Origin of the sequence: Streptomyces pyxinicus (genome assembly GCF_024753135.1) — a bacterium.
Lineage (GTDB): Bacteria > Actinomycetota > Actinomycetes > Streptomycetales > Streptomycetaceae > Streptomyces > Streptomyces pyxinicus.
This window is the reverse complement of record NZ_JANUGP010000013.1, coordinates 54,647-168,678: the sequence shown is the minus strand read 5'-3', so window position 1 is coordinate 168,678 and position 114,032 is coordinate 54,647. Positions and strand designations below refer to the sequence as shown.

Annotated in this window: 104 protein-coding genes, 3 pseudogenes and 1 riboswitch (2 of these 108 running past the window's edge); of the genes and pseudogenes, 57 read left to right on the top strand and 50 right to left on the bottom strand. The window is 71.9% G+C overall.

Annotated elements, in window-relative coordinates:
• The 5 genes from uvrB to NX794_RS19105 form a co-directional block, all read left to right on the top strand.
• Positions 1–1,554, top strand: partial view of an excinuclease ABC subunit UvrB gene (gene uvrB, locus NX794_RS19125; RefSeq protein ID WP_258779787.1) — the 3' portion only. It extends 585 nt beyond the left edge of the window; only the last 1,554 of its 2,139 coding nucleotides appear in the window; its start codon lies off the left edge, out of view; it ends in the stop codon at positions 1,552–1,554.
• A gap of 157 nt (positions 1,555–1,711) precedes the next feature.
• Positions 1,712–2,290 carry a TerD family protein gene (locus NX794_RS19120; RefSeq protein ID WP_258779786.1) on the top strand — a complete coding sequence of 193 codons (579 nt, stop codon included), beginning with the start codon at positions 1,712–1,714 and terminating at the stop codon, positions 2,288–2,290.
• 71 nt (positions 2,291–2,361) lie between these two features.
• Entirely contained in the window at positions 2,362–4,356 is a 1,995-nt protein-coding gene (locus tag NX794_RS19115; protein WP_258779785.1) for a TerD family protein, read from the top strand.
• A gap of 224 nt (positions 4,357–4,580) precedes the next feature.
• Positions 4,581–5,582, top strand: coding sequence for a TerC family protein (locus NX794_RS19110; RefSeq protein WP_258779821.1), 1,002 nt, complete (start codon positions 4,581–4,583; stop codon positions 5,580–5,582).
• 178 nt (positions 5,583–5,760) lie between these two features.
• On the top strand, positions 5,761–6,861 hold the full coding sequence (locus NX794_RS19105) for a calcium:cation antiporter (protein ID WP_258779784.1): 1,101 nt from the start codon (positions 5,761–5,763) through the stop codon (positions 6,859–6,861).
• A 43-nt stretch (positions 6,862–6,904) separates the two neighbouring features.
• On the opposite strand, the gene NX794_RS19100 is transcribed toward NX794_RS19105, so the two are convergent.
• Complete coding sequence (locus NX794_RS19100; protein ID WP_258779783.1) at positions 6,905–8,176, bottom strand: MFS transporter; 1,272 nt, start codon at positions 8,174–8,176, stop codon at positions 6,905–6,907.
• Positions 8,177–8,384: 208 nt separating this feature from the next.
• On the opposite strand from NX794_RS19100, the gene aroQ reads away from it, so the two are divergent.
• The gene (aroQ, locus tag NX794_RS19095) at positions 8,385–8,858 is read left to right on the top strand and encodes a type II 3-dehydroquinate dehydratase (RefSeq protein ID WP_258779782.1); all 474 of its coding nucleotides are present in this window, start codon (positions 8,385–8,387) and stop codon (positions 8,856–8,858) included.
• 13 nt (positions 8,859–8,871) lie between these two features.
• Here aroQ and NX794_RS19090 read toward each other — a convergent pair whose 3' ends face one another.
• The 5 genes from NX794_RS19090 to NX794_RS19070 form a co-directional block, all read right to left on the bottom strand.
• Positions 8,872–9,624, bottom strand: a complete 753-nt coding sequence (locus NX794_RS19090; protein ID WP_258779781.1) for an amino acid ABC transporter ATP-binding protein — start codon at positions 9,622–9,624, stop codon at positions 8,872–8,874.
• Positions 9,621–10,496 (bottom strand): amino acid ABC transporter permease, encoded by an 876-nt coding sequence (locus NX794_RS19085; RefSeq protein ID WP_428985928.1) that lies wholly within the window; start codon positions 10,494–10,496, stop codon positions 9,621–9,623. Before NX794_RS19085 ends, NX794_RS19090 begins: the two co-directional genes overlap by 4 nt.
• A gap of 50 nt (positions 10,497–10,546) precedes the next feature.
• Entirely contained in the window at positions 10,547–11,431 is an 885-nt protein-coding gene (locus NX794_RS19080; RefSeq protein WP_258779779.1) for an ABC transporter substrate-binding protein, read from the bottom strand.
• 371 nt (positions 11,432–11,802) lie between these two features.
• Positions 11,803–12,459: an MBL fold metallo-hydrolase gene (locus tag NX794_RS19075; protein WP_258779778.1), complete on the bottom strand. Its 657-nt coding sequence runs from the start codon at positions 12,457–12,459 to the stop codon at positions 11,803–11,805.
• Positions 12,460–12,619: 160 nt separating this feature from the next.
• Complete coding sequence (locus tag NX794_RS19070) at positions 12,620–13,306, bottom strand: maleylpyruvate isomerase family mycothiol-dependent enzyme (RefSeq protein ID WP_258779777.1); 687 nt, start codon at positions 13,304–13,306, stop codon at positions 12,620–12,622.
• Between the two features lie 224 nt (positions 13,307–13,530).
• Between NX794_RS19070 and uvrA the strand changes: the two genes are divergently transcribed.
• Positions 13,531–16,551, top strand: a complete 3,021-nt coding sequence (uvrA, locus tag NX794_RS19065; protein WP_258779776.1) for an excinuclease ABC subunit UvrA — start codon at positions 13,531–13,533, stop codon at positions 16,549–16,551.
• A 173-nt stretch (positions 16,552–16,724) separates the two neighbouring features.
• On the opposite strand, the gene NX794_RS19060 is transcribed toward uvrA, so the two are convergent.
• A complete protein-coding gene (locus tag NX794_RS19060) occupies positions 16,725–17,636 on the bottom strand; it encodes a carbohydrate kinase family protein (RefSeq protein ID WP_258779775.1) in 912 nt (303 codons plus the stop codon).
• Complete coding sequence (locus NX794_RS19055) at positions 17,633–18,796, bottom strand: LacI family DNA-binding transcriptional regulator (RefSeq protein ID WP_258779774.1); 1,164 nt, start codon at positions 18,794–18,796, stop codon at positions 17,633–17,635. Before NX794_RS19055 ends, NX794_RS19060 begins: the two co-directional genes overlap by 4 nt.
• A 334-nt stretch (positions 18,797–19,130) precedes the next feature.
• Here NX794_RS19055 and NX794_RS19050 point away from each other — a divergent pair, with 334 nt between their 5' ends.
• Positions 19,131–19,553 carry a Rieske (2Fe-2S) protein gene (locus NX794_RS19050; protein ID WP_258779773.1) on the top strand — a complete coding sequence of 141 codons (423 nt, stop codon included), beginning with the start codon at positions 19,131–19,133 and terminating at the stop codon, positions 19,551–19,553.
• A 36-nt stretch (positions 19,554–19,589) separates the two neighbouring features.
• Here NX794_RS19050 and NX794_RS19045 read toward each other — a convergent pair whose 3' ends face one another.
• A complete protein-coding gene (locus tag NX794_RS19045; RefSeq protein ID WP_258779772.1) occupies positions 19,590–20,537 on the bottom strand; it encodes a hypothetical protein in 948 nt (315 codons plus the stop codon).
• A 461-nt stretch (positions 20,538–20,998) separates the two neighbouring features.
• Between NX794_RS19045 and uvrC the strand changes: the two genes are divergently transcribed.
• The 13 genes from uvrC to NX794_RS18980 all read left to right on the top strand — a co-directional run bounded on the left by uvrC (position 20,999) and on the right by NX794_RS18980 (position 37,667).
• Complete coding sequence (gene uvrC / locus NX794_RS19040) at positions 20,999–23,191, top strand: excinuclease ABC subunit UvrC (RefSeq protein ID WP_258779771.1); 2,193 nt, start codon at positions 20,999–21,001, stop codon at positions 23,189–23,191.
• Positions 23,188–24,204, top strand: a complete 1,017-nt coding sequence (rapZ, locus tag NX794_RS19035; protein WP_258779770.1) for an RNase adapter RapZ — start codon at positions 23,188–23,190, stop codon at positions 24,202–24,204. Before uvrC ends, rapZ begins: the two co-directional genes overlap by 4 nt.
• The gene (locus tag NX794_RS19030) at positions 24,201–25,295 is read left to right on the top strand and encodes a gluconeogenesis factor YvcK family protein (RefSeq protein WP_258779769.1); all 1,095 of its coding nucleotides are present in this window, start codon (positions 24,201–24,203) and stop codon (positions 25,293–25,295) included. The genes rapZ and NX794_RS19030 overlap by 4 nt, the downstream gene beginning before the upstream one ends.
• Positions 25,286–26,275 (top strand): DNA-binding protein WhiA, encoded by a 990-nt coding sequence (gene whiA, locus NX794_RS19025; RefSeq protein ID WP_258779768.1) that lies wholly within the window; start codon positions 25,286–25,288, stop codon positions 26,273–26,275. Before NX794_RS19030 ends, whiA begins: the two co-directional genes overlap by 10 nt.
• A gap of 170 nt (positions 26,276–26,445) precedes the next feature.
• The gene (locus tag NX794_RS19020; RefSeq protein WP_258779767.1) at positions 26,446–29,400 is read left to right on the top strand and encodes a M14 family metallopeptidase; all 2,955 of its coding nucleotides are present in this window, start codon (positions 26,446–26,448) and stop codon (positions 29,398–29,400) included.
• 320 nt (positions 29,401–29,720) lie between these two features.
• Positions 29,721–30,731 (top strand): type I glyceraldehyde-3-phosphate dehydrogenase, encoded by a 1,011-nt coding sequence (gene gap / locus NX794_RS19015; protein WP_258779766.1) that lies wholly within the window; start codon positions 29,721–29,723, stop codon positions 30,729–30,731.
• Between the two features lie 133 nt (positions 30,732–30,864).
• Positions 30,865–32,076 carry a phosphoglycerate kinase gene (locus NX794_RS19010; protein ID WP_258779765.1) on the top strand — a complete coding sequence of 404 codons (1,212 nt, stop codon included), beginning with the start codon at positions 30,865–30,867 and terminating at the stop codon, positions 32,074–32,076.
• A gap of 5 nt (positions 32,077–32,081) precedes the next feature.
• A complete protein-coding gene (gene tpiA, locus NX794_RS19005; RefSeq protein WP_258779764.1) occupies positions 32,082–32,858 on the top strand; it encodes a triose-phosphate isomerase in 777 nt (258 codons plus the stop codon).
• A gap of 108 nt (positions 32,859–32,966) precedes the next feature.
• Positions 32,967–33,203 carry a preprotein translocase subunit SecG gene (gene secG / locus NX794_RS19000; RefSeq protein ID WP_258779763.1) on the top strand — a complete coding sequence of 79 codons (237 nt, stop codon included), beginning with the start codon at positions 32,967–32,969 and terminating at the stop codon, positions 33,201–33,203.
• Between the two features lie 215 nt (positions 33,204–33,418).
• A complete protein-coding gene (locus tag NX794_RS18995; RefSeq protein ID WP_006349936.1) occupies positions 33,419–33,754 on the top strand; it encodes an RNA polymerase-binding protein RbpA in 336 nt (111 codons plus the stop codon).
• Positions 33,755–33,879: 125 nt separating this feature from the next.
• A complete protein-coding gene (locus tag NX794_RS18990) occupies positions 33,880–35,145 on the top strand; it encodes an MFS transporter (RefSeq protein WP_258779762.1) in 1,266 nt (421 codons plus the stop codon).
• A 52-nt stretch (positions 35,146–35,197) separates the two neighbouring features.
• Positions 35,198–36,850, top strand: coding sequence for a glucose-6-phosphate isomerase (pgi, locus tag NX794_RS18985; RefSeq protein ID WP_258779761.1), 1,653 nt, complete (start codon positions 35,198–35,200; stop codon positions 36,848–36,850).
• An 85-nt stretch (positions 36,851–36,935) separates the two neighbouring features.
• On the top strand, positions 36,936–37,667 hold the full coding sequence (locus tag NX794_RS18980; protein WP_258779760.1) for a DsbA family protein: 732 nt from the start codon (positions 36,936–36,938) through the stop codon (positions 37,665–37,667).
• A gap of 16 nt (positions 37,668–37,683) precedes the next feature.
• On the opposite strand, the gene NX794_RS18975 is transcribed toward NX794_RS18980, so the two are convergent.
• The 7 genes from NX794_RS18975 to tkt all read right to left on the bottom strand — a co-directional run bounded on the left by NX794_RS18975 (position 37,684) and on the right by tkt (position 45,558).
• Positions 37,684–38,178, bottom strand: coding sequence for a hypothetical protein (locus tag NX794_RS18975; protein WP_258779759.1), 495 nt, complete (start codon positions 38,176–38,178; stop codon positions 37,684–37,686).
• A 30-nt stretch (positions 38,179–38,208) separates the two neighbouring features.
• Positions 38,209–38,703 carry a lamin tail domain-containing protein gene (locus tag NX794_RS18970; RefSeq protein WP_258779758.1) on the bottom strand — a complete coding sequence of 165 codons (495 nt, stop codon included), beginning with the start codon at positions 38,701–38,703 and terminating at the stop codon, positions 38,209–38,211.
• Positions 38,704–38,896: 193 nt separating this feature from the next.
• On the bottom strand, positions 38,897–39,679 hold the full coding sequence (gene pgl, locus NX794_RS18965) for a 6-phosphogluconolactonase (RefSeq protein ID WP_258779757.1): 783 nt from the start codon (positions 39,677–39,679) through the stop codon (positions 38,897–38,899).
• Complete coding sequence (gene opcA / locus NX794_RS18960) at positions 39,676–40,782, bottom strand: glucose-6-phosphate dehydrogenase assembly protein OpcA (protein ID WP_258779756.1); 1,107 nt, start codon at positions 40,780–40,782, stop codon at positions 39,676–39,678. The genes pgl and opcA overlap by 4 nt, the downstream gene beginning before the upstream one ends.
• On the bottom strand, positions 40,779–42,317 hold the full coding sequence (gene zwf, locus NX794_RS18955; RefSeq protein ID WP_258779755.1) for a glucose-6-phosphate dehydrogenase: 1,539 nt from the start codon (positions 42,315–42,317) through the stop codon (positions 40,779–40,781). The genes opcA and zwf overlap by 4 nt, the downstream gene beginning before the upstream one ends.
• A 1-nt stretch (position 42,318) precedes the next feature.
• Entirely contained in the window at positions 42,319–43,437 is a 1,119-nt protein-coding gene (gene tal, locus NX794_RS18950; RefSeq protein ID WP_258779754.1) for a transaldolase, read from the bottom strand.
• A 33-nt stretch (positions 43,438–43,470) separates the two neighbouring features.
• Positions 43,471–45,558, bottom strand: a complete 2,088-nt coding sequence (gene tkt, locus NX794_RS18945) for a transketolase (RefSeq protein ID WP_258779753.1) — start codon at positions 45,556–45,558, stop codon at positions 43,471–43,473.
• Between the two features lie 399 nt (positions 45,559–45,957).
• On the opposite strand from tkt, the gene NX794_RS18940 reads away from it, so the two are divergent.
• The 4 genes from NX794_RS18940 (at position 45,958) to NX794_RS18925 (ending at position 49,377) form a co-directional block, all read left to right on the top strand.
• Entirely contained in the window at positions 45,958–46,911 is a 954-nt protein-coding gene (locus NX794_RS18940) for a heme o synthase (protein WP_258779752.1), read from the top strand.
• A gap of 70 nt (positions 46,912–46,981) precedes the next feature.
• Positions 46,982–47,356 (top strand): hypothetical protein, encoded by a 375-nt coding sequence (locus NX794_RS18935; protein ID WP_258779751.1) that lies wholly within the window; start codon positions 46,982–46,984, stop codon positions 47,354–47,356.
• 97 nt (positions 47,357–47,453) lie between these two features.
• On the top strand, positions 47,454–48,560 hold the full coding sequence (locus tag NX794_RS18930) for an amidohydrolase (RefSeq protein ID WP_258779750.1): 1,107 nt from the start codon (positions 47,454–47,456) through the stop codon (positions 48,558–48,560).
• Positions 48,561–48,642: 82 nt separating this feature from the next.
• A complete protein-coding gene (locus NX794_RS18925; protein WP_258779749.1) occupies positions 48,643–49,377 on the top strand; it encodes a nucleotidyltransferase domain-containing protein in 735 nt (244 codons plus the stop codon).
• Between the two features lie 12 nt (positions 49,378–49,389).
• On the opposite strand, the gene NX794_RS18920 is transcribed toward NX794_RS18925, so the two are convergent.
• The 4 genes from NX794_RS18920 to NX794_RS18905 form a co-directional block, all read right to left on the bottom strand.
• Positions 49,390–50,400, bottom strand: coding sequence for a COX15/CtaA family protein (locus NX794_RS18920; protein WP_258779748.1), 1,011 nt, complete (start codon positions 50,398–50,400; stop codon positions 49,390–49,392).
• A 75-nt stretch (positions 50,401–50,475) separates the two neighbouring features.
• Positions 50,476–51,249, bottom strand: a complete 774-nt coding sequence (locus NX794_RS18915) for an ABC transporter permease (RefSeq protein ID WP_258779747.1) — start codon at positions 51,247–51,249, stop codon at positions 50,476–50,478.
• Positions 51,246–52,169, bottom strand: coding sequence for an ABC transporter ATP-binding protein (locus tag NX794_RS18910; RefSeq protein ID WP_258779746.1), 924 nt, complete (start codon positions 52,167–52,169; stop codon positions 51,246–51,248). The genes NX794_RS18915 and NX794_RS18910 overlap by 4 nt, the downstream gene beginning before the upstream one ends.
• A 58-nt stretch (positions 52,170–52,227) precedes the next feature.
• Positions 52,228–53,046: an AAC(3) family N-acetyltransferase gene (locus NX794_RS18905; protein ID WP_258779745.1), complete on the bottom strand. Its 819-nt coding sequence runs from the start codon at positions 53,044–53,046 to the stop codon at positions 52,228–52,230.
• A 184-nt stretch (positions 53,047–53,230) separates the two neighbouring features.
• Between NX794_RS18905 and NX794_RS18900 the strand changes: the two genes are divergently transcribed.
• The 11 genes from NX794_RS18900 to dapD all read left to right on the top strand — a co-directional run bounded on the left by NX794_RS18900 (position 53,231) and on the right by dapD (position 61,783).
• The gene (locus NX794_RS18900; protein WP_258779744.1) at positions 53,231–53,965 is read left to right on the top strand and encodes a helix-turn-helix transcriptional regulator; all 735 of its coding nucleotides are present in this window, start codon (positions 53,231–53,233) and stop codon (positions 53,963–53,965) included.
• Complete coding sequence (gene sufB / locus NX794_RS18895; protein ID WP_258779743.1) at positions 53,962–55,383, top strand: Fe-S cluster assembly protein SufB; 1,422 nt, start codon at positions 53,962–53,964, stop codon at positions 55,381–55,383. Before NX794_RS18900 ends, sufB begins: the two co-directional genes overlap by 4 nt.
• A gap of 55 nt (positions 55,384–55,438) precedes the next feature.
• Positions 55,439–56,623: a Fe-S cluster assembly protein SufD gene (gene sufD, locus NX794_RS18890; RefSeq protein WP_258779742.1), complete on the top strand. Its 1,185-nt coding sequence runs from the start codon at positions 55,439–55,441 to the stop codon at positions 56,621–56,623.
• The gene (locus NX794_RS18885; protein ID WP_258779741.1) at positions 56,620–56,937 is read left to right on the top strand and encodes a non-heme iron oxygenase ferredoxin subunit; all 318 of its coding nucleotides are present in this window, start codon (positions 56,620–56,622) and stop codon (positions 56,935–56,937) included. The genes sufD and NX794_RS18885 overlap by 4 nt, the downstream gene beginning before the upstream one ends.
• Positions 56,938–56,944: 7 nt before the next feature.
• A complete protein-coding gene (sufC, locus tag NX794_RS18880; RefSeq protein ID WP_258779740.1) occupies positions 56,945–57,709 on the top strand; it encodes a Fe-S cluster assembly ATPase SufC in 765 nt (254 codons plus the stop codon).
• Positions 57,706–58,962 (top strand): cysteine desulfurase, encoded by a 1,257-nt coding sequence (locus NX794_RS18875; RefSeq protein ID WP_258779739.1) that lies wholly within the window; start codon positions 57,706–57,708, stop codon positions 58,960–58,962. The genes sufC and NX794_RS18875 overlap by 4 nt, the downstream gene beginning before the upstream one ends.
• A gap of 18 nt (positions 58,963–58,980) precedes the next feature.
• Positions 58,981–59,448: a Fe-S cluster assembly sulfur transfer protein SufU gene (gene sufU, locus NX794_RS18870; protein ID WP_258779738.1), complete on the top strand. Its 468-nt coding sequence runs from the start codon at positions 58,981–58,983 to the stop codon at positions 59,446–59,448.
• Positions 59,445–59,777, top strand: coding sequence for a metal-sulfur cluster assembly factor (locus NX794_RS18865; protein WP_258779737.1), 333 nt, complete (start codon positions 59,445–59,447; stop codon positions 59,775–59,777). Before sufU ends, NX794_RS18865 begins: the two co-directional genes overlap by 4 nt.
• Positions 59,778–59,874: 97 nt before the next feature.
• Entirely contained in the window at positions 59,875–60,198 is a 324-nt protein-coding gene (locus NX794_RS18860) for a DMT family transporter (RefSeq protein WP_258779736.1), read from the top strand.
• A complete protein-coding gene (locus NX794_RS18855; RefSeq protein WP_258779735.1) occupies positions 60,198–60,752 on the top strand; it encodes a TetR/AcrR family transcriptional regulator in 555 nt (184 codons plus the stop codon). Before NX794_RS18860 ends, NX794_RS18855 begins: the two co-directional genes overlap by 1 nt.
• Positions 60,753–60,796: 44 nt before the next feature.
• Complete coding sequence (dapD, locus tag NX794_RS18850) at positions 60,797–61,783, top strand: 2,3,4,5-tetrahydropyridine-2,6-dicarboxylate N-succinyltransferase (RefSeq protein ID WP_258779734.1); 987 nt, start codon at positions 60,797–60,799, stop codon at positions 61,781–61,783.
• Between the two features lie 54 nt (positions 61,784–61,837).
• On the opposite strand, the gene NX794_RS18845 is transcribed toward dapD, so the two are convergent.
• Positions 61,838–62,428 carry a dihydrofolate reductase family protein gene (locus NX794_RS18845; RefSeq protein WP_258779733.1) on the bottom strand — a complete coding sequence of 197 codons (591 nt, stop codon included), beginning with the start codon at positions 62,426–62,428 and terminating at the stop codon, positions 61,838–61,840.
• A gap of 48 nt (positions 62,429–62,476) precedes the next feature.
• Entirely contained in the window at positions 62,477–63,394 is a 918-nt protein-coding gene (dapA, locus tag NX794_RS18840; RefSeq protein WP_258779732.1) for a 4-hydroxy-tetrahydrodipicolinate synthase, read from the bottom strand.
• 166 nt (positions 63,395–63,560) lie between these two features.
• On the opposite strand from dapA, the pseudogene NX794_RS18835 reads away from it, so the two are divergent.
• From NX794_RS18835 to NX794_RS18825, 3 genes and pseudogenes are all read left to right on the top strand, one after another.
• Positions 63,561–64,183 (top strand): annotated as a pseudogene (locus tag NX794_RS18835) (hypothetical protein); the annotation flags it as partial.
• Positions 64,184–64,236: 53 nt separating this feature from the next.
• Complete coding sequence (locus NX794_RS18830; protein WP_258779731.1) at positions 64,237–64,656, top strand: phage holin family protein; 420 nt, start codon at positions 64,237–64,239, stop codon at positions 64,654–64,656.
• On the top strand, positions 64,653–65,042 hold the full coding sequence (locus NX794_RS18825; protein WP_258779730.1) for a DUF3618 domain-containing protein: 390 nt from the start codon (positions 64,653–64,655) through the stop codon (positions 65,040–65,042). Before NX794_RS18830 ends, NX794_RS18825 begins: the two co-directional genes overlap by 4 nt.
• Before the next feature lie 57 nt (positions 65,043–65,099).
• Here the strand turns inward: NX794_RS18825 and NX794_RS18820 are convergent, their stop codons facing one another.
• Positions 65,100–66,926 carry an endonuclease/exonuclease/phosphatase family protein gene (locus tag NX794_RS18820; RefSeq protein WP_258779729.1) on the bottom strand — a complete coding sequence of 609 codons (1,827 nt, stop codon included), beginning with the start codon at positions 66,924–66,926 and terminating at the stop codon, positions 65,100–65,102.
• A gap of 267 nt (positions 66,927–67,193) precedes the next feature.
• Here NX794_RS18820 and NX794_RS18815 point away from each other — a divergent pair, with 267 nt between their 5' ends.
• Positions 67,194–68,621, top strand: a complete 1,428-nt coding sequence (locus NX794_RS18815) for a hypothetical protein (RefSeq protein ID WP_258779728.1) — start codon at positions 67,194–67,196, stop codon at positions 68,619–68,621.
• Positions 68,622–68,806: 185 nt separating this feature from the next.
• Complete coding sequence (locus NX794_RS18810; RefSeq protein ID WP_258779727.1) at positions 68,807–70,270, top strand: PhoX family protein; 1,464 nt, start codon at positions 68,807–68,809, stop codon at positions 70,268–70,270.
• Between the two features lie 68 nt (positions 70,271–70,338).
• Here the strand turns inward: NX794_RS18810 and NX794_RS18805 are convergent, their stop codons facing one another.
• The 7 genes from NX794_RS18805 to NX794_RS18775 all read right to left on the bottom strand — a co-directional run bounded on the left by NX794_RS18805 (position 70,339) and on the right by NX794_RS18775 (position 77,734).
• Complete coding sequence (locus NX794_RS18805; protein ID WP_258779820.1) at positions 70,339–71,520, bottom strand: TerD family protein; 1,182 nt, start codon at positions 71,518–71,520, stop codon at positions 70,339–70,341.
• Positions 71,521–71,624: 104 nt separating this feature from the next.
• Positions 71,625–72,614 carry a zinc-dependent alcohol dehydrogenase family protein gene (locus tag NX794_RS18800; protein WP_258779726.1) on the bottom strand — a complete coding sequence of 330 codons (990 nt, stop codon included), beginning with the start codon at positions 72,612–72,614 and terminating at the stop codon, positions 71,625–71,627.
• Entirely contained in the window at positions 72,611–73,435 is an 825-nt protein-coding gene (locus tag NX794_RS18795; protein WP_258779725.1) for a carbohydrate ABC transporter permease, read from the bottom strand. Before NX794_RS18795 ends, NX794_RS18800 begins: the two co-directional genes overlap by 4 nt.
• The gene (locus tag NX794_RS18790; RefSeq protein ID WP_258779724.1) at positions 73,432–74,370 is read right to left on the bottom strand and encodes a carbohydrate ABC transporter permease; all 939 of its coding nucleotides are present in this window, start codon (positions 74,368–74,370) and stop codon (positions 73,432–73,434) included. The genes NX794_RS18795 and NX794_RS18790 overlap by 4 nt, the downstream gene beginning before the upstream one ends.
• The gene (locus NX794_RS18785; protein ID WP_258779723.1) at positions 74,367–75,740 is read right to left on the bottom strand and encodes an ABC transporter substrate-binding protein; all 1,374 of its coding nucleotides are present in this window, start codon (positions 75,738–75,740) and stop codon (positions 74,367–74,369) included. Before NX794_RS18785 ends, NX794_RS18790 begins: the two co-directional genes overlap by 4 nt.
• 125 nt (positions 75,741–75,865) lie before the next feature.
• The gene (locus NX794_RS18780; RefSeq protein ID WP_258779722.1) at positions 75,866–76,636 is read right to left on the bottom strand and encodes a DeoR/GlpR family DNA-binding transcription regulator; all 771 of its coding nucleotides are present in this window, start codon (positions 76,634–76,636) and stop codon (positions 75,866–75,868) included.
• Between the two features lie 288 nt (positions 76,637–76,924).
• Positions 76,925–77,734 carry an NAD-dependent epimerase/dehydratase family protein gene (locus NX794_RS18775; RefSeq protein ID WP_258779721.1) on the bottom strand — a complete coding sequence of 270 codons (810 nt, stop codon included), beginning with the start codon at positions 77,732–77,734 and terminating at the stop codon, positions 76,925–76,927.
• A gap of 238 nt (positions 77,735–77,972) precedes the next feature.
• Between NX794_RS18775 and NX794_RS18770 the strand changes: the two genes are divergently transcribed.
• The 5 genes from NX794_RS18770 to NX794_RS18750 all read left to right on the top strand — a co-directional run bounded on the left by NX794_RS18770 (position 77,973) and on the right by NX794_RS18750 (position 83,309).
• Positions 77,973–78,914 carry a 5-dehydro-4-deoxyglucarate dehydratase gene (locus NX794_RS18770; protein WP_258779720.1) on the top strand — a complete coding sequence of 314 codons (942 nt, stop codon included), beginning with the start codon at positions 77,973–77,975 and terminating at the stop codon, positions 78,912–78,914.
• Positions 78,911–80,086 (top strand): hypothetical protein, encoded by a 1,176-nt coding sequence (locus NX794_RS18765; protein ID WP_258779719.1) that lies wholly within the window; start codon positions 78,911–78,913, stop codon positions 80,084–80,086. The genes NX794_RS18770 and NX794_RS18765 overlap by 4 nt, the downstream gene beginning before the upstream one ends.
• A gap of 61 nt (positions 80,087–80,147) precedes the next feature.
• Complete coding sequence (locus NX794_RS18760) at positions 80,148–80,729, top strand: TIGR03086 family metal-binding protein (protein ID WP_258779718.1); 582 nt, start codon at positions 80,148–80,150, stop codon at positions 80,727–80,729.
• Between the two features lie 137 nt (positions 80,730–80,866).
• On the top strand, positions 80,867–81,664 hold the full coding sequence (locus NX794_RS18755) for an HAD family acid phosphatase (protein ID WP_258779717.1): 798 nt from the start codon (positions 80,867–80,869) through the stop codon (positions 81,662–81,664).
• Positions 81,665–81,857: 193 nt separating this feature from the next.
• Positions 81,858–83,309: an NCS2 family permease gene (locus tag NX794_RS18750; protein ID WP_258779716.1), complete on the top strand. Its 1,452-nt coding sequence runs from the start codon at positions 81,858–81,860 to the stop codon at positions 83,307–83,309.
• A 19-nt stretch (positions 83,310–83,328) separates the two neighbouring features.
• On the opposite strand, the gene NX794_RS18745 is transcribed toward NX794_RS18750, so the two are convergent.
• From NX794_RS18745 to NX794_RS18735, 3 genes are read right to left on the bottom strand one after another with little or no spacing between them, the layout of a single operon-like run.
• Complete coding sequence (locus NX794_RS18745; protein WP_258779715.1) at positions 83,329–84,780, bottom strand: peptidoglycan D,D-transpeptidase FtsI family protein; 1,452 nt, start codon at positions 84,778–84,780, stop codon at positions 83,329–83,331.
• Between the two features lie 54 nt (positions 84,781–84,834).
• Positions 84,835–85,308: a GNAT family N-acetyltransferase gene (locus NX794_RS18740; RefSeq protein WP_258779714.1), complete on the bottom strand. Its 474-nt coding sequence runs from the start codon at positions 85,306–85,308 to the stop codon at positions 84,835–84,837.
• A 46-nt stretch (positions 85,309–85,354) separates the two neighbouring features.
• Positions 85,355–86,128, bottom strand: a complete 774-nt coding sequence (locus NX794_RS18735; RefSeq protein WP_258779713.1) for an IclR family transcriptional regulator — start codon at positions 86,126–86,128, stop codon at positions 85,355–85,357.
• 168 nt (positions 86,129–86,296) lie between these two features.
• Between NX794_RS18735 and NX794_RS18730 the strand changes: the two genes are divergently transcribed.
• The 5 genes from NX794_RS18730 to NX794_RS18710 all read left to right on the top strand — a co-directional run bounded on the left by NX794_RS18730 (position 86,297) and on the right by NX794_RS18710 (position 91,587).
• Positions 86,297–87,826: an aldehyde dehydrogenase (NADP(+)) gene (locus NX794_RS18730; RefSeq protein WP_258779712.1), complete on the top strand. Its 1,530-nt coding sequence runs from the start codon at positions 86,297–86,299 to the stop codon at positions 87,824–87,826.
• 646 nt (positions 87,827–88,472) lie between these two features.
• Positions 88,473–89,081 (top strand): DUF1349 domain-containing protein, encoded by a 609-nt coding sequence (locus NX794_RS18725; RefSeq protein ID WP_258779711.1) that lies wholly within the window; start codon positions 88,473–88,475, stop codon positions 89,079–89,081.
• Between the two features lie 49 nt (positions 89,082–89,130).
• Positions 89,131–89,637, top strand: coding sequence for a GNAT family N-acetyltransferase (locus tag NX794_RS18720; RefSeq protein WP_258779710.1), 507 nt, complete (start codon positions 89,131–89,133; stop codon positions 89,635–89,637).
• Positions 89,638–89,709: 72 nt separating this feature from the next.
• Positions 89,710–90,429, top strand: coding sequence for a DsbA family oxidoreductase (locus tag NX794_RS18715; protein WP_258779709.1), 720 nt, complete (start codon positions 89,710–89,712; stop codon positions 90,427–90,429).
• Positions 90,430–90,525: 96 nt separating this feature from the next.
• The gene (locus NX794_RS18710) at positions 90,526–91,587 is read left to right on the top strand and encodes an aminotransferase class V-fold PLP-dependent enzyme (protein ID WP_258779708.1); all 1,062 of its coding nucleotides are present in this window, start codon (positions 90,526–90,528) and stop codon (positions 91,585–91,587) included.
• A gap of 67 nt (positions 91,588–91,654) precedes the next feature.
• Here the strand turns inward: NX794_RS18710 and thpD are convergent, their stop codons facing one another.
• The 6 genes from thpD to NX794_RS18680 all read right to left on the bottom strand — a co-directional run bounded on the left by thpD (position 91,655) and on the right by NX794_RS18680 (position 96,805).
• Positions 91,655–92,548, bottom strand: coding sequence for an ectoine hydroxylase (gene thpD, locus NX794_RS18705; protein WP_258779707.1), 894 nt, complete (start codon positions 92,546–92,548; stop codon positions 91,655–91,657).
• Positions 92,549–92,555: 7 nt separating this feature from the next.
• Positions 92,556–92,960, bottom strand: coding sequence for an ectoine synthase (locus NX794_RS18700; RefSeq protein ID WP_258779706.1), 405 nt, complete (start codon positions 92,958–92,960; stop codon positions 92,556–92,558).
• A gap of 72 nt (positions 92,961–93,032) precedes the next feature.
• Complete coding sequence (ectB, locus tag NX794_RS18695) at positions 93,033–94,304, bottom strand: diaminobutyrate--2-oxoglutarate transaminase (RefSeq protein ID WP_258779705.1); 1,272 nt, start codon at positions 94,302–94,304, stop codon at positions 93,033–93,035.
• Positions 94,305–94,336: 32 nt separating this feature from the next.
• On the bottom strand, positions 94,337–94,855 hold the full coding sequence (gene ectA, locus NX794_RS18690) for a diaminobutyrate acetyltransferase (RefSeq protein ID WP_258779704.1): 519 nt from the start codon (positions 94,853–94,855) through the stop codon (positions 94,337–94,339).
• Between the two features lie 255 nt (positions 94,856–95,110).
• Positions 95,111–95,638: a DinB family protein gene (locus tag NX794_RS18685; protein WP_258779703.1), complete on the bottom strand. Its 528-nt coding sequence runs from the start codon at positions 95,636–95,638 to the stop codon at positions 95,111–95,113.
• Positions 95,639–95,704: 66 nt separating this feature from the next.
• Positions 95,705–96,805 carry a pyridoxal-phosphate-dependent aminotransferase family protein gene (locus tag NX794_RS18680; RefSeq protein ID WP_258779819.1) on the bottom strand — a complete coding sequence of 367 codons (1,101 nt, stop codon included), beginning with the start codon at positions 96,803–96,805 and terminating at the stop codon, positions 95,705–95,707.
• Between the two features lie 194 nt (positions 96,806–96,999).
• Between NX794_RS18680 and NX794_RS18675 the strand changes: the two genes are divergently transcribed.
• The 5 genes from NX794_RS18675 (at position 97,000) to NX794_RS18655 (ending at position 101,636) form a co-directional block, all read left to right on the top strand.
• Positions 97,000–97,848 (top strand): transporter substrate-binding domain-containing protein, encoded by an 849-nt coding sequence (locus tag NX794_RS18675; RefSeq protein WP_258779702.1) that lies wholly within the window; start codon positions 97,000–97,002, stop codon positions 97,846–97,848.
• Positions 97,845–98,684, top strand: coding sequence for an amino acid ABC transporter permease (locus NX794_RS18670; RefSeq protein ID WP_258779701.1), 840 nt, complete (start codon positions 97,845–97,847; stop codon positions 98,682–98,684). Before NX794_RS18675 ends, NX794_RS18670 begins: the two co-directional genes overlap by 4 nt.
• The gene (locus NX794_RS18665) at positions 98,681–99,475 is read left to right on the top strand and encodes an amino acid ABC transporter ATP-binding protein (RefSeq protein WP_258779700.1); all 795 of its coding nucleotides are present in this window, start codon (positions 98,681–98,683) and stop codon (positions 99,473–99,475) included. The genes NX794_RS18670 and NX794_RS18665 overlap by 4 nt, the downstream gene beginning before the upstream one ends.
• Before the next feature lie 18 nt (positions 99,476–99,493).
• Positions 99,494–100,585, top strand: a complete 1,092-nt coding sequence (locus NX794_RS18660; protein WP_258779699.1) for an amidohydrolase family protein — start codon at positions 99,494–99,496, stop codon at positions 100,583–100,585.
• Positions 100,586–100,727: 142 nt separating this feature from the next.
• Positions 100,728–101,636, top strand: a complete 909-nt coding sequence (locus NX794_RS18655) for an SCO1860 family LAETG-anchored protein (protein ID WP_258779698.1) — start codon at positions 100,728–100,730, stop codon at positions 101,634–101,636.
• A gap of 75 nt (positions 101,637–101,711) precedes the next feature.
• Here NX794_RS18655 and cobC read toward each other — a convergent pair whose 3' ends face one another.
• From cobC to NX794_RS18640, 3 genes and pseudogenes are all read right to left on the bottom strand, one after another.
• On the bottom strand, positions 101,712–102,776 hold the full coding sequence (gene cobC, locus NX794_RS18650) for an Rv2231c family histidinol phosphate aminotransferase CobC (protein WP_258779697.1): 1,065 nt from the start codon (positions 102,774–102,776) through the stop codon (positions 101,712–101,714).
• Positions 102,777–102,789: 13 nt separating this feature from the next.
• A pseudogene (locus tag NX794_RS18645) lies at positions 102,790–103,557 on the bottom strand (sirohydrochlorin chelatase); the annotation flags it as partial.
• Between the two features lie 152 nt (positions 103,558–103,709).
• A pseudogene (locus NX794_RS18640) lies at positions 103,710–104,111 on the bottom strand (cobalamin biosynthesis protein); the annotation flags it as partial.
• Positions 104,112–104,244: 133 nt separating this feature from the next.
• Here NX794_RS18640 and NX794_RS18635 point away from each other — a divergent pair.
• Positions 104,245–104,979 carry a ZIP family metal transporter gene (locus NX794_RS18635; protein ID WP_258779695.1) on the top strand — a complete coding sequence of 245 codons (735 nt, stop codon included), beginning with the start codon at positions 104,245–104,247 and terminating at the stop codon, positions 104,977–104,979.
• Positions 104,980–105,014: 35 nt separating this feature from the next.
• Here NX794_RS18635 and NX794_RS18630 read toward each other — a convergent pair whose 3' ends face one another.
• The 8 genes from NX794_RS18630 to NX794_RS18595 all read right to left on the bottom strand — a co-directional run.
• Complete coding sequence (locus NX794_RS18630) at positions 105,015–106,499, bottom strand: cobyrinic acid a,c-diamide synthase CobB (protein ID WP_258779694.1); 1,485 nt, start codon at positions 106,497–106,499, stop codon at positions 105,015–105,017.
• Positions 106,496–107,095, bottom strand: coding sequence for a cob(I)yrinic acid a,c-diamide adenosyltransferase (gene cobO / locus NX794_RS18625; RefSeq protein WP_258779693.1), 600 nt, complete (start codon positions 107,093–107,095; stop codon positions 106,496–106,498). Before cobO ends, NX794_RS18630 begins: the two co-directional genes overlap by 4 nt.
• Positions 107,095–109,125: a putative cobaltochelatase gene (locus NX794_RS18620; RefSeq protein WP_258779692.1), complete on the bottom strand. Its 2,031-nt coding sequence runs from the start codon at positions 109,123–109,125 to the stop codon at positions 107,095–107,097. Before NX794_RS18620 ends, cobO begins: the two co-directional genes overlap by 1 nt.
• Before the next feature lie 205 nt (positions 109,126–109,330).
• The gene (locus NX794_RS18615; protein WP_258779691.1) at positions 109,331–110,839 is read right to left on the bottom strand and encodes a cobyric acid synthase; all 1,509 of its coding nucleotides are present in this window, start codon (positions 110,837–110,839) and stop codon (positions 109,331–109,333) included.
• Positions 110,836–111,777, bottom strand: coding sequence for a cobalamin biosynthesis protein (locus tag NX794_RS18610; protein ID WP_258779690.1), 942 nt, complete (start codon positions 111,775–111,777; stop codon positions 110,836–110,838). The genes NX794_RS18615 and NX794_RS18610 overlap by 4 nt, the downstream gene beginning before the upstream one ends.
• 120 nt (positions 111,778–111,897) lie before the next feature.
• Positions 111,898–111,969: riboswitch (cobalamin riboswitch) on the bottom strand.
• A 166-nt stretch (positions 111,970–112,135) separates the two neighbouring features.
• Entirely contained in the window at positions 112,136–112,363 is a 228-nt protein-coding gene (locus NX794_RS18605) for a hypothetical protein (RefSeq protein WP_258779689.1), read from the bottom strand.
• A 37-nt stretch (positions 112,364–112,400) separates the two neighbouring features.
• Positions 112,401–113,690, bottom strand: a complete 1,290-nt coding sequence (locus NX794_RS18600; RefSeq protein WP_258779688.1) for an inorganic phosphate transporter — start codon at positions 113,688–113,690, stop codon at positions 112,401–112,403.
• Positions 113,691–113,837: 147 nt separating this feature from the next.
• Positions 113,838–114,032: the 3' end of a lysozyme gene (locus tag NX794_RS18595; protein WP_258779687.1), read on the bottom strand. It continues 585 nt past the right edge of the window; the window shows 195 of its 780 coding nt (coding positions 586–780); the start codon falls outside the window, past its right edge — the gene reads right to left on this strand; its stop codon occupies positions 113,838–113,840.

Genomic DNA, 114,032 nt, shown 5'->3' with positions numbered 1-114,032 from the left:
GCGTTCACTCGCGGCACCTTCCGGGTGCGCGGCGACACCATCGAGATCTTCCCGGTCTACGAGGAGCTGGCCGTCCGCATCGAGATGTTCGGCGACGAGATCGAAGCGCTCTCCACCCTGCACCCGGTCACCGGCGAGATCATCAGCGACGACGAACATCTGTACGTCTTCCCCGCCTCCCACTACGTCGCCGGTCCCGAACGCATGGAGCGGGCCGTCAACGACATCGAGAAGGAACTGGGGGAGCGCCTGGCCGAGCTGGAGAAGCAGGGCAAACTCCTGGAGGCGCAGCGCCTGCGGATGCGCACCACGTACGACATCGAGATGCTCCGCCAGATCGGCACCTGCTCGGGCGTGGAGAACTACTCGATGCACTTCGACGGCCGTCTGCCCGGCTCCCCGCCCAACACCCTGCTGGACTACTTCCCGGACGACTTCCTCCTCGTCATCGACGAGTCGCACGTCACCGTCCCCCAGATCGGTGCCATGTACGAGGGCGACGCCTCCCGCAAGCGCACCCTCGTGGACCACGGGTTCCGGCTGCCCTCAGCACTGGACAACCGTCCGCTGAAGTGGGAGGAGTTCCAGGAGCGCATCGGGCAGACCGTCTACCTCTCGGCCACCCCGGGCGCGTACGAGCTGTCGCGCTCCGACGGTGTCGTGGAGCAGATCATCCGCCCGACCGGCCTGGTCGACCCCGAGGTCGTGGTCAAGCCCACCGAGGGCCAGATCGACGACCTGGTGCACGAGATCCGGCAGCGCACCGAGAAGGACGAGCGTGTCCTGGTCACGACGCTGACCAAGAAGATGGCCGAAGACCTCACGGACTACTTCCTGGAGCTGGGCATCCAGGTGCGCTATCTGCACAGCGACGTCGACACCCTGCGCCGTATCGAGCTGCTGCGCGAACTGCGTGCCGGTGAATACGACGTCCTGGTCGGCATCAACCTCCTGCGGGAGGGCCTCGACCTGCCCGAGGTGTCCCTCGTGGCGATCCTGGACGCGGACAAGGAGGGCTTCCTGCGCTCCGGCACCTCGCTGATCCAGACCATCGGCCGCGCGGCGCGCAACGTCTCCGGCCAGGTCCACATGTACGCCGACAAGATCACCCCGGCGATGGAGAAGGCGATCGACGAGACCAACCGCCGCCGGGAGAAGCAGATCGCCTACAACACCGCCAACGGCATCGACCCGCAGCCGCTGCGTAAGAAGATCAACGACATCGTCGCGCAGATCGCCCGCGAGGAGGTCGACACCGAACAACTCCTCGGCTCCGGGTATCGCAAGACGAAGGACGGCAAGGGCGCCAAGGCCCCCGTTCCCGCCCTCGGTGACAAGGCGGCCAAGGGTGCGAAGGCCGGCAAGGCCGCCAAGGACAAGGCGGTGCCGACGGACCGTCCGGCGGCTGAACTCGCGGAGCAGATCGAGCAGATGACCGAGCGCATGCGCGCTGCCGCGGCGGAGCTGCAGTTCGAGGTCGCCGCCCGGCTGCGCGACGAGGTCTCGGAGATGAAGAAGGAACTGCGCCAGATGCGCGAGGCGGGCATCGCCTGACCCGCCCGTCACCACGCCGAATCCCGGTGCAGCCGCCGAGTGTTGCAACACCGACACAAAGCGCGGACCGGGGTTCGGCATGGTCGGCGCGCCTGCGTAGGGTTCTTGGCAACCGCGCGACGCGCGGCAACAGGGGATGTCGAGAGGGGAACCAGCCGTGTCCGTGAACTTGACCAAGGGTCAGGCCATCAGCCTGGAGAAGAAGGACGGGGGCACCCTGACCGCGGTCCGCATGGGGCTCGGCTGGCAGGCGGCCAAGCGGCGCGGCCTGTTCGGCTCCCGTACGCGTGAGATCGACCTGGACGCCTCGGCCGTCCTGTTCGCCGAGAAGCAGCCGGTCGACGTGGTCTTCTTCCGTCACCTGGTGAGCGACGACGGCTCCGTGCGCCACACCGGCGACAACCTCGTGGGCGGCGTCGGCCAGGGCGGCGACGACGAGGCGATCCTGGTGGACCTGCAGCGCGTGCCGGTCCACATCGACCAGATCGTCTTCACCGTCAACTCCTTCACCGGCCAGACCTTCCAGGAGGTGGAGAACGCCTTCTGCCGTCTCGTGGACGAGACCAACGGCCAGGAGCTGGCCCGCTACACACTGGCCGGCGGCGGCGCCTACACCGCCCAGATCATGGCCAAGGTGCACCGCGTGGGCTCCAGCTGGACCATGACCGCCCTCGGTACCCCGTCCAACGGCCGTACCTTCCAGGACCTGATGCCGACGATCCTGCCGCACCTGTAGGACCGGAACCCCGGGACGCGTCCTCCAGCGAAGGGCGGGCCCATGACAACACGACACAGGGGGCGACGGCGATGACGGCCGAGCTGGTGCGGGGGCAGAACCATCCGCTGTCCCGGACCCGGCTGACGATCCGGATCTCGGCCGGAGTCCCGGTCCTGGCCGGAGCCACGCTCGGCGACGAGAACGGCACCGTCCACGGCACCCGTTGGGTGGCTCGTCCCGGCGCCCCCGTGCCGCCCGGCGTCGAGGTGTCCCAGGAGGCCGCCCCCGAACACCGGCTCGCCGTCGACCTGGCCGCCGTACCCGAGTCCGTACACCGCGTCGACGTGTTCCTCGCCCTGCCCACCGGCACCGCGGGGCCGTCACGGTTCGGCGCCGCGCCCGCCCCGCACACCGCGGTCGAGGACCGCGACGGCACCGAACTGGTCGGCTACACCCTGACCGGTCTGGACGGCGAGTCTGCCGTGATCGCCCTGGAGCTGTACCGGCGGCAGGGAGCGTGGAAGGTACGCGCGATGGGCCAGGGCTACTCGGGCGGCCTCCCGGCGCTCTTCGCCGACCAGGGACTGACGGAGGCGGCCGAACTGGCGGCGTCCCTCCAGCAGACGGCGGCCCCGACCCCGACCCGCGCCATGCCCGCGCCCTCCTCCGCGGCGGCACCCCAGGACGCCTCCGCACCCGGCACGGCCGAGCAGACGCCCTCGTACGACCCGCAGCGCCTCGCCTCCGACCGGGGCACACAGTCCCCGGTGCCCGACCATGGTGCGCAGTCCCCTACACCCGACCACGGAGCCCGGAACCCCTACGACGGGCCGGCACCCGCAGCCGAGCCCGCTCCGCGGGGACTCGGCGGCCCGATCGACTACGCCCACCCCCGCCGGCACAGTGCCCCGCCCCCACCGCCCTCCGCCGCACCGGTGGACGACGGGCAGCCCGCCCTGCCCGTCGCGGGCGACGCCGTGGGCTGGTCGATGGACGAGCGGCTGTACAACCAGGTGTGGGGCATGTTCGAGGACCTGGCCCGGACCACGGCCGCGTACCGCAGCGCCGTCGACTTCGCCGACTCCCGCCTGGAGAAGGAGGTCGACCAGGCGCTCGCCGACCCCCGGGCGCGGCTCGGCACCTCGGGAGACATCGCTCGGGATGCCGCGTACGCCCGCCGTACCGAGCTGGTCGATCAGGCGCGCGCCGTCCTCGACCGCGACCTGGCCCAGCTGACCGCCGAGGCGGAGGTGGTCGAACCGGCGCTTCCGCCCGCGTACGCCGGCTGGGAAAGCCCTGTCTGGCACGGCTACCGGGTGCCCGCCGAGCAGCCGCTCGCCGTGCGCCTCGGGGTTCTCCATCTGCCCGAGAGCGGGCTCCTGCGCATTCCGTTGCTGGTGAGGCTGCCGCTGGAGCGTGGCCTGTGGATCGACAGCGGCGTCACGGAGGCGCCGGACGACACCGTCCGGGACTCCGCCGAGCTGCGTCGTCTGGCCGTGGAGACGGCCGTCACGATCGCCGCCCGGCTGCTGGCCGTACACCCGCCGGGAGAGTTCGCCGTGCACGTCGTCGACCCGGCCGGCGCCGGGGCGGGCGCGCTCACGCCGTTGACGGGGGCGGGGATGCTCGCCGCCGCGCCGGCGACCGGCGCGGCGGGCGTGACGGACCTGCTGGAGCGGCTCACCCGCCGGGTGGACCTGGTGCAGATGGCGGTACGCGGCGGCGCCGAGGCGTCGCTGCCGGCGGACGTCGACACGGCGCGGCAGCTGCTGATCGTGAACGACTTCCCGCACGGATTCGACGAGCGCGCGGTGACCCGGCTGCGCTATCTCGCCGACGAGGGTCCGGCGGTCGGCGTGCATCTGCTGCTGGTCGCGGACCGGCAGGACGCCGCCGCCTACGGTCCCCTGCTGGACCCGCTGTGGCGTTCGCTGATGCGACTCACCCCGGTGCCCGACGACCACATCGCCGATCCCTGGGTGGGGCATGCGTGGACATACGAGCCGTCGCCGGTGCCGCCCGGGAGCCAGATCGTCCGGCAGGTGCTGGCCGAGGTGGCGAGAGCACGGCCCAAGGACAGGTAAAAGCCCTCTGAACTGGCACTTTGGTCTTTACTTTACTTTTCTCTTTACCTTCCCTTGGGGATTGGGGTACTCTCGTTCACACGGAGGGGAGTACTCCCTGACTGCGGCGCACCCGTCAGTACGGACCGGTCAGGTCCCGGGTCGTCGGCCCCGCGCGGGTGGAAGAGACCTCCGGCAGCGACAACGCTGATTGTGTTTGCCGTCAATAAATGCCGGAGGACGTGGTGGACGTTTCCATGGGCCTGTGGGTCCTGACCATTCTGGGCCTCGCCGCCCTGATCGCCGTCGACTTCTTCATCGGGCGCAAGCCCCATGAGGTGTCGATCAAGGAAGCCGGTATCTGGACCGCGGTCTGGATCGCCCTGGCGGGCCTGTTCGGCCTGGGGCTCCTCGTCTTCGGGGGCGGGCAGCCGGCGGGCGAGTTCTTCGCCGGGTTCATCACCGAGAAGTCGCTCAGCGTCGACAATCTGTTCGTCTTCGTCCTGATCATGGCGAAGTTCGCGGTGCCGGCCCAGTACCAGCAGCGCGTGCTGCTGGTCGGCGTGCTCATAGCCCTGGTCCTGCGGGCCGTCTTCATCGCCGCGGGAGCCGCGATCATCGCCAGCTTCTCCTGGGTGTTCTTCCTGTTCGGCGCCTTCCTCATCTGGACCGCCTGGAAGCTGATCAAGGAAGCCCGCGCGGACCAGGAGGACGAGGAGTACGAGGAGAACAAGCTGCTCAAGGCCGCCGAGCGCAGGTTCGGTGTCGCCGACCGGTACCACGGCACCAAGCTGTGGATCCAGCAGAACGGCAAGCGGGTCATGACCCCGATGCTGGTGGTGATGCTCGCCATCGGCACCACGGACGTCCTGTTCGCCCTGGACTCCATCCCCGCGATCTTCGGCCTGACCCAGGACCCCTACATCGTCTTCACCGCCAACGCCTTCGCCCTGATGGGCCTGCGACAGCTGTACTTCCTCATCGGTGGCCTGCTCAAGAAGCTGGTCCACCTCTCCTACGGCCTGTCGATCATCCTCGGCTTCATCGGCGTCAAGCTGGTCCTGCACGCGCTGCACGAGACCGGTGTCCACGTCCCCGAGATCAGCATCCCCGTCTCACTCGGCGTGATCTGCGCCGTCCTGGTCGTCACCACGATCACCAGCCTCATCGCCACCAGGAAGCAGGCCGCCGCCGAGGCGGCGCGCACCGACGGCGCGAGGACCTCCAAAGACGGCATCGATGTCTGACCGCGCCGCAACGGACGACGTCCGATAGGCGTACCCCCCACCTGGGCGCGCGCGTCCGCACTCGTCAGGGGAAGCGGTGGTCCGGCCCGCCGGGGCCGGGCCACCGCACCGGAAAGGATGAGAGGCAATCCGGAAAGAACGGAATGCGAACCCTGAACGTCTCTGCGAGCATCGCGGCATGGTCACTCGGCTGCGGTCGCTCACTGCGCAATGGACGATCATCGTGCCGGTGCTCGCGGTCGTCCTGCTGGTCCTCACCTGGGGCCGTGACCTGCCCGGCGCGATCGTCGCCCTGGTGACCCTGGTGCTCGCCGGATCCGTCCTGGCAGCTGTGCACCACGCCGAGGTGGTGGCCCACCGGGCCGGTGAGCCCTTCGGATCCCTGGTGCTCGCCATCGCCGTCACGATCATCGAGGTGGCCCTGATCGTCACCCTGATGGTCGACGGCGGCGACAAGAGCGCCAGCCTGGCCCGGGACACCGTCTTCGCCGCCGTGATGATCACCTGCAACGGCATCGTCGGCATCTGCCTGCTGGTCGCGTCCCTGCGGCACGGCATCGCGGTCTTCAACGCCGAGGGCACCGGCGCCGCCCTCGCGACCGTGGCCACACTCGCCACGCTCAGCCTGGTCCTGCCGACCTTCACCACGAGCAAGCCCGGGCCCGAGTTCTCCACCGTGCAACTGACGTTCGCGGCACTGTCCTCGCTCATCCTCTACGGCTTGTTCGTCGCCACCCAGACCGTGCGTCACCGGGACTACTTCCTGCCGATCACCCGGCAGGGCGAGGTCATCTCCGGCGACGACCACGCCGCGCCCCCGTCGGCCCGCACCGCCGGCATCAGCCTCGGCCTGCTCGGTCTGGCCCTCATCGGTGTGGTCGGTCTGGCCAAGGGAGTGTCGCCCACCATCGAGTCGGGAGTCGCGGCGGCGGGCCTGCACCAGGCCGTAGTCGGTGTCGTCATCGCGTTGCTCGTCCTGCTCCCCGAGACGATCGCCGCGCTGCGCGCCGCCCGCCGCGACCGCGTGCAGACCAGTCTCAACCTGGCGCTCGGCTCCGCGATGGCCAGCATCGGCCTGACCATCCCGGCGGTGGCGCTCGCCTCCGTGTGGCTCTCCGGGCCGCTCGTCCTCGGCCTCGGTCCGACCCACATGCTGCTGCTCGCGCTCACCGTCGTCGTCGCCTCCCTGACGGTGGTACCGGGCCGTGCCACACCCTTGCAGGGCGGCGTCCACCTGGTGCTGTTCGCCGCCTACCTGGAACTGGCGATCAATCCCTAGCCCGGCGCGGAGCGACCGGTCGGCAGAAGCTCCGCGGGCCCGGTCATCCCGTGGCCGGTTCCGCGGCCGGCGCGGTGAGCGGCCGCGTCTCCGGCAGCAGTGCGAAGCAGCCCAGGCTGAGCAGCGAGATGCCCGTCAGGTACACGCCCACGCCCCAGGGCACGCGCCCGCTGTGTTCCGCGAGGGCCGTCGCCACGATCGGGGTCAGGGCGCCGCCTAGGACGCCCCCGAGGTTGTAGCCGACCGCGGCGCCGGTGCAGCGCACCCGGGCGTCGTACAGCTCCGGCAGGTAGGCGGCGATCACCGCGAACATGGTGATGAAGCCGAGCAGCGCGCCCAGGACACCGACGAACATCAGCAGCGGCTCGCCGGTGGCCAGCAGCGCGACCATCGGCAGCATCCACAGGGCACAGGCAGTGCAGCCGGCCAGACACATGGTCCGGCGCCCGAAGCGGTCGCCGCCCAGCGCCATGAGGGGCGTGAGCGCGCCCTTCACCACGACGGCGGCCATGACGCAGGTGAGCATGACCGTCCGGCTCACACCGAGCTGCTCCGTCGCGTACGCCAGCGACCAGGTCGTCACCGCGTAGAACACCGCGTACCCCGCTGCCAGCGCCCCGGCGGTCAGCAGCACCAGCCGTCCGTGATGGCGTACGACCTCCACGAGCGGCACGCGCGCGTGGTCGTCGATCTCCAGGAACCGCGGGCTCTCCGCGAGCGACGAGCGCAGCCACAGCCCGGCCAGGGCCAGCACCCCGGCCGCCCAGAACGGCACCCGCCACCCCCACCGGACGAACTCCGCGTCGGACAGCGTCGCGGACAGCGCCAGCACCGTGCCGTTGGCGAGCACGAAGCCGACCGCGGGACCCACCTGGGGAAAGGACGACCACAGCGCCCGCCGGTGCGCGGGCGCGTGCTCGGCGGTCAGCAGCACCGCCCCGCCCCACTCGCCACCGAGCCCAAGACCCTGCAGGAAGCGCAGGACGAGCAGCAGCACGGGCGCCGCCGTCCCCAGCGTCGCGTACGACGGCACGCAGCCGACCGCCACGGTCGAGGCGCCGGTCAGCAGCAGCGAGAGCATGAGCACCGGCCGCCGCCCGCGCCGGTCGCCGAGATGCCCGAACAGCACCGAACCCAGCGGGCGGGCCACGAACCCCACCCCGAACGTCGCGAACGCCGCCAGCACACCGGCGACCGGCGAGAACGTCGGGAAGAACAGCGGCCCGAGGACCAGGGCCGCCGCTGTGCCGTAGACGAAGAAGTCGTAGAACTCGATGGCCGTTCCGACGAGGGAGGCGGCAGCGAGGCGTGGCATGGACGGAGCGCTCACGGTGCGTAGAGCCTGCATGCCATGTCAACTACCGTCAGTGACTCACCGTTACGGGCGTGCGGGAGCGATCGTTCACGGGGGCGCGTGCGCCCGTGCAGCGGGGGTGCGCGGCCCCTCGGCCGCTCCGGACGGCGTGATAGACCGGGGCCAGCGGCGGTGGTCGAAGCACCGCCCCGAACGGACCGGAGGAACCGTGCCCCGCACCCTGGCCAACGCCCCGATCATGATCCTTAACGGGCCGAACCTGAACCTGCTCGGCCAGCGGCAGCCCGAGATCTACGGCAAGGACACGCTGGCCGACGTCGAGGCGCTGTGCGCCAAGGCGGCGGCGGCGCACGGCGGCACGGTGGACTTCCGGCAGTCCAACCAGGAGGGCGAACTCGTCGACTGGATCCACGAGGCCCGCCTGAACCACTGCGGCATCGTCATCAACCCCGGCGCCTACTCGCACACGTCGGTCGCGATCCTGGACGCGCTCAACACCTGTGACGGCATGCCCGTGCTGGAGGTGCACATCTCCAACATCCACCAGCGCGAGTCGTTCCGGCACCACTCCTACGTCTCCCTGCGCGCCGACGGCGTGATCGCGGGCTGCGGGGTACAGGGCTATGCGTTCGGCGTGGAGCGGGTCGCGGCCCTGGCCGGGGCGGCGCAGGCCGACGCGTAGCGCGCGGGCGCCCTCACAGGCGCCCGGCGTCCACGACGCGCCGCAGGAACCGCCGCGTGCGCTCCCGCCGCGGGTCGGCGAAGACCTGCTCGGCGGTGCCGCGTTCCAGCACGACTCCGCCGTCCAGGAAGCAGACCTGATCGGCGACGTCCCGGGCGAAACCCATCTCGTGCGTGGCCAGCACCATGGTCATGCCCTCGTCCTTGAGTCCCCGCACCACGTCGAGCACCTCGCCGACCAGTTCGGGGTCGAGCGCGGCCGTGATCTCGTCCAGGAGCAGCAGCCGCGGCCGTACGGCGAGGGCCCGTACGATCGCGGCACGCTGCTGCTGGCCGCCGCTGAGCCGGTCCGGGTAGGCGTCCGCCTTCTCGGCCAGTCCGAGGCGCTCCAGCAGCTCCCGGGCCCGTTCCTCGGCCTCCGCGCGGGGGACGCCGTGCACCCGGCGCGGAGCGAGCGTGACGTTGTCCAGCACGGTCATGTGCGGGAAGAGGTTGTACGCCTGGAAGACCACGCCGATCCGGCGCCGCACCGCGTCCTGGTCGGCATCCGGATCGGTGATCTCCTCGCCGTCGAGCCAGATCGCGCCGTCGTCGATCTCCTCCAGCAGGTTGGCGCAGCGCAGCAGCGTGGACTTGCCCGAGCCGGAGGCGCCGATCAGCGCGGTCACCGTGTGCGGGGCGACCTCCAGATCGACGTCGCGCAGCACGACCGAGCCGCCGAAGGTCTTGCGCACGGACTCCAGACGCAGGACGGATACGTCGCTCATAGGGCTCCTCCCTGGGCCCGCCGCCGGTCCATCCGGGCCGTCACCCAGTCCGTGAAGCGGGTCATCGGGATGGTCAGCGCCACGAACACCAGCCCCGCGACGATGTACGGCGTGTAGTTCAGACTGCGGCCCACGATGATGTCGGCCGCGCGTACGGCGTCCACCGCGCCGCCGATCGACACCAGACCCGTGTCCTTCTGCAACGACACCAGGTCGTTCAGGAGGGGCGGCACCTGCCGGCGCACCGCCTGCGGCAGCACGACGTAGCGCAGCGCCTGCCGGTTGGTCAGGCCCAGCGAACGCGCCGCCGCGCGCTGGGACGGGTGGACGGACTCGATGCCGGCCCGGAACACCTCCGCCACGTAGGCCGAGTACGTCAGCGTCAGCGCCGTGCCGCCGAGCAGCACCGGATCGACCGTGACCCCTTGCAGCCGCAGCGCGGGCACACCCAGCACCACGATCATCAGATTGATGATGAGTGGCAGTCCGCGGAAGAAGTCGGTGTACGCCGCCGCCAGCACCCGGAGCGGGAAGAACACCGGACCGCGCAGGGTGCGGGCGATGGCGATCAGCATGCCGAGGACCAGGACGGCGGCACCGCAGACCAGCAGCAGCCGGAGGTTCAGCCACAGCCCTTCGAAAACCTTCGGCAGCGTCTCGCGCGCGTACGCGGCACTGAAGAACGTCTCCTTGGTTCGCGGCCAGCCCGGCGCGCTGACGACGACCAGATACAGCACGACGGCCGTGACCAGGGTCGAGAGCGCCGCGACGGCCGTGGCGCGACGGGCACGCGCGCGTGTACGGCGTTCGCGCTCCAGACGGCGCTCGGAAGGGACGTAGCCGTCGTCGTCCGCACCGGCGCCGTCGGGCATGTCGCCCTCGTCGTCCGCCCCCTCCGGGGCCGCCTCTCCCTTGGTGACCGTCACTTGAGCACCGGCGCGTCGACCGCGTCGGAGAGCCACTGCTTCTCCAGCTTCGCCAGGGTGCCGTCCTTGCGCAGGGCGTCGACGGCTCCGCTCACGCACGAGGTGAGCGCGCTGCCCTTGTCGAGCACGAGCCCGAACTGCTCCGGCGTACCGCCCTGGTTCTCGAACTGACCCACGATCTTCGCGTTCGTCACCTCGGCCGCGGTGATGTAGAACGCGGTCGGCAGGTCGGTGACGATGGCGTCCACCTGGCCGTTCCTGAGGGCGGACTTGGCCTGGTCGTTCTTGGCGTAGACGGCGGCCTGCCGCTTCGGCTGCACCACGTCGTCGATGTAGTCGAGGCTTGTCGTGCCCACCTGCGCGCCCAGCTTGAGGTTCTTCAGGTCCGTGAGGCTGGTCGCCTTCGCGGCCGTGCTGCCCTTGAGCGCGACGACCGCCTGGCGCACGTCGTAGTAGCCCGAGGAGAAGTCCACGGCCTTCCTGCGCTCGTCGCTGATCGACACCTGGTTGATGTCGAAGTCGAAGTCCTTCACGCCCGGCGCGAACGCCTTGTTGAACGGCACGCTCTGCCATACGACCGCGCTCTTGTCGTACCCGAGCCGCTTCGCCACGGCGTACGCGACCGCCGACTCGAAGCCCTGCCCGTTGGCCGGCTTGTCGTCCTTGAACCACGGCTCGTAGGCGGGCTCGTCCGTGGCGACCGTCAGCTTGCCGGACGCCTTGGTGGCCAGTTCGCCCCGCGCACAGCTCTTCGCGGCCGACCCGGACGGGGAGGCCGACGCCTTCTCCTCGGGCTGCGGAGCGCAGCCGACGGCGGTGGCGAGCAGGGCTGTGACGACGGCGACTACCGCGCGGCGCGCGGCGCGAGGAGCAGGGTGCATGGCGGGAGATTGACAGCGAACTCGGTGTTTGTCGAGGTCACGATCACATCTGTCCGCATAGTGGGAACGGGTGTTGCGGGCGTGTGAACACCGGCCGTGCCCAGGTGTTCCTGCCTGGGCCGCCGGCCGAGGGCGGGGTTGGCAGACCGGCGGCCCATACCGCCCAGGAGCCGTCATCCGGGGCGGGGCTGCCACCAGTTGACCGCGTATCGTCCCGGCGCGGGAGCGCGCACGGAAGCCCGGCCCGCGCGAAGTCTTCACATGGGGCGCGTGGCGGAGCGTGCGCCGGGCGCACGGTCAGGTTGCGCGCCCGGCGCACTCGCCAGAGGCGGGGTGCGCCGGTCCGCGCGGCTGTCGGACCGTCGCCGCCGTCACCACCCGCGCGCGTGCCACTCCGGCAGATGCGGCCGTTCCGCGCCGAGCGAGGTGTCGTTGCCATGCCCCGGGTACACCCAGGTCTCGTCCGGCAGCACGTCGAAGATCTTCGTCTCCACGTCGTGGATCAGGCTGGCGAACGCCTGCGCGTCCTTGCGCGTGTTGCCGACACCGCCCGGGAAGAGGCAGTCGCCGGTGAAGACGTGGGGGTGTCCGTGCGGGTCGTCGTAGACCAGCGCGATCGACCCCGGCGTGTGCCCGACCAGATGGCGCGCGGTGAGTTCCACGTGCCCCACCCTGATGACGTCGCCGTCGTCGACGGGGACGTCGGTCGGCACCGGGATGCCGGACGCGTCCTCCCGGCCGGCGTACGTGCGCGCGCCCGTGGCGGCGACCACCGCGGCCAGCGCCTGCCAGTGGTCACCGTGCTGGTGCGTGGTGACGACGGAGGCGATGCCGTCGTCACCGATCATGCCGAGGAGCGTCTCCGCCTCGTTGGCGGCGTCGATCAGAAGCTGCTCGTCGGTGGCCCGGCAGCGCAGCAGATAGGCGTTGTTGTCCATCGAGCCGACCGCGATCTTGGTGATCATCAGGTCTTTCAGCTCGTGCACGTCAGCCGGTCCGCCGACCCTGACCTCTCCGGTGTACGTCATGACGATCAGCCTATAGCGGGGCGGCGCCAGCGGACTGCCGTCGCCCTGTCGGGGAGAGGGTTCCGGGACGGCCCACGGAGGCGGGCCGGGCGATGCGAGCGGCCACGGCACCTCAGAACGTCGGCACCTCGGGGCGCCGGCACCTCGGAGCGCCGGCACCTCAGAGGGGCGGCAGCTTCGGGAGCGTTCCGTCCCGTACGTCCAGCGCGGCTCCGTCGCGGCGGCCGGCGAGCCAGCCGACCAGGTCCGCCGGCCGGCCGCTGACCGTGATCGCGGGCTCGTCCGCGGTCCGTCCGGTGCTCCACGCACGCGTGCCGTCCGTCACACGGGTCGCCGGTACCTCGGGATGCCCGGCGAACCGCCGCGTGAGGAAGCCGATCTCCCGTTCGGTGAACTCGGGCGGAAGATCCTCCAGCTCGTAGCCGATCCCCAGGTCCACGTGGTGCAGATCCACTTCGACCCACCGCCGGAACGGCACTCCGGACGCGGAGTCGGTGACGCCGTTGCGCAGCTCCACCGTGCGCGCCCAGTCCGCGGACACGTCCCCCAGGGCCTGGAAGCGGGCGTCGCTCTCGCGCAGGTCGGCGAGCTGGACGTCGAGCGCGCGCGTCGCGTCGCGCGCGATGTCGGCGTCCCGCGCGTCGGCGCTCTCGTACATGGGGCGGCCCTCGAGAACATTCACGAGCGCGTCGGCGTTACGGGCGAGATGGGCGAGGACGTGTCCGCGGCTCCAGCCGGGAAGCCGTGACGGCTCGGCGAGCGAGGCGTTGTCCAATTGGGCGACAGCGTTGAGGAGCCGCTCGGTCGCGTCACGTACACATGCCAGGTCATGAGCGTGATCAATCATGGTGCTGACCCTAGCCGTGCCACACCTTCGGGTGAAGGTGGTGAACCTCGCCCGCAAATCGAATGCGCGTGCTATATCGTCGAAGGCGGCGTCGGGCATGCTGGAAGGCCGGGGGTTGTTATGCAACCGGGCAATCCGACCGGCGTTGTCAGTGGCTCCCCCTAGTCTGAAGAAGCACGGGGGCCTCGCCCCTGTCACTTCTCTCAAGAAAGGTGCGGACCGGCGTGGCCGACCGTCTCATCGTCCGTGGCGCGCGCGAGCACAACCTGAAGAATGTCTCGCTCGACCTGCCTCGTGACTCGCTCATCGTCTTCACGGGCCTGTCCGGGTCGGGCAAGTCCTCCCTGGCCTTCGACACGATCTTCGCCGAGGGCCAGCGGCGCTATGTGGAATCGCTCTCCTCGTACGCCCGGCAGTTCCTGGGCCAGATGGACAAGCCCGACGTCGACTTCATCGAGGGTCTGTCCCCGGCGGTCTCCATCGACCAGAAGTCGACCTCGCGCAACCCGCGCTCCACGGTCGGCACCATCACCGAGGTCTACGACTACCTGCGTCTGCTCTTCGCGCGCATCGGCAAGCCGCACTGCCCCGAGTGCGGACGCCCGATCTCGCGCCAGTCACCGCAGGCCATCGTGGACCGGGTCCTGGAGCTGCCGGAGGGGAGCCGCTTCCAGGTGCTGTCGCCGCTGGTGCGCGAGCGCAAGGGCGAGTTCGTCGACCTCTTCGCCGACCTCCAGACCAAGGGCTACTCCCGCGCGCGGGTGGACGGCACGACCATCCAGCTCGCCGAGCCGCCGACGCTGAAGAAGCAGGAGAAGCACACCATCGAGGTGGTCGTGGACCGCCTCACGGTGAAGGACTCCGCCAAGCGCCGCCTCACCGACTCCGTGGAGACCGCCCTCGGCCTGTCCGGCGGCATGGTCGTGCTCGACTTCGTGGACCTCCCCGAGGACGATCCCGAGCGCGAGCGCATGTACTCGGAGCACCTGTACTGCGCGTACGACGACCTGTCCTTCGAGGAGCTGGAGCCCCGCTCCTTCTCCTTCAACTCGCCCTTCGGCGCCTGCCCCGAGTGCACGGGCATCGGCACGCGCATGGAGGTCGACCCCGACCTCATCGTCCTGGACCCCGACAAGTCCCTGGACGAAGGGGCCATTCACCCCTGGTCGCACGGGCACACCAAGGACTACTTCGGCCGCCTGATCGGCGCACTCGCCGACGCCCTCGGCTTCCGGACCGACATCCCCTTCGCGGGCCTGCCCCAGCGCGCCAAGAAGGCCCTGCTGTACGGCCACAAGACCCAGATCGAGGTCCGCTACCGCAACCGGTACGGCCGCGAGCGGGTGTACACCACCCCCTTCGAGGGCGCGGTGCCCTTCGTCAAGCGCCGCCACAGCGAGGCCGAGAGCGACACCAGCCGCGAGCGCTTCGAGGGCTACATGCGCGAGGTGCCCTGCCCCACCTGCGAGGGCACCCGCCTGAAGCCGATCGTCCTCGCGGTCACGATCATGGAGAAGTCGATCGCCGAGGTCTCCGCCATGTCGATCAGCGACTGCGCGGACTTCCTGGGCCGGCTGAAGCTGAACGCCCGAGACAAGAAGATCGCCGAGCGGGTGCTCAAGGAGGTCAACGAGCGGCTGCGCTTCCTCGTCGACGTCGGCCTGGACTACCTGTCGCTGAACCGCGCGGCCGGCACCCTGTCCGGTGGCGAGGCCCAGCGGATCCGGCTGGCCACGCAGATCGGCTCCGGTCTCGTCGGTGTGCTGTACGTCCTGGACGAGCCGTCCATCGGCCTGCACCAGCGGGACAACCACCGGCTGATCGAGACGCTGGTCCGGCTGCGCGACATGGGCAACACGCTCATCGTGGTGGAGCACGACGAGGACACCATCAAGGTCGCCGACTGGGTCGTGGACATCGGCCCCGGCGCCGGTGAGCACGGCGGTAAGGTCGTGCACAGCGGCTCCCTGAAGGAACTGCTCGCCAACACCGAGTCGCAGACCGGCGCCTACCTCTCGGGCCGCAAGGCCATCCCGCTCCCGGACGTACGCCGGCCGCTCGACCCGTCCCGGCAGCTCACCGTGCGCGGCGCCCGCGAGAACAACCTCCAGGACATCGACGTGTCCTTCCCGCTGGGCGTGTTCACGGCCATCACGGGCGTCTCCGGCTCCGGCAAGTCCACGCTGGTCAACGACATCCTCTACACGCACCTGGCCCGCGAGCTGAACGGCGCGCGCAACGTCCCCGGGCGCCACACGCGCGTGGACGGCGACGACCTGGTCGACAAGGTCGTCCACGTCGACCAGTCGCCCATCGGCCGCACCCCGCGGTCCAACCCGGCGACGTACACGGGTGTCTTCGACCACATCCGCAAGCTGTTCGCCGAGACCACCGAGGCGAAGGTCCGGGGCTACCTGCCGGGCCGCTTCTCCTTCAACGTCAAGGGCGGCCGCTGCGAGAACTGCGCGGGCGACGGCACCATCAAGATCGAGATGAACTTCCTCCCGGACGTCTACGTCCCGTGCGAGGTCTGCCACGGCGCCCGGTACAACCGGGAGACCCTGGAGGTCCACTACAAGGGCAAGTCCATCACCGACGTGCTGAACATGCCGATCGAGGAGGCCACCGACTTCTTCGAGGCAGTCCCGGCCATCTCCCGGCACCTGCGCACCCTGAAGGACGTCGGCCTGGGCTACGTCCGCCTCGGCCAGTCCGCGACCACCCTCTCCGGCGGTGAGGCCCAGCGGGTCAAGCTCGCCAGCGAACTGCAGAAGCGGTCCACCGGACGCACGGTCTACGTACTGGACGAGCCGACGACCGGTCTGCACTTCGAGGACATCAGCAAGCTGCTGACGGTCCTCGGCGGCCTGGTCGACAAGGGCAACACGGTCATCGTCATCGAGCACAACCTCGACGTGATCAAGACCGCCGACTGGATCGTGGACATGGGTCCCGAGGGTGGCGCCGGCGGTGGCCTGGTGGTCGCCGAGGGCACGCCCGAGCAGGTCGCCGGGGTCCCGGCGAGCCACACCGGCAAGTTCCTGCGCGAGATCCTGGACGCCGACCGGATCAGCGACGCGGAGTCCGTGAAGGCACCGCGCCGCACGACCAGGAAGACGGCTTCCGCCCGATCGGCGCCGAAGAAGACGGTGACGGCCAAGGCCGACGCCGCGGCGACGAAGAAGGCCGCCACGACCAAGAAGGCGGCGCCCGCGAAGAAGACGACGCGGGCCCGCAAGGCCTGACCGCGCTGTCCGGACACGGTCCTGACATCTCATCAAAACGAGTGGTGCCCCGCGGGAACTCCCCGCGGGGCACCGCTCGTTCCACCATCAGACAGCCCGACCGGCCGTTCGGCAGGTTCCCCGGCCGCCGGTCCGGGAGCACCTTGACAAGAGCACAGAGTGACGCAGACGGCTCACCACACGCCCAACTCGGCCGCATACGGCGGCTCGGCCCCCGCCCGCGAGCAGGTGATCGCCGCCGCACGTGCCGCGAGGCGCAGCAGCCGCGCCCAGCCCTCCGTCCCGAGGGCCGCCAGTGCCTGCGGAGACAGCGCGTCCTGAGCCGACAAACCATGCAGCAGGGCCGCGTTCACCGTGTCACCGGCGCCGATCGTGTCCACGACGTCGACCTCCTCGCCCGGCACGGAAACCTCCCCGCCGGCCCGGGTGAACACGGTCAGCCCGTCACCGCCCCGGGTGACCACGACGGCCGACGGTCCCGCGGCCAGCCACTCGCGCGGGGTGCCGCCCAGCCAGGCGGCATCCTCGGCGGACAGCTTCAGCAGCGTCACCGAGGGCAGCCAGCTCTTGAAACGCGCTCGGTAGGCGTCCGCGTCCGGGATCAGCCCCGCCCGGACATTGGGGTCCAACGCCGTGAACAGGCCCTGTCCGGCCGCTGCCCGCATCAGCTCCTCATAGGCGCTCGCCCCGGGTTCCAGGACGAGCGAGCAGGTGCCGAAGGACACCGCGCGCGTGTCCTCGGGCAGCGTGACCGGAGTGGTGAAGAGACGGTCGGCGGTGCCGTCGACGTAGAAGGAGTAGGCCGCCGAGCCCCCGGCATCGAGGAGGGCCACCGCCAGGGTCGTCGGCTCGGGCCCGCGCTGCACCCCGGACACGTCGACTCCGGCCTGCCGCAACCCATCGAGCAGGGCCGCGCCGAAGGCGTCCGTGGAGGTCCGCGAGCAGAAGGCGGTGCGGGCGCCGAGCCGGCCGAGGGCCACGGCGGTGTTGTAGGGCCCGCCGCCGGGTGCCGGCTGCAAACCCGCGAGGGCGCCAGGGCCCTGCGGCACCAGGTCGATCAGTGCCTCTCCGGCGACGACGATCACGAGACGGTTCCCTTCTCGGACAGCGTGGATGAAGCGGCCGTCGCGGACTCCACGGTCCCGGACGGCTCCTCGGGGCACCCGCATGAGGTGCGGTGGACGAACGCGCAGGGCAGCCGCACCGTCCGGGCCGCCCGGTCCGGTTCGGCCAGTCGGTCCAGGAGGACCCGTACGGCCGTGGCGCCCAGTTCCCTGCTCGGCTGGGCGACGGCGGTGAGGCGGGGGGAGAACAGGTCGGCCCAGGCGAAGTCGTCGAAACAGCACAGGGCCAGGTCGCCCGGCACGGACCGGCCGTGCCGGCGCAGGGCACTCAGGGCGCCGATGGTCATCGCGTTGTTGGCGGTGACCAGCGCCGTGGGCGGATCGGACAGGCCGAGCAGCACGGCCGTGGCCTGTTCGGCACCGGAGGACTCGGAGTGGCCGGACACGATGAGCCGCTCGTCGTGAGCGAGCCCGGCGGCGGTCAGACCGTCCCGGTAGCCGGCGATGCGCTCACTGGTCGTACTGAGCCCGGGCAGACCCGCGACCAGACCGATCCGGCGGTGACCCAGCCCGGCGAGATGGGTGACGAGCCGGGCCGTCGGCTCGGCGCTTGCGGCGCAGACCTGGTCGAAGCGGGGCGTCCCCGCGCCGAAGCCGGTACCGGCCTCCTCCGTGCCGCCAGCCGCCTTGCTCGCCACCGCACGGTCGACCGCCGTGTCCTCCAGTACGCGCGGGTCGATCACCCGGTCGAGGAACACCGTGGGTACGGAGTGCCGGCGCAGATAGCGGACGAGGTCGTGCGGCTCTGCGGAGGGCGCGACGATCATGCCGTCCACCCGGCGCTCGTGGAGCAACTGGACGACCGTGCGCTCGTGCCGGGGATCGTCGTGCGGATCGGCGATCAGCAGGCTGTATCCCGCCTCCAGGGCGGCGGCCTCGACACCCTGGAGGATCTCCGTGAAGTAGGGGTTGCTGATGGCCGACACCGCGAGGCCGATGGAGCGGGTGCGGGCGGTGACCAGGGAGCGCGCGAGGGTGTTGGGCGTGTAGCCGAGGGTGTCGACGGCGTCGAGCACCGCCTGCCGTGTGTGCGGCAGCACCGGGCGCGTGCCGTTGAGCACGTGGGAGACGGTCGCCACGGACACCCCGGCGCACCGGGCGACATCCGTCATCGTGGCCATCGCTGCCTCCCTCTCCAGACCCGTCGAACGCGTCCCCGCGCTGACCGGGCGATGCATCGACCCCCACGCGGGGCGGCTTCCAGGCCGGGAAGGTACCCCATCGAGTACATATGCGTAAACGCTTACGCAAGCGTTTACGTCGTTTCAGCCCGGGGCCTCTGTCTCTTGGCCGCTGACCCGGCTCGCCTGCGATGTGTCTCCTGGCCGGGCTTGCCTGGGATGCCGCCCGCCACCGGACCACCGCCCACCCTCACCCGCCCCGGCCCCGCCCCCGGCCCGGCGGATCTGCCCGAGTATCGTCGCCCTCCACGCCCCTTGACCCGTGGAGTCCCAGATGCCCTCCCGCCCGTCCACCAGCCGCCGCACTGTTCTCCGAGGGGCCGCCACGGTCCCGGTCGCCGGGCTCGGCCTCGCCGCGTGCGCATCCCCGGGCGGCACTCCCGCGGCGATCCCCACGGCGCCGGTGGAGCTGGGAGCTGAGAGCGAGGTCGCCAAGGGCGGCGCCAAGCTGTACCGGGAGCAGAACGTGGTCGTCAGCCGGGGCGAGGACGGCGCCCTGAAGGCGTACGGCACGATCTGCACGCACGCGGGGTGCGCGATCAACAAGCTGGAGGACACGACACTGATCTGCCCCTGCCACGGCAGCCGGTTCGACGCGATGACCGGCAAGGTGGTCCAGTCCCCGGCCACCGCGCCCCTGCCCGCACTGTCGGTGAAGACGGACAAGGGCAGGATCGTCGCCGGTCCCGCCGACTGACGTGTGGGAGGAAGTGGGCCCGGCATGGTGACCCGCTCACTCCCAGTCCCAGGAGATGCCCACGATGCCGGGGCGTATCCGGGGTTCGACCACGTGAACGCAGTGGTGGGGCCCGGTGACGGACAGCTTCTGCCGGCCGCTGCGCGGGGCCGCCGGGGAGTGCTGGGCGAAGCGGTGGCAGCGCGTCGGGAGCGCGGCGGCGTCGAAGCGCACCTGCAGGGCGTACTGCCCGCCGGGGGTGCCGAAGCGGTGCAGGTACTCGCGGGAGGCCCCGGCCGTGCCGTCGTCGATGCCGTACCGGAACAGGAAGGTGTCGCCGCTGCGCAACCGGGTGCCGAAGAGCAGCTCGGCGACGAGGACACCGGAGTCCTGATCGAAGTGGACGCGGCCCGCGCGGCAGTTCTCCAGGGCCCGGACCCGCATGTCGCGCGGACTGCTGCCGGGGTCGCCGTGATGGACGGCGACGAAGCGGTCGACGCCGTCACGATGGGCCCGCACGATGTGGTGGGCCTCGCGCCCCGCCAGCTCGCGCCCGGGTCCGACGCGGACGCGTTCATGGTGGCCCAGGGTGTGCAGGCCGCCGTCGAGTGGCCAGTCCAGGTCGGCCCGGAGCCGGTCCAGGACGTCCGAGGCCTCGACCAGGGAGCGATAGGAGCGGCCGGCCGGGCGGCCGGGCGGCAAGGACTGGTCGGACTCGGCGAGCAGGCGGATCAGGGACTCGTCCGGGAGGTGGAGGATCTCCTCCAGCGCCCGGACGGCCCGCAGCGACTCGGGGCGCTGTGGCCGGCGGGCACCCTGCTGCCAGTAACTGAGGCTGGTGACGCCGACCTTGACCCCGTGCCGCGACAGATGGTGCTGGACACGCTGGAGCGGCAGTCCGCGTGCGGCGATGGCGGCGCGCAGCGCGACATGGAAGGGGCCGCCCCGCAGGGCCGTGTCCAGTTCCGCGAGGGGGACGTCCGCGTGTTCTGTGGCATGCGGCATGCCGACGGGCCTTTCTGTGAGATGTCACTACGGCTGGTCGGACCGTCTGCGCGGGTGTGCGGGGCCACCCCCGTGGGCGCCGGGGATGCCCGGGACGCCCGTGACTGTGCGCACCGCGCCCGTCCGCTGTGTGCACGGCCCCGAGTTCCCGTGCATTGAAGCGTGTTGACCAGACCCCGACAACACTTCCGGCTCGGCGGGCGCGCACTCCTGGCCGGACCCCGCCGTCCCATGGCCGGACCGTGTCCTCGGGACCGGGCGCCGCCGGAACGTGCCGATCAGACCCGCAACCGTGGTCAGACCGCAGACGGACCAGACGGGACCCCAGACAGACCCCCGGGCAGACCCAAGACGAGTCCGTCACCGGAACCACAGCCCGGACGGGACAGGGAGACCGCACGAAGCTGGGCGTTATCCACAGGCACGACGCGGTGTCGGTGCTCGCCAGTAGGGTGTGAGACATGGCCGATCCCTCCAGCTACCGCCCCAGGCCGGGTGAGATCCCGGACTCTCCCGGGGTGTACAGGTTCCGTGACGAGCACCGCCGGGTGATCTACGTCGGAAAGGCGAAAAGCCTGCGCCAGCGCCTGGCGAACTACTTCCAGGACCTGGCGAACCTGCACCCGCGCACCCGGACGATGGTGACCACCGCCGCGTCCGTGGAGTGGACCGTGGTGTCCACGGAGGTCGAGGCACTGCAGCTGGAGTACTCCTGGATCAAGGAGTACGACCCCCGGTTCAACGTCAAGTACCGCGACGACAAGAGCTACCCGTACCTCGCGGTGACGATGAACGAGGAGTTCCCGCGTGTGCAGGTGATGCGTGGTCACAAGAAGAAGGGCGTGCGGTACTTCGGGCCGTACGGACACGCCTGGGCCATCCGGGACACCGTCGACCTGCTGCTGCGCGTCTTCCCGGTGCGCACCTGCTCGGCCGGCGTCTTCAGGAACGCCGCCCGCACCGGCCGGCCCTGCCTGCTCGGCTACATCGGCAAATGCAGCGCCCCCTGTGTCGGCCGGATCACCCCGGAGGACCACTGGGATCTGGCCGACGAGTTCTGCGACTTCATGGCCGGCCGTACCGGCACCTACCTCCGCCGTCTGGAGCGGCAGATGACGGAGGCGGCCGAGGAGATGGAGTACGAGCGGGCCGCCCGCCTGCGCGACGACATCGGGGCCCTGAAGAAGGCCATGGAGAAGAGCGCGGTCGTGCTGGCGGACGCGACCGACGCCGACCTGATCGCCGTCGCGGAGGACGAGCTGGAGGCGGCCGTGCAGATCTTCCACGTGCGCGGTGGCCGGGTGCGCGGACAGCGCGGCTGGGTGACCGACAAGGTCGAGGAGGTCACCACCGGCGCCCTGGTCGAGCACGCCCTGCAACAGCTCTACGGCGAGGAGACCGGGGACGCGGTGCCCAAGGAGGTCCTGGTGCCGGCCCTGCCCGAGCCGGTGGAGCCGGTGCAGGAGTGGCTGACCGGCCGCCGCGGGGCGAACGTGTCGCTGCGCATCCCGCAGCGCGGCGACAAGAAGGCGCTCATGGAGACCGTGCAGCGCAACGCCCTCCAGGCGCTGGCCCTGCACAAGACCAAGCGCGCCTCCGACCTGACCACGCGCTCGCGCGCGCTGGAGGAGATCGCCGACGCCCTGGACCTGGACAGCGCCCCGCTGCGCATCGAGTGCTACGACATCTCGCACCTCCAGGGTGACGACGTCGTCGCCTCCATGGTCGTCTTCGAGGACGGGCTGCAGCGCAAGAGCGAGTACCGGCGCTTCCAGATCAAGGGCTTCGCCGGGCAGGACGACGTCCGGTCCATGCACGAGGTGATCACCCGCCGCTTCCGGCGGTACCTCGCGGAGAAGGAGCGGACGGGGGAGTGGGCCGACGGCGAGGAGACCCCCGCAGAGGGCGAAGCCGTGCTCACCGGCCCGGACGCGGTCACCAGCACCGGCAGCGAGGGCATCGGCGACATCGGCCCGGACGGCTCCGACGACGGCGCGGTGCTCACCGCCGCCGGTGTCCCGCTCGCCGCTGCCGACGCGATCGACGGCGCCCTCAAGGACGACGACGGCCGCCCGAAGAAGTTCGCCTATCCGCCCCAGCTCGTCGTGGTCGACGGCGGTCAGCCGCAGGTCGCGGCGGCCCGGCGAGCGCTGGACGAGCTGGGCATCGACGACATCGCGGTCTGCGGCCTCGCCAAGCGCCTGGAGGAGGTCTGGGTGCCAGGCGAGGACGATCCGGTGGTCCTGCCGCGCACCAGCGAGGGCCTCTACCTGCTCCAGCGGGTCCGGGACGAGGCGCACCGCTTCGCGATCACCTACCAGCGCGCCAAACGCGCCAAGCGTTTCCGGTCCGGCCCGCTGGATGAAGTCCCCGGCCTCGGTGATACCCGCAAACAGGCGCTCATCAAGCATTTCGGCTCGGTGAAGAAGCTTCGGTCCGCCACAATCGAACAGATCCAGGAAGTGCCCGGGATAGGCCGGAAGACGGCCGAGACCATCGCCGCGGCCCTCGCCCGGGCGGCCCCGGCCGCACCCGCCGTGAACACGGCGACCGGAGAGATCATTGAGGACGAGGAACCCGACACGACGGGGGGTTCCTCACAGGAGCCCGTGACCGCGGGCGTCCCGGACGACCGACGGGGGCAGGAGACATGACCGAGCGAGACGCACAGCCCACAGAGCGACGAGATCAGGCGCACGGCGGGACCGGCGACCAGGCCGCCCGGCACGACACCGGCCAGGACACGGGCCAGGACAACGGAGCACAGGTGAGTACGGGCAGCGACACGGCCGCGATCCCCGAGGCGGCCATCCCGGAGCTGGTGATCATCTCCGGGATGTCCGGAGCGGGGCGGTCGACGGCGGCGAAGTGCCTGGAGGACCTCGGCTGGTTCGTCGTGGACAACCTCCCGCCCGCGCTGATCCCCACCATGGTCGAGCTGGGCGCCCGCTCCCAGGGCAACGTGGCGCGGATCGCGGTCGTCGTGGACGTGCGCGGCCGGCGCTTCTTCGACAACCTGCGCGAGTCCCTCGCCGACCTGGCGACGAAGCACGTCACCCGCAGGATCGTCTTCCTGGAGTCCTCCGACGAGGCCCTGGTGCGCCGCTTCGAGTCGGTGCGCCGGCCGCATCCCCTGCAGGGCGACGGCCGCATCGTGGACGGCATCGCCGCCGAGCGCGAGCTGCTGCGCGAGCTGCGCGGGGACGCCGACCTGGTGATCGACACCTCCAGCCTCAACGTGCACGAGCTGCGGGCCAAGATGGACGCCCAGTTCGCCGGCGAGGAGGAGCCCGAGCTGCGGGCCACGGTGATGTCGTTCGGCTTCAAGTACGGCCTGCCGGTCGACGCCGACCTCGTGGCGGACATGCGGTTCCTGCCCAACCCGCACTGGGTCCCGGAGCTGCGCCCGTTCACCGGTCTGAACGACGAGGTCGCCGGCTACGTCTTCAACCAGCCGGGTGCCAAGGAATTCCTCGACCGGTACGCCGAGCTGCTGCGTCTGATCGCGGCCGGCTACCGGCGCGAGGGCAAGCGCTACGTGACCATCGCCATCGGCTGTACCGGCGGCAAGCACCGCTCGGTCGCGATGTCGGAGAAGCTCGCCGCGCGCCTCGCGGCCGAGGGTGTGGAGACGGTGGTCGTGCACCGGGACATGGGACGGGAATGACGGAACGTACACCGCGGCTGAGCAGGCTGCGCCGGGTGGTGCCGGAGGGGCGCGCGAGCCGTGCCACGGCCGAGGCCCGGGCGGCCCGGCCCGCCGAAGGGCGCGGTGGCAAGCCCCGCCGCCGGGGCGCTCAGCCCAAGGTCGTCGCACTGGGCGGCGGGATGGGGCTGTCGGCCTCGCTCGCCGCGCTGCGCCGGATCACGGGTGACCTGACGGCCGTCGTCACCGTGGCCGACGACGGCGGCTCCAGCGGGCGGCTGCGCGACGAGCTGGGCGTGCTGCCGCCCGGCGACCTGCGCAAGGCACTGGCCGCGCTGTGCGGTGACGACGACTGGGGCCAGACCTGGTCCCGTGTCATCCAGCACCGCTTCCAGTCCCAGGGCGACCTGCACGACCACGCGGTGGGGAACCTGCTGATCGTCGCCCTGTGGGAGCAGCTCGGCGATCACGTGCAGGCGCTGGACCTGGTCGGCAAGCTGCTCGGCGCGCACGGGCGGGTGCTGCCCATGTCCGCCGTGCCGCTGGAGCTCCAGGCGCTGGTGAAGGGGCACGATCCGGAGCGGCCGGAGGCCGTGGACACCGTGCGCGGGCAGGCCACCGTGGCGCTGACGCCGGGCGAGGTGCAGTCGGTGCACCTGGTGCCGCACGACCCGCCGGCCGTCCCGGAGGCCGTGGCGGCGGTGCTGGACGCGGACTGGGTGGTGCTCGGCCCGGGCTCCTGGTTCTCGTCGGTGATCCCGCATCTGCTCGTCCCCGATCTGCTGGACGCGCTCACCGACACCAAGGCCCGCAAGATCCTGCCGCTCAACCTCGCGCCGCAGCCGGGAGAAACCGAGGGCTTCTCCCCGCAGCGTCATTTGGAGGTTTTGGGGCGACACGCCCCTAAACTCGCCCTGGACGTGGTGCTGGCCGACGAGGCCGCCGTGCCCGACCGCGATTCGCTCACCGAGGCCGCCAAGCGGCTGGGAGCCGCGGTCGAGCTGGCGCCGGTCGCCCGGACCGACGGAAGCCCCCGGCATGACCCGGAGCTGTTGGCCGCCGCGTACGACCGTATTTTTCGGATGCATGGAAGGATCGGCCCATGGCGATGACGGCAGCGGTGAAGGACGAGATCTCCCGGCTCCCCGTCACCCGGACCTGCTGCAGGAAGGCGGAGGTATCCGCCATTCTGCGGTTCGCCGGCGGCCTTCATCTGGTGAGCGGGCGCATCGTGATCGAGGCGGAGCTGGACACGGCGATGGCGGCCCGCCGGCTCAAGCGGGACATCCTGGAGATCTTCGGCCACAGCTCCGAGCTGATCGTGATGGCACCCGGCGGCCTGCGCCGGGGTTCGCGGTACGTGGTGCGGGTCGTGGCCGGCGGCGACCAGCTGGCCCGGCAGACCGGTCTGGTGGACGGCCGGGGCCGGCCGATCCGCGGGCTGCCCCCGCAGGTGGTCTCGGGGGCCACCTGCGACGCGGAGGCGGCCTGGCGTGGGGCCTTCCTGGCGCACGGCTCGCTGACCGAGCCCGGCCGTTCGTCCTCCCTGGAGGTGACCTGCCCGGGTCCGGAGGCCGCGCTCGCGCTGGTCGGGGCCGCCCGCCGGCTGTCGATCGCCGCCAAGGCGCGCGAGGTGCGCACCGTCGACCGGGTGGTCGTACGGGACGGGGACGCGATCGGGGCGCTGCTGACCCGGCTCGGTGCCCATGAGTCGGTGCTGGCCTGGGAGGAGCGGCGGATGCGCCGCGAGGTGCGGGCCACGGCCAACCGGCTCGCCAACTTCGATGACGCCAACCTGCGCCGTTCGGCCCGCGCGGCGGTGGCCGCCGGGGCCCGGGTGCAGCGCGCGCTGGAGATCCTGGGCGAGGAGGTGCCCGAGCACCTCGCCGCCGCCGGCCGGCTGCGCATGGAGCACAAGCAGGCCTCCCTGGAGGAGCTGGGCGCGCTCGCGGACCCGCCGCTCACCAAGGACGCGGTCGCGGGCCGGATCCGCAGGCTGCTGGCGATGGCCGACAAGCGCGCCTCCGACCTGGGCATCCCGAGCACGGAGGCCAACCTCAGCGAGGACCTGGCGGACAACCTGGCCGGCTGACCGGCCTCCCAACACCCGAGGTGCCGACGGCTGTTCGAGCCGTCGGCACCCGTGCCCTCCGCCCTGGCCGACCGGTTTGCGTGGCCATGAAGCGCTCTTGACTCGATCAAGAAGTGACATGAGCCTGGCAACCTGTTCGCCGCTGTGGCGGACCACCGCTAGGGGGGTTCATGAGACACAGAGCGAGATCGATCCTCGCCCTCGGCGCGCTTCTCGTCGGCGGAGCGAGCCTCGCACCCATCGCCCAGGCACAGAGCGGAAACCCGGCGAAGCCCGACCCGGGCGAGGTCAAGGTCTTCCGCGCGGACGTCACACAGCAGCAACTGCCCCTGCTCCTCAAGGCCGGGCAGGACGGCCAGGAACTCGGCGAGCAGTTGGAGCCGGGCAAGAGGAAAGAGGTCGAGGTCTACCTCACCGACCGGCAGGCCGCGAACCTCCGCGAGCAGGGCGTCGACCTCACCGAGCACACCCTGACGGCCAAGGCCGAGGCGCACGTCGAGATCGCGGCGCAGGGCGTGTTCCGGCCCTACAGCGGAAGCGGCGGACTGCGGGAGGAGATCCTGCGCACCGCCCAGGCCAATCCCGGCCTCACCAAAGTCGAGTCCATCGGCAAGACGCTCAAGGGCCAGGACATCCTCGCGGTCAAACTGACCAGGAACGCGAAGAAGTCCAAGGACGGCTCCAAGCCCGCGGTGCTGTACGTCTCCAACCAGCACGCGCGGGAGTGGATCACGCCGGAGATGACCCGGCGACTGCTCCACTACTACCTGGACAACTACACGTCGGACCGGCGGGTCAAGAAGATCGTCGACTCGACCGAGCTGTGGTTCGTGCTCTCGGCCAACCCCGACGGCTACGACTACACCTTCCAGGACTCCGACGCCCGCCTCTGGCGCAAGAACCTGCGGGACGTCAACGGCGACGGCGCCATCGGCACCGGTGACGGTGTCGACCTCAACCGCAACTTCGCCTACAAGTGGGGCTACGACGACGAGGGTTCGTCCCCCAACCCGACCAGCGAGACCTACCGCGGCGCGGCCCCCGCCTCCGAGCCCGAGACCCGGGCGCTGGACGGCCTGGAGAAGCGCGTCGGCTTCACCTACGGCATCAACTACCACTCCGCCGCCGAACTCCTCCTCTACGGCGTCGGCTGGCAGGTGGCCACTCCGACTCCGGACGACGTCCTGTACAAGGCGCTGGCCGGCACGCCCGACAACCCGGCCATCCCGGGCTACCGTTCGCAGGTCTCCTCGGAGCTGTACACCACCAACGGCGAGGCGGACGGCCACGCGTCCAACGTCAACGGGATGGCGATGTTCACCCCAGAGATGTCGACCTGTGAGACCGCGTCGAACGTCGACCCGGACGACGCCTGGAAACCGCAGGACTGCCGGTCGGTCTTCAACTTCCCCGACGACGAGAAGCTGATCCAGCAGGAGTTCGCGAAGAACGTCCCCTTCGCGCTCTCCGTCGCCGAGACCGCGGCACACCCCGACCGGCCGTCCTCCTCGGTGGGCCTGAAGGCCGCCGACTTCACCCCGGCCGCGTTCACCACGTCGTACTCCCGGGGCGCGGACCAGGAGGTCTCCGTCGTCGTCCGCAGGGCGGTCCGGGACAAGGAGCTGAAGTACCGCGTCAACGGCGGCCGTACCCGTGACCAGGCGCTGCGGCACTGGAAGGGCGGCGAGACCTACGGCGGTGAGGACGACCTCTACTTCGACGAGTACCGGGCGAAGGTCCAGGACGGCGCGCCGGGCGACAAGGTCGAGGTGTGGTTCACCGGCGAGACGGCGAACGGCCGGAAGGTCTCCGGCCCGCACTTCACCTACACCGTCGCGGAGCGGCCGAAGGCGGACACCCTCGTGGTCGCCGAGGAGGGCACGGACGCCACGCAGGCGCGGACCTACGTGGACGCGCTCAAGGCGGCCGGGCACCGGGCGATCGTGTGGGACGTGGCCGCCCGCGGCGTGCCGGACGCGCTGGGCGTGCTGAGCCACTTCAGGACGGTCGTGCACTACTCCGGCGCCAAGGGCCCGGGCAACCCGACCCAGCTCCAGCTGCGCGCCTACCTCAACGAGGGCGGCAGGCTGATCGAGGCCGGTGAACTGGCCGGTGGCAGCGTGGACCTCGGTGACGGCACCCTCTCCAACGACTTCAGCCAGTACTACCTGGGCGCGTACAGCCGTACGTCGACCAAGGGCGCCACCGGCTTCACCGGCACCGGCGCCCTCGCCGGCTTCACCGGTCCCCTCGCCGACGCGCCCGGCAACCCGCTGGACAAGGCGGGCACCTACGGCGTCACCTCCGAGGAACTCCCGGCCGCCGGCTACCCGCAGTTCGCCAGCGCGGGCGCGGGACGGTTCGCCGGGACGGTCAATCCGTACGGGCCGTACAGCGGCACGGGGATGGCCGCCGCCGTGCACACCGACGACTCCTACAAGCGGCTGACCCGCACCGTCGACCTGACCGGGGTCCCGGCCGCCGACAAGCCCGCGTTGCGCACCCGGCTGCTGTGGGACACCGAGCCGGGCTACGACCACGCGATCGTCGAGGCGCACACGGTGGGCGCCGACGACTGGACGACCCTGCCCGAGACCGGCGGCGCCACCAGCGACGCCGTACCCAGCGAGTGCGGGGCCGGGTTCCTGATCGCCGAGCACCCCTGGCTGAAGCACTATCTGACGCTCCAGGACAACGCGTGCGCCGCGACCGGCACCACGGGCTCCTGGCACAGCCTCACCGGCAGCTCCGGCGGCTGGCAGCAGGTCGGCTTCGACCTGAGCGCGTACGCGGGCAAGAGCGTCGAGGTGTCCCTCACCTACGTCACCGACCCCGGCACTGGCGGGCACGGCGTCCTCGCCGACGACACCTCGCTGGTCGTCGGCGGCACCCAGAAGGAGACCGAGGGCTTCGAGTCCTCGCTCGGCGCCTGGAAGGTGCCCGGACCGCCCGCCGGCAGCCCGGCGGCGCTGAAGGACTGGGCGCGCACCGGGACCCTGTTCCAGACGTACGGAGCGGTCACCACCGACGACACGGTGCTGCTCGGCTTCGGCCTCGAACAGGTGCCGTCGGCCGCCGACCGGGCCGCCCTGCTGAGGAAGGCGTACGCCGCCCTCGACGACTGAGACGACCCCTGTGCGACAGGTGAGCGGAGACCCCTCTCAACGGTGCGCGAAGCGGGTGGTCGACAGGTGAGCCGACCCGCTCACGAACGAGTGACAACGGCGTCAACAAGGGGCCGCAATAGGTCATAAATACGGGTGAAACCGCAGGCGATCCCTGGCGGTCCGTACCCCTACTGGCGGGTACGGACCGCCTGCCCTCTATGCGGCATCTCAATGTCACCCCCGGGGCCTCGGAGAGGTAGGGTCGGGGGTGGTCGGGGACATCCCAAATACAGCTCGCCGGCACCGCATGGCCGGCGTACCAACGAGGAGATCGGTTCGTGACGATCCGCGTAGGCATCAACGGCTTCGGCCGCATCGGCCGTAACTACTTCCGCGCGCTGCTGGAGCAGGGTGCGGACATCGAGGTTGTGGCTGTCAACGACCTGGGTGACACCGCCACCACGGCGCACCTGCTCAAGTACGACACGATCCTGGGCCGCCTCAAGCAGGAGGTCACCCACACCGCCGACACGATCACCGTCGACGGCCACACCATCAAGGTGCTGTCCGAGCGCAACCCGGCCGACATTCCGTGGGGTGAGCTGGGCGTCGACATCGTCATCGAGTCGACCGGCATCTTCACCAAGAAGGACGACGCCGCGAAGCACATCGCGGGCGGCGCCAAGAAGGTCCTCATCTCGGCTCCGGCCAAGGACGAGGACATCACCATCGTGATGGGTGTCAACCAGGACAAGTACGACGCGGCGCAGCACCACGTCATCTCCAACGCCTCCTGCACCACCAACTGTGTGGCCCCGATGGCGAAGGTCCTCGACGAGAACTTCGGCATCGTCAAGGGTCTGATGACCACGGTGCACGCGTACACCAACGACCAGCGCATCCTGGACTTCCCGCACAAGGACCTGCGTCGCGCGCGTGCCGCCGCCGAGAACATCATCCCGACCACCACGGGTGCCGCGAAGGCCACCGCGCTGGTCCTGCCGCAGCTCAAGGGCAAGCTGGACGGCATCGCGATGCGCGTGCCGGTTCCCACCGGCTCGGCCACCGACCTCGTCGTGCAGCTTCAGCGCGAGGTCACCAAGGACGAGGTCAACGCCGCGTTCAAGAAGGCCTCCGAGGACGGCGACCTGAAGGGCTTCCTGGCCTACACCGAGGACGAGATCGTCTCCTCGGACATCGTCGGCGACCCGGCCTCCTGCACCTTCGACTCCTCCCTGACCATGGTCCAGGAGGGCAACTCGGTGAAGATCCTCGGCTGGTACGACAACGAGTGGGGCTACTCCAACCGCCTCGTCGACCTCACGGTCTTCGTCGGCGGCCAGCTCTGATCGACCGGAGCACCCAGAAGTGAGAGCAGGGCCCGGACAGCGCGACGGTGCGCTGTCCGGGCCCTGCTCTCACGTACGGACACCGCCCTTTTACGATCAGGTGCACCACGAGCCCTCCTCAGGAGTCCACTCAATGAAGACGATCGACGAACTTCTCGCCGACGGCGTGAGCGGCAAGCGGGTCTTCGTCCGCGCCGACCTCAACGTGCCGCTGGCCGACGGGACGATCACCGACGACGGCCGGATCCGCGCCGTCCTGCCCACCGTCAAGGCCCTCGCCGACGCGGGCGCCAAGGTGATCGTCGCCTCGCACCTGGGCCGCCCCAAGGGTGCCCCGGACCCCGCCTTCTCGCTGCTGCCCGCCGCCGAGCGCCTCGGTGAACTGCTCGGCGCCCCGGTCGCCTTCGCCCAGGACACCGTCGGCCCGGCCGCCCACGACGCCGTCGACGGCCTCCAGCCCGGCCAGGTCGCGGTCATCGAGAACCTGCGCTTCAACCCCGGCGAGACCGCCAAGGACGACACCGAGCGCGGCGAGTTCGCCGACCGGCTCGCCGCCCTCGCCGACGTGTACGTGGGTGACGGCTTCGGCGCCGTGCACCGCAAGCACGCCTCCGTCTACGACCTTCCGGCCCGCCTGCCGCACTACGCCGGCTACCTCATCGCCACCGAGGTCGGCGTCCTGAAGAAGCTCACCGAGGACGTCCAGCGGCCCTACGTCGTCGCGCTCGGCGGCGCCAAGGTCTCCGACAAGCTCGCCGTCATCGACCAGCTGCTCGACAAGGCCGACCGCCTCCTGATCGGCGGCGGCATGGCCTACACCTTCCTCAAGGCCAAGGGCTACGAGGTCGGCATCTCCCTCCTCCAGGAGGACCAGGTGCCGGTCGTCACCGAGTACCTGGAGCGCGCCGAGAAGCAGGGCGTGGAACTGCTGCTCCCCGTCGACGTCGTGGTCTCCCGGGAGTTCCCGGACCTGAAGACCAAGGCGCCGACCGAGAACACCACGGTCGACGCGGACAAGATCCCCGCCGACCAGGAGGGCCTGGACATCGGCCCGAAGACCCGAGAGCTGTACGCCTCGAAGCTCGCCGACGCCCGGACCGTCTTCTGGAACGGTCCGATGGGCGTCTTCGAGCACCCCGACTACGCCGAGGGCACCAAGGCGGTCGCCCAGGCACTCGTCGACTCGGACGGCTTCACCGTCGTCGGCGGCGGAGACTCCGCCGCGGCCGTGCGTACGCTCGGTTTCGACGAGAACGCATTCGGCCACATCTCGACCGGTGGCGGCGCCTCCCTCGAATACCTTGAGGGCAAGACGCTCCCCGGCCTCGCCGCACTGGAGGACTGACCTCAATGAGCACGCGCACGCCGCTGATGGCGGGCAACTGGAAGATGAACCTCAACCACCTGGAGGCCATCGCCCACGTCCAGAAGCTCGCCTTCGCCCTGGCCGACAAGGACTACGAGGCCGTCGAGGTCGCCGTCCTGCCGCCGTTCACCGACCTGCGCTCCGTGCAGACCCTGGTCGACGGCGACAAGCTCAAGATCAGGTACGGCGCCCAGGACGTCTCGCGGCACGACTCCGGCGCCTACACCGGTGAGATCTCCGGCCCGATGCTGGCCAAGCTGAAGTGCACGTACGTGGTCATCGGCCACTCCGAGCGCCGCCAGTACCACGACGAGACCGACGAGATCGTCAACGCCAAGGTCAAGGCCGCCTACAAGCACGGCCTGACCCCGATCCTGTGCGTCGGCGAGGAGCTGGACGTCCGCCAGGCCGGCAACCACGTCGGCCACACCCTCGCCCAGCTGGAGGGCGGCCTGAAGGACGTCCCGGCCGAGCAGGCCGAGACGATCGTCGTCGCCTACGAGCCGGTGTGGGCCATCGGCACCGGCCAGGTCTGCGGCGCCGACGACGCCCAGGAGGTCTGCGCCGCGATCCGTGCCAAGATCGCCGAGCTGTACTCGGGGGAGGTGGCCGACAAGGTCCGCGTGCAGTACGGCGGCTCGGTGAAGTCGGGCAACGTCGCCGAGATCATGGCCAAGGCCGACATCGACGGTGCCCTGGTCGGCGGTGCCTCGCTGGACGCCGACGAGTTCGTCAAGATCGTGCGCTTCCGCGATCAGTGAGCAGGTCCGTGAGTAGGCGGTAGCGGCGATACGTCGTACTCTTGCGGGGGCACAGCCACGGTGCTGTGCCCCCGTCGTCCATCCGTATCCGAGGAAGTTGGTCCAGCCGTGGTTTTGGGGTTCTCGATCGCCCTGATCGTCTTCAGCCTGCTGCTGATGCTGCTGGTGCTGATGCACAAGGGGAAGGGCGGCGGCCTCTCCGACATGTTCGGTGGCGGCATGCAGTCCTCCGTCGGCGGCTCCTCGGTGGCCGAGCGCAACCTGGACCGGATCACCGTCGTGATCGGCCTGCTCTGGTTCGCGTGCGTCGTCGTCCTCGGCATCGTGATGAAGTCGAACAACTGACGCCTGAACAGCACGCACATCACGCACAATCCGTACGTAGGGCCCCATGTTCGGTACGCGCCCCGGAGCGCGGCCTATCATGGGGCTTGCGTCTACGTGTGGGGGCTGTAACTCCAGTCACTGGACGCGCGTTGGGCCTTACGTAGACTGAGGCGCTCGCAGCGAAGCGGAACGCCGTCTCGCTTCGCGGCACCATCACGCAGGGAGTTACGACCGTGGCAAGTGGCAACGCGATCCGTGGAAGCCGGGTCGGAGCGGGGCCGATGGGCGAGGCCGAGCGCGGCGAGTCCGCGCCGCGTCTGCGCATCTCCTTCTGGTGCTCCAACGGGCACGAGACCCAGCCGAGCTTCGCCAGCGACGCTCAGGTCCCCGACACCTGGGACTGCCCGCGCTGCGGCTTCCCGGCCGGCCAGGACCAGGACAACCCGCCGGACCCCCCGCGCACCGAGCCGTACAAGACGCACCTCGCGTATGTACGGGAGCGGCGCAGCGACGCCGACGGCGAGGCGATCCTCGCCGAGGCACTCGCCAAACTGCGCGGCGAGATCTAGGAACTTCATCACCGGCCGGGAGCCCGCGGGCGCCTGGCCGGAGCCGTATCCGCCGTCCGGCGCCGACCGATTGTCAGTGGTGCCCTCTACGGTTCTCTTGAAGGCGAGAACCGCGAGGGGGAGTTGTGGCGATCGAGACGGGGGAGGGGCGCGCGCCCGCCTGGCGCGGAGGCTTCGGGCTGCTGTGGAGTGCCGCCGTGCTGTCCAGCTTCGGCGACGCGCTGCGTACGGCCGCGCTGCCGCTGCTCGCCGCCTCGCTGACCGACCGGCCGCTGCTCATCTCCGCCGTGACCGCTTGCGGCTATCTGCCCTGGATCCTGTTCGGCCTGCTCGGCGGGGCCGTCGCCGACCGTGTCGACCAGCGGCGCGCGATGTGGACGGTGGACGGGGTGCGCGCCCTGCTCGTCGCCGCCTTCGCGGCCGCCGTGGCCCTCGGACACGCCTCCCTCGCCCTGCTCGTCGCACTGGCCTTCACCCTGACCACGTTGCAGACGCTGTTCGACAACGCCGCCACGGCCCTGCTGCCCGCCCTCGTGGACCCCGGCGCCCTCGGAGCCGCCAACACCCGGCTGATGACCGGACAGCGGATCGCCGGCGGCCTGTTGGGCGCCCCCGTCGTACCGCTGCTGCTCGCCACGGGTGCCGCCGTGCCCTTCGCCGCCGACGCCGCCACCTTCCTGCTGGCCGCCGCCCTGGTCGCCGCCCTGCGTGCGGCGCCGCCCCAGCGGCCCGGCAGAGCCGCGGGCAGCACCCTGCGCCGGGAGATCGGCGAAGGACTGCGCACCCTGTGGCGGGACCGGGCCCTGCGCGGCCTGTGCACCGCGACCGCCCTGTGCAACATCGGCATGGGCGCCCTGATCGCCACCCTGGTCGTCCTCGTCACCGACGGGCTCGGCGCCGGCGCGGGCGGCTACGCGGCGGCGACCACCGCGTACACCGTCGGCGGTCTTGCCGGGGGAGCGGTGAACCGGGCGGTCACCGCGCGGCTCGGCCCGCTGCAAGCTGTGCTGCTGGCCGGCGTGGCGCAGACCGGCGCGCTGGTCGTCATGGGGACCGCGGGAACCCTGGCCGTCCTGGTGGCCGCGCTCGCCGTCTTCGGGTTCATGGGCATGCTGTGGAACGTCAACACGACCACCCTGATGCAGCAGCGTGCCCCGGCCGGGGCCCTCGGCCGGGTCGCCTCGGCCTTCCGCACCCTCGCCGTCGCCGGGGCCCCGCTGGGCGCCCTGCTCGGCGGGGGCGCCGCCACCGCCTGGGGCCCCGGCGCACCGGCCCTGCTCACGGCCGCCTTCTTCGTCCTGTCCGTCACCGCGCTGATACCGGCCCGCACGGCGGACGTACCCCAGGACGCACCGGAGGGCGATGTCATGACGGCTCGCGTCCCGGAGTGATCAATTAGGTTGGAACAGCTGGGACAGGGACGAAAGAAGGCTGAAGTCGGAAATGAACGCAGACGGCCGCACCAGGCTCCACCAGACGCCCGCATGGTCCGCCCTCGCCAAGCACCGGGAGGAGCTGGCCGGCACCCACCTCAGGGACCTGTTCGCCGCCGACCCGCGGCGCGGCGACGGATACACGCTCCAGGTCGGTGACCTCCACATCGACTACTCCAAACACCTGGTCACCGACGAGACGCTGCGGCTGCTGCGCGAGCTGGCCGCCGCGACCGGCGTGTCCGGCCTGCGGGACGCCATGTTCCGCGGTGAGCGGATCAACGTCACCGAGGACCGGGCGGTGCTGCACACCGCGCTGCGTGCCCCGCGGGACGCGGTGATCGAGGTGGACGGTGAGAACGTCGTCCCGAAGGTGCACGCCGTGCTCGACAAGATGGCGGCCTTCGCCGAGCGGGTGCGCTCGGGTGAGTGGACCGGCCACACCGGCAAGCGGATCAGGAACGTCGTCAACATCGGCATCGGCGGCTCCGACCTCGGGCCCGCGATGGCCCACGAGGTGCTGCGCAGCTTCGGCGACCGCGACCTGACGGCCCGTTTCGTCTCCAACGTGGACGGCGCCGACCTGCACGAGGCCACCCGCGACCTGGACCCCGCCGAGACGCTGTTCATCGTCGCGTCCAAGACCTTCACCACGATCGAGACGATCACCAACGCCACGTCCGCGCGGCAGTGGCTGCTGGACGCGCTCGGTGACGACTCGGCCGTGGCCAGGCACTTCGTCGCCCTGTCGACCAACGCGGAGAAGGTCGCCGCGTTCGGCATCGACACGGCCAACATGTTCGAGTTCTGGGACTGGGTCGGCGGCCGGTACTCCTACGACTCCGCGATCGGCCTCTCCCTGATGATCGCGATCGGCCCCGACCGGTTCCGGGAGATGCTCGACGGCTTCCACCTGGTCGACGAGCACTTCCGCACCGCCCCCGCCGAGGCCAACGCCCCGCTGCTGATGGGCCTGCTGGGCATCTGGTACGGCAACTTCCACGACGCCCAGTCGCACGCGGTGCTGCCCTACAGCCACTACCTGTCCAAGTTCACCGCCTACCTCCAGCAGCTCGACATGGAGTCCAACGGCAAGCACGTGACGCGCGACGGCGAGCAGGTCGACTGGCAGACCGGTCCGGTGGTGTGGGGCACGCCCGGCACCAACGGGCAGCACGCCTACTACCAGTTGATCCACCAGGGCACCAAGCTGATCCCGGCGGACTTCATCGGCTTCGCCGAGCCGGTCGCCGAGCTGAGTGGTGAACTCAGGGCGCAGCACGACCTGTTGATGGCCAACTTCTTCGCCCAGACCCAGGCCCTCGCCTTCGGCAGGACCGCCGACGAGGTCCGCGCGGAGGGGGTGCCCGAGGAGCTGGTCCCGCACAAGACCTTCGAGGGCAACCGGCCGACGACGACCGTCCTCGCCAGGGAACTGACCCCGTCGGTGCTCGGCCAGCTCATCGCGCTCTACGAGCACAAGGTGTTCACGCAGGGCGCGGTGTGGAACATCGACTCCTTCGACCAGTGGGGCGTGGAGCTGGGCAAGGTCCTCGCCAAGCGCGTCGAGCCGGCGCTGACCGAGGGCGCCGAGGTCCCGGGCCTGGACCCGTCGACCAGGGCACTGGTCGCCAAGTACCGGGAGCTGCGCGGCCGTAGCTGATCCGCGGCGCGGTACCGCCGCTCTCGTTTATGTGTTTCCGCTGTGCATCGCCTAAGGTTTCCGCTGGTCAAGGGGAGGAAAAGGCATGATGCGCAGGGGGTGCGCCGCGGCGGTCACCGTCGCCGTGGTGGGTGTGGCGGCGGCGGGCTGCGGCAGCGGCGAGCGGTCGGCACCAGCCGGGGACGGCAAGCCCGCGGCAGCGGTGACGGCCCGGCCGGCCTACTCCGGGCTGTCCGAGGTCCCGGAGCGGCTGGGCGCCGACGGCACGACCATCGTGGTCGGCGACCAGGCCGCCCCGGTGGCCGTGCGCCTGTACGAGGACCCGCGCTGCCCGGTGTGCGAGGAGTTCGAGACCACGGGCGGCGCGCCCGAGCTGCGCAAGGCGGTCATCCGGCGGGAGGCGAGGACCGAGTACACCCTCGCCTCCTTCCTGGACGACGGGCTCGGCGGCTCCGGGTCCAAGAAGGCGGTCAACGCGCTGCGGGCCGCGCTGGAGGCCGGGAAGTTCGCCGAGTACCACGACGTGCTCTACGCCCACCAGCCGGAGGAGAGCGTCGACGGGTTCACCGACGCCAACCTCCTCAAGCTGGCGGAGCGGGTGCCGGGGCTGCGCGGGGCGGACTTCGACTCCGCCGTGAAGACCATGAAGTACCGCACGTTCGTCACGAACGCCGAGAAGGCGTTCGATCGTTCCGGCGTGCGGGGGACGCCGGCTGTCGAGATCAACGAGATGCTGATCCCCTCCGAGTACAGCGGGCTGCTGTTCGACGGCAAGGCGTTCGCCGGCCTGCTGTCCCGGGCGGGCTCGGCCGGGTGACCGAGCCCGCCCGTGCTCAGGCGTACGACCAGCGCCAGGCGCTCGCGCTGTAGGAGCACCGGATCCGCGCACCGCTCGCGGTGGTGGTCAGCGACCCGTGGTCGCTGTTGCGGCAGAACTGGCCCGCCCGGTAGCAGTTGCCCGAGCTGGAGACGATGGAGCAGGTGCCCGTCGCGCTGCCGGTGCCTGTCCCGGAGCTGCGGACGGTGCCGGACGCGGCCTTGGTGACGGTGACCGTCGGTCCGGGCTTCTTGACGGTCCTGGTCTTCGTGACCGTCGGGGCCGGCTCCGGAGAGGCGGTCTCGGTGGCCGTCGCCGTGGCCGTCGCGGTGACGGTCGTGGTGACGGCCGGCCGGGGTGCCGGTGCCGCGGACGCCTGGTCCTCGGCGGACTGCGTGCCGCCGATGGCACCGGCGGCGAACAGGGCGACGGCCGCGGCCCACACCCGCTTGCGGCGGCGCAGCGGCCTGGTGTCGGGCGGGCGGGGCGGCGGGCTGGTGTACGGGTTCACGGTCACCCTCCTGGGACGGCGCGCGGTGGATCAGCCGTGGAAGGTGATGTAGCCGTTGCCGTCGCGGTCGTTCTTCGCCTTGGTGTAGGCGTGGGTGTCCGCGTGGGCGCCGGAGGGCTTGTACAGGTAGATGGTGTCCTTGTCGTTGTTCCAGATGAAGTTGCAGTTCTGGCGGTAGGCGACGTTCTTGGCGTCGGAGTCGGTGCCGTGGCCGCCGCGCAGCGTCACGTAGTCGCCGGGCTCCAGGTAGTGGTTCGACGGGAAGACGAACCGGTTGCCGGTGGCGTCCTTGACGACGTAGCCCTTGAGGTTGACCTTCGAGGTGCGCGAGTAGTTCTTGATGGTCAGGTACTCGCTCTTGGTGTTGCCCGTGGAGCAGCTGTTGGAGTCCCGCCCCGGGGCGTCGTACTGGACGCCCTTGATCTTCAGGGCGGAGGAGTACTCGGTGGCCTGGGCCGGAGCCGCGACGACGACGGCGAGCGTGCCGGCCGTGACGGTGGCGGCCAGGGCGAAGCGGATGCGCATGTGAGGTCCCCCCTCAGTGGTGCGTATGAAGCTCCTGGAGCCTACACAAAGGTTGACCGTTGTATGACCAACTTGTGCGGGAAAGGTGAAGAACCTTGAGGGGGCGTCAGAAGACGTCAGAAGACGTCAGAAAACGGCGAGGGCGGTACGGGAGCCGACTCCCGTACCGCCCTCGGCCACTGTGCTCAGAACCTCACGGCGACGCCGGCGGATACAGCGACCGCGGCAGCTGCGAAGCCGCCGCCGAGTCCAGCAGCCACAGGGTGCGCGAGCGGCCGTACGCCCCCGCCGCCGGTGCCTGGATCTCGCCCGCGCCGGACAGCGCGATGGCCACGGCCTCCGCCTTGTCCTCGCCGGCCGCGAGCAGCCAGACCTCACGGGCCGAGCGGATCGCGGGCAGCGTCAGGGAGACCCGGGTGGGCGGCGGCTTCGGCGCGCCGTGCACGCCGACCACCGTGCGCTCGGTCTCCCGCACGGCCGGCAACTCCGGGAAGAGCGAGGCCACATGGGTGTCCGGGCCGACGCCCAGCATCAGCACGTCGAACGCCGGCACCGCGCCGTGGTTCTCCGGTCCGGCGGCCTTAGCCAGCTCCGCCGCGTACGCCTCGGCCGCCGCCTCGACGTCCGTGCCGTACGGCCCGTCGGAGGCGGGCATGGCGTGCACGCGCTCCGGGTCCAGCGGGACCGCGTCCAGCAGCGCCTCCCGGGCCTGGGTGACGTTGCGCTCGGCATCGCCCTCGGGCAGATAGCGCTCGTCGCCCCACCACAGGTCGAGGCGGGCCCAGTCGACGGCGTCCCGGGCCGGGGCCGCCGCCAGCGCGGCCAGCAGCCCGTTGCCGTTGCGGCCGCCGGTGAGGACCACGGACGCGGTGCCCCGGGAGGCCTGCGCGTCCACGATCTTCGTGATCAGCCGGGCCGCGGCGGCCTGCGCCATCAGCTCCTTGTCGTGGTGGACGACCAGCTGCGGGGTGCTCACTTCGCCGTCGCCTTCCTCGCGGGTGCCTTCTTCGCGGGTGCCTTCTTCGCGGTCCGGGCGGCGGCCTTCTTGGCGGGAGCCTTGGCCGCCTCCGCCTCTGCCTCCGCCTGCTCCGCCTCGGCCGCCTCCGAAGAGTTTCGCTCCGTGGACCCCTGTTCCGAGGCCTCCTGCTCCGGGACCGTGTGCAGCCGCTCCACGCCGAAGCGCAGCGCCGACGCGTAGGTGTCGTCCGGGTCGAGCCGGCGCAGCTCCTCCGCGATCAGCTCGGCGGTGTCCCGCCGCTTCAGCGCCACCGCGCGGGCCGGCTGGCCCTCGATGGCCAGCGTGGCCAGCGAACCGTCCGCCCGGTCCAGGGTGATCGGGCCGCAGCTGGTGTCCATCCGGACGGCCGTGAGTCCCGGTCCCGAGGACGGCGAGCGCCGCACCGGCACGTCCAGCCGGTCCGCGAGCCACATCGCCAGCAGCTCGCAGCTCGGGTTGAACTCCTCGCCCTCCACCTCGACGGCCTTCACGTCACAGGTGACCTGGTCGAGGGCCGCCGCCAGCATCGAGCGCCACGGCGTGATCCGGGTCCAGGACAGGTCGGTGTCGCCGGGCGTGTAGGCGGAGGCACGGGCGGACAGCTCCCGTACCGGCTGCTCGGCGGTGTAGGTGTCGGTGACCCGGCGCTGGGCCAGCGCGCCCAGCGGGTCCTTGGCCGGGTCCAGCGGCGCGTTCACCGGCCACCACACGACGACCGGCGCGTCCGGCAGCAGCAGCGGCAGGACGACCGAGTCGGCGTGCCCGACGACCTCGCCGTACAACCGCAGCACGACCGTCTCGCCGGTGCCCGCCTCCACACCCACCCGCACCTCGGCGTCGAGGCGCGAGGTGGTGCGGTCGCGGGGGCTCCGCGAGACCCGCTTGACGACCACCAGCGTGCGCGAGGGGTGCTCGCGCGAGGCGTCGTTGGCGGCCTTCAGGGCGTCGTAGGCGTTCTCCTCGTCGGTGACGATGACGAGGGTGAGGACCATGCCGACGGCGGGGGTGCCGATGGCCCGGCGGCCGCGCACGAGCGCCTTGTTGATCTCGCCGGCGGTGGTGTCGGTCAGGTCGATCTTCATGGCCTGCGCCAGCTCCGTCCGTCTCGTGCGAGCATCTCGTCCGCCTCGGTGGGACCCCAGGTGCCCGACGCGTACTGCGCGGGCCTGCCGTGCTTGTCCCAGTAGTGCTCGATCGGGTCGAGGATCTTCCAGGACAGCTCGACCTCCTCCGTGCGCGGGAAGAGGTTGGCGTCGCCCAGCAGCACGTCCAGGATCAGCCGCTCGTACGCCTCGGGGCTGGACTCCGTGAAGGACTCGCCGTAGGCGAAGTCCATGGACACGTCCCGGATCTCCATCGAGGTGCCCGGCACCTTCGAGCCGAAGCGGACCGTGATGCCCTCGTCCGGCTGGACGCGGATCACGATCGCGTTCTGCCCCAGTTCCTCCGTCGCCGTGTGGTCGAAGGGGGAGTGCGGGGCCCGCTGGAAGACGACCGCGATCTCGGTGACCCGGCGGCCGAGACGCTTGCCGGTACGCAGATAGAAGGGGACGCCCGCCCAGCGGCGGTTGTCGATCTCCAGCTTCACGGCCGCGTAGGTGTCGGTCTTCGACTTGGAGTCGATGCCCTCCTCCTCCAGGTAGCCGACGACCTTCTCGCCGCCCTGCCACCCGGCCGCGTACTGCCCGCGCACGGTGTGCCGGCCCAGGTCGCGCGGCAGCCGGACGGCGCCGAGGACCTTCTCCTTCTCGGCGGCCAGCGCGTCCGCGCCGAAGGAGGCGGGCTCCTCCATGGCGGTCAGCGCCATCAACTGGAGCAGGTGGTTCTGGATGACGTCACGCGCGGCGCCGATGCCGTCGTAGTAGCCGGCCCGGCCGCCGATGCCGATGTCCTCGGCCATGGTGATCTGCACGTGGTCCACGAAGGACCGGTTCCAGATCGGCTCGAACATCGTGTTGGCGAAGCGCAGCGCCAGTATGTTCTGGACGGTCTCCTTGCCGAGGTAGTGGTCGATCCGGAACACCTGGTCCGGCTCGAACACCTCGTGCACGACCTTGTTCAGCTCCTCGGCCGACTTCAGGTCGTGGCCGAAGGGCTTCTCGATGACCGCGCGCCGCCAGGAACCGCGCGACTGGTCGGCCAGCCCGTGCTTCTTCAGCTGCTGGATGACCACCGGGAACGAGCGGGGCGGCACCGACAGGTAGAAGGCGAAGTTGCCGCCCGTGCCCTGTGCCTTGTCCAGCTCGTCGATGGTGGCGCGCAGCCGCTCGAAGGCGTCGTCGTCGTCGAAGGTGCCCTGGACGAAGCGCATGCCCTGGATGAGCTGCTGCCAGACCTCCTCGCGGAAGGGGGTGCGCGAGTGCTCCTTGACCGCGTCGTGCACGACCTGCGCGAAGTCCTCGTGCTCCCAGTCGCGGCGGGCGAAGCCCACCAGCGAGAAGCCCGGCGGCAGCAGACCCCGGTTGGCGAGGTCGTACACCGCGGGCATCAGCTTCTTGCGGGACAGGTCGCCCGTGACACCGAAGATGACCAGACCCGACGGCCCCGCGATACGCGGGAGCCGTCGGTCGGCCGGGTCACGGAGCGGGTTCGCCCCGGAGCCGGATAGAGGGGACAACTCAGCCCTCCGAGGGGGCGAGGCGCTGCAGCTCCGCCTCGGTCGACTTCAGGAGGTCGGTCCAGGACCCCTCGAACTTCTCGACGCCCTCCTCCTCCAGCACCCGCACGACGTCGTCGTACGAGATCCCGAGCTTCTCCAGCGCGTCGAGGTCGGCGCGGGCCTGCTCGTAGGTGCCCGAGACGGTGTCGCCGGTGACCTCGCCGTGGTCCTCGGTGGCCTCCAGCGTGGCCTCCGGCATGGTGTTCACGGTGTTCGGCGCGACCAGCTCGGTGACGTACAGGGTGTCCGAGTACGCCGGGTCTTTCACGCCGGTCGACGCCCACAGCGGGCGCTGCTTGTTGGCGCCCGCGTTCTCCAGCGCGTTCCAGCGGTCGGAGGAGAAGACCTCCTCGTACGCCTGGTAGGCCAGGCGCGCGTTGGCGACGGCGGCCTTGCCGCGCAGCGCCTTGGCCTCGTCGGTGCCGATCTCGCCGAGGCGCTTGTCGATCTCGGTGTCCACGCGGGACACGAAGAAGGACGCCACGGAGTGGATCTTCGACAGGTCCAGGCCGCGCTCCTTGGCCTTCTCCAGGCCGGAGAGGTAGGCGTCCATGACGACGCGGTACCGCTCCAGGGAGAAGATCAGGGTCACGTTGACGCTGATGCCGAGCCCGATGACGCTGGTGATCGCCGGGATGCCCGCCATGGTGGCCGGGATCTTGATGAGGGTGTTCGGGCGGTCCACCAGCCAGGCCAGCTGCTTGGCCTCGGCGACGGTCGCCTTCTCGTTGTGGGCGAGGCGGGGGTCGACCTCGATGGAGACCCGGCCGTCCTGGCCGCCGGTGGCGTCGAAGACCGGACGCAGCACGTCGGCGGCGTCGCGGACGTCCGCCGTCGTGATCATGCGGACGGCCTCCTCGACGGTGACCCTGCGGGCGGCGAGGTCGGAGAGCTGCAGGTCGTAGCCGTCGCCCTGGGAGATCGCCTTCTGGAAGATCGTCGGGTTGGTGGTGACGCCCACGACGTGCTGCTGGTCGATCAGCTCGGCGAGGTTGCCGGACGTGATCCGCTTGCGCGACAGGTCGTCCAGCCAGATCGCGACGCCCTCCTCGGAGAGGCGCTTGAGTGCGTCTGTCATGGAATTACATCTCCTACGTGTCGTATGTGAGCGTCAGCGCTGGGCGGCGGTGAGGGATTCCCGGGCCTTGGCGGCCACGTTCTCGGCAGTGAAGCCGAACTCCTCGAAGAGCACCTTGCCGTCGGCGGACGCACCGAAGTGCTCCAGGGAAACGATGCGGCCGGCGTCTCCGACGTACTTGTGCCACGTCAGGCCGATGCCCGCCTCCACGGCGACACGGGCCTTGACCGACGGCGGCAGCACGCTCTCCCGGTACCCCTGGTCCTGCTGCTCGAACCACTCGACGCACGGCATCGAGACGACCCGGGTCGGCACACCCTCGGCCTGGAGCCGCTCCCGCGCCTCGACGGCCACATGCACCTCGGAACCGGTGGCCATCAGGATCACCTGCGGCTCGCCGCCCTCGGCCTCGAACAGCACGTAGCCGCCCTTGACCGTGTCCTCGTTCGGCTCGTAGACCGGCACGCCCTGGCGGGTGAGCGCCAGCCCGTGCGGCTGGCCCTTGCCGAACTCCTTGGTGTAGCGCCCGAGGATCTCGCGCCAGGCGATGGCGGTCTCGTTGGCGTCGGCCGGACGGACCACGTTCAGGCCCGGGATGGCGCGCAGCGAGGCCAGGTGCTCGACCGGCTGGTGGGTCGGGCCGTCCTCGCCGAGGCCGATGGAGTCGTGCGTCCACACGAACGTCACCGGCAGGTGCATCAGGGCCGACAGCCGCACCGCGTTGCGCATGTAGTCGGAGAACACCAGGAAGGTGCCGCCGTACACGCGGGTGTTGCCGTGCAGCGTGATGCCGTTCAGCTCCGCGCCCATCGAGTGCTCGCGGATGCCGAAGTGGATCGTGCGCCCGTACGGGTCGGCCTCGGGCAGCGGGTTGCCTGCGGGCAGGAACGAGCTGTCCTTGTCGATCGTGGTGTTGTTCGAGCCGGCCAGGTCGGCGGAGCCGCCCCACAGCTCGGGGATCACCGCGCCGAGCGCCTGGAGCACCTTGCCGGAGGCGGCACGCGTCGCGACACCCTTGCCGGGCTCGAAGACCGGGATCTTCTCCTCCCAGCCGGTGGGCAGCTCGCCCCGGGCGATCCGGTCGAAGTCGGCGGCCCGCTCGGGGTTGCCGTCCCGCCACACCTGGAAGGTCTTCTCCCACTCGGCCTTCGCCTCGGAGCCGCGCTCCAGCGCCTTGCGGGTGTGCGCGATCACCTCGTCCTCGACCACGAAGGACCGCTCCGGGTCGAAGCCGAGCACCCGCTTGGTGGCCGCGACCTCGTCCGCGCCGAGCGCCGAGCCGTGCGCCGCCTCGGTGTTCTGGGCGTTCGGGGCCGGCCAGGCGATGATCGAGCGCATCGCGATGAAGGAGGGGCGGTCGGTGACGCGCTTGGCCTCCTGGATCGCGGCGAAGATCGCCCGCGGGTCCAGGTCGCCGTTCTCCTGCGCCGCCACGCGCTGCACGTGCCAGCCGTAGGCTTCGTAGCGCTTGACGGTGTCCTCGGAGACGGCGGTCTCGGTGTCGCCCTCGATCGAGATGTGGTTGTCGTCCCACAGCAGGACCAGGTTGCCGAGCTTCTGGTGACCGGCCAGCGAGGACGCCTCGGCGGAGATGCCCTCCTGGAGGCAGCCGTCACCGGCGACGCAGAAGACGAAGTGGTCGAAGGGGGACTCGCCCTGCGGGGCCTCCGGGTCGAACAGACCGCGCTCGTAGCGGGCGGCCATGGCCATGCCCACGGCGTTGGCGACACCCTGGCCCAACGGGCCGGTGGTGGTCTCGACGCCCCTGGTGTGCCCGTACTCCGGGTGGCCGGGGGTCTTCGAACCCCAGGTCCGGAAGGACTCCAGGTCCGTCAGCTCCAGGCCGAAGCCGGCCAGGTAGAGCTGGGTGTAGAGGGTCAGGGACGAGTGGCCGGCGGACAGTACGAAGCGGTCGCGGCCCACCCACTCGGGGTCGGCCGGGTCGTGCCGCATCACCTTCTGGAAGAGGGTGTAGGCGGCCGGGGCCAGGCTCATCGCCGTACCGGGATGGCCGTTGCCGACCTTCTGTACGGCGTCGGCGGCCAGGACTCGGGCGGTGTCCACGGCCCGCTGGTCCAGGTCGGTCCACTCAAGGTCTGTGGTGGTCGGCTTGGTGCTCACCCTGGGTCAGGGCTCCTCTCCACATGTCGGTCGCCGGTCTTCGGGGCATGCGCCCACCCGGCCGCCGGCGGGCTGCTGCCCACCGGCCGCTGTCGAGCCTACCCCCGTATAGACGTGCGTTTTTTCGAGTGTTTCCAGACTGCCGGGACTCGGTGCGATCCGCCTCCCGACTGGCCGAGAGGGCATTCGGCAGCTGAATACGGAGGCGGTCATCTGAGCGCTCAATCGAGAGGTGGGGGACCTCTTATGGGGGGTGCTCCGGAACCTCTCCGAGGCGGGCGCCAACACGACCCCACCCCCGCGAGGGCCGGGGTATGGGCAACGTCTAAAGTGGCGTGGTACGCGCGAGCCTGCACCGGGACTTCACAGGGGGAGGCTTGCTGGGAGTCTCTGTCAGGGGTGTGCGTGACGGCCGTCGAATCCCGTCCAGCGGGGGTGCTCGGTGCGAGCCAGAGCCCGGTTCACCGGCCGTTCGGGGCCCGTGTCAAGGCGTTCGTGGCGCTGACCAAGCCGCGGATCATCGAGCTGCTGCTCATCACCACCGTTCCGGTGATGTTCCTGGCCCAGCAGGGCGTGCCCGACCTCGGTCTGGTGCTGCTCACCTGTCTCGGCGGCTACCTCTCCGCGGGCGGCGCCAACGCGCTGAACATGTACATCGACCGGGACATCGACGCCCTGATGGACCGCACCGCGCAGCGGCCGCTGGTGACCGGCATGGTGAGCCCGCGCGAGTGCCTCGCCTTCGGCGTCACCCTGGCGGTCGTCTCGACGCTGCTGTTCGGGTTCACCGTCAACTGGCTGAGCGCCTGGCTGTCACTCGGAGCGCTGCTTTTCTACGTCGTCGTCTACACGATGATCCTCAAGCGCCGTACCTCGCAGAACATCGTGTGGGGCGGCATCGCCGGCTGCCTGCCGGTGCTGATCGGCTGGTCCTCGGTCACGAACTCGATGTCCTGGGCGCCGGTCGTCCTCTTCCTCGTCATGTTCTTCTGGACCCCGCCGCACTACTGGCCGCTGTCCATGAAGGTCCGCGAGGACTACGCGCGCGTGGGCGTGCCGATGCTGCCGGTCATCGCCTCCAACAAGGTGGTCGCCCGGCAGATCGTGATCTACAGCTGGGTGATGGTCGCCGTGTCCCTGCTGCTGACCCCGCTCGGGTACACCGGCTGGTTCTACACGGTGGTCGCGCTCGCGGCCGGCGGCTTCTGGCTGTGGGAGGCGCACGGTCTCCAGAACCGGGCGAAGGCCGAGGTCACGGGCGGGAAGCTGAAGGAGATGCGGCTGTTCCACTGGTCCATCACCTACGTCTCGATCCTCTTCGTCGCCGTCGCGGTGGACCCGTTCCTGCGCTGACCGACGCACCGGTCCATGTCACACCGCCCTGCCCTCGCCAGCCGATCTACCGGTGAGTAGCATCCTGCTCATGGCAGACACGCAGCAGGTTGACCCGAAGGCCGAGGCCGCCGCCGAGACCGCGGCCGGGGCCGAGACCAAGGCCGCCGCGAAGGCCGGGCGTACGGCCGCGAAGCTCGCCCGGCGGATCGACGCCTTCGCCAAGGCGCACGGCGGCGCGGAGGGCCAGGTCGCCTACATCGGCGAGCGCGGCGCCCGGATCGTCCTCGTCGGCGCCGACGGCGGCTGGGGCGACCTGGTGGCCCCCACCTACGCCGTCGCCGAGCAGGCGGTGGCGAAGGCCGGCATCACCGTGCACGAGACCTTCGACGGCGAGTTCGCGGCCAAGGTGAAGACGGGCCCGTACGAGTGGAAGCGGATGGCCGGCATGCAGATCGGCGGCTGAGGCCGCCGCTCTTTCGGGGCGCGGGTCGCCACCTGAGCCCGATTCACCCGTTAGGACGTGTGAGGCAGCGAGACACGCGTCCTGACGGGGAGCCGGAATGATCGAAACGCCGTCCCTCGTGGACCAGTACTGCCACGGTGTGCTCCGGACCGAGCTGGGGCTCGGCACCTTCGAGGCGCAGCTCGCCCGGACCGAGGGCCCGCCCGCGCCCGGCACCACGCTGTTCGACACGCAGACCGGGTTCGCCGTACGGCGCTGGTGCCCGCCGCTGCTCGGCCTGGAGCCCCACTGCCCGCCCGCCCTGTACCTGGCCCGGCGCCGGGAACTGGGCGTCCTGGAGGCGGGGCGCCGGCTGCTGCGGGGCAGCGGCATCACCACCTACCTCGTCGACACCGGCCTGCCCGGCGACCTCACCGGCCCCGCCGACATGGCCCGCGACGGCGACGCCGAGGCCCGTGAGGTGGTCGGCCTGGAACTTCTGGCCGAGCAGGTCGCCGACACCTCGGGGACGGTCGAGTGCTTCCTCGCCAACCTGGCCGAGTCGGTGCACGGCGCCGCCGCGGACGCGGTCGCCTTCGCCTCCGTCGCCGGCGTCGGACACGGTCTCGCGCTCGCGTCCGAGCCGCCCGGTCCCGGTGAGGTGCGCGGCGCGGCGGGCCGCTGGCTGGCCGGCCGCCGGGTCGGCGGACCGCTGACCGACCCCGTGCTGCTGAGGCACCTGCTGTGGATCGCGGTCGCCTCGGGGCTGCCGCTCCAGCTGCACGCGGGCCTCGGCGGACCGGGCTCCCGGATCGACCACACCTACCCGGCGCTGCTCACCGACTTCGCCCGGGCCACCGCCGGCCTCGGCACGGACCTGGTCCTGCTGCACGGCTACCCGTACCACCGCCACGCCGCCCATCTGGCCGGCGTCTTCCCGCACGTCTACGCCGACTCCGGGGCCGCCCTGGTGCGCACCGGCGCCCGCGCGGCCACCGTCCTCGCGGAGATCCTGGAGCTGGCGCCCTTCGGCAAGATCCTCTTCTCCACCGGCGCCCACGGCCTGCCCGAGCTGCACGTGGTCGGCGCCTGCCTGTTCCGCGAGGCCCTGGACCGGGTCCTCGGCACCTGGGTCGCCGACGGCGCCTGGTCACCGGAGGACGCCCAGCGGGTGGCCCGGATGGTCGCGGCGGACAACGCGCGGCGGGTGTACGGGCTGGGGTGAGGGAGGAGCCGGCCGGGAAGTGGGCGGGGCCGGTGCGGCTCGGGTCTGTACGGGGCCGGTTCCCGCCGCCCAGACTGGGCGGATGCCGACCGAAGCCCTGCTCGAAGCCTTCCTGGACGCTCTCGCTCGCTTACGGCCCCTGGCCGTCTGGGCGCACGGGTCGCTCGCCGGCGGTGACTACCAGGAGGGGCGCAGCGACCTGGACCTCATCGCCGTGCTGCCCGGCCCGCTCGGCCCCGGCACGGTCTGGCGGGCGGCGACCCTGCACCACGGGCTGCGCGCCGACCCGCTCGCGGCGAAGCTCCACTGCTCCTACCCGACCCCCGGCACCCTGGACGACCCCGAGCGGCGGCACCTCACCTGGGCGCACGGCAGGCTGGCGCGCCGGCCCGTCACCCCGGTCACCCGGCGCGAGCTGCTCGGTTTCGGGCGCGTGCTGCGCGGCGAGCCGCCGGCCGCGCTGCTCCCGCCGGTGCCGGACGGACAGCTCGCCGCCTTCGTCGTGCGCGACCAACGTGCGTTCTGGCGCCCGGCGGTGGACGACGCCCGGCTGTGGCGGCAGGACGTCTGGGTCGACCTCGGCCTGCTGACCTTCGCCCGGGCCACCGTGACCCTGCGCGAGGGTCGGCTGATCTCCAAGCGGGAGGCACTGGCCGAGCTGCCGGCACTGGGCGCCCCCGCCGAGGTCGTCGAGGACGTCCGGCGGCGCCGCTACGGCCCGCCCGGTCCCGCCCCCCTCGACAACGGCCGCCGGGCTCGGCTGACCCGTGCCTACCTGGGACCGGCGATCGACCGGCTGACCGGCGCGTACGGCTGAGGCGCCGCCCGCTCAGGCGCGGGTGCCGACCGTGACCTCGGCCGCGGGGCCGGGCAGGTCGAGGGCGGCCTCGGGGCGTTCGCGCAGGGACAGCAGGACGCGCAGGGTGGCGATCCAGATCAGGCACGAGCCGAGCATGTGCAGGCCGACCAGGACCTCCGGCAGGTGCGTGAAGTACTGCACGTACCCGATCACGCCCTGGGCGAGCAGCACGACGAACAGCTCCCGGGTGCGGGCCAGCGGCCCCCGGGGCGCGTCCACGGCCTTCAGCACGAACCACAGCGCGAAGGTCAGCGTGACCACGATCCACGCGAGCACCGCGTGCAGCTTGGCGACGGTCTCCCAGTCGACCGGGATCCGGTCCACCTCGCTGGAGTCGCCCGCGTGCGGTCCGGCGCCGGTCACCACCGTGCCGACCGCGATGAGCAGCACGCACGCGACGACGAGGAACCACACGAGCTGCCGTACCGCCTGCCCGACCAGCGGACGCGGCTCGGCGTCACCCTCGCGGGTGCGCTGCCACATCAGCGTGGCGACGGTGATGAGGGCGGTGGAGAGCAGGAAGTGCGCGGCCACCGTGTACGGGTTGAGGCCGACCAGCACCACGATGCCGCCGAGCACCGCGTTGCCCATGACGACCCAGAACTGCGCCCAGCCCAGCCGGGTCAGCGCCCGCCGCCAGGGCTTCGCGGAGCGGGCGGCGATGATCGCCCAGCCGACGGCGGCGCACAGCACGTAGGTCAGCATGCGGTTGCCGAACTCGATGACCCCGTGGAGGCCCATGGCCCGGGTGGTGGTCAGCGAGTCGTCGGTGCAGGTCGGCCAGGTCGGGCAGCCGAGGCCCGAACCGGTCAGCCGGACGGCGCCGCCGGTGACGACGATGACCACCGACATCACGAGCGCGGCGAGGGCCGCCCGCCGCACGGTCCGGGGATCCGGGGTCCAGCGGTCGGCGATGAAGGCGAGCGGGTTGCGCAGGGCCGCCTGGACGTCGGCAGGGTTCAGCTTGGGCACGCGCACCATGGTAGGCCGCCGCTTGTGCACGCGTTCACGAGGGTCCCGTCACAGGGGCGTACCGGAGCGTGGCGCGCGCCGTCCTCACTCCCAGCGGAAGAACCGGCCCGCGGCGGCCAGCCCCAGCACCGCCCACACCGCGAGGATCCCCAGGTCGCCCCAGGGCATCCCGGCACCGTGCTGGAGCACGTCCCGCAGGCCGTTCGAGAGCGCCGAGATCGGCAGCAGGCCGAGCACGTGCTGTCCGGCTCCGCCGAACTTCTCCAGCGGCACGATGACCCCGCCGCCGACCAGCAGCAGCAGGAAGACCAGGTTGGCGGCGGCCAGGGTGGCCTCGGCCTTCAGGGTGCCCGCCATCAGCAGGCCGAGCCCGGAGAACGCGGCCGTGCCGAGGACCAGCAGCAACAGGACGGCGGCCGGGTTGCCGTGCGGGGACCAGCCCAGCGCGAACGCGATCACCGCCAGCAGGATCACCTGGAGGACCTCGGTGACCAGCACGGAGACGGTCTTGGCGGTCATCAGGCCCCAGCGGGGCAGCGGGGAGGCGGCGAGCCGCTTGAGCACGCCGTAGCGGCGCTCGAAGCCGGTCGCGATGGCCTGCCCGGTGAACGCCGTCGACATCACGGCCAGCGCCAGGATGCCGGGGGTGAGGAAGTCGACCGCCTCGCCCTTGCCGGTGTCCACGACGTCGACCGAGCTGAACAGCACCAGCAGCAGGGTCGGGATGACCACCGTCAGCAGCAGCTGTTCGCCGTTGCGCAGCAGCATCTTCGTCTCCAGCGCCGCCTGCGCCGCGATCATGCGGGGGAGCGGCGCCGCACCCGGCCGGGGCGTGTAGGTACCGGACGCGGTGGTCATGAGCGCAGCTCCTTGCCGGTCAGCTCCAGGAAGACGTCCTCCAGCGTGTGCCGTTCCACCGAGATCCGGTCCGGCATCACGCCGTGCTGGGCGCACCACGAGGTCACCGTGGCGAGCAGCTGGGGATCGACCTTGCCGACGACCCGGTAGGAGCCCGGCGTCAGCTCGGCGGCCGTGCAGTCGGCCGGCAGTGCCTTGAGCAGGGAGCCCACGTCGAGGCCGGGGCGGCCGGTGAAGCGCAGGGTGTTCTCGGCGCCGCCCTTGCACAGTTCCTCGGGAGTGCCCTGGGCGACGACCCGGCCGCCGTCGATGATCGCCACGTCGTCGGCGAGCTGCTCGGCCTCGTCCATGTGGTGCGTGGTGAGGATCACCGAGACGCCGTCGGCGCGCAGGTCCCGCACCAGGTCCCAGGTGGCCCGCCGGGCCTGCGGGTCGAGGCCGGCCGTCGGCTCGTCCAGGAACACCAGCTCCGGGCGCCCGACGACGGCCAGGGCGAGCGCGAGCCGCTGCTGCTGGCCGCCGGACAGCCGCCGGTAGGAGGTCCGGCCGCAGGAGCCGAGGCCGAGGCGCTCGATCAGCGCGGCCACGTCCAGCGGGTGCGCGTGCAGCCTGGCCACATGGCGCAGCATCTCGTCGGCGCGGGCGCCCGAGTAGACGCCGCCGGACTGGAGCATCACCCCGATACGCGGCCGCAGCGCGGCGGAGTCCCGGACCGGGTCGAGGCCCAGGACGCGCACCGTGCCGGAGTCCGGCCTCCGGTACCCCTCGCAGGTCTCGACCGTGGTCGTCTTCCCGGCGCCGTTGGGGCCGAGTACGGCGGTCACGCCGGCCCCCGCCACCAGGTCGAGGCCGTCCACCGCGGTCTTCGGGCCGTACCGCTTCACCAAGGCCCGGACCTGGACCACCGGCTCACTTCGCATGGCTCCAGAGTCTAGGGAGACGGCTCGCCGTCCGGACCGGCGGGTGCGGAACTCCCGCTCACAGGGTGTCCGGGTGCGACAGCTCGTGCTCGCGGGAGCGGTGCAGCGGCAGCCACCGCTCGGCATAGGCCACCGCGTCCGCCACCGGGAACAGCCGGACGTCGGCCGCGCCCACCGTGCCGCGCGTCACCGGCCGGTCCCGCTCGAAGTCATGGCCCAGCTCGTCGAAGCGGTCGGAGGTGATCGACACCTCGGTCACCGTCTCCCAGCCGCCTCCGGGCGCCGGCCGGCCGACCCGTACCAGCGGGGCGGGTATGCGGTACTCGGCCAGGTGGAAGCTGGTGCAGGTGTCGTAGCCGGTGCCGAGCAGCAGCGCCCGGGCGCCGAGCTTCTCCAGCCGGGCCAGCGGGCTGTGCTCGCCGAGCCGGCAGTCGGGCGCGTGGCCCTCGGTGATCTCCCACGCCCGCGCGCCGAGGGCGGCGAACGAGGTCTGCGGGTGCGCGCTGCGCAGGGCGCCGGGCCAGGTCCGCACGGTCTCCGCGATCACGCCGACCCCGAGCGAGGGGGTGAGCCGGGGGTCGTACGGCGGCATGGTGGCCCGGATCCGCTCCCACCACCGCGCGGGCACCGGCGGGTTCTGCCACAGCGCCGGGTCGGAGAGGTCGCCGGTCTGCGTGGGGACCACCAGCGTGCCGGCCGGCCCGAGCGCGTCGAGGACGCCCTGCACCACCGCGACGGCGCCCCCGTTCACCCAGCCGAGGGAACTCAGGGACGTGTGTGCCAGGAGGGTCTCGCCGCTGTCCACTCCGAGCAGGCGGAGCTGGGTGGCGATGTGGTCCCGGGTGACGAGAGGGCCGGTCGGAAGGGGTGCGGGCATGGTTCCGGAGTCTCCCCGACGGGTCGCCCGGAACGCCAGCGAATTGCCTGGCCAGAGCCATGAAATGATCGATCAGAAGATCGTTTCCGCAGGTCAGATTAGGTATGCCTAAGTGACGCAGGGCACCGCGCGGTGATCGGGACGCGGCTTGTCAGGCTCTCCGGAATTACGCAACAATGGCGTTGTGAAAAACGTCGGCGAGGCTCGGGAGACCCCCAGGGGGACCCCGCAGGAGGAACTCGCGACCGGTGAGCGCTCGACGCGCAACCGGGTCGCGCGGTCGATCCTGGACCACGGCCCGTCGACCGTCGCCGAACTCGCCGGCCGGCTGGGACTGACCCAGGCGGCCGTACGGCGTCACCTGGACGCGCTCGTCGCCGACGACGTCGTGGAGGCCCGCGAGCAGCGCGTGTACGGCACGCGCACGCGCGGCCGTCCCGCGAAGGTCTTCGCGCTCACCGACTGCGGCCGGGACGCCTTCGACCAGTCGTACGACAAGCTGGCCGTGGACGCCCTGCGCTGGATCGCGGAGCGCGAGGGCGGCCCCAAGGCGGTCGCCGCCTTCGCCCGCGCCCGGCTCGTCGCCCAGGCGCGCGCCTACCGCGAGGCGATCGAGGGCGTGAGTCCCGACAAACGCGCCGAAGCGCTGGCCAAGGCCCTGACCGCCGACGGGTACGCTGCTGCGGCGCGCAGCGCACCGGTCGGCGAGCAGCTCTGCCAGCACCACTGCCCGGTCGCCCACGTCGCGGAACAGTTCCCGCAACTCTGCGAGGCGGAGACGGAGATCTTCGCCGAGCTGCTGGGTACTCACGTCCAGCGACTGGCGACCATCGCGCACGGCGACGGCGTCTGCACGACGTACATCCCCAAGACCACCACTGACGCACCTGCAAGCACGGCCGGGAGGAACCCCGCATGACTCTCCCCACGGAGACTGCCCACCCTGAGCTCGAGGGCCTGGGCAAGTACGAATACGGCTGGGCCGACTCCGACGTGGCCGGTGCCTCTGCCAGGCGTGGCCTGAACGAGGACGTCGTCCGCGACATCTCCGGCAAGAAGTCCGAGCCGGAGTGGATGACCAAGCTGCGCCTCAAGGGTCTGAAGCTCTTCGAGAAGAAGCCCATGCCGAACTGGGGCTCGGACCTGTCGGGCATCGACTTCGACAACATCAAGTACTTCGTGCGCTCCACGGAGAAGCAGGCGGAGTCCTGGGAGGACCTGCCCGAGGACATCAAGAACACCTACGACAAGCTGGGCATCCCGGAGGCCGAGAAGCAGCGCCTGGTCGCCGGTGTCGCCGCGCAGTACGAGTCGGAGGTCGTCTACCACCAGATCCGCGAGGACCTGGAGGAGCAGGGCGTCATCTTCCTCGACACCGACACCGCGCTGAAGGAGCACCCGGAGCTCTTCAAGGAGTACTTCGGCACCGTCATCCCGGCCGGCGACAACAAGTTCGCCGCGCTGAACACCGCGGTGTGGTCCGGCGGCTCCTTCATCTACGTGCCGAAGGGCGTGCACGTCGAGATCCCGCTCCAGGCCTACTTCCGCATCAACACGGAGAACATGGGCCAGTTCGAGCGGACCCTGATCATCGTCGACGAGGGTGCCTACGTGCACTACGTCGAGGGCTGCACCGCCCCGATCTACAAGTCGGACTCGCTGCACTCCGCGGTCGTCGAGATCATCGTCAAGAAGAACGCCCGCTGCCGCTACACGACCATCCAGAACTGGTCGAACAACGTCTACAACCTGGTCACCAAGCGCGCCGTCGCCTACGAGGGCGCGACCATGGAGTGGGTGGACGGCAACATCGGCTCCAAGGTGACCATGAAGTACCCGGCCGTCTACCTGATGGGCGAGCACGCCAAGGGCGAGACTCTCTCCATCGCCTTCGCGGGCGAGGGCCAGCACCAGGACGCCGGCGCCAAGATGGTCCACATGGCGCCGAACACCTCGTCCAACATCGTCTCCAAGTCGGTGGCGCGCGGCGGCGGCCGTACCTCCTACCGCGGTCTGATCGAGATCGGCGAGGGCGCCCCGGGCGCCAAGTCGAACGTGCTGTGCGACGCGCTGCTGGTCGACACCATCTCCCGCTCGGACACCTACCCCTACGTCGACGTCCGCGAGGACGACGTGTCCATGGGCCACGAGGCCACGGTCTCCAAGGTCTCCGACGACCAGCTCTTCTACCTCATGAGCCGCGGCCTGTCCGAGTTCGAGGCCATGGCGATGATCGTGCGCGGCTTCGTCGAGCCGATCGCCAAGGAGCTGCCCATGGAGTACGCGCTGGAGCTGAACCGGCTGATCGAGCTGCAGATGGAGGGCGCGGTCGGCTGACGACCGCCCCCCGACAGCAGACGTCTTACTCAGGAAAGAGAGCACTACGACAGCCATGGCCGAGGCCCAGAACATCCCCGTGGGAAGCACGACCGCGGGCTCGATCGCGGTCGCCGCGGAGTCGACCGTCGCCACGCGCATGAGCGCGCCCCCCTCCTTCGACGTGGCGGACTTCCCCGTCCCGCACGGCCGGGAGGAGGAGTGGCGGTTCACCCCGCTGGAGCGCCTGCGCGGCCTGCACGACGGCACCGCCGTCGCGACCGGCGACGGCGTCAAGGTCGACGTGCAGGCCCCCCAGGGCGTCACCGTCGAGGCCGTCGGCCGCGACGACGCGCGCCTCGGGCGGGCGGGCACCCCCGTGGACCGTGTCGCCGCGCAGGCCTACTCCGCCTTCGAGCAGGCCTCGGTCGTGACCGTTCCCAAGGACACCGTCCTCACCGAGCCCATCCGCGTCACCGTGCACGGCCAGGGCGGCACCGCCTTCGGCCACCAGGTGATCGAGCTGGGCGCCTTCGCCGAGGCCGTCGTCGTCATCGACCACACCGGTGACGCGGTGCTCGCCGCCAACGTCGACTACCTGCTCGGCGACGGCGCCAAGCTCACCGTCGTCTCCGTCCAGGACTGGGACGACAAGGCCGTCCACGTGGCCCAGCACAACGCCCTGGTCGGCCGGGACGCGTCCTTCAAGTCGGTCGTCGTCACCTTCGGCGGCGACGTCGTCCGCCTGCACCCGCGCGTCGCCTACGCCGGCACCGGCGGCGAGGCCGAGCTGTACGGCCTGTACTTCACCGACTCCGGCCAGCACCAGGAGCACCGCCTCCTGGTCGACCACAACACCCCGCACTGCAAGTCCAACGTCGCCTACAAGGGCGCGCTCCAGGGCGAGTCGGCGCACGCGGTGTGGATCGGTGACGTGCTCATCGAGGCCGCGGCCGAGGGCACCGACACCTACGAGATGAACCGCAACCTGGTCCTTACCGACGGCGCCCGCGTCGACTCGGTGCCGAACCTGGAGATCGAGACCGGCGAGATCGTCGGCGCCGGCCACGCCTCCGCCACCGGCCGCTTCGACGACGAGCAGCTCTTCTACCTGATGGCCCGCGGCATCCCGGAGTACGAGGCCCGCCGGCTGGTGGTCCGCGGCTTCTTCGCCGAGCTGGTCCAGCAGATCGGCGTCGCCGACATCGAGGAGCGCCTGCTCGCCAAGATCGAGGAGGAGCTGGAGGCCTCGGTCGCATGACCTTCCAACGCGCCTGCGGGCTGAGCGAGCTGGCCGACGACACCCCCAAACGGGTGGAACTCGACGGCACGCCGGTCTCGGTCGTGAGGACCGAGGGCGAGGTGTTCGCCATCCACGACATCTGCTCCCACGCGAACGTCTCGCTCTCCGAGGGCGAGGTGGAGGACTGCCAGATCGAGTGCTGGCTGCACGGCTCCGCCTTCGACCTCCGCACCGGCAAGCCGTCCGGCCTCCCCGCGACGCGCCCCGTCCCCGTATACCCCGTAAAGATCGAAGGGGACGACGTTCTCGTCTCCGTCACCCAGGAGTCCTGAGGCACCCATGGCAACGCTTGAAATCCGAGACCTGCACGTCACCGTCGAGGCCGACAACGCCACGAAGGAGATCCTCAAGGGCGTCGACCTCACCGTGAAGCAGGGCGAGACGCACGCCATCATGGGCCCCAACGGCTCCGGCAAGTCGACCCTCGCCTACTCCCTCGCGGGTCACCCGAAGTACACGATCACCGGCGGCACCGTCACCCTCGACGGCGAGGACGTCCTGGAGATGTCCGTGGACGAGCGGGCCCGCGCCGGCCTGTTCCTCGCCATGCAGTACCCGGTCGAGGTCCCCGGCGTCTCGGTCTCCAACTTCCTGCGCACCTCCGCCACCGCCATCCGCGGCGAGGCCCCCAAGCTGCGCACCTGGGTCAAGGAGGTCAAGGAGGCCATGGAGCGCCTGCACATGGACCCCTCCTTCGCCGAGCGCAACGTCAACGAGGGCTTCTCCGGCGGTGAGAAGAAGCGCCACGAGATCCTCCAGCTCGAACTGCTCAAGCCGAAGATCGCGATCCTGGACGAGACGGACTCCGGTCTCGACGTGGACGCGCTCCGCATCGTCTCCGAGGGCGTCAACCGCGTCCGCGAGACCGGCGAGGTCGGCACCCTGCTGATCACGCACTACACGCGCATCCTGCGCTACATCAAGCCCGACCACGTCCACGTGTTCGCGGACGGCCGTATCGCCGAGTCCGGCGGCGCCGAGCTGGCGGACAAGCTGGAGAACGAGGGCTACGAGGCATACGTGAAGGGTGGCGCATCCGCGTGACACAGCTGCCGGGCCTCCTCGACACCGAGGCGATCCGCAAGGACTTCCCCGTCCTGGACCGGCTGGTCCACGACGACCGGAAGCTCGTCTACCTGGACAACGCGGCGACCTCGCAGAAGCCGCGCCAGGTGCTGGACGCCCTGAGCGAGTACTACGAGCGCTACAACGCCAACGTCCACCGCGGTGTGCATGTGCTCGCCGAGGAGGCCACGGCGCTGTACGAGGGCGCGCGCGACAAGGTCGCGGAGTTCATCAACGCGCCCAGCCGCGACGAGGTGATCTTCACCAAGAACGCCTCCGAGTCGCTGAACCTCGTGGCCAACATGCTCGGCTGGGCCGACGAGCCCTACCGGGTGGACCACGAGACCGAGATCGTCATCACGGAGATGGAGCACCACTCCAACATCGTGCCGTGGCAGCTGCTCGCGCAGCGCACCGGCGCGAAGCTGAAGTGGTTCGGCCTCACCGACGACGGCCGTCTCGACCTCTCGAACATCGACGAGATCATCACCGAGAAGACGAAGATCGTCTCCTTCGTGCTGGTCTCCAACATCCTCGGCACCGTCAACCCGGTCGACGCGATAGTGCGCCGCGCCCAGGAGGTCGGCGCCCTGGTGTGCGTCGACGCCTCGCAGGCCGCCCCGCACATGCCCCTCGACGTGCAGGCCCTGCAGGCCGACTTCGTGGCCTTCACCGGCCACAAGATGTGCGGCCCGACCGGCATCGGCGTGCTGTGGGGCCGCCAGGAGCTGCTGGAGGACCTGCCCCCGTTCCTGGGCGGCGGCGAGATGATCGAGACCGTCTCGATGCACTCCTCCACCTACGCCCCGGCACCGCACAAGTTCGAGGCGGGCACCCCGCCGATCGCCCAGGCGGTCGGTCTGGGCGCGGCGATCGACTACCTCAACTCGATCGGCATGGACAAGATCCTCGCCCACGAGCACGCGCTGACGGAGTACGCCGTCCGGCGCCTGTCCGAGGTCCCCGACCTGCGGCTCATCGGCCCGACCACGGCCGAGGACCGGGGCGCGGCGATCTCCTTCACGCTCGGCGACATCCACCCGCACGACGTGGGCCAGGTCCTGGACGAGCAGGGCATCGCGGTCCGGGTGGGACACCACTGCGCGCGCCCGGTCTGCCTGCGCTACGGAATTCCCGCGACCACGCGAGCGTCGTTCTATCTGTACTCCACGCCGGCCGAGATCGACGCTCTGGTCGACGGTCTGGAGCACGTACGGAACTTCTTCGGCTGAGAGGCGTGAGCTGAGACCGTGAAGCTGGACTCCATGTACCAGGAAGTCATCCTGGACCACTACAAGAACCCGCACGGGCGTGGTCTCCGGGACGGCGACGCCGAGGTGCACCATGTGAACCCGACCTGCGGCGACGAGATCACCCTCCGTGTGAAGTACGACGGCACGACGATCGAGGACATCAGCTACGAGGGCCAGGGCTGCTCCATCAGCCAGGCCTCCGCCTCCGTCCTCAACGACCTGCTGGTCGGCAAGGACCTGACCGAGGCGCAGAAGATCCAGGAGACCTTCCTGGAGCTGATGCAGTCCAAGGGCCGGATCGAGCCCGACGACGCGATGGAGGAGGTGCTGGAGGACGCGGTCGCGTTCGCCGGTGTCTCCAAGTACCCCGCGCGGGTGAAGTGCGCCCTCCTGAGCTGGATGGCGTGGAAGGACGCGACGGCCCAGGCGCTGGGTGGCGCCGACGCCGAAAGGAATACCGCATGAGCGACACCGTCGAGATGAAGCCGGCCTCCGAGGAGGAACTCCGCGAGGCCCTGATGGACGTCGTCGACCCCGAGCTGGGCATCGACGTCGTCAACCTCGGCCTGATCTACGGCATCCACGTCGACGAGGCCAACATCGCCACCGTCGACATGACCCTGACCTCGGCGGCCTGCCCGCTGACCGACGTCATCGAGGACCAGGCCAGGTCCGCGACCGACGGCATCGTCAACGAGCTGCGCATCAACTGGGTCTGGATGCCCCCGTGGGGCCCGGACAAGATCACCGACGACGGCCGCGAGCAGCTGCGGGCGCTCGGGTTCAACGTCTGAGCACTCGTCGTCCACGCGAAGCGGCGGCACCCGTCCCGGGTGCCGCCGCTCCGTCGTTGTGTACGCCCGTACGCAGCCGTTGTGTACGCTCGTACACATGGGATATCTGACGCTCGCCGGTGCCATAGCCGCTGAGGTCGCCGCCACGACGGCGCTCAAGTACAGCGAGGGGTTCAGCAGGCTCTGGCCCTCGCTGTTGACGGCACTGGGATACCTGGTCTCGTTCGTGCTGCTCGCGCAGACGCTGAAGTCGGTGCAGATCGGCACCGCGTACGCGATCTGGTCCGGCGTGGGCACCGCCGCCGTCGCCGTGCTCGGCCTGCTGCTGTTCGGGGAGGGCCTCAGCGTGCCGAAGATCGCCGGCATCCTGCTGATCATCGGGGGAGTGGCGGTCCTCAACCTCGGCGGAGCGACCCACTGATGGCCCGCCGCTACGACCCCGACCGGCGCCGGCGCATCATCGACGCCGCGATCCGCGTGGCCGCGCGGGACGGCCTCGCCGGGCTGAGCCACCGCACGGTCGCCGCCGAGGCCGACGTGCCGCTCGGCTCCACCACGTACCACTTCGCCACCCTGGACGACCTGCTGGTGGCCGCCCTCCGTCAGGCCAGCGAGGGCTTCGCCGGCGTCCTGGCCGCCAGCGGGGTCCTGGCCGACGCGGACGGCGACCTCGCGGCCGGACTCGCCCGGGTCCTCGGCCAGTGGCTGGTCGGCGACCGGCCGGGCACCGAGCTGGAGTACGAGCTGTATCTGGCCGCGCTGCGCCGCCCGGCGCTGCGACCCGTGGCCGCCGAGTGGGCCGAGCAGACGGCGGCACTGCTCGCCGCCCGCACGGACCCGGTCACCGCGCGGGCCCTGCTCGCGCTGATGGACGGCATCTGCCTGCAGGTCCTGCTGACCGGAGGTGCGTACGACGAGGAGTACGCCCGCGAGGCACTGTCCCGGGTGATCCCCCGGGTGCCGCCCGGCACGTGAGACACGGTTCGCTCCCGCACCCCGCCCCACGTTAGGTTTTCCCCATGACCGACACTGCTTCCCGCACCACCGGCGCCGTGGCCGCCGGCCTCGCCACGATCGCCTCCGACGGCACCGTCCTCGACACCTGGTTCCCCGCTCCCGAGCTGGTCGCCGAGCCGGGTCCGGCCGGCACCGAGCGGCTGACCGCCGAGCGCGCGGCGGAGCTGCTGGGCGGCGGCGCCACCGCGGCGACCGGCCCGGACGCCCGCCGGGGCGTCGAGGTGGTCGCGGTCCGCACGGTCATCGCCTCGCTGGACGACAAGCCGCTCGACGCGCACGACGTCTACCTGCGCCTGCACCTGCTCTCGCACCGCCTGGTCAAGCCGCACGGCCAGAGCCTGGACGGCGTCTTCGGCCACCTCGCCAACGTCGCCTGGACCTCGCTCGGCCCGGTCGCCGTGGACGACATCGAGAAGGTGCGGCTCAACGCCCGCGCCGAGGGCCTGCACCTCCAGGTCACCTCGATCGACAAGTTCCCGCGGATGACGGACTACGTGGCGCCGAAGGGCGTGCGCATCGCCGACGCCGACCGGGTCCGCCTCGGCGCGCACCTCGCCGAGGGCACCACGGTCATGCACGAGGGCTTCGTCAACTTCAACGCCGGCACGCTCGGCACCTCCATGGTCGAGGGCCGGATCTCCGCCGGTGTCGTGGTGGGCAACGGCTCGGACATCGGCGGCGGCGCCTCCACCATGGGCACCCTGTCCGGCGGCGGCAACGTGATCATCTCCATCGGCGAGCGCTGCCTGGTCGGCGCCGAGGCGGGCGTCGGCATCGCCCTCGGCGACGAGTGCGTGGTCGAGGCCGGCCTCTACATCACCGCGGGCACCCTGGTCACCATGCCCGACGGCCAGATCGTCAAGGCCCGCGAACTCAACGGCGCCTCCCACATCCTCTTCCGCCGCAACTCGGTCACCGGCAAGGTCGAGGCCCGCCCGAACAACGCGGTGTGGGGCGGCCTGAACGACATCCTGCACAGCCACAACTGATCACCGGTCGGCGTCGAGCGCCCTCCCAGGCCCCCCGGCGGCCTGGGAGGGCGCTCATGCGTGGGGGAGTCGGGGCCGATAGCCGGCGATGACGATGCCCGTGGCCGTGGGGGTCGCGTCGGTGAGATGGAACGCGGTGGACGCGAAGCCCTCGGCGAACAGGCGTCGTCCGGTGCCCAGCACGACGGGGTGGACGCAGAGCACGAACTCGTCGATGAGACCGAGCGGCGTGAGCGACCGGATCAACGCGCCGCTGCCCATGATGTGCAGGTCGCCGCCCGGGGTGTTCCTCAGCTCGGCGACCGCCGAGGGGACGTCGCCGCCGAGCAGGGTGGAGTGGGGCCACGGCAGGGGCTCGGTCAGGGTGCTGGACGCGACGTACTTCGGCGCGTTGTCGAGCGCGTCGCGGAACGGGCTGTCCTGCGTGTTCCAGTACGCCAGGACGTCCTGATAGGTGCGGCGGCCCAGGAGATACCCGCTGCCGGCGGACAGCCGCCGGCCCCATTCCCGGGTGACGGCCTCGTCCCCGGCCCGCTCAGCGGCCCAGCCGCCGTGGGCGAACCCGTCCCGGGTGTCCTCGTCGGAGCGGCCGGGTCCCTGCATGACACCGTCCAGGGTGACGTGGTTGATGACAACGATCCTCATGGCACTCCCGTCTGTCGGGAGGACAGGTACCCCGCGGGAGCGTGTGCGTCAGGACCGGGCCGTCACCCGTGCGTACAGGTTTTCGTACAGGTTCAGGAGGCGGTCGGAGGTCTCGCGGTCCGCCGGGAGCAGAGGGGCGCGGACCGGGCCGGCGGGCAGGGTGAGGCGGGTCAGCAGGGCCTTGGTGGTGACCGTGCCGGGCAGGGACGTGCCGGTCAGCGCCTCGATGAGGGGGATCGTGTCCAGGTGGAGCCGCCGGGCCCGGTCGGTGTCGCCCGCGTCGAAGGCGTCCAGGATCGCCGCGAAGCGGTCGGGTACCGCGTTGGCGGCCGTGCTCACGCAGCCGGCCGCGCCGATCGCGTACAGGGCGAGGACCTGCTCGTCGCAGCCCGCGTAGTACGCCAGGTCGGTGCGGGCCAGCACCCGCTGGGTGCCCAGGAGGTCGTAGGAACAGTCCTTGACGGCCGTGATCCGGGGGTGTTCCGCCAGCCGGAGCATGGTGTCGGGGGCGATCCGGGTGCCGGTGCGGCCGGGGATGTCGTAGAGCATCACCGGCAGTCCGCTCGCCCCGGCCACCGCGAGGAAGTGGGCGGCGACCGCCTCCTGCGGGGGCCGGCTGTAGTACGGCGTGACCACCAGGACCCCGTCGGCACCCGCCTTCTCCGCCGCGCGGGCCAGCTCGGCCGTGTGCCGGGTGTCGGCGCTGCCGACGCCCGCGACGAGGGGGACGCCGTCGCCGACCGCCTCGCGGAGGGCCACGACCAACTCCGTCTTCTCCGTGTCCGTGGTCGTCGGCGACTCGCCCGTGGTGCCGTTCAGGACCAGGCCGTCGCAGCCCCGGGCCACCAGCCGGCCGGCGAGCCGTGCCGCTCCGTCGAGGTCGAGGGCGCCCTCGGGGGTGAACGGCGTGATCATCGCGCAGAGGGTGCGGCCGAAGGGCGGAGCGGGTTTCCGGGTGCTCGTCATGGCAGCAGTGTCCCGTCGCCGGTAAGGCAAGCACTACTTAAATTTACTGCGCCCCATGGGTAAGCATCGCTGATCAGTCGTGTGGGCGTCGGCCACCGGGGTCGCCGAGGAGCGGCCTGTAGTCGTACCCGAGGCGTCGACGGAAGAGGACGTCGTCCGGGACGCGCCGGCCGAGCCGGTTCGCGAAGAGGTTCCGGGCGCCGATGAGAGTGCGGCTCCCGGCGGAACGTCCGAGGACGGCACCCGGGCCGGGTTCACCGGTGTCTTCCTGGGCGGCGCGCTGCCGTACGGCGTGCTCGACGACGCCTCCCGCGTCTACGGCCGCCGGCACCGTCCGCCCGCCCGCCGGTGCGACTGCGGCTTTCACCGCGTGCACGACCGCCCGGCCGCGGAAGCCCTGCTGTGCACCGCCGAGCACCGCACCGCGGCCCTGCTGCGCGCCAGCGGGTCCGTACCGCGACTGTGGGGCCCTGCGGCTGCGGTGCCACGGCCGTCGCCCTCGGCGACGCCGGCTGGGGGCGGCCCGGCCGGCGGATCCTCGCGCCCGGCTGCGCCGGGTGCGTGTGCGGGCGTACGGCCGTCTCGCTCGCGGGGTTCGCCCGGCTCGCGGGGGAAGGGCTGCGAGTGGTCGCGGGCGCCGGTACGGCCGGAGCGCCACCGACCGGCGAGGGACTCGGCGTGCCCGAACTCGTCGCGGAGGCGGCACTGTCGCAGGCGCGCCTCGACTGGTTCCAGAGCCAGCTCGCCCGCCTCGGCGAACCCGGCACCGGCGGAGCGGGCCAGGTCTGAGGGCCGGCGGGACGGGTACCCGGGGACTCCGCACTGGAAGGAGGCGGACCACCGTGACCGTGACCTCACACGTACGGCCCGCGGCCGACGGGCACCCCTCCACGGGTGAACTCGTCGGCCGGGCCACCGAACAGCTCTCCCGGCTCCTGCGGCAGGAGGTCGCCCTCGCCAAGGAGGAACTGGCCGAGAAGGGGCGCCGGGCCGGACGGGGCGGCGGGCTGCTCGGCGCCGCCGGCGCCGTCGGCTACGTCGGCCTGATCGTCCTGGCCGGCGCCGCCACGGCCGCCCTCGCCCTGGTACTGCCCGTGTGGGCGGCGGCACTGATCGTGGGCGCGGTGTTCCTGGCGGTCGCCGGGGTGCTCGCCGCGACCGGACGCGCCCAGCTGCGCCGTGCCGCGCCCGCCGCTCCCGCGCAGACTCTCGACAGCGTCCGGGCGGACGTCGACGCCATCAGGGAAAGGGCACACCGATGACGCACAAACCCCCGCACGGCTCGGGCGCCAAGGGTCCCGACGAGCTGCGGCAGCAGATCGAGCAGACCCGGCACCAGCTCGGCGACACCGTCTCCCAGCTGGTGGACCGGGTCGACGTGAAGGGCCGGGCCCGCGCCCGCGCCGCCGATCTGAAGGACAAGGCCGGCGCCATGACCGTCCAACTGCGCACGAGCGCCGCGCACGCCGGCCACACCGTCCAGCACCGGGCGATTCCGCGCCGGGGCGGGAGCACCGCGCCGGTCGCCGTGCCCCAGGTCGTGCGCGGCGATGCGCGGCGCCGGCCGAGTCCCGCGCTCCTCGTGGGCGTGCTGGGCGCCGCCGCGCTGTCGGCCGGCATCGTCTGGCTGCGGCAGCACCGTCACTGATCGGGGAAAGGGAAAGCGCCCGGGGTCGTTGCAGGCCCTGGGCGCCGTCCCCCGGAGCTACGGGCGGAACCGCAGCACCTGCGGGTCGTGGTCGCTGATCTGGTCGTGGAACTCCGAGTTGATGTGCACGCTGTCGTACGCGAAGTCACCGCCGCGCCGGATCGCCGGGCTGACCAGGATCTGGTCCAGGACCTGCTGGTTGCCCTGGTAGTCGTAGGTGTAACGCTCGCTCTTGGGCAGCGACTTGATCGCCGACCACAGCGCGCCGTCGCCCTCCAGGATCTTGGCGGTGTCCGAGAAGTCGAAGTCGTTCATGTCGCCCAGCGCGATGACGTTCGCGTTCTTCTGCGCCGACAGGATGTCCTTGACGAACGCGTTCACCAGGGCGGCCTGGGCGTGCCGCTGCACCTCGGAGCTGCGCGTCGGGGGCTGGTACTGCGCGGTCAGGCCCTGGTCGCCGCCCTTGGAGTTGAGGTGGTTGGCGATCACGAACACGGTCCTGCCGCGGAAGACGAACTCGCCGGCCAGCGGCTTGCGGCTGTTCGCCCAGGCGGTGTCGCCGGGGGCGACCCGGCCCGGGGAGGCCGTCAGCTGGGCCTTGCCGTGCACCTTGGTGACGCCGACCGCCGTGGTGGAGTCGCCGCCCGCGCGGTCCGTGAAGGACACCCGCTCGGGGTTGAACAGGAACACCTGGCGGATGTTGCCGCCGGGCTCGCCGCCGTCCTGGTCGTTGACCGGGTTGATCGAGCGCCACTCGTACGTCGGACCGCCCGCCGCGACGATCGCGTCGATCAGTTTGTTCACGGTCTTGCCCGCGTCGACCGTGCCGTCGTCCGTGGCGCCGTTGTCGTCCTGGATCTCCTCCAGGGACACGATGTCGGGCGAGCTGAGGTTGTGCACGATCGCGGCGGCGTGCTGGTCGAAGGTGGCGTCCGACGGGTCGAGGTTCTCGACGTTGTACGTCGCCACCGCCAGCTCGCGGCTCGACTGCTTGCGCGTGGTCTCGCGCTGCAGGCCGCCGCTCTTCAGCGTGCCCAGCTCGCTCGCGACCAGCGTGTAGCCGCCGAACTGGTTGTAGTCCATCGGGCCCGTGGTGCTGCCCTTGAGGGTGTCGCCGACGTTCGCCTGCGGGAAGTCGGCGGTCGCGCCCAGCGACTGGATCTGGAGCCGGCCGGTGTTCTGGGAGGTGTAGGAGCCGTAGAGCGTGCCGCCCCGGGCGGTGCGGTGCTCGTGCGGCTTCACCGTGACCCACAGCTCGGTGTACGGGTCGGTGCCGGTGATCACGCGGGCATCGGAGACCTGGACGTTCATGCCCTCCAGGGACTCGTAGTAGTCCAGGGCGTAACGGCGCGGCCGCAGGGTGAGGCCGTTGACCGAGCCGGCCGCCGCGGTGTCGCCGGCCGGGGTGTAACGGCTCGGCACCGAGCGGGCGTTGATCCGGACCGGGGCCGGGACCGCGTTGCCCGTGGAGAGCGTGGTGACGGTCGGCTTGGTGATCTCGGTGACCGACTGGTTGCCGGTGGCGGCGCCGCCCGGGACGTACTCGGAGACCGTGCCGGTCACCGTGACGGAGTCGCCGACCGCGACCTTCGGGGCGGAGCTGGTGAAGACGAACACGCCCTCGCTGGTGGCCGGGTCGTCGTCCGGCGTCGGGTCCTGGAGCCAGAAGCCCTTGGAGGAGCCGTAGCCGCGCAGGCCGGTGACGATACCGGGTACGTCCGTCACCTTCTGGCCGGCCAGCGGCGATATACGGGTCGTGCCCTGGATGTCGTGGACGCGCACCGAGTCGGCGTGCGCGGGCGAGGTGAGGACGACGGTGGACGCCGCGCCGCAGACGGCGGCGACGGTGAGCGCGGCGAGGCGCGCGGAAGACCTGCTCGGCAAGGGATTCCCTCCGGGGACGTGCGTGAGCGCCGGGACGAGGGTGGAACACGAGCGTGTGGGGGCGGTAGCCCTCTGTGACACGCGTAGAGCCGAGTGAACAGTTGTCCCCCCAACTTCTACGCGCGTCAATCTCCTGCCTGACGCGGGGAGTTGTCAAGGTTTCGGCCAGGTACGGCAGGTGGCCGGGAGATGAACCGGGCGGCATGGGTGGAAATCCGTCTAGGCTGAGCGGCTGAGCCCGTTTCACGGTCCGAGGAGAACCAGCCGATGTCAGACAGCTCCCCCCTGCCGCCCGTACGGCTGCGTCCCGAAGCGGAGCTGGCGCGCGCCGCGCTGTCCACGCCGTTGCTCTCCCGTGCCGCCCGGCTGGCTCGCTGGGCCGGCCCCGAGACCCGCGTCGACGCCGGGGGCGGCCTGCTGGAGGAGCAGCTGCCCGCCGCCGCCGAGCTGCTCGGACTGACCGGTGACGACGCCGCCGCGCACGCCAGTGAGGCCTGGCGGGTCGCCGTGGACGCCGGACTGGTCGAGGTGGTGGACGAGGAGACCGGCACCGTGGCGGCCGGCGAGGATCTGGCGCTGCTCACCGGTGGCTCCCCGGGCGATGTGCTGGCCGTCTGGCTCGCCGCGCTGGAGACCGTGCTCGCGGACGCGAGCGTGCCCGACCTGGACGGCCTGGTCGACGCCATGGAGGACGGCGGCGAGATCGATTTCTCGTCACTCGACTGGGACCCGGAGGCCGAGGCGCAGTTCCTCGACGGCGTCCTCGGCAACCTCTACCTGCTGACGGTCAGTGAGGACAACCCCGGCGAGGGCCCGGTCCCGCTGCCCGCCCTCGCCGCGTCGATGATCGTGCCGGACGACATGGGCGAGCCCAGCAACGACGTCCTCGAACAGGTCTCCGACGCCATGATGCGGCTGGACGACCAGTTCCGGGTGCTGGAGCCGATCGGCCTGGTGGAGTACCAGCCGGTGGACGAGGCGCTGATGGCCGACGCCGACGAGGAACCGGCCGCCCCCGTGGACGACACCGACGTCACCCGCTACGGCCTGGTCCGGCTCACCCCGCTCGGCGCCTACGGGCTGCGGGCCCGGCTGCTGGAGGCCGGCTTCGCGGTGCCGGCCGTCGGCGACCTGGTCGACAAGGACGCGGACGCACTCCTCGACGGCACGGCCGCCTTCGGCGCGTCCGCCGCCCAGGCCGAGACCGAGCAGTGGCTGGCCCGCCGCGACTCCCTCGCCGCGGCGCGGGAACTGCTCGCCGCCGCGCGGGGCGCCGACCCGGGCGCCCCGCTGCGCAGGCTCCGCTGCCAGCAGGCTCTTTCGCTGGTCGGCACCGAGGCCGAACCGGCCCTGCGCGAGGTGCTGGACGACCCCGAACTCGGCGGCCTCGCCCGGGTCTGGCTCAGCGAGCGCGGCGCCGCCGACGTCCCGCCGCCCTCCCAGGACCTGGTGTTCTGGCTGACCGTCGACACGGTCGCCGCCCAGCTCCAGGCCGAGGGCAACTCCGAGGAACTCCAGGCGCTGGTGGAGGGGCTCGCCGAGCAGCACAGCGGGTTCTTCGCTGCGGCCTGGCGGGTCGACCACCCGGCGACGGCCGACGTGCTGGAGGCGATGGGCCGGCTGCACCCGGACAAGAAGGTGGCGAAGGAGGCCCGCAAGGCGGCCTTCAAGGCCCGCTCCCAGCAAGGGAACTGACGGGGTCTCCGGTGTGACGCACGCGCCGGGGCTTGGGGTGTTCATGGTGCGGGGTATACGGATTCTTGAACAAGGGTCTCGCCGGTAGCCCTCCGTTCAACTCCCGTTCAGCGATGGGCGGGAGCGTGTGCGCCGAAACGAGGCCCGCCACCCTCCACGGCACGCCCACCGTCACAGGAGACACCATGTCGCTCACCCGCAGGGACTTCGCCAGAACCTCCGCGATCACCGGTGCCGGGGTCGCCCTGGCGGGCAGCGTCGGCGCCCTCGCCACCGCGCCCAACGCCCTCGCGTCCACGGAGACCGGCGCCGAGCACGCGGACGGCGCCTCGGCGCACGGGCACGGCCACGGTCATCACGGTGTCGGCTACGGCCCGCTGCTCCCCGACCCGAAGGGCCTCCTCGCCCTGCCCGCCGGCTTCAGCTACACGGTCATCACGTACAGCGGCCGGACCCGCCTGGAATCCGGCGAGTTCACCCCGTCCAACCACGACGGCACCGCCACCTTCGACGGCCCCCGCGGCACCACCCTCCTCGTCAACAACCACGAGCTGGCCGGCGCCCGCGCCGACTGGCCGCACCCGGTGCCGCTCACCGAGGGGCTCGTCTACGACCCGGGCGCGGCCGGCGGCTGCACCGTCGTGGAGGTCCGCCGCGGCGGCCAGGTCGCCGAATGGGTGGGCATCGCCGGCACCGCCACCAACTGCGCCGGCGGCAGCACCCCCTGGGGCACCTGGCTGACCTGCGAGGAGACCGAGGACAAGGCCGGCAAGTACGGCTTCACCAAGGACCACGGCTATGTCTTCGAGGTCGACCCCGAGGACCACCGGGCCAATCGGAACCCCAAGCCGGTCAAGGCGCTCGGCCGCTACGCCCACGAGGCGGTCGTGGTCGACCCCCGGCGCGGCCACCTCTACCTCACCGAGGACGCCTCCAACCCCAACGGCCTGCTCTACCGCTGGACTCCGCCACACGGCTTCCACCACGGCCGCGGCCGGCTGCGCACCCTCGCCGACGACGCGGGCGTCCTCCAGGCCTTCAAGTGCTTCGACTCCGGCGGCCAGTTCGTCGACGACCTCTCCCGCGCCAAGAAGACCGGCACCGTCTACGGCGTCGACTGGGTGGACGTCCCGGACCGCGACGCGCGGACCGTCTCCACCCGCAAGCAGTTCACCGCCGGCCAGATCACCCGCGCCCGCAAGCTGGAGGGCATGTGGTGGGGCGACGGCGGTGTCTACATCGTCTCCTCCTACGCCCGCGAGGAGAGCCCGGCCCAGCACGACGGCCAGGTCTGGTTCTACGACCCCAAGCGCCGCACGCTGACCCTGAAGGTCCTCCTCGGCGTGAACCCCGACCCGTCCGAGGACGGCAGCTTCGACGGCCCGGACAACATCACCGTCTCCCCGTACGGCGGCCTGGTCATCGCCGAGGACGGCGCGGGCGTCCAGCACCTGTTCGGCGCCACCGACAGCGGCCGCACCTACCCGATCGCCCGCAACGAACTGAACATCGGCACCGGACAGGAGCCGGAGTACAGCGAGTTCACCGGCGTCACCTTCTCGCCCGACGGCCGCACCCTGTACGCCAACATCCAGACCCCGGGCATCATGCTCGCCATCACCGGGCCCTGGAAGCGGCAGAAGCGGTAACCGGTCCGGTACCGCCCTGACCGCCCGCCGGCCGTGGCACGCCACGGCCGGCGGACGCCGGTGCCTGGTCAGAGCGCCGCCGCGGCCGGCTTGACCATGTTGCGGACCGTGCGGGCCTTCACGAAGTCGCCCATCGCCGTCATGTCCCACTCGCCGGAGAACTGGCGGATCAGCTTGGCCATCAGGACGCCGGTCTGCGGCTCGGCGCCGGTCAGGTCGAAGCGGACGAGTTCCTCGCCGGTGGCCGTGTCGACCAGGCGGCAGTACGCCTTGGCGACGTCCGTGAACTTCTGCCCGGAGAACGAGTTCACCGTGAAGACCAGGCCGGTGACCTCCTGCGGGAGCCGGCCGAGGTCCACCACGATCACCTCGTCGTCACCGCCGCCCTCGCCGGTGAGATTGTCGCCGGAGTGCTTGACCGCGCCGTTCAGGATCGTCAGCTTGCCGAAGTAGCAGCTGTCGATGTGGTTCCGCTGCGGGCCGTAGGCGATGACCGAGGCGTCCAGGTCGATGTCCCGGCCGCCGAACGCCGGCTCCCAGCCGAGGCCCATCTGCACCCGGGAGAGCAGCGGACGGCCGCCCTTGACCAGGGACACCGTCTGGTTCTTCTGGAGGCTGACCCGGCCCTTGTCCAGGTTGATCTTCCCGGCGCCCGGCGCGGGGGGCGCGGGCGCGGCCGGGGGAGCGGCGGGCATCGGGGGCGCGGTCACCGCCGCCGGGGCGGGCGGCTGCTGCGGGGCGGCGGCGGCCGGGGCGGGCTCCTCCACCGTCACGCCGAAGTCCGTGGCGATGCCGGCCAGCCCGTCGGCGTACCCCTGGCCGACGGCGCGGGCCTTCCACTGGCCGTTCCGGCGGTAGACCTCCACGATCACCAGGGCCGTCTCGGTGCCGAGCCGGGGCGGGGTGAAGGTGGCGAGGACGCTCTGGTCGTCGGCGTTCCTGATCGTCGCGGTCGGCTCGATGCCCTGGAAGGTCTGGCCGGCCGCGTCCGGGCTGGCCGTGACCACGATCTTCTCGATGTCCGGGGGCACGGCGCCGGTGTCCACCGTGATCGCGTCGGGTGTGCTCCCGCCGCCGGACCGGTAGGTCACGCCCGGTCCGGCCGGCTGGTTGTAGAAGATGAAGTCGTCGTCGGAACGCACCTTGCCGTCGCCCGTGAGCAGCAGGCCCGATACGTCGAGCCGCACCGGAGCGGCGACGTCCACCGTCACGCGCGCGGTGGGGAGAGGGATGTTCGAGCCGGGGGTCATAGCTGTCATGCCGGGTGAACGAACGACACCGCTTTACCGTTCCCTTACCCGCGCACCGACCCCCGATCGGCTCAGGACCGGCTCACGACCCGTTCACGACCGGCTCACGGCACGACGACGATCTTGCGGCCCACGCCCGCCGCGAACTGCTCCAGCGCCTCGGGGTAGCGCGCCAGCGGGATGCGGTCGCTGATGAACACCTCCGGGTCCAGGACGCCGTTCGCGAACAGCTCCGCCGCCCGCTCGTAGCTGTGCAGCACCGCCATGGAGCCGGTGATGGTGATCTCCTGGTTGTAGACGCGGTACGGGTCGATCGTCACCCGGGTCGCGTAGTCGGCCACGCCGAACTGGAGGAACGTGCCCGCCTTGGCCACCCGGCCGAGCCCGTCCTGGATCGCCGCCGCGTTGCCGGTGGCGTCCACGACCACGTCCCAGCCCTGCGGCCGGTCCAGCTCGTCGGCGTTCGCCGCCGACCCCGAGACGCCGAGCCGCCGGGCGGTCTCCAGCCGGGCCGGGTTCAGGTCCACCACGTCCACGCTCGCCGCGCCGGTCCGCTTGGCCAGCTCCAGCATCATCAGGCCCATCGTCCCGGAGCCGTAGATCAGCACATGGGCGCCGAGCCGGGCCTGGAGGACGTCGTAGCCGCGCACCGCGCAGGACAGCGGCTCCACCAGGGCCGCGTCCTGGGTGCGGACGTGCTCGGGCAGCTTCACGCAGTTCGCCACCGGCGCCACCGCGTACTGCGCCGCGCCGCCCGCCGTCGTCACCCCGATCGCCGCCCACCGCTCGCACAGGTTGTTGTGCCCGGTACGGCAGTAACGGCACTCGTAGCAGTACAGCGAGGGGTCGACGGCCACCCGGTCGCCCTCCGCGACCTCGGTGACCTGGGTGCCGACGCCGACCACCACGCCCGCGAACTCGTGTCCCGGCACGATCGGCAGCTTGGGCGCGAACTCGCCCTGCAGGATGTGCAGATCGGTGCCGCACAGACCGCACGCGGCGACCTCCACGACCACCTCGCGGGGACCGGGCGTCGGGTCCGGGACCTCGGTGACGACGGCGCGGCCCACGGACTCGATGACGGCGGCCTTCATTTCACGGCTCCCAACGACAGGCCCTGGACCAGTTTGTCCTGGGCGGCGAACCCCGCGGCGAGCACCGGCAGGGAGATGACGAGCGACGCGGCGCACACCTTGGCCAGGAACAGGCCCTGGCTGGTGATGAAGGTGGTCAGGAAGACGGGGGCGGTCTCGGCGACCACGCCCGTCAGGACCCGGGCGAACAGCAGCTCGTTCCAGCTGAAGATGAAGCAGATCAGCGCGGTCGCGGCGATGCCGGGCAGGGCGATCGGGGCCACCACGCGGGCCAGGATCACCGGCAGCCGCGCCCCGTCCACCCGGGCCGCCTCGATGACGGCGACCGGCACCTCGGCGAGGAAGGACTGCATCATCCACACCGCGATCGGCAGGTTCATGGACGTGTAGAGGACGACCAGGAGCCAGATGTTGTCCAGCATCCCGGTGTTCTTGGCGAACAGGTAGATCGGCAGCAGGCCCGCCACGGCCGGCAGCATCTTGGTGGACAGGAAGAAGAACAGCACGTCCGTCCACTTCCGCACCGGCCGGATCGACAGGGCGTAGGCCGCCGGCAGGGCCAGCAGCAGCACGCACACGGTCGAGACCACCGACGCCACCGTGGAGTTGGCCAGCGCCGGCCAGGGGCTGGGCCCGCCGCCGCTGCCGAAGAACTCGCGGTAGCCGTCCAGGGTGAGGGAGGCGGCGAAGGACGGCGGGTTGGTCGCCGCGTCCACCTCGGAGTGGAAGGACGTCAGGGCCATCCACGCGATCGGCAGGAAGAACACGATCCCGGCGAGCCAGGCCAGCAGGCCGAGACCGCCACGCCGCAGGACGTTCATGCGCGGGACACCTCCTCGCGGAACAGGGACGACACCACGCGCAGGGCGAAGGTCGCGATGACGATCGAGCCGATGACCACCAGGACGCCCGCGGCCGAGGCGAGGCCGTTCTCGTGGGCCTGGTAGAAGCTCTGGTAGACGGTGTAGGGCAGGTTGGCGGTGCCGAGGCCGCCGGAGGTGATGGTGAAGACGGCGTCGAAGTTCTGCACGATGTAGATCGAGCCGAGCAGCGCGCCCAGTTCCAGATAGCGGCGCAGGTGCGGCAGCGTGAGGTGGACGAAGATCTGCCAGTCGCCGGCGCCGTCCACCCGGGCCGCCTCGATCTGCTGCTGGTCCCGGCTCTGCAGCCCGGCCAGCAGGATCAGCATCATGAACGGCGTCCACTGCCACACCAGCGAGGCCTCGACCGCGAGCAGCGGGGTGTTCGAGACCCAGTCGGGCTGGGGGCCGCCCACATAGTGCAGCAGCCCGTTGAACAGGCCGTACTCGGGGTTGTAGAGCACGTGCTTCCACAGCAGCGCGGCGGCCACCGGCACCACCAGGAACGGTGCGATGAGCAGGGTGCGCACGATGCCCCGGCCCCGGAACCGGCGGTCCAGCAGCAGTGCCAGCAGCAGTCCCAGCACCAGGCTGGCCAGTACCACCGCCACCGTGAGCAGCACGGTCGTCCACACCGAGTGGCGCAGGTCCGCGTCGGTCAGCACCTGGCGGTAGTTGTCGATCCCGGTGAAGTGCCGGGCCTTCGGGTAGAGGGCGTTCCAGTCGAAGAAGGAGATCACCAGCGTGGCCACGAAGGGCAGCTGGGTCACCGCGATCATGAAGATCAGGGCGGGCAGCAGCGGGGCGCGGGTGGCCCAGGCGCGCAGCCGGGGCGAGGGCCCGCGCGCGCTGCGGGTGGTGCCGGCCGTGAGCGGGGCCGTCGTCGTCGCGGTCATCGTCCCTCGTACTCCTTGGAGATCTTCTCGGCGAGCTGCTGGGACTTCTTCAGGGCCGAGTCGACGGACTGGCGTCCGGCGATCGCCGCGCTGATCTCCTGGGAGACCTTGGTGCCGAGGTCGGTGAACTCCGGGATGCCGACGAACTGGATGCCGGGCGCGGGGCGGGGCTGCACCCCGGGGTCGTCGGGCCGGGCGCTCTCGATGGCCTCCTTGGTCATCTCCTGGAACGCGGCGGCGGACTTGCGGTAGTCAGGGTTGGCGTAGGTGGAGGCCCGTTTGCCGGCCGGCACGTTCGGCCAGCCGCTGGTGGCGCCGACCAGTTCCTCGTAGCCCTTGCCGGACGCCCAGGAGATGAACTTCCAGGCCTTGTCCGGGTTGCGGGAGGCGTCCTGGATGCCCCAGGCCCAGGTGTAGAGCCAGCCGGAGGCCTCGGTCTTCTCCACCGGGGCGGCGGCGTAGCCGAGCTTGCCCTTGACCGGGGAGTCGGCCGCCTCCAGCAGGCCGGCCGCGCTGGTGGCGTCGTACCACATGGCGACCTTGCCCTGCGTCATGTTGTTCAGACACTCGGCGAAGCCGGACTGGGCGGCGCCGGACTCGCCGTGCTCGCGGACCAGGCCGACATAGAACCTGGTGGCCTTCGCGAACTCGGGGGAGTCCAGGCGGGCCTTCCAGTTCTTGTCGAACCAGGTGCCGCCGAAGGTGTTCACGACCGTGGTCAGCGGTGCCATGGACTCGCCCCAGCCGGGCAGCCCGCGCAGGCAGATGCCCTTCATGCCGGGCCGCGCCCCGTCCACCTTCGCGGCGATGTCGGCCACCTGCTGCCAGGTGGGGTGGGCGGGCATGGTCAGGCCCTTGGCCGCCAGCACGTCCTTGCGGTACATGAGGAAGGAGGACTCGCCGTAGAAGGGCTGCCCGTAGAGCTTGCCGTCGTCGCCGGTCAGCGACTGGCGCATGGGCTTCAGGACGTCCTGCTCGTCGTAGCCCGGGTCCTTGGCGACATAGCCGTCCATGGCGTGCAGCCAGCCGTTGCGGGCGTAGATCGGTATCTCGTAGTTGGACAGGGTGGCCACGTCGTACTGGCCGGCCTGGTTGGCGAAGTCCTGGCTGATCTTGTCGCGGACGTCGTTCTCGGGCAGGACGGTGAAGTTGACCTTGATGCCGGTCTCTTTGGTGAAGTGCTGGGCGGTCAGCTTCTGCAACTCGGTCATCTGCGGGTTGTTCACCATCAGCACGTTGATGGAGTCGCCGCCGGAACCGGTCCCGCCCGCACCGGCCCAGCAGCCGGAGAGCAGCGGGGCGAGCAGCGTCCCTGCGGCGGCCAGGGCGAGCGTGGCTCGCGGCGGCCTCCGTCGGCTCGGGGTGCGCATGGATCGCTCCTGGAGGTATGGGGATGCGAGGTAGGGGGGTGCGAGGTGTGCGAGGTAAGGGGGGTGCGGAGGGCGCGCGGGAAGCGGAGTGCCCTCGGGGACGGACTTGCCGACGTGCGGTTTTCTCAGACCCGGATGACCTGCGGGCCCAGCAGGGAGTAGCGGTGGGCCTCGGCGGCCGGGAGCAGGGTGCTCGTCACGATCGCCTCCAGCGCGCCGACCTCGGCGAACCGGCAGAAGCTGACCGCCCCGAACTTGGTGTGCGTACCGGCGAACACCACGCGCCGCGCGGCCCGGATCGCCTGTGCCTTGACCTCGCTGACCGCCGGGTCGGGCGTGGTCAGACCGTGTTCGCGGGTGATGCCGTTGGCCCCGATGAAGGCGAGGTCCACGACGAACCCGGCCAGCATCTTCGTCGTCCAGTGGTCGACGGTGGCCAGCGTGCCCGAGCGGACCCGGCCGCCGAGCAGCAGCACCGAGAACTGCTCGGCCTCCGCGAGGGCGCCCGCGACCGGCAGGGACGCGGTGACCACGGTCAGCGGCCGGTCCCTGGGCAGTGCCTCGGCGATGAGCTGCGGGGTGAAGCCCTCGTCGACGAAGACGGTCTCCGCGTCCCCCAGCAACTCGGCGGCGGCGGCCGCGATCCGCCGCTTCTCCGGCACATGGCTGGTGGCCCGGAAGGCGAGCGTCGTCTCGAAGCCGGCGCTCTCCACCGGGTAGGCGCCGCCGTGGGTACGGCGGACCAGCCCGTGGTCCTCCAGCGCGCGCAGGTCGCGCCGGATGGTCTCCTTGGCCACGCCCAGCTCCGTGGCGAGCGCGGTGACGTCCACCGAGCCGGTGGCACGGGCGGCCCGCACGATCTCGCGCTGGCGCTCTTCCGCCGTCCTGATGGTCATGCCGTCACTCACTTCGCCGTGGAGCTGCCCGTTCGGACCCATGGGGGAAGTTCTACAGTGGGCGCGCGACGCTGACCAGGCCTGTTGCGGGCCCGATAGTGCCCGGGTGTGCCCGTTTGTCGGGTGCTGTGCCCGGCACGGACCTGCGGGGGCGCGGGTCGCGAAGTGGAAGCGGGCGGCTCCGGTGCCCGAATGGGGCGGCGGGCGGGCCCGTTCGGTGCCCGCCCGCGCGCGGGGACGTCCGTTTTCGGCCCTCCGGGCCCCGCGTCGCCGTGGAGTGCCGCGGTCTCAGTACGGCCAGATCGGCGGGTCGGTGACGAAGTGCCCGCCCAGGTGGCCCTGGGCCGGGTCGGCCGGGTCCAACTCGCCCTGCTCGGCGATCAGCTTCCCGGCGTACGGCTCCGAGTCGTCCCGGGGCGCGTAGCCGAGGGCTCGGGCGCTCGTCAGGTCCCACCACAGACGGGTGTTGGCGGAGGAGCCGTAGACCACGGTGTGGCCGACGCCCTCGGCGGTCAGGGCCGCGTGGAAGAGCCGGGCGCCGTCGGCGGGGCTCAGCCACATCGAGAGCATGCGGACGCTGGTCGGCTCCGGGAAGCAGGAGCCGATGCGCACCGAGACGGTCTCCAGGCCGTGCTTGTCCCAGTAGAGCTGGGCCAGGTCCTCGCCGAAGGACTTCGACAGGCCGTAGAAGGTGTCCGGACGGCGCGGGGTGCCGACCGGGATCAGCGGGTCGCCCGCGCGCGGGGCCGGCGTGAAGCCGACGGCGTGGTTGGAGGAGGCGAGGACGACGCGCGGCACGCCTGCCAGCCGGGCGGCCTCGTACAGCCGGTAGGTGCCCTCGATGTTCGAGTGGAGGATCTTCTCGAAGGGCGCCTCCAGGGAGATGCCGGCGAGGTGGATGATCGCGTCCACCCCTCGCACCGCCTCGCGCAAGGCCTCGGTGTCGCACAGGTCGGCGGTGATCGCGTCCGGCTCGCCCTCGACGGGGCGCAGGTCGAACAGGCGCAGGGAGTAGCCGTACTCCGGCAGCAGGGACCGCATCAGGGTGCCGACCCCGCCGCCGGCGCCGGTGAGCAGAACGGTGCGGGGAGCGGGCATCCTCGGTCTCCTTGACGACAGCGGCCGTGTGCGTGGACATGATTCACATGCGTGGACAAGGTAGGGAGCGGCGGCAAATCCCGTCAAGTGTGCCGTCGGCGGGGCGTGCGCGGCTCTTGCCTGTGCTGCCGCCGCTTGACCGGCTCCGAAGGGGGCCCGTAGCGTGAAGTCGTTCAGGGATATGGACGACGATCAGAGGCATGCACCTCTCCGGGGCATGCGCCGACAGGGAGCGCCCGTGACGCCTGCCCCGCTCACCGCCCGGCTCCACGATCCCGGCGGGCCGCTCTTCTTCCCGGTCACGGCCTTCGGCCCCGACGGTTCGGTCGACCTCGACGTCTACCGCACCCATGTGCGCCGGGGCGTCGCGGCCGGCGCCGCCGCCGTGTTCGCCTGCTGCGGCACCGGGGAGTTCCACGCGCTGCTGCCGGAGGAGTTCGAGGCCTGCGTCCGGGTGGCCGTCGAGGCCGCCGGGGGCCGGGTACCGGTCGTCGCGGGCACCGGCTACGGCACCGCGCTCGCCGTCCGCCACGCCCGCCTGGCCGAGGGCGCGGGCGCCGACGGCCTGCTCGCGATGCCGCCCTACCTGGTGCTCGCCGAACAGCGCGGGCTGCTGCGGCACTACCGGGACATCGCGGCGGCGACCGCGCTGCCGGTCGTCGTCTACCAGCGCGACAACGCCGTCCTCACCCCCGAGACGGTGGTCGCGCTCGCCCGCACCGAGGGCGTCGTCGGTCTCAAGGACGGCATCGGCGACCTGGACCTCATGCAGCGCACCGTCAGCGCCGTCCGCACCGAGACCCCCGGCGACTTCCTGTACTTCAACGGCCTGCCCACCGCCGAACTGACCCAGCCCGCCTACCAGGCCCTCGGCATCACCCTCTACTCCTCCGCCGTCTTCTGCTTCGCCCCCGAGATCGCCCTCGCCTTCCACCGGGCCCTCAGGACGGGCGACACGGCCACCGCGCACCGCCTCCTCGACGGCTTCTACCGGCCCTTCGCCGAGCTGCGCGCCCAAGGCCGTGGCTACGCCGTCTCCCTGGTCAAGGCGGGCGTACGGCTGCGCGGAACGGACGTCGGCGAGGTGCGGCCGCCGCTTTGGGAACCCGGCGAGGACCACGTCAAGCAGCTCTCCCGGCTGATCGAGCACGGGTACGGCCTGCTGCGGGAGGACGCGTGAAGGCGTCGGCGTTCGTCTACCCCTGGGACGTCAACGGCGACCCCGAGGCGCCCGACCGGATCGCCGGACTCGGCGTGGCACAGGTGACGCTCGCCGCCGCCTACCACTCCACCCGCGCCCTGACCCCCCGCCACCCGGCCCACCGCGTCGTCACCGCCGAGTACGCCGCCGTCCTCTACCCGCCGGGCGATCGCTGGGCGGGCCGGGGCCTGCGCCCGTACCCCGCCGGCCGCTGGGCCCCGGGCAACGCCTGCGGCCGGGCCGCCGAGGCGCTCGCCGGCGCCGGTCTGGAGGTGCACACCTGGGTCGTCCTCGCCCACAACTCCCGCATGGGCGCCGAGCATCCGGACACCTCGGTGGTCAACGCCTACGGCGACCGCTACCCCTGGGCGCCCTGCATCGCCCAGCCCGGCACCCGGGCCTACCTGGTCGACCTGGCCGCCGAGGCCGCCGTACGCCCCGGCGCGCGGGGCACCGAGCTGGAGTCCTGCGGCTGGTACGGCCTCCAGCACCTGCACGCCCACGACAAGACCGGCGGGGTGCGCCTCGGGGACGCCGGGCAGTATCTGATGTCCCTGTGCTTCTGCCCGTCCTGCCGCACCGGCTACGGCGAACACGGCCTGGGCGCCGACGCGTTGGCCGCCGCCGTACGCACCGCGCTGGAGCCGCTGTGGCGGGGCACGGCCGCCGACGAGGGACCGCCCACCGTCGGGAAACTGCTCGGCGAGGACACGGCCGCCGCCGTGCTCGCCTGGCGGGAGCGGGCCGCCCGCACCCTCCAGGAGGACGCCGTCGCCGCCGTACGGGCCGCCGCCCCCGCCGGCTTCCAGGTCCTGCTGCACGCCGACCCGGCCTCCCACCACTGCGGAGCCAACGTTGGCGTCGACCCCGCCCACATCCTCTCCGTCGCCGACGGCGTGGTGGTGCCCTGCACGGGGGGTACGGCCCCGCTGGCGCCCTTCGCCGCACAGGGCACCGACCGCACGGTGCTCGCCGCCAACCTCACCGTCGTGGCCGGCCTGGGCGGCGCCCCCGGCACGCTCGCGGCGGACGCGGCACGGGCCCGGTCCGAGGGCGCGAACGAACTGCGGCTCTACCACGCCGGGCTGGCCTCGGACGCCGACCTCGCGGCGGTACGGGAGGCACTGTCGTCACCGGCCCGGCACCGATGAGTTCCGGGGCCGCCGCCGGTCTGCCTTCCGTACGGGTACCGCGACCCCGAAGGAGCAGGACATGACCATGGTGGACCTCGGCCCGCAGACCGAGATCGTGGCACGGCTCGCCGCGGCGGTGACCGACGAGCGGCTGACGGACGCCACCCCCTGCCCGGACCTCGCGGTGAGCGACCTGCTGGGCCACCTCCACATGCTGTCCGTCGCCTTCCGCGACGCCGCCCGCAAGAACCTCGGCGCCACGACCGACACCAGCCCGGACAGCAACCCTGCCGGCCTCGCCCCCGGCTGGCGCGCCGAGCTGCCCGAGGCGCTCGCCGAGCTGGCCGAGGCCTGGCGCGACCCGGCCGCCTGGACCGGCGACACCCGGGCCGGCGGGGTGGACCTGCCCGGCGCGGTCGCCGGCACCGTCGTCGCCGACGAACTGGTGATCCACGGCTGGGACCTGGCCCGCGCCACCGGCCAGGACTACACCCCCGACCCCGCCGCCCTCGCCCTCACCCACACCTTCCTCCGCACCGCGGCCGACCTCCCCGACGCCGGCGACGGCCTCTTCGGCCCACCCGTCCCGGTCCCGCCGACGGCATCCCCGCTGGACCGCGCGGTGGGCCTCAGCGGGCGCGACCCGGGGTGGAGGCGGTAGCCGGAAGGCAATGTTCCGGATTCTTCCCGGAGTTGGAGTCCATATCGATCGGATAACAGCTCTCGCCTTGGCGTTGTGATGCGCGTAGACAGTCTCCGACCTGGTACATCCCCTACTCCACCAGATCCGGAGAACCCATGCGGAAGTCCCTCAGAGCAGCCGCCCTCGGTGCCGCCTGCCTCGTCGCCGGCGTGTCCCTGTACGGCGCGGGCGCGGCCGGCGCGGGACAGTCGACGGCCAATTCCACGCACGAGCCGTACAACATCGGCCTGTTGACGAAGGACATCGACACCTACTACGGCACCACGGTCGACGCAGGCGGCGTCTACCAGGCGTCCCCGACCAGCCCGTACGCCAAGGACCTCGCGCGGATCGACTCCGCCGCCAAGCGGTACATCGACCGGGCCGCCCGCAAGGCGCACCACCGCCACGAGCGGCCGGCCGTCGTCTTCGACATCGACGACACCGTGCTGCTCAGCCTCGACTACGAGAAGCGCAACAACTACGGCTACAACTCGGCCACCTGGAACGAGTACGTCAACCGCGCCGACCGCCCCGCCGTCTTCGGCACCCCGGAGCTGATCCGGTACGCCGAGGCCAAGGGCGTAGAGGTCTTCTACAACTCCGGCCTCAGCGAGGCCCAGCGCGCCGGCGCCGTCACCAACCTGAAGAGGGTCGGCGCCGACGTGAACCTCGACTCCGCGCACATGTTCCTCAAGGACGCGGCCAACCCGCCCGCCTACCTGGCCGACTGCGCCACCCCGGGCGCCTGGAAGTGCACCACCGTCCAGTACAAGTCGGGCACCCGCGCGCACATCGAGGACGATCTCGGCTACGAGGTCATCGCCAACTTCGGCGACCAGTACTCGGACCTGGACGGCGGCCACGCCGACCGCACCTACAAGCTGCCCAACCCGACGTACTTCGTCTCCTGACGGCATGGGCCCCCACCAGAACCCAGCAGACCGGGTGGGGGCCCGCGTCTGCCCCGTCCGAAGCCCTCACGCGCTGCCGTAACCCGATCAGTGACTCGGATTCCGTAACACGGCGAAAACCTGAACCGGCCCCGGCACGGGAACAATCCAGCCAGCATCCGCGCACCGAGCACCCGGCACGAGGAGTTGGCCCATGACCGAGACGCAGCGGGCGGAACCGCGCCCCGGCGCCGCATCCCCTGCCCCGAACGGCGTCGACCGGTACTTCAGGATCTCCGAGCGGGGTTCCACGCTCGGCCGTGAGATACGCGGCGGTTTCGCCACGTTCTTCACGATGGCCTACATCCTCGTCCTGAACCCGATCATCCTGGGCAGCGCCGAGGACAAGTACGGCCACACCCTCGACACCGGCCAACTCGCCACCGCCACCGCCCTGGTCGCCTGTGTGATGACGGTCGTGATGGGTGTCGGCGGCAACCTCCCGCTCGCCATCGCCGCCGGCCTCGGCCTCAACGCCGTCGTCGCCTTCCAGCTCGCCCCGCTGATGAGCTGGTCCGACGCGATGGGCCTGGTGGTGCTGGAGGGCATCGTCATCTGCGTCCTGGTCCTCACCGGCCTGCGCAAGGCGATCATGGACGCGATCCCGCAGCAGCTGAAGCAGGCGATCGGCGTCGGCATCGGCCTGTTCATCGCGTTCATCGGCTTCGTGGACGCCGGCTTCGTCAGCCGCGTCCCCGACGCCGCGCACAGCACCGTGCCCGTGCAGCTCGGTGCCGTCGGCCGCCTCACCGGCTGGCCCGTGCTGGTGTTCTGTCTCGGCGTGCTGCTCACCGTCGCCCTGCTCGCCCGGCGGGTGAAGGGCGCGATCCTCATCAGCATCGTGGTCATGACCGTCGTCGCGATCGTCGTCGACGCGGTCGCCGGCGTCAAGAGCTGGGGCCTGACCACGCCCAAGGTGCCGGACGAGATCGTCGCCGCCCCGGACTTCGGCCTGGTCGGTCACTTCAGCCTGTTCGGCGGCTTCGCCGAGGCCGGGGTGCTCACCGCCGTCCTGCTGGTCTTCACCCTGATCCTGTCGGACTTCTTCGACGCCATGGGCACCATCGTCGGCATCACCGCCGAGGCCGGGCTGCTGGACGAGCGCGGCCAGGTGCCCGGCATCGGCCGGGTGCTGTTCATCGACGGCGCCGCCGCCCTCGCCGGCGGTGTCGGCTCCGCCTCCTCCAACACCGCCTACATCGAGTCCGCGGCCGGCGTCGGCGAGGGCGCCCGCACCGGCTTCGCCAACCTGGTCACCGGCGCCCTCTTCGGCCTCGCCCTCTTCCTGACCCCACTGCTCACCATCGTCCCGCTGCAGGCGGCGGCACCCGCGTTGATCGCGGTCGGCTTCCTGATGATGACCCACGTCAAACACATCGACTGGGACCGCTACGAGATCGCCGTACCGGCGTTCCTCACCATCGCCGCGATGCCGTTCACGTACTCCATCACGGACGGCATCGGCGCGGGCTTCGTCTCCTACGTCGTCCTCAAGACGGTGCTGGGCAAGGCCCGGGAGGTCAGCCCGCTGCTGTGGGCGGTCTCGGCGCTGTTCCTGGTGTACTTCGCCATCGACCCCGTGGAACAGCTCCTCGGCGTGAAGTAGGGCCCCCGCGCGGGCGGCGCTACTTCAGCGCCGCCTGCATCATCGCCTTCGCCACCGGTGCCGCGAGGCCGTTGCCGCTGACCTCCGAGCGCGCCGCGTTCGACTGCTCGACCATCACCGCCACGGCGACCTCCTTGCCGCTGCCCGACTTGGCGAAGGAGGTGAACCAGGCGTACGGCGTCTTGCTGTTGTTCTCGCCGTGCTGGGCGGTGCCGGTCTTGCCGCCGACGGTGGCGCCGGGTATCCGCGCGTTGGTGCCGGTGCCCTGCTCGACCACCGTCCGCATCGCCGACCGCAACTGCTCGGCGGTCTCCGAGCTGACGATCCGCCGGGTGTCCGCGTCGTCGTCGTAGTCCTTCAGCACCTCGCCGTCGCCGTCGGTGATCTGCGACACCATGTGCGGCGAGGCCAGCTCGCCGTCGTTGGCTATGGCGGCGGACACCATGGCCATCTGGAGCGGGGTCGCGGTGACGTCGAACTGACCGATGCCGGACAGCGCGGTCTGCGCCTTGTCCATGCCGGAGGGGTAGAGGCTCGGGTAGGCGCGCACCGGCACGTCCTGCGCGTCGTCGTTGAAGCCGAACTTCTCGGCCATCGCCCGCACCTTGTCCTGGCCGAGCTGGACGGCCATGTGACCGAAGACGTTGTTGCAGGAGTAGCGCAGGGCCTGCCGGATCGGGGCGTTCTCGCAGGGCGCCGACTTGTTCTCGTTCTCCAGCGGGCGCACCGTGCCCGGCAGGATGTAGGGATCGGGGCTGTCGGTGGGGACGTCCACGTTCTCGTACAGCCCGTCCTCCAGCGCGGCCGCCGCCACGACCAGCTTGAAGGTGGAGCCCGGCGGCAGCGGCTGGCGCAGCGCGCGGTTGGTCAGCGGCTTGTCCTTGTCCGCGTTCAGCGACTTCCAGGCCGACCCGGCGGTGTTCGCGTCGGTCAGCGAGGACGGGTCGTACGACGGCGTCGAGACCGCGCCGAGGATCTTGCCGGTCTTCGGGTCGATCGCGACCGCCGCGCCCTTGGTGTCACCGAGCGCCCGGTACCCCGCCTTCTGCACGGCCGGGTCGATCGTCGTCAGCACGTCGCCCGGGTCGGCGCGCCGGCCCGTGACGGTGTCCATGATGGTCTTCAGCCGGGTGTCGGTGCCGTTGAGCAGGTCCTGGTAGATGCCCTCCAGCTGGGTGGGCGCGTAGGCCTGCGAGGCGTAGCCCGTCACCGCCGCGTACAGCTTGCCGTCCTGGTAGGAGCGCTTGTACGCGAGGTCGCCGCCCTTGGTGCGCGTGGAGCCGGTGATCGCGTTCCCGGCCACGATGATGTTCCCGAGCGGGCGCGAGTACGTCGCGATCACGTTCCGCCGGTTCTTGTTGTCTTCCGCGAGGGCCTTGCCGTCGTAGAACTGCACCCACGTCGCCCTGACCAGCAGGGTGAGCACGAGCAGCAGCGCGAAGACGGACGCCCGCCTGATCGTCTTGTTCATCCCGCTCCGAAGACGAGCGGAAGGGGTGCTTTCGTTCCCGCGCGCCCCGTTTTCTCATCGGCCGTTCAGGACCAGCACGACCTCCTCGACCTCCCGGCCGCGTCCGTTGGCGTATCCGCGGGCCCGGGCGGCCTCGCGGAAGCCGCACTTCTCCAGCACCCGCAGCGAGCCGGTGTTGTCGGCCGCGGCCCGCGCGTACAGCGGCCGGTCGGGGACCTCGGCGAGCAGGGCGCGCAGCGCCGCGGTGGCCACGCCCCGGCCCCAGCAGGCGCGGTCGATCCAGTACGTCACCTCGCGTCCGCCCGGCTCGCCGTAGACGGCGGTGCTGCCCACCACCCGGCCGTCGGCCAGCACCGTGCGCGGCACGGCGTCGGTGGCCAGGAGCCGGCGCCACCAGTCGGCGAAGGCATCCGGGTCGCGGTCCTCCTCGGGGCCGAACGCGGCCATCCGGACGGCCACCGGGTCGGTCATCTGCCGGAAGAACTCCGGCAGGTCCGATTCCTCGACGGCCCGCAGCGCGATCTCCATGCGCCCGAGCCTACGACGGCACGCGCGCCGGGCCGCCGACCCGCGCTCAGAGCCTGCGCGTCGCCAGCGTCAGCCGGTCCCGGGCGTCGAACAGCGCGTCCTTGATGAGCTGCTCGTGCGCGGGCGTCAGCCGGGCCACCGGCACCGAGCAGCTGACGGCGTCCCGGGCCGGGGTGCGGTAGGGGATCGCCACGCCGAAGCAGCGCAGGCCCAGGGTGTTCTCCTCGCGGTCGACCGCGAAGCCCCGCTCGCGCACCTGGCGCAGCTCCTCGATGAGCTTCTCCCGGTCGGTGAGGGTGTGCTCGGTGAGCGCGGGCAGCGTCTGTGGCAGCAGCTTGCGCACCTGCTCGTCGGTGTAGGTGGCGAGGATCGCCTTGCCGAGCGAGGTGGAGTGGGCCGGCAGCCGGCGCCCGACCCGGGTGAAGGGGCGCAGGTAGTGCTGGGACTGGCGGGTGGCCAGGTAGACGACGTTGGTGCCGTCGAGCCGGGCCAGGTGGATGGTCTCGGTGGTGTCGTCGGAGAGCCGGTCCAGGGTGGGGCGGGCGGCGGCCACCACCTCGTCGCCGTCGATGTACGAGGTGCCCACCAGCAGGGCCCGCACCCCGATGCCGTACCGGGTGCCGGTCGCGTCGGTCTCCACCCAGCCCAGCTCCACGAGTGTGCGCAGCAGCATGTACAGGCTGGACTTGGGGTAGCCCACGGCCTCCTGGACGGCCGCCAGCGCGTGCATGCCGGGCCGGCCGGCGAAGTACTCCAGCAGCTCCACCGTCCGTACCGCGGACTTGACCTGCGCCCCGCCGCCTGCCTCGCCTGCCGTCATCGCCCTGCCCCTTCGTTCCCCCGAGGACCTGTGCCACGGGACCTGGATTCGCGCGGACCCGGATAGGTAGTCTCCGAGCAGCGTATTCATCACCAGAGACGGCGTTCAGTATATCGAACACCGTCCAGGGGTGGCCGGGAACAGCGGCCTTACTGGGAGGGACCCGTGGTGGCAGCAGCACCAGTCTGGAGTGTCGACCCGCGTACCGGGAAGCGGCGGGAGCAGGTTGCGGTGGAAGCCACAGCCGAAGAGGTGGACACGGCGGTCCGCGCGGCCCACGCGGTCCGCGGCGCCCTGGCCGACCGCGCGGTGCGCTCCGCGTTCCTGCGCTCGGCCGCGGCCGGCCTGGACGCGGCCCGGGACGGCCTGGTCGAGACGGCCGACGCGGAGACCGCGCTCGGCCCGGTCCGCCTCACCGGCGAACTCGCCCGGACCTGCTATCAGTTGCGGGCCTTCGCCGACATCGTGGACGAGGGCGCCTTCCTCGACGTCGTGATCGACCACCCCGACGCCGGCGCCACCCCGCCGGTCCCGGACCTGCGCCGCCACAAGGTGCCGCTCGGGGTCGTCGCCGTCTACTCCGCCTCCAACTTCCCCTTCGCCTTCTCCGTCGCCGGCGGCGACACCGCGAGCGCGCTCGCCGCCGGCTGCCCGGTCGTCGTCAAGGCCCACCCCGACCACCCGGCGCTGTCCGAGCTGGTCGCGAAGGTGCTGCGCCGGGCCGCCGCCGCGCACGTCATCCCCGCGGACGTGGTCGGACTGGTGCACGGCTTCGAGGCCGGCGTCGAGCTGATCGGGCACCCCTTGGTGGCCGCCGCGGGGTTCACCGGCTCGGTCCGGGGCGGGCGCGCCCTCTTCGACGCCGCCGCCGCGCGCCCGGTGCCGATCCCGTTCCACGGCGAACTCGGCTCGCTCAACCCCGTCCTGGTCACCGAGGCGGCGGCGGCCGAGCGGGCCGAGGAGATCGGCGCGGGGCTCGCCGGCTCGATGACCCTCGGCGTCGGCCAGTTCTGCGTGAAGCCGGGGCTGGTTCTGGTGCCGTCCGGCGCGGGCGGCGACCGGCTCCTGAAGTCCCTCACCGACGCGGTCAGCGACACCGACGCCGGGGTGCTGCTCGACCACCGGATGCGGGACGACTTCCTCGCCGGGGTGCGCGAGCGCGCCGCCCTGGCGGACGTGGAGTCCCCGGTGACACCGGGCGCGGGCGGCGAGCACACGGTCAGCGCCGGGTTCTTCACGGTGCCGGCGGACCGGCTGACCGAGGAGGGGGCGTACGGCGTCCTGCTGGAGGAGTGCTTCGGGCCGGTCACCGTCGTGGCCCGCTACACCGACGAGGAGCAGGCCACCGCCGTCCTGTCCCGGCTGCCGGGCAACCTCACCGCCTCCGTACAGCTGTCCTCGCGGGAGGCGGCCGGCCAGGGCCGGGGCGCCGACCTCCTCGCCGCACTCACCCCGCTGGCCGGCCGGGTGGTCGTGAACGCCTGGCCCACCGGAGTCGCGGTCGCCCCCGCCCAGCACCATGGCGGCCCCTACCCCGCCACCACGTCCACCTCGACCTCCGTGGGCGGCACGGCCATCGAGCGCTGGCTCCGCCCCGTCACCTACCAGAACACCCCGACCGCCCTCCTGCCCCGCGAACTCCTGGACGACAATCCCCTGGGGCTGCCACGCCGGTTCAACGGGGTTCTGGAGCGGTAGCGCCGACGCGGCCCGGCGGCGGGGCGCGCGGTAGCGCCTGCGTCCGGCGCCCCCCCCGGGGGTGGAGTAAGCGTGGCCTCGGCCCGCCCGCAGTAGTGCCTCGCGCCCCCGGAGTGCGCAGCGGTGGTTCCGGCCCCCGCGCCCGGGACGGTCGCCGTCGCCCCTGGTGCACGCGCGAGCGGTGTGTTTCCGGGACGCCCCCTCATGGCGCCCGGCGTCATGGGGAGACCAGACAGCGGGGCGCCACCGGCTCCCCCGTAGTGGCGGCCCTCCCGGGCGCCGACCGTGGTGACGCGAATCGTCACCCTGGGCCGCGCGCGGTAGTGCCTCGCGTCCCCGGGGTGCGCAGTGGTGGTTCCGGCCCCCGCGCCCGGGACGGCCGTCGTCGCCCCTGGTGCACGCGCGAGCGGTGTGTTTCCGGGACGACCCCCATGGCGCCCTGCGGCATGGGGAGACCAGGCAGCGGGGAGAGGCCGGCTCCCCCGTAGTGGCGGTCCCTCCCGGGCGCCGACCCGTGGTGACGGAATCGTCGCCCTGGGCCGCGTGGTAGCGCCTGCCCGCGGCCTCTGGGACAGCCGGTGGCGCCCCGCATCCCCAGGCGCCCCGGCCACCGGGACCGCCCCCGTCCCCCTGTCATCATGGCCCGATGGACTTCGAGATACCCGAACTGCCCTTCCCGTTGCGCACCTACGGGCCCGACGGGAACTGGTCCTACGAGGACGGGGTGCTGACCGGGTGGGCGGGGGCCCGGCAGGACCGGTTCGTCACGCCTGTCGGGGAGTCGGTCGAGCCCGTCTCCGACGCGCCCCGGCTGCTCGGGGCGCCCGAGGGGGACTTCCAGCTCATCGCCCGGGTCACCGTGGGGTTCCGGGCCGCGTTCGACGCCGGGGTGCTCTACGCGCACGTCGGCGACCGGGCCTGGGCCAAGCTGTGCCTGGAGAACTCCCCGGACGTGCCCACCGTCTGTACCGTGGTCACCCGGGGGCACTCCGACGACGCCAACTCCTTCACCGTGGAGGGCCGTACGGTGTGGCTGCGGGTCAGCCGGACCGGCCGGGCCCTCGCCTTCCACGCCTCCCGGGACGGCGAGCGCTGGACCTTCGTCCGCCTCTTCACGCTGGGGGACGAGCAGGAGACCGGCGCCGCTCTGGTCGGGTTCATGACCCAGTCGCCGCTCGGGGAGGGCTGCGTGGTCACCTACGACCACCTGGAGTTCCGCTCCTCCTGGCCGGGCGACCTGCGCGACGGCAGCTGAGCCGGCGGCCCCCGCAACCGCGCGCGGGGGCCGGCGCGTCCTTCCCGGCATGATCAGCGACCGCGTCACCGGCGCCCTCGTCATCCGCACCGCCCTGCCCACGGAGGCCGGGACCATCGCGGAACTGCACCTGAAGGCCCGCTCGACCTACTACCCGGACGGCGTCCCGCAGGCCGGCCTCGACTGGGCCGAGGCCTGGCGCGGCTCCATCGAGCGCCCCGACTGCCAGGTGCTGTGCGCCATCGGGCAGGGGAGGATCGTCGGTATCGCCTCCTTCCGCACCCCGGACGGCGTCGGCCCCGACACGGTCGAGCTGTTCCAGTTCCACGTCGACCCGAGCCACTGGCGCGTCGGCATCGGCACCGCGCTGCACGCGGCCTGCGTGGAGCAGTGGCGTGCCGACGGCCGGCGCGCGGCGGTGCTCGACGTGCACACCGGCAACCTGCGGGCCCAGGCCTTCTACGCCCGCCACGACTGGGTTCCGGACCCCGAGAACCCGTTCACCGAGGGCGACCACCACCGCTACCTGCGCCGTGCCGTCCGGACCGGGGAATGAACCCCGCTGCTTGAAGGTTCACGTACCGGGCGGAGAGGGTCTCCGCGCCGTACGACCGAAGAGAGCCGAAGAATGCGCGTCGAGATCTGGAGCGACATCGCCTGCCCGTGGTGCTACGTGGGCAAGGCCCGCTTCGAGAAGGCGCTGGCTGCCTTTCCGCACCGCGAGCAGGTCGAGGTGGTGCACCGCTCCTTCGAGCTGGACCCGGGCCACCCCAAGGGCGATGTCCAGCCGGTGATCACCATGCTGACCGCCAAGTACGGCATGAGCGAGGCGCAGGCCCAGGCCGGCGAGGACAACCTCGGCGCCCAGGCCGCCGCCGAGGGCCTCGACTACCGCACCCGGGACCGCGACCACGGCAACACCTTCGACATGCACCGCCTGCTGCACCTCGCCAAGGAGCACGGCCGGCAGGACGCCCTGACGCAGATCCTGTACCGCGCCAACTTCGCCGAGGAGCGGTCCGTCTTCAGCGAGGGCGACGAGCGGCTCGTCGAGCTGGCCGTCGAGGCCGGGCTCGACGCCGACCGGGTCCGCGCGGTCCTCGCCGACCCGGACGCCTACGCCGACGAGGTCCGCGCCGACGAGCGCGAGGCCGCCCGGCTCGGCGCGAACGGCGTGCCCTTCTTCGTCCTCGACCGCGCCTACGGCGTCTCCGGCGCCCAGCCCGCCGAGGTGTTCACGAACGCGCTGACCCAGGCCTGGGGCGAGCGCTCCCCGCTGACCCTGGTCGACCAGGGTGACGCTCAGGCCTGCGGCCCGGACGGCTGCGCGGTGCCGCAGCGGGGCTGAAAACCGCAGGTCGGCGGGGACGTATAAGAAGGTCTGATCGGAGCCACGCAGAAATCGGCGATGGACGTGGACCGTCGCGGGCCGCAGAGTGGGTCCATGGACACCACGGAGACGTTCGCCCAGCGCGTCCGCGCCGAGTTCACCCCCAAGGGCGCCTTCCTCAACACCGCGAGCAACGGCCTGCTGCCCGCCCGGGGCGTCGCCGCCCTGCACGAGGCGGCACTGCTGCGCGCGGAGGGCCGGCCCCTGCTCCCGCTCTTCGAGGACGTGGAGAGCTGCCGGGCCGGCTACGCCCGGCTGGCCGGCGTGCCCGCGCACCGGGTCGCGGCCGGCGCCTCGGTCGCCGCCCACACCGGCGTGATCGCCGCCTCCCTGCCGGCCGGCGCCGAAGTCCTCACCGCCGAGGACGACTTCACCTCCGTACTCAACCCGTTCCACGTCCGCGGCGACCTCAAGGTGCGGGCGGTCCCGCTGGAGCGGATCGCCGAGTCGGTCCGCCCGGACACCGCGCTCGTCGCGGTCAGCGCCGTCCAGTCCGCCGACGGCCGCCTCGCCGACCTGCGCGCCCTGCGCGAGGCGGCCCGCGCCCACGGCGCCCGCACCTACGTCGACTTCTCCCAGGCCGCGGGCTGGCTGCCGGTGGACGCCGACGCGTACGACTTCACCGCCACCGTCTCCTTCAAGTGGCTGCTCGGCCCGCACGGCGCGGCCTTCCTCACCGTCCCCGAGGACTTCGGCGGACTCGTGCCGGTGCTGGCCGGCTGGGTCGCGGGCGAGGCGCCCTGGGACAGCTGCTACGGCCCGGTCGCCGAACTCGCCCACTCCGCCCGGCGGTTCGACCTCACCCACGCCCTGTTCACCTACACCGCGCTGCGCCGCTCCCTGGAACTGATCGAGGAACTGGGGATCGACGCCGTCCACGCGCACGCCCTCACCCTCGCCGACCGGTTCCGGACGGGCCTCGCCGGCCTCGGCCACGAGCCGCTGGCCGCCCCCGGCTCGGCGATCGTCTCGGTGCCCGGACTCGGCACCCGCCAGCCGGAGTTGAGCGAGGCCGGCATCGAGGTCTCCAACCGGTCCGGCAACCTGCGCGCCGCCTTCCACCTCTACAACACCGACGCGGACGTCGACCGGCTGCTGGAAGCACTGAGGGGCTGAGCACACGACCGGGCCGGAGCCTCCCGTCCCACACAGGAGGCCCCGGCCCGGGGTCGGTCACGCGCGGCTACCGCACCGGCGTGAAGTCCCGCGCGCCGATGTAGTCCGGCCGGTGCACCGGCGCCGCGAACGGCTCCACCGCCGTGTTCTCCACGCTGTTGAACACGATGAAGACGTTGCTGCGCGGGTACGGCGTGATGTTGTCGCCCGAGCCGTGCATGCAGTTGCAGTCGAACCAGGTCGCCGAGCCCGCCCGGCCGGTGAACAGCCGGATCCCGTGCTCGCCCGCCAGCGTGGTCAGCGCCTCGTCGGAGGGCGTGCCCGCGTCCTGCATCTGGAGGGACTTCTTGTAGTTGTCCCGGGGGGTCTCCCCGGCACAGCCCAGGAACGTCCGGTGCGAGCCCGGCATGATCATGAGCCCGCCGTTGGTGTCGAGGTTCTCGGTCAGCGCGATCGAGACGGACACCGTGCGCATGTTCGGCAGCCCGTCCTCGGCGTGCCAGGTCTCGAAGTCCGAGTGCCAGTAGAAGCCGCTCGCGCCGAAGCCCGGCTTCACGTTGATCCGGGACTGGTGGACGTACACGTCCGAGCCGAGGATCTGCCGGGCCCGGCCGACCACCCGCTCGTCGCGCACCAGCTTCGCGAACACCTCGCTGATCCGGTGCACCTCGAAGACCGAGCGGATCTCCTTGGACTGCGGCTCCACGATGGAGCGCTCGTCGGCGCGGACCGCCGGGTCGGTGACCAGCCGGTCCAGCTCCCGGCGGTACACCTCGACCTCGTCCGGCGTGATCAGCTGGTCGACGGCGAGGAAGCCGTCGCGCTCGAACGCCTGGAGGTCGGCCGTGGCGATCGGGCCCGGGGCGTCGGGGGAGCCCCAGACGACCGGGTCCTGGCGGGGTGCGGTCACCTCGGTGGTGCCGCGGGTCGGGTAGAGATCCTTCACGGTGGCAGTGGCCATGGGTTTCTCACACCTCCTCGGGCTCGGTGAGCAGCGGGTAGACGCCGTTCTCGTCGTGGTCCTCCCGTCCGGTCACGGGCGGGTTGAACACGCAGAGGCAGTGGAAGTCCTCCTTGACGCGCAGCGTGTGCCGCTCGTGCCCGTCGAGGAGGTACATGGTGCCGGGGGTGATGGTGTGCGTCTTCCCGGTCTCGTGGTCGGTCAGCTCGGCCTCGCCCTTGGTGCAGACGACGGCCTCGATGTGGTTGGCGTACCACATCGACGTCTCGGTCCCGGCGTAGAGGATCGTCTCGTGCAGGGAGAAGCCGACCCGCTCCTTGGCGAGGACGATCCGCTTGCTCTCCCAGGTGCCGGACTTCGCCTTGACGTGCCGGTCGGTGCCTTCGATTTCCTTGAACGATCGGACGATCACGGTGCTGCTCTTCCTCCTGGTCGGCGGTTTCGGTCGGTCGGCCGTCGGCTCCGGACGGCCGGGTCCTCGGTGTCAGACGGTCTCGCGGACGGCGCGGGCGAGGATGCTCAGGCCCTCGTCCAGCTCGTCCGGGGTGATGGTGAGGGCGGGCAGCAGCTTGACGACCTCGCTCTCCGGGCCGGACGTCTCGATGAGCAGCCCGAGTTCGAAGGCGCGCCGGGCGACCCGGTTGGCCCGCTCCTTGTCGCGGAACTCCAGGCCCCACACCAGCCCGCGCCCGCGGTACTCCTTGATGTCGGCGAGGTTCTCCTCGGTGATGGAGATCAGCGCCTGCTCGACCTGCTCACCGCGGGTGCGGGTCTGCTTCTCCATGGCGGAGCCGTCGGTCCAGTACGTCTCCAGGGCCGCGGTGGCCGTGACGAACGCCGGGTTGTTGCCGCGGAAGGTGCCGTTGTGCTCGCCCGGCTCCCAGACGTCCAGCTCGGGGCGGAACAGGCACAGCGACATCGGCAGCCCGTAGCCGCTGATCGACTTCGACACCGTGACGATGTCGGGGGTGATCCCGGCCTCCTCGAAGGAGAAGAAGGCGCCGGTACGGCCGCAGCCCATCTGGATGTCGTCGACGATCAGCAGCATGTCCTGCCGCTCGCACAGCTCCTTGAGCGCGCGCAGCCACTCGGGCCGGGCGACGTTGATGCCGCCCTCGCCCTGCACGGTCTCCACGATCACGGCCGCCGGCTTGTTCAGCCCGGAGCCCTGGTCCTCCAGCAGCCGCTCGAACCACAGGAAGTCCGGGACCTGGCCGTCGAAGTAGTTGTCGAAGGGCATCGGGGTGCCGTGCACCAGCGGTATGCCGGCGCCGGCCCGCTTGAAGGCGTTGCCGGTCACCGCGAGCGAGCCCAGGGACATGCCGTGGAAGGCGTTGGTGAACGACACGATCGCCTCGCGCCCCTTCACCTTCCGGGCGAGCTTCAGCGCCGACTCCACGGCGTTGGTGCCCGTCGGACCCGGGAACATCACCTTGTACGGCAGGTCGCGCGGGCGCAGCACCAGGTCCTGGAAGGTCTGCAGGAAGCTCCGCTTGGCCGTGGTCGACATGTCCAGGCCGTGGGTGACGCCGTCCCGGGACAGATAGTCGATCAGCGCCCGTTTCAGCACCGGGTTGTTGTGCCCGTAGTTGAGTGAGCCGGCACCGGCGAAGAAGTCGAGGTACGCGTGGCCGTCCTCGTCGTACATCCGGCTGCCCTGTGCGCGGTCGAAGACGGCGGGCCAGCCGCGGCAGTAGCTGCGCACCTCGGACTCAAGGGTCTCGAAGACGCTGAGGTCGGGCTGGGTGATGGTCACGTGAATCGCTCCTCGGTGGGCGGTGAAAGCGGTCAGCGGGCGGTGAGGTCGGTCAGCGGGCCGATGCGGTACAGCACCTCGGGATCGTGCGGGCCGTCCGGGAAGTGTTCGGCGCCGAACAGCACCTCGCGCTCGACGCGCGCCCCGTGCCGGGTGGCGAAGGAGGTGAACAGCCGTTCGGAGGCGGTGTTGCCCGGGGTGATGGTGGTCTCCACCTCGGTGACACCGCGCTCGGCGGCCAGCCGTGCGGTCAGCGCGTCCAGCAGCTTGGCGGCGATGCCTAGGCCGCGGTGGGCGCCGTCCACGGCGACCTGCCACACGAGCAGGGTGTCCGGGCGGTCCGGCCGCATGTATCCGGTGACGAATCCGACCGGCTCCCCGTCCGCACCGCGCGCCACCGCAGAGGTGCCGGCGAAGTCCCGGCACCACAGCAGATAGCTGTACGAGGAGTTCAGGTCGAGCTTTTCGGAGTCCTTGGCGAGACGCCAGAGCGCGGCTCCGTCGTCCACCGCCGGTCGGTCGATGAGCAGGTCTGCGGGTGCGGCAGTCATGCGGCACGAATTTAGCGAGGCGAATGAGGAAATGCACGACGGTGATCACCGCGCGGCGGGACGCCCTGAGTGAAATGTCGGAATTACCCCACGGCAAAACGGGACAAAAATGCCGCGCTGTGGACTGTGTCACAGCCCGGAAACCTGCCGAAATCTCCCGGAAAACTTCCCTGTTTAGCTCTGCAAAAAGCGGGAAGAAGAAGTCGGGAGGCTATCGATCAGTGAATTGACGGGAATTGTGAACCCCTTTTGAATTCAGGCGCCGGTGGTTCCGTCGATGCGTTCCCGGAGAATGTCGGCATGTCCGTTGTGCCGGGCGTATTCCTCGATGAGGTGGATCAGCACCCAGCGCACACTGACCTCCGCGCCGGCCATGGGCCCGTCGGCGATCCGCCCGGTGCGCTCCGGCGGCAGCCCGGCGCACAGCTCGCGTCCGCGCGCGATCTCCCGTCGCCAGGCGCCCAGCGCCTCCGCGAGCCCGCGCCCCGGATCGAGGACGTACCCCGTCTCCTCCGCGAACACCGGCGGCAGACTGAGGCCGCCCAGCACCCGCTGAAACCAGGTGCGCTCCACCTCGGCGAGATGCTGGACGAGCCCCAGCAGGGTCAGCCCCGACGGCTGCGCCGCGGCGAGCCGCACCTGCCCGTCGTCCAGCCCCCGGCACTTCAGCTCCAGCGTGGCCCGGTGGAAGTCCAGCCAGCTCTCCAGCATCTCCCGCTCGGGGCCGGTCATCAGCGGCACGGGACGTCCGTCGGGCAGGGTGCGAGGCGCGTCGATGGTCATGCGGGGAGCATGGCACGGGCCACTGACAGCGGGGCCTCGCGGGCGCGGGCCGGGCGGTCCGGAGGCTCAGGCCCAGGCCGCGTCCACCGCTCGGCCGGCGCTCGCCACGTCCACGCTCAGCCCCGACTCCGCCAGCGCGGCGCCCAGCGCCGCCAGCGAGCCCCGTACCGCCCCCGGTGCCGCGTCCGCCCCGTAGTGGTTGACCCGGATCATCTCCCGGGACAGGGTGCCCCCGCCCGCGGCCAGCGGCAGCGCCGGGTCGCTGCGCAGGGCCCGTGCCACCACCTCCGACGCCACCACGTCCGACGGCACCCGCAGCGTCGTGGCGACCGGCGCGGCGTCCGCGGCCTCGTGGACGTACGGCTCCAGGCCGCCGCCGAGCGCCACCGCACCCGCCCGGGTGGCCAGCGCGGCGCTCCGGTGCCGGGCCATCACCGTCTCCAGGCCCACCGACTCGATGCGCTCCAGGCACGCCTCAAGGGCCAGCATCTCCAGCTGCGCCGGGGCGTGCGGCAGCGCCCGGCGCCCGGCGTCGGTCCAGCGCTCCTTCCAGTCCAGCAGGGACAGGTAGGAGCGGCGCGGCGCCCCCGGGTTCGCCCGCATCCGGGCCCACGCCCGCTCGCTCACCGAGATCGCCGACACCCCCGCCGGACCGCCCATCGCCTTCTGCGCCCCGATCACGCACAGGTCCACGCCCCACGCGTCCGGCAGCACCGGCTCGGCACCCACCGAGGCGACCGCGTCCAGATAGAACAGGGCGCCCCGCTCCCGTACCACCTCGCCGATCTCCGCGACCGGGTTGGTGTTGCCGGTCGCCGCCTCCGCGTGCACCAGCGACACGAAGTCGATCTCCGGGTGCGCGGCGAACGCCTCCCGGACCTGTCCGGCGGTCACCGCCGTGTGGAAGGGCACCGCGATGTCGTGCACGGTCGCCCCGCAGTCCCGGAGCCAGTCCCCGAAGGTCTGCCCGTAGGGGCCGGTGATCACGTTCAGGGCCACCGTGCCCGGACCGGCCGCCGCGCGGATCGCGCCCTCCAGCGGCAGCAGCGCCTCGCCCTGCGTGATCAGCACGTCCTGCCGGGTGCCCAGCAACCGCGCCACCCGGTCCTCGATGGCGGCGAAGCGCTCGGCGGTCAGCGGGGGCAGATCGAGGAAGGGGTGGGTCACGGTGCTGCTCTCTTCGCTCACGAGGGTCCACGGGGCCGACCGGGCGTCGACGCAGACGAGCGTAACCCTCGCCACACCACCGCTCCCGACCGGCGACTTCGCAGGCCGGGCGGCTCGGATACCATCGGTTTGATTTGAGACACCCAAACATCTCCTTATAATCGGAACCCGCTCACCCCCCACTGGAGACCTCCATGACCACCCTCCCCGGGCGCCGGACCCGCCTTCTGGCCGCCACCACCGCGACCGCCGCACTCGTGCTCGTCGTGGCCGGCTGCTCCTCCAGCGATTCGGGGAGCGGCAAGACCACCGTCAAGGGCGTCCACCTCGCCAAGGGCGGACAGCTCACCACCTGCACCCACCTGCCGTACCCGCCGTTCCAGTCGGACATCGACGGCAAGGTGCAGGGCTTCGACGTCTCCCTGATCGACCTGGTCGCCAAGGACCTCGGCGTCAAGCAGCAGATCCAGGACACCCCCTTCGAGAACTTCAAGACCGGCGCCTTCCTGAACTCCGGGCAGTGCGACCTGGCCGCCGCCGGTATGACCATCACCGCCGAGCGCAAGAAGAACGTCGACTTCTCCGACCCCTACTTCGAGGCCACCCAGGCCGTCCTGGTCGACAGGAGCAGCGGGATCGGCTCGCTGGCCGACGTCAAGGCCAAGGGCAAGAAGCTCGGCGCCCAGGCGCAGACCACCGGCGAGGACTACGTCAAGGGCAAGGGCTACGACCCGGTCTCCTTCGAGTCCTCCGACGCCGTCCTCAACGGCCTGCGCACCGGCCAGGTCCAGGCCGTCGTCATCGACTACCCGGTGGTCCAGGGCTGGCTCAAGGACAAGGCCAACGCGGACAAGTTCAAGGTCGTCGGCAACCTCAAGACCGGCGAGCAGTACGGCTTCACCGTCAAGAAGGGCAACAAGGCCCTGCTGAACGCCATCAACAAGGCGCTCAAGGACGCCAAGGCCGACGGCACCTACAAGAAGATCTACGAGAAGTGGATCGGCCCGTACAACGCCTCCGTCGCCTCGCCCGCCGCCTCATGACGGACACGGAAACGGACACGAGCCTTCAGCCGAAGAAGAAGGGCCTGACCCGGCGCCGGAAGCGCGCCCTCTCGCGCGGCGCGCAGTACGCCGTCTTCGTCGCCGCCGTGATCGCCTTCGCGGTCTCGGCGGACTGGGGCCGGCTCAAGAACCAGTTCGCCCAGGCGGACATCGCCCAGCAGATGTTCCCGGACGTCATCACGCTGGCGCTGAAGAACACCGTGCTCTACACGCTGTCCGGCTTCGTCGTCGGCCTGGTGCTCGGCATGGTCATCGCGCTGATGCGGCTGTCCTCCGTGGGCCCCTACCGCTGGCTGGCCGGCGTCTACATCGAGATCTTCCGGGGCCTGCCCGCCCTGCTGATCTTCATCTTCGTCGGCGTCGCCGTCCCGCTCGCCTTCCCCGGCACCGAGATCCCCGGCGGCACCTACGGCAAGGTCGCCATCGCCCTCGGCCTGGTCTCGGCCGCCTACATGGCCGAAACCATCCGCGCCGGCATCCAGGCCGTGCCCAAGGGGCAGCTGGAGGCGGCCCGTTCGCTCGGCTTCTCGCCCGCGCGGGCCATGGTCTCGATCATCGTCCCGCAGGCCTTCCGGATCATCCTGCCGCCGCTGACCAACGAACTCGTCCTGCTCTTCAAGGACTCCTCGCTGGTGCTGTTCCTCGGCGTCACCCTGGAGGAGCGGGAACTGTCCAAGTTCGGCCGCGACCTGGCGAGCACGACCGCCAATTCCACGCCGATCCTGGTGGCCGGCCTGTGCTACCTGCTGGTCACCGTCCCGCTCAGCTTCGTCGTCCGCCGTATGGAGTCCAAGGCACAGGAGGCGATCCGGTGAGCCGCCCCGAGATCGAGGTACGGGCACTGCACAAGTCCTTCGGCGACAACGAGGTGCTGCGCGGCATCGACCTGGAGATCGGCCGGGGCGAGGTCGTCTGCGTCATCGGCCCCTCCGGTTCCGGCAAGTCCACCCTGCTGCGCTGCGTGAACCTGCTGGAGGAGCCGAGCAAGGGGCAGGTCTTCGTCGGCGGCACCGAGGTCACCGACCCGGACGTCGACATCGACGCCGTACGCCGCCGGATCGGCATGGTCTTCCAGCAGTTCAACCTCTTCCCGCACCTCAGCGTCACCGAGAACCTCACGCTGCCGCAGCGCCGGGTCCTTGGCCGGGACAAGGCGGAGGCCGCCCGCGTGGCCGCCGAGAACCTCGCCCGGGTCGGCCTGTCCGAGAAGGCGGACGCCTACCCGGCCAGCCTCTCCGGCGGGCAGCAGCAGCGCGTGGCCATCGCCCGCGCGCTCGCCATGGGCCCGCGGGTGATGCTCTTCGACGAGCCGACCTCCGCGCTCGACCCCGAACTCGTCGGTGACGTCCTCGCGGTGATGCGCGGGCTCGCCGAGGACGGCATGACGATGATGGTCGTCACCCACGAGATGACCTTCGCCCGCGAGGTCGCCGACCGGGTCGTCTTCATGGACGGCGGCGTGATCGTCGAGGACGGCAGCCCCGGGCAGGTCATCGGCTCCCCGCGCCACGAGCGCACCCGGCACTTCCTGTCCCGCCTGCTCGACCCGGCGATGGCCGAGGTCGAGGAGGGCACCTCCGGGCAGGGGGGCGGGGAGACACCGTAGGTCGTTAGGGTGCGGTGCATGAGCGATGGCGCCGTACTCCACGTGAAGGGCAGGGTCCTGGCCGGACCCGAGGACGTCCGCGACGAGTTGTGGGTGGTCGGGGGGCGGGTCTCCTACGACCGCCCCGCCGGCGCCCGCGACATCACCACCGTCGCGGGCTGGGCACTGCCCGGCCTGGTCGACGCGCACTGCCACGTCGGCCTCGGCGCGCACGGCCCGGTCGACGCCGACACCGCCGAGAAGCAGGCGCTCACCGACCGGGGGACCGGCACCCTGCTGCTGCGCGACGCCGGCTCGCCCTCCGACACCCGCTGGATCGACGACCGCGCGGACCTGCCGAAGATCATCCGCGCGGGCCGGCACATCGCCCGCACCCGCCGCTACATCCGGAACTACGCCTGGGAGATCGAGCCCGAAGACCTGGTCGGCTACGTCGCCCAGGAGGCCCGGCGCGGCGACGGCTGGGTCAAGCTGGTCGGCGACTGGATCGACCGCGACCTCGGTGACCTCTCCCCGTGCTGGCCCCGCGAGCCCGTCGAGGCCGCCATCGCCGAGGCCCACCGGCTCGGCGCCCGGGTCACCGCGCACTGCTTCGCCGAGAACTCGCTGCGCGACCTGGTCGAGGCGGGCATCGACTGCGTCGAGCACGCCACCGGCCTCACCGAGGACCTGATCCCGCTGTTCGCCGAGCGGGGCGTCGCGATCGTGCCGACCCTCGTCAACATCGCGACCTTCCCGCGCCTCGCGGACGGCGGCGACTCCAAGTACCCGCGCTGGTCGGCCCACATGCGCCGGCTGCACGAGCGCCGCTACGACACCGTGCGCGCCGCCCGCGACGCCGGCATCCCCGTCTACGTCGGCACCGACGCGGGCGGCTCGCTGGCGCACGGCCTGGTCGCCGACGAGGTCGCGGAACTGGTCACCGCCGGCATCCCCCCGGTCGAGGCGCTCTCCGCGACCACGTGGGGCGCCCGCGCCTGGCTCGGCCGGCCAGGGCTCGACGAGGGCGCGCCGGCCGACCTGGTGGTCTACGAGGCCGATCCGCGGGCGGACGTACGGGTGCTGGCGGCGCCGCGGCGGGTGGTGCTGAACGGGGCCGTGGTGGAGTAGCGAACGCGCGTGCGCGGTGTGTCGAAGGCGTGTGCGGAAACTTCTCGATCGAGTGAAGTGACCCTGGATAGCTGTCCGTTCACCCACAGTGGGGACAAGGTTGACGTGTCCCAAGCAGGTTCCTTCTGGGGGTCCCACCGCCTTGAACAGCCATACCTTCCGCATGTCCGCACGCCGTCTCGCCGCTCTGGCGACGGTCACCGCCCTCACCGCGGCGCCCGCGGTCCTGGGCGCGGGCGCCGCGCACGCGACCGGTGACCACGGTCGCGCCTCCGCCGTCGTCCTGCGCACCGGGCTCGACGTGTCCCTGCTCAACAAGACCATCGACGTCCCGCTCGCCGTCTCCCTCAACGAGGTCCAGGCACCGCGCAGCGCCGACCGGACCGCGCTGTCCGCCCGGCTCGACGGGGTCGCGGGCGGCAAGCCGTTCACCGTGCTCGGCGCCGACGTGGCCCAGTCCCGGGCCACGGCGACCGCCGAGCGCGCCGAGGGCTCCGTCCGCCTCGTCCACGCCAGGCTGCACGTCCCCGGCCTGCCCCTGCTGTCCCTGATCCAGGCCGACACGGTCACCGCCAAGGCCACCTGCGAGGCCGGCCGGAAGCCGGTCGCCGCCGCGAACGTGCTCGGCGCCGTCACCGTCCTCGGCAAGCGGGTCACGCTCACCGCCGGCGCTCCCGTCGAGGTGAAGGTGCCCGGCGTCGGCGAGGTCCGCCTCGGCCTCTCCGAGACGACCACCACGTCCCGTACGGCGGCCGCGACCGCCCTCGAACTCAAGGTCTCCGTCAACCCGCTGAAGCTCAACGTGGCCGACGTCGAGGGCACGGTCACCCTGGCCAAGGCCACCTGCGAGGCCCCGTCGGCCCCGCCCACGAAGCGCCCCGCGCCGAGCCACACCCCGGCCACCGGCACCCACCCCCAGGGCGGCACCTCCGAGGCCGACCTCGCCGAGACCGGCGGCAGTCCGGCCACCCCGTACATCGCCGGCGGCGCCGTCGCGCTGCTGCTGGCGGGAGGCGGCGCGGCGACGCTGGCCCGGCGCCGCAGGGGCTGACGGCGGGGGAGGGGTGCCCGGTGCGCCGGGCACCCCTCCGTGTACGGCCTCGGTTCCGCGAGGCGGCCGGGTGGCTCAAAGCAGGGCAGCCGACAGGGCCTTCAGGAAGACGTCCGCTGTGTGCCGGTCGCGGACCGCGAGCCGGATCCAGTTCTCGTCCAGGCCCGGGAACGTGTCCCCGCGGCGCACGGCGTAGCCGAGGGCGCGCAAGCGGTGCCGTACCTCGGCCGCCCCCGGCATCCGGACCAGCACGAAGGGGCCCTCCGCCGGGCCGGCCACCCGTACGCCACGGTCGGCGAAGCGGGCCAGCCCGGCGACCAGGTGGGCCCGGTCCGCGGCGACCCGGTGCGCCGCGTGCCCCGCCTCCGCCAGCGCGCGCGGTGACACGCACGCCTCGGCCGCCGTCAGCGCCGGCGTCGACACCGGCCACAGCGGCTGGGCCCGCTCCAGCTCGGCGACGATCCCCGGCTCGGCCAGCACGTACCCGATGCGCAGGCCCGCCAGGCCCCAGGTCTTGGTCAGGCTGCGCAGCACCACCAGACCGGGCACGTCGGTGCGGCCGGCCAGCGCCTCCCGCTCGCCCGGCACCGCGTCCATGAACGCCTCGTCCACCACCAGCACCCGCCCCGGCCGGGCCAGCCCGGCGACGGCGGCGGCCGGATGCAGCACGGACGTCGGGTTCGTCGGGTTCCCGATCACCACCAGGTCCGCCGACTCCGGCACCGCCGCCGGATCCAGCCGGAACCCGTCCGCCGCCCGCAGCACCACCCGGTCCACCGTGTGCCCGGCATCCCGCAGCGCCGCCTCCGGTTCTGTGAACTGCGGGTGCACGACCACCGGCCGCCGTACCTTCAGGGCGCGGGCGAGCAGCACGAACGCCTCCGCCGCACCCGCCGTCAGCAGCACCCGCTCCACCGGCAGCCCGTGCCGCGCCGCCACCGCCGCCCGCGCGGCCCGCCCGTCCGGGTAGGCGGCGAGGCCGGCCAGCGACCCGGCGATCTCCTCGCGCAGCCACGGCGGCGGGGTGTCCGCGCGGACGTTGACCGCGAGGTCGACCAGCGCGGCCCCGTCGTCCCGCACCTCCGCGTCCCCGTGGTGCCGCAGATCGTGCCCGCCGCCCCCGCCGCCCTCAGTACGCATGACCCCGCCCGTGGCCGCGCACGGCCTCCTCGTACCGCTCCAGCACCACGTCCACCAGCTCCGGTTCCGGTCCGATCACGTCCGCCGAGCGCACCTCGGCGTCCGGGTGCGCCGCCGCCCAGCCGTCGGTCTGCTGCCGCACCCGGTCCGGCAGGACGCCGGGGAACAGGAAGTACGGCAGCACCACGATCCGCCGGGCGCCCAGCCGCAGGCACCGGTCAAGACCGCTCGGCACGTCCGGCGCCGCCTGCGACACGAACGCCGTCTCCACGCCGGCGTACCCGCGGCCCTCCCGGAGCAGCCGGGCCGCCCGATGCACTTCGGCGTCGGCGTCCGGGTCCCGCACACCCCGCCCGACCAGCAGCACGGTGACGTCCGACCGGTCCCCGGGACCCCGCCCGGCCGTGCCGCCCAGCGCCTCCTCGACCCGCCGCTCCAGCACGCCCAGCAGACCCGGGTGCGGGCCGAGCGGACGGCCGTAGGCGTACGAGACGCCCGGGTGCCGTGCCGGCTCCCGGGCCGGCGCCGCCGGGATGTCGTCCTTGGCGTGCCCGGCGGACACCAGCGGCAGCGGTACCGCCGCGAACCGGCGCACCCCCCGCTCCACCAGCGCGGTGACCGCCTCGCCCAGCGGCGGCGAGGACAGTTCCAGGAAGCCGCCCGCGACGGGCAGGCCGGGCCGGCGGCGCCCCAGTTCCCGCACGACGGCACGGAACGCCTCGGCTCCGGCCTCGTCACGGGTGCCGTGTCCGGCGATGAGCAGGGCGGGCGGGGTGGTCACGGTGTCTCCCAGGATGAGGTGGGGCGGTACTGCGGGGTCACCGTCCGGCCGGCGACGGCACGGGTCGCGGCGGTGCCCGCGGTGACCCCCGTCATCATGTCGAGCGTCGCCGGGTCCGACGCGGGCAGGGGGGTCCCCGGCGCGTGGTCGCGTCCGACCACCGCGTGCCGCCCACCCCCCGGGCGCCGGGCGACCGCACAGGTCGCCCTCGCCGGCCGGCCCGTCGACTTCCGCTTGGGCACGAGGAGTTCCCCGCCGCCGAGCAGCGCGGCGGCCTCCGCGACGGACGGGGTGCCGACGGCCGCGAGGGGCCCGGTGGAGGGGTTCGGCACCGCGACGGCCGCCAGCTCCCCGGCGGAGTACGCCACCAGAGGCACGCCGAGGCGTTCGGCGGCGGCCACGATGCCGGGCTCCGCCGCCTTGGTGTCCACGGTGGCCAGCCGCGCCACCGACCGCGCCGGGAGGCCCGCCTCGCGCAGCACCTCCTCGACCAGCCCGAGCACCTCACCGGCGGTGACGCCCTTCGACGCGCCGATCCCGACGACCAGCGTGGGGGCGTCGGCGGCCACGGGATCAGTCCTCTCGTACGGGTGCATGCGGTTCGGGATGGGTGAAATATCAGGGTGCGGCCGGGTATGGGAACCGCCCGATGTGCGCTGAGGTGCCAACATCGGATAGCAAGTGCCTATGGCGGTCTTCGTCGCGCTCGGCGCGTTCCTGATGACGCTGGCCGGCGGCTGGACGGCACAGCGGGTGACCGACCGCAGGCATCTCGTCCTCGGACTGGCCGGCGGTCTCATGCTCGGCGTGGTCGGCCTCGACCTGCTGCCGGAGGCGCTGCACGCGGCGGACCGCGAGGTCTTCGGCGTGCCCGCGGCCCTGCTGCTGTTCGTGGCCGGGTTCCTGGTGGCCCATCTGGTGGAGCGCACGCTGGCCGCCCGGCAGGCCGCGCACGGCGGAGCCGAGGGCCACGACCACCGGGCGCCCGAGGTGGGCCTGACGGCGGCGGCCGCGATGGTCGGGCACAGCGCGATGGACGGCGTGGCGATCGGCGCGGCCTTCCAGGTGGGCGGCGGCATGGGCGCCTCCGTCGCGCTCGCCGTGATCGCGCACGACTTCGCCGACGGCTTCAACACCTTCACCATCACCAGCCTGTACGGCAACGCGCGCCGCCGGGCGATCGGCATGCTGCTGGCCGACGCCTGCGCGCCCCTGCTGGGCGCGCTGTCGACCGTTTTCTTCCACATCCCGGAGCCGGTGCTCGGCGGCTATCTCGGGCTCTTCGGCGGTGTGCTGCTCTATCTCGCCGCCGCCGAGATCCTCCCCGAGGCCCACCACGAGCACCCGGCCCGCTCCACCCTGCTGTGCACGATCGCGGGCGCGGCGTTCATCTGGCTGGTCGTCGGCGTCTCGGGCGGCTGACCGCCCCTTCCCGGCCACCGGCGCCGGGCGGCCGCTCATGACGTCCGGCACCTCTCCACGAACCGGCGGGCGACCCCGGGCTCGGACGCCCAGTGCGTGTGCAGATAGCTCGCGTGCACACCCCGCCGCACGAACCCCTCGACCCGTGCAGCGGGCGTCCGCACGCCCCAGGCGGGGTCGGGGCCGGCACCGGGTTCCACGACGGTGCGGTGGAACTCGTGCCCGCGCATCCGCGTCCCGGCCGGCGCGAGCACGCTGTCGCCGAGGGCCACGGCGTCCCGGTAGCCCAGGGTCAGCCGCTCGGTCATCCGCGCGCCCGCGTCCAGCACCCCGCACATGGGCCGCCCGTCCAGCTCCCGGCACAGATACAGCAGCCCCGCGCACTCGGCGGCCACCGGGGCCCCGCTCAGCGCCAGCTCGGCCACGGCCTTGCGGAGCGGCTCGTTCGCGGACAGCTCGGCGGCGTACACCTCCGGGAACCCGCCCCCGATGACCAACCCGGCGGTGCCTTCGGGCAGGTCCTCGTCCCTGAGCGGGTCGAAGCCGACGACCTCGGCCCCGGCGGCGGCCAGCAGCTCGGTGTGCTCGGTGTACGAGAACGTGAACGCGGGACCGCCCGCGACGGCGACCACGGGCCGCCCCGCACGGAACTCCCGTCCCACCGGGCCGAGCCCACCGCCCAACGGCCCGGCTGCCGGGCCCGGCGCCGCCGGCCCCTCGGCCGACGCGGTCCGTTCGTGGTCCGACCCTCCAGCCGACCGAGTCGGGTGGTGGGTGGGAGAAGGTTCGGGGGTCCAGGGGGCCGAGCCTCCGGGGAGGGGCCCCGCCGAGCGGGCCAGTGCCTCCAGGGCGGCCAGGTCGCAGCCCTGGGCCACCCGCTCGGCCATGGCCGCGACGGCGTCCACCGCCGCCGCGCCGCGTTCGGCGACCGGCACCAGGCCCAGGTGGCGCGACGGCGTCTGTACGGGTGCCGCCCGGCGCACCACGCCCAGCACCGGCACCCCCACCGACTCCAGCGCCTCCCGCAGCAGCTCCTCGTGCCGGTCCGAGGCGACCTTGTTGAGGATCACGCCCTCGATCCGCACCTCCGGGTCCCAGGTCACGAACCCGTGCACCAGCGCCGCCACCGACCGCGACTGCGACGACGCGTCGACCACCAGGACCACCGGCGCCCCCAGCAGCTTCGCCACGTGCGCGGTGGACGCCAGCTCGCCCTGCCCGGCGGCCCCGTCGTACAGCCCCATCACGCCCTCGACGACCGCGAGGTCACAGCCCCGCGCCCCGTGCAGGAACAACGGGGCGACCAGCTCGGGTCCGCACAGGTACGCGTCCAGGTTCCGTCCCGCGCGTCCGGTGGCGAGCGCGTGGTACCCGGGGTCGATGTAGTCGGGACCGACCTTGTGCGGGGACACGGCGAGCCCCCGCGCGGCGAACGCGGCCATCAGCCCCGTGGCCACGGTGGTCTTGCCGCTCCCCGACGAGGGCGCGGCCACGACCAGCCGGGGCACCGGCACACTCACCACTCGATGCCCTTCTGGCCCTTCTGGCCGGCGTCCATCGGATGCTTGACCTTGGACATGTCGGTGACGAGGTCCGCGAACTCCAGCAGCTTCTCCGGCGCGTTCCGCCCGGTGATCACCACGTGCTGGGTGCCCGGCCGGTTCCGCAGCACCTCCACGACCTCGTCCGTGTCGATCCAGCCCCAGTGCAGCGGGTAGGCGAACTCGTCCAGCACGTACAGCCGGTACGACTCGGCCGCGAGGTCCCGCTTGACCTGCTCCCAGCCCTCCCGCGCCTTCTCCTCGTTGTCGAGCTGCGCGTCCCGCTGCACCCAGGACCAGCCCTCGCCCATCTTGTGCCAGTCGACGGTCCCGCCCTGCCCGGAGGCGCCCAGCACCCGCAGCGCGTTCTCCTCGCCGACCTTCCACTTCGCCGACTTGACGAACTGGAACACCCCGATCGGCCATCCCTGGTTCCAGGCCCGCAGCGCGAGCCCGAACGCGGCGGTGGACTTGCCCTTGCCGACCCCGGTGTGCACCAGCACCAGCGGCCGGTTCCGGCGCTGCCGGGTCGTCAGTCCGTCGTCCGGCACCACACTCGGCTGTCCCTGCGGCATTACGCGGCCCTCCTCGAAGTCCCCTGCGTTCCCTGCACATCCCTGACCAGACCGGCGATCGAGTCCGCCCGCAGCTCGTCCAGCGTGACCGCCGTACCGCCCAGCTCGCCCGCGAGCCGCCCGGCGAGCCCCAGCCGCACCATCCCCGACTCACAGTCCACGACCACCGAGGCGGTGCCCTCGGCCGCGAACAGCCGCGCCGCCCGCCCGGCCAGCGCCACCGGGTCCGGGCCGCCCGTGGCCCGCCCGTCGGTCACCACGACCAGCAGCGGCCGGCGCGCGGGATCGCGCAGCCGCTCCACCCGCAGCACCTCGTGCGCCGTCAGCAGCCCCGCCGACAGCGGTGTACGGCCGCCCGTCGGCAGCGACTCCAGCCGGACGGCCGCCGCGTCCACGGACGAGGTCGGCGGCAGCGCGACCTCGGCCGCGGACCCCCGGAACGTCACCAGGCCCACCTTGTCCCGCCGCTGGTAGGCGTCCAGCAGCAGCGACAGCACGGCGCCCTTCACGGCGCTCATCCGCTGCCGGGCCGCCATCGACCCGGAGGCGTCCACCACGAACAGCACGAGGTTGCCCTCGCGGCCCTCCCGGGTCGCCTGCCGCAGATCGTCCCGGCGGACCACCAGACCGCGCCCGGACCGGCCGCGGGTGCGCTGGTGCGGGGCCGCGGCCCGCACGGTCGCCGCCAGGTGCAGCTTGGTCAGCGTGCCCCGCGGCCGGCGGGCCCCGGTCGTCCGGCCGTGTTCGGTGCGCGCCCGTGAGCGCCGCCCGGCGGCACCCTCCCCGATCCCGGGCACGCTCAGCACCTTGGTGCGGAACGGCTCGGCGGCCCGGGCGGCCGGCTGCTCCCCGGCACCGGGCGCCCCCGGCGCGCCGCTCTCTCCCGTCTCCGGCCGCTCGGCGCCGTCCCCGCCGCCGCCTTCCCGCGGCCCCGAGTCGGGCCGGGGCTGCCCGCCGCCACCGGGACCGTCCGGATCCGGCTCGGGATCGTCGTCCCGGCCCCCGTCGCCCTCGTCGTCCCCGGCGAACTGCTCCAGGGTGTCGTCGAGCTTGTCCTCGTCCAGGCCGGGCGCGTCGAAGGGGTTGCGGCGCCTGCGGTGCGGCAGCGCGAGCAGCGCCGCCTGCCGGACGTCCTCGGCGAGCACGTCGGTCCGCCCGGCCCACGCGGCCAGCGCGGTCGCCGTACGGGCCATCACGATGTCGGCCCGCATGCCGTCCACCTCGAAGGCCGCGCAGGTCGCCGCGATCTGCCGCAACGCCCCGTCGCCCAGCCGCACCTGCCCCAGCAACTCGCGCGCCGCGACGATCCGCTGCCGTACGGCGGTCTCCTCGCCCGCCCAGCGGGTGGCGAAGCCCTCGGGGTCGTCGTCGTAGGCCAGCCGGCGCCGGACGACCTCCACCCGCTGGTCCGGCTCCCGGGAGGCGGCGACCTCCACGGTCAGCCCGAACCGGTCGAGCAACTGCGGCCGCAGCTCGCCCTCTTCCGGGTTCATGGTGCCGACCAGCAGGAACTTCGAGGCGTGCCGCACGGAGACGCCCTCGCGCTCCACGTACGAGGCGCCCATCGCCGCCGCGTCCAGCAGCAGGTCCACCAGATGGTCGTGGAGCAGGTTGACCTCGTCCACGTACAGGATGCCCCGGTGCGCGTCGGCCAGCAGGCCCGGCTCGAAGGCCTTCACGCCCTCGGACAGGGCCCGTTCGATGTCCAGGGCGCCCACCAGCCGGTCCTCGGAGGCGCCGACCGGCAGCTCGACCATCCGGGACGGCCGCGCGGTGCCGGGTCCCGGCTCGTGCGGCCCGTCCGGGCACGCGGGGTCCGGTGCCGCCGGGTCGCAGGAGAACCGGCAGCCGGGTACGACGGCCACCTCGGGCAGCAGCGCCGAAAGGGCGCGTACGGCGGTGGACTTGGCGGTGCCCTTCTCGCCGCGCACCAGCACGCCGCCGACCGCCGGCGAGACCGCGTTCAGCAGCAGCGCCAGCCGCAGGTCGTCCTGGCCGACGACGGCCGTGAAGGGGAAGGGGGTGGTCACTGGTGGTCCTCCAAGTAGCCTTCCGGCACAGAACAGTTGGCGCGCGACGGCTCCGGCGGCCGCACGCTGGGTTCGACCCGCGGGCCGCGGTCCGCACGAAGGCACCCGTGCCGCCGTACCGCCACGCCCGCGCCGGGCCGCTCGCCGCCCGGCAGCCGCACGAGGACCGGGTTCGCGCCCCCGGCCGGCACCGACAGCACCCCGCTCACGCAGGCGCTCCCGGGGGAATGAAGGGCAGGCCCGCCGGCGCGCCCGACTCGATGAGCCGCCACAGCGCGTCCGTGTCCGCGTGCTGTTCGATCAGGTCGCCGAGCCGGTCGAGCTGCTCCTCGCGCAGCGCGGCGAAGGAGGTGTCCGGGGCCGGCACGAAACGCCGGCCGGACGCCGCGGCCACCTCCCGCAGGAACGCCCGCCGGAAGCCGTCCGACTCCAGCGAGCCGTGCCAGTGGGTGCCCCAGGTCTGGCCCACCCGGCAGCCGTCCAGGAAGGGTTCGCCGCCCTCGACGGTGGCGACCCCGTGGTGGATCTCGTAGCCCTCGACCGGCTCGCCGAGAGCCGCGCCGGACGGCCGGGTCAGGGTCTTCTCGCGGGCGAACCGCACCCGCACGGGCAGCAGTCCGAGTCCGGGCACGGCACCGGCGCGGGACTCGACCTCGTCCTCGATGTGCTCCCCGAGGATCTGGAAGCCGCCGCAGACGCCGAGCACCGGCCGGTCTTCGGCGGCCCGGCGCACCAGGGCGTCGGCGAGTCCGCGCTCGCGCAGCCACTCCAGGGCGCGGACCGTGCCCCGGGTGCCCGGGACCACCACCAGGTCCGCGTCCGCCAGTTCCTCCGGCCGGTCCACGAACCGCACCACGACGCCCGGTTCGGCCGCGAGCGCGTCCACGTCGGTGAAGTTGGACATCAGCGGGAGGGCGCACACGGCGACCCGCAGCACGTCAGCGCCGACCGGCGGCGCCACGCTGGACTCCCGCACGGTGCCGCGCAGCGACACCCGCAGCCCGTCCTCCTCGTCGATGCCGAGCCCGTGCCGGAACGGCAGCACGCCGTACGACGGCCGTCCGGTGAGGTCCCTCAGCATGTCGAGGCCCGGTTCCAGCAGGCTGACGTCACCGCGGAACTTGTTCACCAGGAACCCGGCGACCAGTTCCTGGTCCTCGGGCGAGAGCAGGGCGACCGTGCCGAAGAAGGAGGCGAAGACCCCGCCCCGGTCGATGTCGCCGACGACGAGCACGGGCAGCCGCGCGCGCCGCGCGATCCCCATGTTCACGATGTCGGTCCGCCGCAGGTTGATCTCCGCAGGCGATCCGGCCCCCTCGCAGATCACCGCGTCATACGTGCCCCGCAACTCGGCCAGGCACTCCAGCACCGTGCCCAGCAGCCGCTGTTGCCGTCCGCCGTGGTAGCCGCGCGCGCTCATCTCGCCCACCGGCCTGCCCAGCAGCACCACCTGGCTGCTCTGCTCGCCGCCCGGCTTGAGCAGCACCGGGTTCATCAGCGCGGCCGGCTCGACCCGGCACGCCTGCGCCTGCATGGCCTGCGCCCGGCCGATCTCCGCGCCCTCCCGGGTCACGAAGGAGTTCAGCGACATGTTCTGCGCCTTGAACGGCGCCACCTTCACGCCCTGGCGCACCAGCCACCGGCAGATCCCGGCCGTCACGACGCTCTTGCCGGCGTCGGAGGTGGTGCCGGCGACGAGCAGACCACCGCTCACTTCGCACGTCCCTTCACGAGTCGGCGCGCGGCGACCGTCACGCCGAGCGCGAGCAGGCTTACGCGCCGGGACAGCCGTACCGCCCGGTCGACGTCGGCGACCCGGACGGCGCGCCCGGTGCCGTTGAGCACGGGGCGGTGCTCGACCCGGCCGCCGTAGGAGAGGGTGCCGCCCAGGCGCACCCCGAGGGCGCCCGCGAACGAGGCTTCCACGGGGCCCGCGTTGGGGCTCGGGTGCTTACCCGCGTCGGCCCGCCAGGCGCGGACGGCACCGCGCGGGTCGGGGCCGCCGAGCGCGGCGAGTACGGCGGTGAGGCGGGCGCCGGGCCAGCCGGCGACGTCGTCGAGGCGGGCGGCGGCCCAGCCGTAGCGGCGCAGCCGGGGCGACTTGTGCCCGACCATGGCGTCCAGCGTGTTGACCGCCCGGAACCCGAGCAGCCCCGGCACCCCGGCCACCGCGCCCCACACCAGGGCGCCCACCACGGCGTCGGAGGTGTTCTCGGCGACCGACTCGACCACGGCCCGGGCGATCCCGTCGGCGTCCAGTGCCTGCGGGTCCCGGCCGCACAGGTGCGGCAGCCGGGCCCGGGCCGCCTCGACGTCCCCGGCCTCCAGGGCGCGCCCGATCGCGCGGGCCTCCCGGGCCAGCGAGGTGCCGCCGACGACGGCCCAGGTGGCGACGGCGGTCAGCGCGGCCGAGGCGGCGGGGGAGGGGCGTACGGCGCGTGCCGTGAGCGCCCCGAGCGCGACGGCGCCACCGGCGCATACGGCGGTGTGCAGGGCGCCCCAGCCGCGGTGGTCGTGCCACAGCGCGCGTTCGACGGCTCCGGCGGCCCGCCCGAACGCGGCGACCGGGTGCCCCCGGCGCGGGTCGCCGAGGAGCAGGTCGCCGAGAAGGCCGGCGGCGGCGCCGTACGCGTAGCAGCGATCGGCACCCATCGGCTCAGCCGGCCGTGGGCGCGGGAGCGGTCCTGGTACGGGTCCTTCGGCAGCCGGGCATGGCGATTCGGGTCCTCACTCAGGGTGTCCGCGCCCTGGTACGACGAGAGCCGGCGGGGAGAGTTCCTGGCTCCCGGGGACTCCTCCCCGGTGACAGTGGCGGGACCGCGCCGGATTCGCACCGGCTTCCTCTCCTGCCGCCGTACATGGCCCGGGCAGTCCACCACGCGCCCGGAACGGCCGTCAACTTGCTGTTGACCTGCGGGAGGAGAGTGTGCCGATCCCCACACCGGGGCGCGGCGGGCATGCCGGAGGCTCCCGACCGGCGCTGCCGGAGGGGAGCCTCAGGGGGATGGGGTCAGGGCTTGGCCACGATCAGGTAGATGCCGTACGCCACCGCCGCCGCGCAGGCCGCGAAGCAGACGTAGGCGCCGGTGACGGCGAGGCCGGCGGTGCCGCCCTGGGCCGCTGCCTTCTCGCGCCGGGCCAGGCCGTTGACGCCGAGGGTGAACAGGGCCACCAGGCCCACCGCGAACGCGAGGCTGACGCCGAAGACGGAGCCGATGGCCGCCCAGTCGATCTTCATGGGGACGCTTCCTTGGTTTCCGGGGGAGGGACCGGGGTCAGACGGTGGCGGCCGGCGGGGTCGCCGGGCTCGCGGTGGCGGCCGGGGCGGTCGCCTGCTGCGGGAAGGCCGGGACCGGGTCCGCGGCGGGCGCCGGGATGGTGGCCGTCAGGGGCTCGCCGACCGTGCCCGCCGGGGGCGGGGTGACGGCGGCGATGGCGGTGGTCACCACACCGGCCGGCTCGCCGGTCTCGGCGACGACGTTGGTGTGGTCGACGACCTCGCGCCGGGAGAGCCTCCAGATCGCGCCGCTCGCGGCGACCAGGAAGACGGCGACGGCCGCGGTGCCCCAGTCGCCGAGGTCCGTGACGGACTCGGCGCCCGCGCCGACCAGCGCGGCGGCCGGCAGCGTGAGCAGCCAGGCGACGACCATGCGGGTGGCGGTGGACCAGCGGACCACACCGCCCTTGCGGCCCAGGCCCGCGCCCATCACCGAGCCGGAGACGACATGGGTGGTGGACAGCGAGAAGCCGAGGTGCGAGGAGGCCAGGATGGCGGTCGCGGCGCTGGTCTGGGCGGCGAAGCCCTGCCGCGGCTCCAGGTCCGTCAGACCGGTGCCCATGGTGCGGATGATGCGCCAGCCGCCGATGTAGGTGCCGAGCGCGATCGCCAGACCGGCGGAGAGGATCACCCAGGTGGGAGGGTTGGAGCCGGGGGCGATGGCACCGCCCGTGATCAGCGCCAGGGTGATGATGCCCATCGTCTTCTGGGCGTCGTTGGTGCCGTGGGCGAGGGAGACCAGGCCGGCGGAGGCGATCTGGCCGGTGCGGTAGCCCTTGCGGGTGGCTTCGCCCTCGGCCTTGCCGCCGATGCCGTAGGAGAAGCGGGTGGCCAGCAGCGAGGCGATGCCCGCCACCAGCGGCGCGGCCACGGCGGGCAGCAGCACCTTGGTGACCAGCACGTCGCCGTGCACGGCGCCGAAGCCGGCGGAGGCGACGGTGGCACCGATCAGACCGCCCATCAGGGCGTGCGAGGAACTGGAGGGCAGGCCCACCAGCCAGGTCACCAGGTTCCAGAGGATCGCGCCGACCAGGGCGGCGAAGATGACCTCGGGACGGATGCCGCTCTCGTCGACGAGCCCCTTGGAGATCGTGTTGGCGACCTCCACGGAGAGGAAGGCACCCACCAGGTTGAGCGCGGCGGACATGGTCACCGCGATCTTGGGCTTCAAGGCGCCGGTGGAGATGGTGGTGGCCATCGCGTTGGCGGTGTCGTGGAAACCGTTCGTGAAATCGAACGCGAGCGCGGTGATCACCACGATCGCGAGGATCAGCGAGAAGCTTTCCATTTACCCAGGCAATCGTTCGAAGTCATTGGCGCGATGAACGTAGGCAACCTGGGTGAACGGAAGATGAACTGGGCCGGGCGCAAGGGTGACCACAACACGGGGGAGTGGTTCCGTTTCCTCGCGCCCGGTCAGGCGCCACTTGGGGTCTCAGCCGCGCGCGAGTGCCTTCAGGCGGCTCGAAGAGCCGTTGAAGAGATCCTGGTCACCCGGCAGGGTTCCCTTGTTGGCGTACTGCCAGAACGTCCAGTACTTCCAGCCACCGGGCAGCGCCCCCGGCGTCGAGGTGCCGTGCCGGGCGATCCACAGCGGGTGGGAGGCGGAGAAGGCGCGGCTGTTGCCGGT

Bases quoted from the DNA above. Each gene is read 5' to 3' on its own strand.
- NX794_RS18905 (WP_258779745.1), bottom strand. From the start codon at position 53,046: ATGCCCGCACCCCTTCCGACCGGCCCTCTCGTCACCCGGGACCACATC.
- NX794_RS19055 (WP_258779774.1), bottom strand. From the start codon at position 18,796: ATGGCCACGATGACGGATGTCGCCCGGTGCGCCGGGGTGTCCGTGGCG.
- NX794_RS18635 (WP_258779695.1), top strand. From the start codon at position 104,245: ATGGCGGTCTTCGTCGCGCTCGGCGCGTTCCTGATGACGCTGGCCGGC.
- sufB (WP_258779743.1), top strand. From the start codon at position 53,962: ATGACTCTCCCCACGGAGACTGCCCACCCTGAGCTCGAGGGCCTGGGC.
- NX794_RS18865 (WP_258779737.1), top strand. From the start codon at position 59,445: ATGAGCGACACCGTCGAGATGAAGCCGGCCTCCGAGGAGGAACTCCGC.
- NX794_RS19075 (WP_258779778.1), bottom strand. From the start codon at position 12,459: ATGACGTACACCGGAGAGGTCAGGGTCGGCGGACCGGCTGACGTGCAC.
- tpiA (WP_258779764.1), top strand. From the start codon at position 32,082: ATGAGCACGCGCACGCCGCTGATGGCGGGCAACTGGAAGATGAACCTC.
- cobC (WP_258779697.1), bottom strand. From the start codon at position 102,776: ATGCGTACTGAGGGCGGCGGGGGCGGCGGGCACGATCTGCGGCACCAC.
- NX794_RS18605 (WP_258779689.1), bottom strand. From the start codon at position 112,363: ATGAAGATCGACTGGGCGGCCATCGGCTCCGTCTTCGGCGTCAGCCTC.
- NX794_RS18740 (WP_258779714.1), bottom strand. From the start codon at position 85,308: ATGGAGATCGCGCTGCGGGCCGTCGAGGAATCGGACCTGCCGGAGTTC.
- tal (WP_258779754.1), bottom strand. From the start codon at position 43,437: ATGACAGACGCACTCAAGCGCCTCTCCGAGGAGGGCGTCGCGATCTGG.
- NX794_RS18920 (WP_258779748.1), bottom strand. From the start codon at position 50,400: ATGGTGCGCGTGCCCAAGCTGAACCCTGCCGACGTCCAGGCGGCCCTG.
- NX794_RS18825 (WP_258779730.1), top strand. From the start codon at position 64,653: ATGACGCACAAACCCCCGCACGGCTCGGGCGCCAAGGGTCCCGACGAG.
- NX794_RS18860 (WP_258779736.1), top strand. From the start codon at position 59,875: ATGGGATATCTGACGCTCGCCGGTGCCATAGCCGCTGAGGTCGCCGCC.
- NX794_RS18930 (WP_258779750.1), top strand. From the start codon at position 47,454: ATGATCGAAACGCCGTCCCTCGTGGACCAGTACTGCCACGGTGTGCTC.
- opcA (WP_258779756.1), bottom strand. From the start codon at position 40,782: ATGAAGATCGACCTGACCGACACCACCGCCGGCGAGATCAACAAGGCG.
- NX794_RS19010 (WP_258779765.1), top strand. From the start codon at position 30,865: ATGAAGACGATCGACGAACTTCTCGCCGACGGCGTGAGCGGCAAGCGG.
- NX794_RS18685 (WP_258779703.1), bottom strand. From the start codon at position 95,638: ATGACCATCGACGCGCCTCGCACCCTGCCCGACGGACGTCCCGTGCCG.
- NX794_RS18925 (WP_258779749.1), top strand. From the start codon at position 48,643: ATGCCGACCGAAGCCCTGCTCGAAGCCTTCCTGGACGCTCTCGCTCGC.
- NX794_RS18735 (WP_258779713.1), bottom strand. From the start codon at position 86,128: ATGACGGCAGGCGAGGCAGGCGGCGGGGCGCAGGTCAAGTCCGCGGTA.
- ectA (WP_258779704.1), bottom strand. From the start codon at position 94,855: ATGACTGCCGCACCCGCAGACCTGCTCATCGACCGACCGGCGGTGGAC.
- NX794_RS18800 (WP_258779726.1), bottom strand. From the start codon at position 72,614: ATGAAGGCCGCCGTCATCGAGTCCGTGGGCCGCGCCGTCGTCACCGAG.
- sufC (WP_258779740.1), top strand. From the start codon at position 56,945: ATGGCAACGCTTGAAATCCGAGACCTGCACGTCACCGTCGAGGCCGAC.
- NX794_RS19045 (WP_258779772.1), bottom strand. From the start codon at position 20,537: ATGCCGCATGCCACAGAACACGCGGACGTCCCCCTCGCGGAACTGGAC.
- NX794_RS19105 (WP_258779784.1), top strand. From the start codon at position 5,761: ATGGTCACTCGGCTGCGGTCGCTCACTGCGCAATGGACGATCATCGTG.
- thpD (WP_258779707.1), bottom strand. From the start codon at position 92,548: ATGGCCACTGCCACCGTGAAGGATCTCTACCCGACCCGCGGCACCACC.
- NX794_RS18725 (WP_258779711.1), top strand. From the start codon at position 88,473: ATGGACTTCGAGATACCCGAACTGCCCTTCCCGTTGCGCACCTACGGG.
- NX794_RS18715 (WP_258779709.1), top strand. From the start codon at position 89,710: ATGCGCGTCGAGATCTGGAGCGACATCGCCTGCCCGTGGTGCTACGTG.
- NX794_RS18910 (WP_258779746.1), bottom strand. From the start codon at position 52,169: ATGCGAAGTGAGCCGGTGGTCCAGGTCCGGGCCTTGGTGAAGCGGTAC.
- NX794_RS18755 (WP_258779717.1), top strand. From the start codon at position 80,867: ATGCGGAAGTCCCTCAGAGCAGCCGCCCTCGGTGCCGCCTGCCTCGTC.
- rapZ (WP_258779770.1), top strand. From the start codon at position 23,188: ATGACCGAGCGAGACGCACAGCCCACAGAGCGACGAGATCAGGCGCAC.
- uvrC (WP_258779771.1), top strand. From the start codon at position 20,999: ATGGCCGATCCCTCCAGCTACCGCCCCAGGCCGGGTGAGATCCCGGAC.
- NX794_RS18710 (WP_258779708.1), top strand. From the start codon at position 90,526: ATGGACACCACGGAGACGTTCGCCCAGCGCGTCCGCGCCGAGTTCACC.
- NX794_RS19115 (WP_258779785.1), top strand. From the start codon at position 2,362: ATGACGGCCGAGCTGGTGCGGGGGCAGAACCATCCGCTGTCCCGGACC.
- NX794_RS18815 (WP_258779728.1), top strand. From the start codon at position 67,194: ATGTCAGACAGCTCCCCCCTGCCGCCCGTACGGCTGCGTCCCGAAGCG.
- NX794_RS18970 (WP_258779758.1), bottom strand. From the start codon at position 38,703: ATGCGCATCCGCTTCGCCCTGGCCGCCACCGTCACGGCCGGCACGCTC.
- NX794_RS18790 (WP_258779724.1), bottom strand. From the start codon at position 74,370: ATGACCGCGACGACGACGGCCCCGCTCACGGCCGGCACCACCCGCAGC.
- NX794_RS18760 (WP_258779718.1), top strand. From the start codon at position 80,148: ATGACCATGGTGGACCTCGGCCCGCAGACCGAGATCGTGGCACGGCTC.
- NX794_RS18935 (WP_258779751.1), top strand. From the start codon at position 46,982: ATGGCAGACACGCAGCAGGTTGACCCGAAGGCCGAGGCCGCCGCCGAG.
- NX794_RS18785 (WP_258779723.1), bottom strand. From the start codon at position 75,740: ATGCGCACCCCGAGCCGACGGAGGCCGCCGCGAGCCACGCTCGCCCTG.
- NX794_RS18980 (WP_258779760.1), top strand. From the start codon at position 36,936: ATGATGCGCAGGGGGTGCGCCGCGGCGGTCACCGTCGCCGTGGTGGGT.
- NX794_RS18810 (WP_258779727.1), top strand. From the start codon at position 68,807: ATGTCGCTCACCCGCAGGGACTTCGCCAGAACCTCCGCGATCACCGGT.
- NX794_RS19050 (WP_258779773.1), top strand. From the start codon at position 19,131: ATGCCCTCCCGCCCGTCCACCAGCCGCCGCACTGTTCTCCGAGGGGCC.
- NX794_RS18745 (WP_258779715.1), bottom strand. From the start codon at position 84,780: ATGAACAAGACGATCAGGCGGGCGTCCGTCTTCGCGCTGCTGCTCGTG.
- NX794_RS18780 (WP_258779722.1), bottom strand. From the start codon at position 76,636: ATGACCATCAGGACGGCGGAAGAGCGCCAGCGCGAGATCGTGCGGGCC.
- NX794_RS19080 (WP_258779779.1), bottom strand. From the start codon at position 11,431: ATGCACCCTGCTCCTCGCGCCGCGCGCCGCGCGGTAGTCGCCGTCGTC.
- NX794_RS19030 (WP_258779769.1), top strand. From the start codon at position 24,201: ATGACGGAACGTACACCGCGGCTGAGCAGGCTGCGCCGGGTGGTGCCG.
- pgi (WP_258779761.1), top strand. From the start codon at position 35,198: ATGAACGCAGACGGCCGCACCAGGCTCCACCAGACGCCCGCATGGTCC.
- dapA (WP_258779732.1), bottom strand. From the start codon at position 63,394: ATGACGAGCACCCGGAAACCCGCTCCGCCCTTCGGCCGCACCCTCTGC.
- NX794_RS18855 (WP_258779735.1), top strand. From the start codon at position 60,198: ATGGCCCGCCGCTACGACCCCGACCGGCGCCGGCGCATCATCGACGCC.
- NX794_RS18795 (WP_258779725.1), bottom strand. From the start codon at position 73,435: ATGAACGTCCTGCGGCGTGGCGGTCTCGGCCTGCTGGCCTGGCTCGCC.
- NX794_RS18915 (WP_258779747.1), bottom strand. From the start codon at position 51,249: ATGACCACCGCGTCCGGTACCTACACGCCCCGGCCGGGTGCGGCGCCG.
- whiA (WP_258779768.1), top strand. From the start codon at position 25,286: ATGGCGATGACGGCAGCGGTGAAGGACGAGATCTCCCGGCTCCCCGTC.
- NX794_RS18805 (WP_258779820.1), bottom strand. From the start codon at position 71,520: ATGACCCCCGGCTCGAACATCCCTCTCCCCACCGCGCGCGTGACGGTG.
- NX794_RS18845 (WP_258779733.1), bottom strand. From the start codon at position 62,428: ATGAGGATCGTTGTCATCAACCACGTCACCCTGGACGGTGTCATGCAG.
- NX794_RS19085 (WP_428985928.1), bottom strand. From the start codon at position 10,496: ATGCCCGACGGCGCCGGTGCGGACGACGACGGCTACGTCCCTTCCGAG.
- NX794_RS18600 (WP_258779688.1), bottom strand. From the start codon at position 113,690: ATGGAAAGCTTCTCGCTGATCCTCGCGATCGTGGTGATCACCGCGCTC.
- NX794_RS18885 (WP_258779741.1), top strand. From the start codon at position 56,620: ATGACCTTCCAACGCGCCTGCGGGCTGAGCGAGCTGGCCGACGACACC.
- NX794_RS19100 (WP_258779783.1), bottom strand. From the start codon at position 8,176: ATGCCACGCCTCGCTGCCGCCTCCCTCGTCGGAACGGCCATCGAGTTC.
- dapD (WP_258779734.1), top strand. From the start codon at position 60,797: ATGACCGACACTGCTTCCCGCACCACCGGCGCCGTGGCCGCCGGCCTC.
- NX794_RS18660 (WP_258779699.1), top strand. From the start codon at position 99,494: ATGAGCGATGGCGCCGTACTCCACGTGAAGGGCAGGGTCCTGGCCGGA.
- NX794_RS18775 (WP_258779721.1), bottom strand. From the start codon at position 77,734: ATGCCCGCTCCCCGCACCGTTCTGCTCACCGGCGCCGGCGGCGGGGTC.
- NX794_RS18610 (WP_258779690.1), bottom strand. From the start codon at position 111,777: ATGGGTGCCGATCGCTGCTACGCGTACGGCGCCGCCGCCGGCCTTCTC.
- NX794_RS18670 (WP_258779701.1), top strand. From the start codon at position 97,845: ATGACGGACACGGAAACGGACACGAGCCTTCAGCCGAAGAAGAAGGGC.
- cobO (WP_258779693.1), bottom strand. From the start codon at position 107,095: ATGCCGCAGGGACAGCCGAGTGTGGTGCCGGACGACGGACTGACGACC.
- NX794_RS18720 (WP_258779710.1), top strand. From the start codon at position 89,131: ATGATCAGCGACCGCGTCACCGGCGCCCTCGTCATCCGCACCGCCCTG.
- NX794_RS18750 (WP_258779716.1), top strand. From the start codon at position 81,858: ATGACCGAGACGCAGCGGGCGGAACCGCGCCCCGGCGCCGCATCCCCT.
- NX794_RS19090 (WP_258779781.1), bottom strand. From the start codon at position 9,624: ATGAGCGACGTATCCGTCCTGCGTCTGGAGTCCGTGCGCAAGACCTTC.
- NX794_RS19070 (WP_258779777.1), bottom strand. From the start codon at position 13,306: ATGATTGATCACGCTCATGACCTGGCATGTGTACGTGACGCGACCGAG.
- NX794_RS18675 (WP_258779702.1), top strand. From the start codon at position 97,000: ATGACCACCCTCCCCGGGCGCCGGACCCGCCTTCTGGCCGCCACCACC.
- NX794_RS19020 (WP_258779767.1), top strand. From the start codon at position 26,446: ATGAGACACAGAGCGAGATCGATCCTCGCCCTCGGCGCGCTTCTCGTC.
- sufD (WP_258779742.1), top strand. From the start codon at position 55,439: ATGGCCGAGGCCCAGAACATCCCCGTGGGAAGCACGACCGCGGGCTCG.